Below are 115,065 nucleotides of genomic sequence, written 5' to 3'. Positions count from 1 at the left end.
GAGAGGTGGAAGTGCAGGCCCGATCCGGTGCGCTCCGCGAAGGGCTTCGGCATGAAGGTGGCGATCATGCCCTTCTCCGCGGCGAGCGCCGAGAGCAGGTAGCGAAGGGTCACCACGCGATCGGCCGTGGTCAGGGCGTCGGAGTAGGCGAAGTTCTGCTCGAACTGTCCGTTGCCGTCCTCGTGGTCGTTCGCATAGTTCCCCCAGCCGAGCCGGTTCATCGCGGTGGACACCGTGGTGAGGTGTTCGTACATGCGGGTCAGTCCGCGGACGTCATAACACGGCTGGTCGGAGTCGTCGGCGGTGTCGGCGGTCACCAGAGAGCCGTCCGCGGTGCGCTTGAGGAGGAAGTACTCCACCTCGGCACCCACCCACGGCTCGAATCCGGCGTCGGCGGTCTGGGCGATGAGCGCTTTCAGGATGTTGCGCGGGGCGAACGGCCACGGCTTGCCCTCGACGTGCGGGTCACATTGGACGACGGCGAGGCCCTCCTTGATGAACGGGATGGGTAGGAAGGAACGCACATCCGGGATCGCGATGAGGTCGGGATCCTTCGGTTCCTGACCGATGGCGCCCACCGCGTAGCCAGCGAAACCGACTCCGTCCGTGGCCAGTTCGTCGATCGCCTCGACCGGCACCAGTTTGGCGCACGGTTTGCCGCGCAGGTCGACGAACATCGCGAGGATGAACTTGGTGCCGTGCTCCGCGCAGAGCTCGGCGAGGCTGCCGGCGTCGGGGATCGTCTCGGTGGTTGTCATCGTGTGCTCCGGGGGTCGACTCTAAGGGTGCTCGGTCAAAATGTCCACTGTCGTGAATCACCGTCTACCGTTAGTAGACGTGGTGGATGTTTCGACCCTGTTTCGTCCCGGTGAGAGGTGGGTGTCGGTTCTCGCCGGTATCGCCCCTCGTCGACGCTACGACGGTTCGTGTCCGAGAAGTGCGATGCCGGGACGACCTGGGTCGTCCCGGCATCGGGAGCTGTCGAGCGACTACTTCGTCGGCGGTCGCGTTCGCCGGCCTCTCACCGTGCCGTCACCGGGTTCGTGCAACTGTCGGGCACCGCGACCAGCGAACAGGGCACCGGCTCGCGGGTGGGGCGGTAGTCCGTCGGGACACCGCCCGTCGAGGTGATCCGGCGGTAGGCCTCGACTGCGTCCGTGGGCACCCGAGGCAGCGCCGGGTCCTTCACGTTCACCGAGTACAGCCCGAACTGCGATGCGTAGCTTCCCCATTCGTAATTGTCCGTGAGCGACCAGTAGTTGTACGAGACCACCGGGATGCCGTCCTGCGCAGCGCGCTGAATCCAGTAGACGGTGTCGCGGAGATGGTCGCCACGCGTGTAACCGTCGGGCCGTGGTTGCGTCCGGTTGGTGGCCAGACCGTTCTCCACGATGCGGATCGGTAGGCCGGGGAACTGGCCGGCGATGTACCGGAGGACGTAGTAGATGCTCTCCGGCGCCTGCGATGCTTTGTAGAACGAATCCGTCGCGCCATTGGCGACGCTCGCGTCGTTGATCGACAACGAGTAGTAGTGGTCGACGCCGACGAAGTCCATGGCCCCCTTCATCCGCTTCTGGAAGACGGCTTCGGTGGCCCCTTGAACACCGGGGATCGGGAGGAAAGCGAGATTGGACGACACCTCGGCGCCCGGTTGCACGGCGTGCGCGTGGCGGTAGATCTCACGGTGCGCCCGAACGATCCCGTCGGCCATGGCCGGGACGTTGGCGAGCGAGATCCCGCCGTACATCAACTCGCGTCGGACGTACTCGGTCGGTTCGTTGAAGGTGATCCACATCGGGTCGGCCCACTTGTACCTGTCGATCGCCGCCCGCGCGAACACCACCAGATCGTCGGCCATCCCCGGCCGATTCCACCCACCGCGGTCGACCTCCCATCCCGGATGCACCCAGTGATTGAGGGTGATCATCGGTGTCATCCCCGCCGCGACGATTGCCTTCACCACCCGGTCGTAGAACGCCCACCCCGCGGGATCAAACGCGCCGGGCGTCGGCTGGACCCGCGACCACTCGACCGATGTGCGGTAGATCGACACGCCGAGGCTCTTCGCGCGCGCGATGTCCTCCTCGTACTTGTGGAAGAAGTCGACCGCGTTGCCGACCCTGTCGTGTGTTCTCCCGGTGTTGCTGTAGCGCAGCCAATTAGAGTCCCGGTTGTACCCCTCACTCTGAAAACCGGAAGTCGAGACACCGAAGTCGAAGCCGTCCCCCAACGGCGAGATCGACACCGGCGGTCGCGGATTGGCGTTGGCGACAGGGTGCAGGGTCGCGACCAGTGCTGCCAACACCACACCGATCACACTGCAGATTTTGATCCTCGACACGAAGCCGAACCCTACTGGAACACGTTCTACTTGTATATACCGACGGTACATTCTGCTCATCGCGCACCAGTATCCTCGAGCAGTGACCGCAGACCCTGGCCCCATCGGCCCCGACGCGTCGATCAGACAGACGCCGAAGGCCCGTGCAACCCGCGCCCGAGTTCTCGACAGCGCACGGCGGTTGTTCGTGGAGCGCGGATACGACGCGGTGTCGATCACTGACATCGCCGCGGTCGGCGACATGACCAAAGGCGCTGTCTACGGGCACTTCCGGTCGAAGGGCCACCTGCTCATCGAGGTCATCCGGAACGAGATGGCCATCGTCGACGAGGTCGAGGACCCGCCGCCCGACGCCCCGATGCGCGCCTCGGTGTCGGCGCTGGTCTCGCCACGCCGTACGGATCTACGCCTCCTCGAGGTCGACGCCGCGGCGGCGGCGCGGCACGATCAGACCGTCGCGGACGGTCTGCGCGAGTTGTACCGGGAACGCCGCGGTTGGATGGAGGTCGCCCTGTCCGCGGCCGCCGACCCCGAGTCGGTGGCATGGTTCATCGAGGTCCTGGCCCGCGGGATCGGCACCCTGGAAGCGACCGGCCAGCCGTTGCTCGACGTCGACACGCTCGAAAGTGTCCTGCGCGCGGTACTCAGCGGACCGCTGGGAGTGCAGCGTCCCGACGGCCCGGCCCACCACGAGCGATCACCCGAGTGACACCGGGGGTCCACCGCATGGCGCGGGTGGACCCCCGAATGTTACTCGGACGCCAGGCCTTTCGATCACGGGTTCGACTCCGCAGCGACGTTCAGACCTGTGCGGGCGGCGTTGCCGCATGCCCCGTCTGCGTCGGCAACGACGCCTCGACGCGGTCCGCGGCGCGTGCGGGTGACATGGTCGCGAGACCGCCGGCGTGACCGACCGAGGCGGCGGGGATCTCGTACGCCGTCTCGGCGTGCAGCATCGTGTCGAGGCCGACCAGCTCGGTTTCCTCGTCGACCCGGAGACCGATCAGCTTGTCGAGTCCCTTGGCGATCAGCCAGGTCATGCCGAACGAGTACGTGCAGGTGATGGCGATACCGGCGAGTTCACGCCAGACGATGTCGACCGGTCCACCGAACAGGATCCCCTGGACACCGGCGGGTGCGGCCTCGGTGGCGAACAGCACGATGCAGAGGGTTCCGACGATGCCGCCGATACCGTGCACGGCGAAGGCGTCGAGCGTCTCGTCGATCTTGAGCTTGTTCTTGAAGCTGAGCAGGAAGGCCACGACCGCAGCGGCGAAGATGCCGACGAGGAGGGCACCGAGCGGCGCCATGCTGCTGGCCGCGGGGGTGATGCCGACGAGCCCGGCGACGGTTCCGGTGATCATCCCGAGCGAGGTGACGTGCCCCTCGCGCCACTTCTCGATGATCGCGAAGCCGATCATGCCCGCCGAGCCGGCCAGCAGCGTGTTCAGGATGACCGCCTGCGCAAGGAAGTTGGCCCCGAGAGCGCAGCTGCCGTTGAATCCGAACCACCCGAAGAACAGGATGCCGCCGCCCATGATCGTCATCGGCACGTTGTGCGGACGCTCCATCCGGCGCTTGCGGGCCCCCAGCACGACGGCCAGCGCGAGTGCTGCGACACCGGCGTTCATGTGGACCGCCGTTCCGCCCGCGTAGTCGACGATCTCGAGGTCGTTCAGCAGGAAACCGCCGCTGTAGTCGTCGTCGACGTCGGCCGCGAAGACCCAGTGCGCGACCGGGAAGTAGACGACCAGAAGCCAGATCGGCGCGAAGACGAGCCACGCCGAGAACTTCATCCGGCCCGCGGCGCCGCTGGCGACGATGGCGATGGTGATGGCGGCGAACAGGATGAACCAGGCCGCGAAGTACAGCGTCTGGGTCGCCCCCGACGCATCGTCGGTCAACCAGTTCGTCAGGCCGATGTACTCAGTGGGGTTGCCGATGAGGCCCCACCCACCGACCGACGGCCCGGAGACGAGCCCGTGTCCGATGACGACGTAGAGCACCGCCGTGATCGCCAGTGTGGACATGACCATGGTCATGATGTTGAGCACGTTCTTCGATCCGACCATGCCGCCGTAGAAGAAGGCGAGGCCGGGGAACATGAGCAAGACGAAGACGAACGCCGCCAGCATCCATGCCAGGTCGGCGTTGGCCGCGAGTATCGGTTCCATGAGCGATCTTTCGGTTCAGGGACGGTGGAGATGGCTGGCTTCCAGACCAGCAGCTCACGGGCGACATCGACCGTGCGGATGTGCGACGACGCTGTCGCGGTGATCGAGAAACTCTCTGCGAGGAACGACGCCTCAGGTGCGGGCTCGGGGGACGTTGTCGCGCAACCATTGCGCGGCCCGACCGCGAAACTTGATGATGCCCTTGTAGTCCGCCATGTCGTCGGGCAGCTCCGCCAGTACCTGTGCGGTGCGCTCCCGCCACGCCTCGACCGTCGCGAGTTGCTCGAGGGGGAGCATGTAGGTCCGGATGAGGAACATCACCGCGCCCGAGTCGGGTAACCGCACGAGGTGTTGGACCTCGACACGCAGGTGCACGCGTCGGCCGAACTCGGCGTCGGAGACCGTCTGGATGTGCTCCCGGTCCGGGCCCCACTCATGGTAGATCTCGGTGGAGACGTCGAGGCGGCGGTCGATGGTGAGCGTCCAGTTGGTCCGCCGGTAGGGCTGATGGGGTTGCAGACGCTTCAGGAACTCGTGCGCTCGGGTGATCACCCCCTCCGCCCGCACCCGCGGCACGGGTCCGTGGATCTCGAGGAAGCTCATCCCGACGTCGAAGCCGAAGCTCCAGTCGGCCGCGAACGTCACCACCCCGGCGTCGACGAACAGCTGACCGTTGCGCTGGTCCAACAGTGCGATGTCCTCTTGGATCTGAGACGTGATGTAACGCAGAGGTTCTTCGGGAAGGCTGGTGGGGTCGCCGTATCGAAAGTCCTGCTCGATTCCCAGGATGCCGTTGCGCCACAGCCAGGTGTCCGTACCTGTGGAACGCAGCTGCATCTGGTCGGGGTAGGCGGCATCGAGTTCGCGCATCACGGTCACCATCGCGTCCCAGGCCGCGTGCACCATATGAGGCAGAACGGCGTGGCGGGTGGGATCCGCGGCGAGGACCGCCGCGCGTTGACTCAGCTCGGCGCGATACTCCGAGTCGATGTCGACTACCGAGGCGCCCCACTGACCGGCGGGTGTCGTCACCGCGCGCTGCGCGGGTTCCACGTTCGTGCTGTACCGATACCGGTCGTCGGAGAAGGGGAAGGGGAAGCCCGCGACAAGTTCGGTGGCGCTGCTGGATTCGGTCGTGCTGGTCACAGCGGCACCTCCAGGGTCGTACCCGCATTCGCGCGCGAGACGCACGGCATGATCACGTCGCCGGCCTGCTTCTCGTCCGAGCCGAGATAGTGGTCACGGTGCACGGGTCTACCGCCGGTCACCGGGATGCGGCACTCCCCGCACACGCCCTGCCGACACAGGCTGGGGACGGAGGCCCCCGCGTTCTCCAGAGCTTCCAGAAGACTCGTGCCCGAGGGGACGTCGACGCTGCGACCGGAACCCGTCAAGGTCACCCGGAAGGGATCGCCCGCGTCCAAGGCGTCCATCCCGAAGCGCTCCACATGAATTCGGGACGGCGGCCATCCCGCCGCCTCGGCAGACGCGACGACGACATCGATCATCGTCGACGGGCCACACACGTACAGATGCGTGCCGACGGGTTGCGAGCAGAGCGCCCGCCCCAGGCCTCCGGCGAAGGACGCCCGGTCGGTGAACAGTTCGGCACGGGCCCCGGCGAGCGCCGTGACGTCTGGCAGGTGTGCGGCGGACGATTCGCGGAAGACGTAGAGCAGTTGGGCGTCTCGCTGCCAGCGGTCGGCCGCGCGCAGGTGCGACACCATGGGGGTGATACCGATACCGCCTGCGATGAGCAGGTGCTTGCGAGCGCGGGCGACCGGTGCGAACGCACTCCGGGGTAGGCCCACCGTCACGAGGTCGCCCTCGTCGAGTTCGTCGTGCAGCCAGCGTGATCCACCGTTCCCACCTGCCACCCGCAGGACGGAGATCGAGTACCGGGCGGGGTGCGTGCCGTCGCCGGTGAGGCTGTAGGCGTTGGTGTGGGACCCGGCATGCACGACGACATGGCTGCCGGGAACGAATCCGGGGAGCGCACGACCGGCCGGGTCGGCGAAGGTGATCGAGCGGATGTCGCGGGCCGGTGCGGCTACCGACGTCACGACCAGTTCCAGCGTCGCAGCGTGATTCCGCCACCCGGGGGTGGGTCCCGACACAGCCGTGTCGGCCATCGTCATGGTCATCGGGCCTCCTCGGCGTGTGAGTGTGTGGCGGAGTGCTGGTCCGTGTCGGTGGGATGGGCTGTGCCACAGCTCGGTCGGGACGTCTCGGCATCGACCATGAAGCCCAGGAAGTGGCCTGATCGGCGAGACACGTGGTGGTAGACGAGAAGATCGCGGCGGCAGCCGGTACATGCGACGACATCGTCGACCCGCGCCGACGCACGGGTGACCGTCCGGCAGTGGGCGCAGAAGATCTCGAGCACGGGGCGATGGGGCGCCGGTGCCGTCACCGTCACGATCTCGATCTCGTCGTCCTCGAGGCCGGCGTTCAGCGCCACCGCACGTAACGCCAGTGCCGCGCCGGCGTCAGCGATGATGTGGACGCGCACTCCGACAACGGCATCTGACAGTGCCGTCGCCAGCAGCGGGGTGACCGAGGCGACGTCACCGTGAAGCCGCGTCGTGCCATGCGGTAGCCGCGCTTCGGAGCGGGCCAGTAGGTCGGCGACGTCCCCGACGCCGACCAGCACATACGAGCTGCCGGTCGGCTCGGGCGTTGTCAGGTCGGAGGTTCCGCCGGGACGCGCCCACACGGGCACGCTGGAGTAGGCGAGCTGCGACACGACGGCCTCAGAGGAGGCTCGCGTCGCGCAGACCCGTGTAGAAGGCCAGCGCGTAATCGGTAGTGCTGAAGTAGATCTTGGAACCCTTCGGGAAGTAGATCGCGTCCTTGGCCTTCGCCACCGTCTTCTGTCCGGTCTCCTTGTTCTCCAGCAGGAACTCGCCCTCGAGCACGACCTTCATCTCGTCGTACTCGTACTCGTAGTACAGGGGTTCGTCGGTGTGCCGGAGCTCGAAATAGCCGCTGCACATCGGACTGCCATCCGGGTTCTCGTACACGTCTCCGATGAAGCCTTCAGTACCCGGGTACTCGGCCTCGGGCATCCTCGGCAGATCCTGGTATCCGTCGCCGGTCACACGGAACTCCAACGCCTTGGCGCTTTCGATCGTCACGATGCTCCTTCACATGGGGTACTCGCTCTGGTGTCGATATGCGATCCATCCCCGGAGGGTGAATCACCAGAGTGGACGTTGTCCCCTGTTATGAAACAAGTGAAGTGTTTCCGCTGCGTGACGGCTTTGTAATGGCGTGCTACGACGTGCGGCCGCTGCGGTCAGGCGGTTGCGGGTGCTTCGACCTTCGACGCTCCGGTCCGCCCGCGCACCAGTACGGCCGCCGCGACGAGGACCAACGACAGGCACGCGGCGACCAGGAACGCGGTGTGGACACCGTCGGCCCCGGCCTGCAGCGGGTTGACGCCGTCATCGATCGCCGACTGCGTACCCCGGGTCATCAGCGTGATGAAGAGAGCCGTACCGGCGGCGCCGGCGACCTGCTGGATCGTGCTGACCGTCGCGCTGCCGTGTGAGTACAGCTCGGGCTTCAGCGATCCGAGGGCCGACGTCATCAGCGGCGTCAGGCCGAAAGCGATTCCTGCGCTGAGGATCACGTGTGCAGCGATCACCATGCCGATCGACGAGTCCGCGTCGAGAGTGGTGAGCAGCCAGGTGCCCGCGCTGACCGCGATCGTGCCGGGCAGGACCAGCGGCCGGGCGCCCACCTTGTCGAACAGCGCTCCGACGAACGGTGCGAGCAGACCCATGACCAAACCTCCCGGCAACAGAACGAGCCCGGTGGTCAGGACCTCCTTGCCCAGGACGTTCTGCAGGTACAGCGGGAGGATGATGAGCGCACCGAACAGCGTGAGCATGAAGCCCGCCATCAGTACGACGGCCAGACGGAACGGCCCCACCGCGAAGGTGCGGAGGTCGAGCAGGGCGTGACCTCGCTCGGCGAGACCGAGCTGGCGCCAGACGAACAGCGCCAGGGCGACGACGCCGATGACGAGCGGCACCCACGGCGGGATCGGGGCGTGCCCGTTCGCGGACTCCCCGATGCTGCTCAAGCCGTAGACCACGCCGCCGAAGCCCAAGGCGGACAGCGGAACCGAGATGATGTCGAGGTGCGACGGGCGCCGTTCGGTCACATTCCGGACGAACACGCCGCCCAAGACCAGCGCTCCGACGGCGATCGGCAGCACGATCCAGAACATCGCGCGCCAGCTCAGCGATTGCAGGATCAGACCGGAGACCGTCGGCCCGATGGCCGGCGCCACGGAGATCACGATCGACACGAGCCCCATCGTGCGGCCGCGGTTCTGCTCCGGGACGACGTTGAGGATGGTCGTCATCAGCAGCGGCACCATGAGCGCGGTACCCGACGCCTGCACGACCCGCGCGACCATCAGGAGTTCGAAGCCCGGCGCCAGCGCGGCGACGAGCGTGCCCACCGTGAACAGACCCATCGCCGAGATGTAGATCGATCGCAGCGTGAACCGCTGCATCAGGAATCCGGTGATGGGGATGAGGATCGCCATGGTCAGCAGGAAGCCACTGGTCAACCACTGCGCGGTGGCGGCGGTGATGTCGAGGTCGGTCATCAGCGTGGGCAGCGCGACGCTGAGGATCGTCTCGTTGAGGATCACCACGAAGGCGGCGACCAGCAGCACGCCGATGAGCAGCACGGCGCTGCGGTCTCCTCCGGCGTCCGTCCGCCGCTCGGTGCCCGCGAGGGCCACATTCTCGGTCACTGTTCGCTCTTCCATCGCAGGGTCGTCCGGTCGATCACACGGCGACGCTACCGGAATGTGGCAGTCACTGCCAGTTTGGCATCGAATGACGTCACCGACGCACCGGGCGATAGTCTCGACGTCATGACGGAATCCTCCGACGGAGGCGGGTTACGGGCCCGCCGACGGGACGCCACACGCCTGGACATCCACGAGGCCGCGGTGGATCTGTTCGAGCGCAACGGGTTCGACGAGACGACGGTCGACGAGATCGCGGCGGCAGCCGGAGTGTCACCGCGGACCTTTTTCCGCTACTTCCCCACCAAGGAAGACTGCGTGCTCTTCGACCGGTTCGGGTTCGATCAGGCGCTCGACGACCACCTCGCGTCGATCGATCCCGATGCCTTCACCCTCGCCGACATCGAGGGCGCCTACCGCACGCTGCTCGAAGGATTCGGCGACCGCAGTGACGACGTGTCGGCGCACTTCCTGCGTGTGCAGAAGCTGGTCCTCGCGACCCCGACCCTGAGCCGGGCGGCACTCGGACGGTACGCCGACAGGTCGCGTCGACGACCCGAGGCGCTGGGCGATCGCGGTTCGGTACGCACCCGCGGCCAGATCCGGATGATCCTCGAGATCGCCAACCTCGAAGTGCAGTGTGCGTTCGAGGAGTGGGTCGAGGTGAACGAGGCCGTCACCCCGGAGGCGGACCGGACGCTCGTCGCGGTGTACGACGACGTCTGCCGGCGGATGAGGGAGCTGTAGGACATGGCGGAAACGACGGGGACAGTGCGCGTTCGGAGGATCGGATGACGTTGCGGATCGTCGATTGCCCCTCTCCCGGCGAGATGAGGCCGAGATGGGCTGCGTACGCGGCGATCCTGGCCGCGCGTGGGTCGCGGTGGAGCGATGGATGCTGGGCGACTCCGGACGTGTGGCACTACGACGACGGCGGTGGCAACTGGGCCGACCTGGTCTTCGCCGATGCGTCGCGGGCGGTCTTGGTCGGACATGATCACGAGTACTCGGAGACGTACTACCGGGAGGGCGCGGCGTACTTCGGTGAGCCCGAGACCGACTTGCTCGCAGGAAGCCCACCCTGGTGGGGGACGACCATCGCCGGACACCTCGGTCGGCAACGCACCGATGGGATGTGGATCGGGTTCGTCTACGGATTCGACGATGGTGGCTGGCGCCGCGCCGACTACGCGGTCGACGACGGATTCGTCAGTCTGAATCTGCCCTTCCGCGACACCTCGGCCACGGTGGAGGCGGCTGCTGATCTCATCCGCCACTGGTGCGAGGAGATCCGGGAGACGCCTCCGACCGACCTCGACGACGCGGTCCGCACGATGATCGACTCCCCGGTCACCGAAGCGACCCTGCACAGGGCACTCGGACCGGTCGTCTCCCACGCCGATGTCTCCGGCGCGCTCATCGCGGCACACCGCTTCGCACGGTTCTGATTGGCCTGGGCGCTCAGTCCAGCCAGTCCAGGACCGACGCCGCGGTCCAGCTCTGCTGCATGCTGCCGAGCGGTTCGCCGGTGAAGGGCTCGTAGTACTCGGCAAACGTGCCGTCGGTCGCTTGGCGCAGCCCTTCCTCGCGGAGCCGCGCGGACCGTTCGGTCCACCCCCGGCGGGCGAACGCCCAGCTGAACAACCACGTCATCACCGGCCAGACCGGACCGCGCCAGTACTCACGCGGCCGGAAGTCCGCCGAGATCGGCGACGTCGACGGCGGTACCGCGTATCGGAGATCGGGATGGCCGCAGTACCGCGGACCTTCGAAGAGCCGCAGGAGGGCGCGTTCCCGTTCGCGGGAGAGGCCGCCGCACAGCAGCGGTGCGAACACCGCGATCGTCTCGGTGTTGATCCACGAGTTGGCGCGTAGGTCGAAATCCCTTGCCGCACCGTTGCGGTCGTTGGCCGCGGACACCACGCCCGACCGGAACCGGTCGGCCCACGCACGGAGGTCACGGACGTCGGACCGCGGTTTCGAGTAGTCCTCGCCGATGGTGGCCAGCACGTCGCACGCGACGGCGAAGATGGCGCTGACGAAGACGTCCTCGACCGCGAAGTCCATCACCTTGGGAAGCAACTCGTCGTCGTAGCCGGCGCGCTTCATCTGTTCGACGAGCCAGATGTACCTGTCGTACTCGAGGTCGGTGGGGCGCATCGACGAATCGTCGACGTGGTCGAGGTCGGCCCGTCGATACGGTGGAAGATCCAGGCCGGGAACGACATTGGCGTACGCAGAGTCCCAGCGCGGGGAGTTGTCCATGCCCGATTCCCACCCGTGGAACAAGGTGATCCGTCCGCGTCCGTTGGGATCTCGTGCGTGGGCCAGCCAGCGATGCCATCGCACCAGCGAACTCCATCGACGGTCGATGAACTCGTTGGCCACCGCGCGGGTCGTGCGGCCGTGGCGTCGCGAATGGTCGAGGATGCGCTGGACCGCGATCGCGTGGACGGGCGGTTGGGTGATGCCGGACGTGTCGGGGAAGTCGGGGGCACACTCGGCCAGCCGAGCGCACTCCCATCGCGCCGGGCCGGGGAAGTACCCGTCGCGACCGTTCGCGAAGACGATGTGCGGGATCATCCCGTTGCGCCACTGCGCCGAGAGCAGCGTGTCCATCTCGATGACAGCGCGCTCCACCGACAACGGCGCCAGGCCGACGGTGACGAACGCCGCGTCCCAGCTCCACATGTGCGGATACAGCTTGGGCGCAGCACTTGTCATCGTGCCCAGGTCGTTTCCGCGCAGCAGGTACGCGGCGCGCGCCGACAGCTGCGTTGGGGTGAATCCGTACCTGGCCACGCCGACGATTGTGCCCCGCGGCGTCCGCCTCTGCTCATCGAGCCCGATGCGGTTCGGCTTCTCCGGTTCGACAGTAGGGTCGAGGGGTGCCCACCGCTTTGATCACCGGAGCGAGCCGAGGTCTCGGTGCCGAGATCGCCCGCCAACTCGCCCCCACCCACGACCTGCTGCTGGGCGGACGCCCCTCCGCCGAACTGGACCGGCTGGCCACCGAGCTCGACGGCGCCAGCACGTTCGCCGTCGAGCTGACCGACTACGAGGAGGTCGAGGCAGCCGTCGAGGCCGTCAACACACTGGACGTCCTCGTCCACAACGCCGGGGTCGGCAGCAGCCTGGAGAAGATCGCCGACACCCCCGTCGAAGAATGGCAGTCCGTACTCGAGGTGAATCTCATCGCGGCGGCGGAGCTGACACGACTGCTGCTCCCCGCGCTGCGGTCGGCCGGCGGGCACGTCGTCTTCGTCAACTCCGGTGCGGGGCGGCGGGTCAACCCCGGCTGGACCCCGTACGCCGCGAGCAAGTTCGGTCTCCGCGCACTCGCCGACGGATTGCGCGTCGAGGAGCCGACGCTCCGGGTGACGACAATCTTCCCCGGACGCATCGACACCGACATGCAGCGCGACATCGTCGCCATCGAAGGCGACGACTACGACGCGTCGCGATTCCTCAAGCCCTCGACGGTGGCCCGCGCCGTGGTGCAGGCGGTCTCCACCCCGGCCGACGCCCATCCCGAGGAGATCGTCCTGAGGCCGACCGGGCGGGGGTGACCCTTCGAGGCTCGCTTCGCTCGCACCTCAGGGAGCAGAAGTGGCGTGTTTTCTGCGGGATGCGCGTCAGAACGGAGCCCGCTCAGAGCTGCTTGAGGTCCGACTGCTGCCAGACCGCGCGCATCGTCGAGACCTTGCCCTGGTCGTCGAACACCATGATGTCGACCGGGGTGATCTCGAACGCGAGCCCCGCGGTCTTGGTGACCAGGGTGAACTCGAAGACGGCGGTGTCGCCGGCGATCTTCTTCCACTTCAGGGTCGCGGTGCGCTCGTCCATGCCGGTGATGACCGAGTAGAACTCCACGAGCTGGTCGCGGGTGTCGCGGATGTCGGCACCGATGGGGTCCTCGACGGTTGCGTCGGCCGCGTAGAGATCGGCGATCTGCTCGGCAGTACCGGAATTCAGCAGTTCGATGTAGGCGTCCACGGCGGCATCGATCTTCTCGGCCAGCCCGGCTTGCTCAACGGTCATGAATCCTCCAAAAGTAGAACGTGTTCTAGATTCGGCACGGTAGCACGCGCGTCCGTCAACCGGTGGATGATTCCGGTGGACGGCTTCTGTTGTTTGATACGTTCGCCGCACAGATCCCCTGCGCGGAAAGGCCGGTGTCCTCAGCTGATGTCCGAGCCCGCGCACACGCCATCCCCCACCCCGCAGGCTCGCCGATGACCCCGGTCATGGCCGCGCCCCTGGATCCGGGCAACGACGCGGCCCGTCGCTGGGCGGAGGAGGAACTGTCCGGACGCGAGTACCAACCGCCGGAGCCGTCGTGGCTCGATCGTTTCGGCGAACGCGTCCTGGGGTGGATCGTCGACAACGCCCTGGGATGGTTCGGTGGCTCGGACACCATCCGGACGATCGTCGTCGTGGTCGCGATCGCCCTCGTCCTGACGTTGATCTTCGCGGTCGTCCGGCACCTGCGCCGCAACCCGCGAGTGCCCGACGTGGCTGCCACCGCCAAGTCGGCGGCGGTGTTGTCCGGTGCTCCCCGGTCCGCCGACGACCATCGTCGTGACGCCGAACGTGCGCACGCCGCAGGCGACCACGACGGGTGTGTGATCGCGGCGGTCCGAGCCCTCGCACGCCGCGCGGTCGAGCGTGCGCTGCTCGCCGACGAGCCGTCGCTCACCGCCCACGAGGTCGCCGTCGACCTGGGCCCGCGTTTCCCGGAGCACGCCGACGCGATGCGTCGGGCGACGGACCTCTTCGATGCCATCGCCTACGGCGACAGGCACGCGTCCGCAGACGCTGCCCGTGCGGTTCTCGACCTCGAGCGCGCCGTCGGTTCGACACGTCCGTCACCACCCGACACAGCCCGACCCCGCCGCCTGGCGGTGCCGCGATGACCGTGCTCGCGCCGCCGACCTCGCCGCGCCCCCGGCCACCGGGCAAGAACCGGACCCGGCGCTGGATCTGGGTCGTCATCGTGCTCGTGGTCGTCGTCGCGATGACCGTCATCGGTCTGCTGGGCATCACCGTGCTCACCGGTGTGAACGGCGCACCCGGACCCGGTGTCAGCTACGACCCCGACAATCCGCAACCCACCGGGTCACGGGCCCTCGTCCGGATCATGGACGACCACGGTGCCGATGTCCGGCAGGCGCGCGGGCTCGAGGAGTTCACCGATGCTCCCCGTCCGGACACCGACACCACCGTGGTCGTCAGCTCCACGTCGTCGTTGAATCCCGGTACCACGCAACAGTTCCGCCAGCGCGTCGACGGAGCGCACCGGGTGATCCTCATCGCCCCGGACAACGCGGTCCTGGCGGCCCTGGGCCTGTCGGTGACGTCCGTCTTCGGCGCCGGCCCCGCAACGGTCGTCGCCGGGTGCCGGACCCCCGGCATCGACCCCGCGGACGTCGTCACGTTCTCCTCCTTCGGATTCGCGGCGAACTCGCCGGCGGCCACCTCGTGCTTCACCGCGGACGCGGCGTCGAACGTCGTGGTCGTCCCGGCCGCCGCCGACCGCCCGGAGTACGTGATCATCAGCGGTGAGATGCTGACCAATGAGCAGCTGGCCGCGCACGACAACGCGGGTGTCGCCGTCCGACTGTTTGCGAGTTCCGGCGACATTCTCTGGTACATACCGCTTTTCACGGATGAGATCGCCACCGAGGAGGAGTCGGACATTCCAGCGGCCGTGGGGCCGCTCATCCTGTTGGCCGTGTTCGGTGTGTTGACCCTGATGCTGTGGCGCGGTCGACGATTCGGCGCCCTGGTCACCGAACCGTTGCCCGCCGTCGTCAAGGCCATCGAGACGACCAGGGCCCGCGGACGCATGTACCACCGGGCCGGCGCCGACTCGCGCGCCGCAGCAGCCCTGCGCATCCACACCCTGTCGTCACTGGCGTCGTACCTCGGACTCCCGTTCGATGCCGCCCGCGCGACCGACGCCATGTCGCAACCGAATTGGGAGTCGACGGACGCCCACACGGAGTTGGTCGACCCTGCGGTCCAGGCCATCGTGGTCACCGTCGTCGGTGCGACGGGACGCAGCCTCGACCAGGTCCGAGCACTCCTCGCCGGGCCCCTACCCACCGATGCAGCGGGGCTCGTGCACTTCACCGCCGAACTGACCACCCTCGAGAAGGAAGTCCGACACTCACGATGACCGTCGACCCGTCCCGCACCCCCGACTCGTCCCGCGCACCAGGCCAGTTCAGCCCACCCGGCCCCTTCGACAAGACCTACAGCTTGGGAGACACCCCCGGCGGAGCGGGTGCGCCGTCGTCGAATCGTGCACGCGACGCGCTGGGGGCCGTCCGCGCCGAGGTCGCCAAGGCGGTCGTCGGGCAGGACCCGGCCGTCGCCGGCATCCTCATCGCCCTGCTCTGCCGCGGCCACATCCTCCTCGAAGGCGTTCCGGGAGTAGCGAAGACGCTGCTGGTCCGGTCGGTTGCCGCCGCGCTCGACGTCGACACCAAACGGGTGCAGTTCACCCCGGACCTGATGCCCGGAGATGTGACCGGCTCCCTCGTCTTCGACGCCGCGAGTTCGGAGTTCACGTTCCGGGAAGGGCCGGTGTTCACAAATCTGCTGCTGGCGGACGAGATCAACCGCACTCCACCCAAGACGCAGGCGTCACTGCTGGAGGCGATGGAGGAACGCCAGGTCACCGTCGACGGGCGACCCCGTCACCTGCCGAGCCCGTTTCTGGTGGCGGCGACGCAGAACCCGGTCGAGTACGAGGGCACCTACCCCCTGCCCGAGGCACAACTCGACCGGTTCTTGCTCAAGGTCACACTGCCGCTTCCGCCCCGGGACGACGAGATCACCGTCCTGACCCGGCACGCCTCCGGTTTCGACCCCCGCGATCTCGCCGCGGCCGGGCTCCGGCCGGTGGCCTCGGCCGCCGACGTGGTGGCCGGCGCCGAGCAGGTACGACGCGTCGCCGTGGCGCCCCAGGTGACCGCCTACATCGTCGACATCGCCCGCGCCACGCGCTTCTCGCCGTCACTGGCTCTGGGCGTGAGTCCGCGCGGCGCAACCGCGCTGCTCGGCACCAGCCGCGCGTGGGCCTGGCTCAACGGCCGCGACTTCGTCACCCCCGACGATGTGCAGGCACTCGCGCAGTCGACGCTCGCGCACCGGCTGTCGCTGCGGCCGGAGGCCGAGCTGGAAGGCGTCTCGGTGGGCTCGGTCCTCGACGCCGCCATCAGATCTGTACCCGTCCCACGCTGATGTTCCTCACCGGCCGCTTCCTGATCCTGGTACTGCTCGGTGCGGTGCCCATCCTGGTGTGGCCGAACTTCGTGGTCCCACCGCTGTGGGTACTCTTCTGCGTCGCGCTCACCTGCCTCGACATCGCATTGGCCGGTTCGACGAAGTCGATCACTCTGACGCGATCGGCGCCCGGACCGCTGCGGCTCGGCGAGAGCACCACATGCTCCGTCACCGTCGTCAACCACGGGTCGAGTACGTTCCGCGGGGTCCTGCGTGACAGCTGGCAACCGTCGGCGGGTGCCACCGACAACACGACGCGCGTGACGGTGCCTACCAACGAGAACCGGACCGTCACAACTGTTCTCACTCCCACTCGACGGGGAGACCGGCTCGCGGTCCGGGTGGCGGTCCGGCGGATCGGGCCACTCGGACTCGCAGGGCGGCAACGGTCGGTTCCGCTGCCCGGACGGGTTCGGGCACTCCCACCGTTCGACTCGCGGCGCCTCCTGCCATCACGGCTCGCCCATCTCCGTCAGCTCGACGGCCGGTCGGCCGTGCGTGTGCGCGGCCAGGGCACCGAATTCGACTCTCTCCGTGACTACGTCGAGGGCGACGACGTCCGCAGCATCGACTGGCGCGCCACCGCCCGCCGCCGGTCGACGGTGGTCCGCACGTGGCAACCGGAGAAGGACCGGCACATCGTTCTCGTCCTGGACACCTCACGCACGTCGGCGGGCCGCGTCGGTGACACCCCGCGTCTCGACGCCGCCATGGACGCAGCGCTCCTGCTGGCCTCGCTCGCATCGCACGCCGGCGATCGGGTGGATCTCATCGCCGGTGACCGGCGCGTTCACCGACGAGTGGTCGGCGTCGGCCGCACCATGCTGCTCAACAGCCTCGTCACCGCGATGGCCGATCTCGAACCCGCTCTGTTGGAGGCGGATTGGCCGCTTCTCGGCGCCGAGGTCGCCAAGATCGGACGCCAGCGGGCACTGCTCGTCCTGCTCACGCCGCTGGAACCGGCGGCCGTCGAGGAGTCTCTGCTCCCGCCGCTGTCGGTGCTGGCGCAGCGGTACAAGGTGATCATCGGGTCGGTCGCCGATCCCGCCCTCGACGACATGCTCGCCCGTCGGGACGATGCGGCCGCGATCTACGACGCGGCTGCCGCCGCCCGCACCATCACCCTCCGCAACCGGACGGCAACCGCACTGAGCCGGCTCGGTGTCGACGTCGTCGATGCGGCACCCGACAAGCTTCCCGCGAAGCTGGCCGACCACTACCTGCTGTTGAAGTCGCGAGGGTTGTTGTAGTCCCCTTCTGATCGGATGCGCCCCAGCCCACCACCGTTCTGACGTCGCGATTCCGCGCCGACGTCAGTCGAGGATCGCAGTGGCCTCGACTTCGACGAGGACATCCGGTTCGAAGAGGTAGTCGACGCCGATCAACGATGCGGGTGGCATCGGAGACGGCAACCCGATATCCGTCGCGACGCCTTCGACACCGGCCATGAAGTCGGCGATCTTCTCGGGCGCCCAGTCGGTGACATAGAAGGTCAGCCGAAGGACGTCGCCGAACGACGCGCCCGCCCCGGCCAGTCCGGTCGCGGTGTTCCGCAATGCCTGCGCGACCTGGCCCGCCAGGTCACCCGGCGCCACGGGCGTTCCGTCGGCAGTACGGGCGATCTGGCCACTGACGTGGACATGCCGCGTCCCCGTGCCCACGGCAACGTGGTGGTAAGGCGTCGGTTGCGTCATGCCCTCCGGGGTCGAATATGCAACTGCCATCGTGTTCTCCTCCGAGTGAATTCGATCAGGTATATCGTTGATACCTGGTTGTCGAAGGACACTTCAAGGAGACGTGGTTTCATGACCGATACCGGTGGGCGGGCCGCCGAACTCGCGATCAGCGCACCGCATCGCGAGCTGCTGGATCAGGTGCTCGACAAGTGGTCGTTGGCGGTGTTGAACGAGCTCTGTGAACAACCGAGCCGCTTCAACGGTTTACGGCGCGCGATACCGACGGTCACGCAGAAATCGCTGACCGCGACCCTGCGGAAGCTCGAGCGGAACGGCATCGTCGAACGGGTACTGCTGAGCTCGCGTCCGGTCGCGATCGAGTACCGAATCACCCCGCTGGGCAAGACACTGCGTCCGCCGATCGATGTGATCCTCGAATGGGCGACGGCACACATGCCCCACATCGAACGTGCCCGGGAAGCCTTCGATTCCGCCGAAGACGACCAGCCCTAGACCGCCACCGCAGGGAGGTCCGCTGCGTAGCGGATGACCGAATCGACCCTGCCGAAACGGCGTTCGATGATCACGATCGCCTCGGCGAGCTGGCCGGGATCGTCGACGTCGGCGACCAAGGCCGCGGTGTGTCCGTTGTTGCCGAGCATGAACGGAAGGACCGCGGAGTACTGGCTGCTGACGACGGCCAACGGGATGTCGTGACGGAACAGGTCGTAGGCGTGGTCGATCGCAGCGGGGTTCTCGAGGACGACCAGTGGGACTGAGGTGACGTGCTTGTTCCTTCTCATGTTCCGAGAGTGAACGCCCAGCTTATGAGGCGGTTGACGGATCACTGTGAGTTCGCTGGCAGCTGCATTCCGCCGCCGTCGAGGCCCGACGAGGTCACCTGCCGAGTTGCTCGTCCAGAATGCTGGGGATGACCCCGCCGCGTCGGAGCAGGCGGCGGTCCAGGTCGGTCTCCGCGGCGACCTGTGCGTCGAAGCGGAGATCGGTCCCGTCGACCCGCCGAACCACAACCGGCACCGTCCCGCGGTCGACGGCATCGGCGGTGCCGACGATGTGCAGCCGATCTCCCGGCCGCAGGTCCTGCAGGCCGCCGTCGACGTCAGCGGGGATGAGCAACGGCAGGACGCCGACGCCGATCAGGTTGGACCGGTGGATGCGTTCGAAACTGCGCGCCAGCACGGCCCGCACTCCGAGTAGACGCACCAGCTTCGCCGCCCAGTCGCGCGAGCTGCCCATGCCGTACCGTTCACCGGCCACGATCACCACCGCGTCGCCGTCCTGCGCGTACCGGTCGGCGGCCTCCGGAAGGGACATGACCTCGCCGGTGGGTGCATGCACGGTGTGGGCAGGACCCGCATCCGGGACGAGCGCGTTGCGGACAGTCTTGTTCTGAAAACCGCCCCGCAGCATGGCTTCCCAGTTGCCGCGTCGGGACGCGTAGACGTTGAGATCGCCCGGGGCCGCGCCCCGCTCCACGAGGTATCGCCCGGTCGGACTCTCGACGTGGATCGCCCCGGCCGGCGAGATGTGGTCGGTGGTGATGTCGTCGGCAAGGACGAGCAGCGGGTGGGCGTCGTAGTCGCCCAGCATGCTGCGCGCGAAATCGTCATCGGCGAACGGGGGACGCCGCAGCGCCGTCGACGACGGGTCCCAGGGAAAGAGCGGTTCATCCGGTACATCGAGTGCGTCCCACGCGGGATTGCGCGACGCCGAGACGAAGTCGCCGACGACATCGCGCGGCCGCCGCGACGAATCCGTGAGGGCGTCGATCTCCTGAGGGCTCGGCCACAGATCGGCGAGCATCACGGCCCGTCCGTCGGCGTCGACGCCGATCGGTTCGGCGGTGGGGTCGATGGCCGCATCACCGGCGAGCGCGAAGATGATCACCATCGGCGGTGACATCAGCAGCCCCAGTTCGAGGTCCGGGTGGACGCGGCCGGGGAAGTTGCGGTTGCCGCTGAGCGCGGCAACCGGTTTGCGTGTTCCGTCAGCGGCCACCTCGGCGATCTCACGAGGTAGTCCACCCGAATTGCCGATACACGTCGCACAACCGAAGCCGACGATGTCGAATCCGACAGCGGACAGGTCGTCGACGAGACCGGCTCGCTCGAGCACGCCGGCAGCCGAGGGCGAACCCGGCGCGAGGGAGGTCTTCACATACGGCGGCACCCGCATCCCTCGCTCCCGTGCACGGCGGGCCACCAGACCCGCGGCGATGAGGAGGCGCGGGTCGGAGGTGTTGGTACAGCTCGTGATCGACGCGATGGCGACGGGGAAGGCGGGCATGTCGAAGTCGTCATCACACGGAGGAGGTGCCTCGGCACGGAAGGTCGCCGGCAGATCGGTGAGCGGCACGAGATCCTGCGGACGGCGCGGGCCGGCCACCGAGGGGACCACGGCGTCCAGGTCGATGTCGACCGTGCGGGTGAAACGCGGTACGGCGTCGGGGTCGAACCAGAGTCCGAGGCGTCGTGTGACCGACTCGACGAGGTCGCAGTGTTCGACCGAACGCCCGGTGGCGGCCAGATAATCGAGGGTCCGTGTGTCGACGGGGAAGAACCCGGTGGTGGCACCGTATTCCGGCGCCATGTTGGCGATCACCGCCCGCTCGCCCACCGTCAGCGCCGATACGCCCGGCCCGAAGAACTCGACGAATTCACCCGTGACCCCGATGTCGCGCAGACGGTGGGTGACCACCAGCGCGAGATCCGTGGCGAGCACGCCCGCGGACAACGCACCGGTCAGGCGCACACCGACCACCTCGGGGATCCGCAAGGTGGTCGGCATTCCGAACATGACCGTCTCGGCCTCCAAACCTCCGATGCCCCAACCCAGTACGCCCAGACCGTTGATCATGGGCGTATGACTGTCGGTGCCGAGCATCATGTCGGGGACCGCGTGATCGACGCCGTCGACCGTTTCCACCGTCACCACGGTGGCCAGCTGCTCGAGATTGATCGTGTGCATGATCCCGGTGCCCGGCGGGTTGATGTGGACGGTGTCCATGGTCTTCGACGCCCAGGACAGAAAGCGATACCGTTCCGCGTTGCGGCGCATGTCGTGGGCCAGGTTGACGGCGGCGGCATCGCGGCGCCCGAAGGACTCGACCGCAAGCGAATGGTCCACCGAGACCTCCACCGGCAGGCGCGGACTCAACGCCGTCGGATCCCCACCGCGGGCGGCGACCGCGTCCCGCATCGCGGCGATGTCGACGAGGGCGGGCGTGCTGGTGGTGTCGTGCATCAGCAACCGACCCGGTACATACGGGATCTCGGCGTCGCTGCTGCCGGTCGCAAGCCACCGCGCCATGTCACGCAGGGCTCGATCGCGCGTGTCGGGGTCGGCAGTGCGAGTCACGTTCTCGGCGAGCAGGCGGATCACCGTGGGCCACCGCCGGTACACATCGGCACCGACTCGCCGCTCGACGTCGACCACCGGCAGCTCGGAACCGCATTGCTCTGCTCTGCTCATTCGCCCACCATAGGTTATAACCTATAACTTGCACCACCGGTGTTAGTATCTCCGCGTCCGGGAGCGCCGGACCCCGACGCCCACGACCACCGCCCGGAGGCCCGCCATGACGACACCCGGCGGGATGTTCACCAAGAACGACTACGCATACGCCGAACTCCAGCGACGGATTCTCACCGGCGTTCTCCCGGCCGGTGCAGTGATCCCCCAGGCCAAACTCGCGGCCGAGATCGGCGTCAGCACCACGCCTCTCCGTGAGGCCATCCGCCGGCTGTCCGCCGAGGGCATGGTCGAACTCGAGGCCCACCGGGATGCTCGGGTGACCCCCGTGTCGGCCGACGAGGCACGTCACCTCTACCAGGTGCGTGAGAATCTCGATCCGCTCGCGGCGGCGCTCGCCGCGCAGACGCGGACTGCGTCCCACATCGCGGCCATCAGCGCCGCCTTCGATCGCCTGTCGCCCATCGCCAGCGCATCCGATCTCGATGCCCTTGTCCGACACCGGGAATTCCACCGCACGGTGTACCGCGCGTCGGGCAATCCCGTCCTGATCGACATCCTCGAACGGCTCTGGGACAAAGCGGACCGCTATCGGGTAATCGGCCTCTCCCACCGCGGCGACTCCCCCGACGACCGGTCGCGGGTCACCGCCGAGCACCGGGCGATCATGGAGGCTGTCGCCGACGGCGACGCCGACCGAGCGAACGCGGTCATGCGCGAGCACATCGGGAACAGCCTGGGGCGTCGCGCGATCGATGCGCTCGGCGAGGATTCCGCAACCGCCTGACAGCCCACATCAGCATTTTGTGCGATGTGGCCCGCGTCACGGTCATAGGTTATAATCTATAACACGCACTCGGCTCACCGCGCGAAAAGCGCAAAACGATACTTATGCGCCTAAGCGTGACCGTGATGCCGGTTACACGAACACTCCTGATGTGACCACCGACGTGGTTGTCCTCACATCCGATCCAGAAGCGAGAAGACGATGTTGGTAGCACTCGGCCTCGGCGAGCGACCCCGAATGGAAACGAGGAACGCATGACCTCACCACCTCCCCGTGCCGACGAACCGGCCGAGACACCGCCGGCACCGTCCACTCCGAGGCGTCTACCCACCGTCGTCAAGGCACTCGGTGCCCTGGTCGCCGCCGCGATCGTCGCCGTCGGGGTCATCGACGCGGCCGGGAGTGAGGGTGGGGCCGACGCACGTTCTCAGCTGACCCTGATCGCACCCGCCGCCGCCGGCGGAGGGTGGGACGGCGCGGCGCGCGAGATGCAGCAGGCGATGCGAGCCCAGAACATCGTCAACAACTCGCAGGTCGTCAACATCCCCGGCGCCGGCGGCACCATCGGGCTCAGCCAGTTCGCCGGGATGACCGGGGACGCCACCACGATCATGGTCATGGGCATCACGATGCTGGGGGCGATCAACATCAACGGGTCCGATGTGGATCTCGGGGACGTCACCCCGATCGCGCGCCTCGCCGATGACTACGACGTGGTCGTCGTACCGGCGGATTCGCCGATCACCAGCGTCGACGAGCTGATGGCCGCGTGGAAGAAGGACCCGAAGGGATTCACGTTCGGTGGCGGATCGCTGGGCAGCGTCGATCAGATGATCATCAGCCAGATGGCCCGCGAGAACGGTATGGACCCCGCTGCGGTCAATTACATCGCGTACTCCGGTGGCGGCGAGCTGGCGACGTCGCTCATGTCCGGGACGATCAAGGCCTCGGTCAGCGGTTACGAGGACTTCGTCGACCAGATCACCGCCGGAAACCTCCGCGCGCTGGCGATCTCGGCTCCCGCCCCGGTCCCGGCCATCGACCTGCCGACCCTGTCCGAACTGGGCTACGACGTCGCCCTCACCAACTGGCGCGGAGTGGTTGCGCCGCCGGGCATCACCGATGACCAGCGCACCGAACTCGAGGCGATCGTCACCGAGGTCGTCGAGTCGCCCGAGTGGCGAGATGCGCTGCAGCGCAACAACTGGTCCGACACGTTCACCCCGGGGAGCGGATTCACCGAGGTCATCGACCAGCAATCGGAGTTCGTCCGCGGCATCTGGGCCGATCTCGGGTACTGACCGACGACTCCGGACCTCCACCGCACAACCCCTGCCTCACCCGACATCACGGAGACACCATGACCATTCTTGTCGCCTTCGCCCACACGCCCGAAGGCCGCGCGGCGCTCGATCACGGCCGGCGCGTTGCGCGCAGCGAGAACTCGCAACTGATCATCTTCGACATGGACACCCCCGCCGTCGACGACGACGGCGGCATCCCCGAGCCGGACTTCGCTCGTGACGGAAACATCCTCGACGACATCGCGATTCGCTGGGTCGGCCATCGCCGGGAGGACTCCGATCCGGCCGCCGAACTCATCGACGTCTCCGAAGAATTGTCCGCCGATCTCATCGTCGTCGGCCTGCGCCGACGGTCGCGGGTCGGGAAGCTCCTGCTCGGCTCGAACGCGCAGCGCATCCTCATCGACGCCGAGGTCCCGGTACTCGCAGTGAAGGCAGCCCATCATGACGACTGACAACGCGGCGGCCCAGCCCGCCGACACGTCGTTCGACGACGGACCGGTGCGCGCCCGCCGACCCCTCACCGGACGGAGCGGTCTGGTCGTCGCGGGCCTGATGCTCGCGCTCGCCATCTACCTGACCGTCGGAATCATCGGCATGGAGATCCCGGGAAGCGCGGCCACTCCCGGACCGGCGTTCTTCCCGATCATCCTGACGATCTGCGCCTACCTCGTCGCCGGTCTCCTGACCGTGCAGACGCTCCGGAACCCCGACGAGCCCGATCCCGACATCGTGCCACCCGCGGCCGGACAGTGGCGCACGCAGAGCGATTGGCGTGCAATGGGTCTCGTCCTGGCCGGACTCATCGCCTTCACCGTGCTGCTGATCCCTCTGGGTTGGATCCTGTCCGCCGCACTGCTGTTCTGGATGGTCGCCCACGCCATGGGTTCCACCCGCCCGATTCTCGACATCGGGGTGTCCCTCGTCGTCTCCTGTGCCGTGCAGGCGTTCTTCTCCGCGGGCCTCGGTCTGAATCTGCCCGCCGGCATCCTGGGAGGGCTGTTCTGATGGACAACGTCTCGCTTCTGCTGGAGGGCTTCTCCCAGGCGCTCACGCCGATGAACCTGCTCTGGGTCTTCATCGGCGCGCTGCTCGGTACCGCGGTGGGGGTGCTCCCGGGTCTCGGTTCGGCGATGGCCGTCGCGCTGCTGCTCCCGGTGACCTTCACCCTCGACCCCACCGCCGCGTTCATCATGTTCGCCGGTGTGTACTTCGGCGGTCTGTTCGGTGACTCGACCATGGGCATCCTGATGAACACCCCCGGCGGGTCCACCGCCATCGCGACATCGTTCGAAGGACACCGGATGGCCAAGCGCGGGAGGGCCGCACAGGCGCTCGCCACCGCCGCCATCGGCGCTTTCATCGGCGGGATGATCGCAACGACGATCGTCGTGTTCTTTGCCCCCAAGCTGGCCGACCTCGCCATCCAGTTCGGTCCCGCAGAGTACTTCGCACTGGCCGTCTTCGCGTTCATCGCGATCGCCTCGGTGGTCTCCGACTCCGTCATCAAGGGCCTGACCGGGTTGCTCATCGGTCTGATCCTCGCGGTCGTCGGGATCGACGGGATCTCCGGCACCCAGCGTTTCACCATGGGCGCTCCCGAGTTGTTCGACGGCATCAGCATCATCGTGATCACCGTCGGCACCCTGGCCCTGGGCGAGGTCATCTATGTCGCCTCTCGCATCCATCGCACGCGTGCCCCGGACGCGGACACCGTCATCGGCCGGCCCTTCCTCAAGCGCGCCGAGTTCCGCGAGGCGCTCCCGGCGTGGTTGCGCGGCACCGGTTTCGGTGTTCCGTTCGGCGTCATCCCGGTCGGTGGCGCGGAGGTTCCCACGTTCCTCGCCTACGGAACCGAGCGGCGTCTCGACCGCAAGCGACCCGACCCCCAGTTCGGACAGGGCGCCATCCGCGGCGTCGCCGGACCGGAGGCGGCGGGCAACGCGACGTCGGGCACCGCGATGGGAGCCCTGCTCGCCATGGGCCTGCCCACGTCCGCCACCGCGGCCATCATGCTGGCAGCGTTCCAGCAGTACGGCCTGCAGCCCGGACCACTGCTCTTCGAACGCAACGCGGACCTCGTGTGGACCCTCATCGCCAGCCTGTTCATCGGCCTGGTCATGCTGCTGATCCTCAACATGCCGTTCGCCGCCATCTGGGCAAAGCTGCTGCTGATCCCCAGGCACTACCTCTACGCGGGCATCGCGGTGTTCTGCGTCCTGGGCGTCTACGCAACCTCGGCCGCGATCACCGACCTCATCCTGGTCATCGCGATCGCCTTCGTCGGATATCTGCTGCGCCGTTACGGTTTCCCGCTCGCGCCGGTCATGATCGGCGTCGTGCTCGGCCCCCTCGCCGAGACCAGCCTGCGCAACGCGATGATGTCGAGCGGCGGCGATCCGAGCGTGTTGGTGGGCAGCGCGATCACCTGGGCCCTCTACGGCGTCCTCGCTGTTGTCGTCCTGTTCACCGCGTTCCGCCGCCTGCGGATGCGGACGCGTCAGGACACGTGATGCGTACAACCACCGACCGCGCACTCATCCGTTCCCGGTTCCTCGCCGTCGACGTCGCCAATGTCGCCGATGTCCTCGACGACCTCGGCCACCGTGATCAGGCGCTCGGGACCGACTTCACCTGCGTGGCGGGGCGCGAACGCCTGGCCGGGTGGGCGTTCACCATCTCGGGCGCGATGAGCGACGAGCCGGGTCGGGACCCGCTGAAAGCGCAGGCGTGCAACGAGATCGGCCCGGACGAGGTCTCGGTGTGGGAGGGGAACGGACGTGGTGTCTGCTACTTCGGTGAACTCGTCGCGATCGGGATGATGCAGCGGGGTTCCCCCGGCGCAGTGCTCGACGGCGGTGTCCGCGACCGGAAATGGCTGCACGAGATCGGCTTCACGACATTTTCGCGCTACCCGACGTCGGTCCAGACCAGCGGCCGCTGGCGCGTCAGCGCGTGGCAGCAGTCCGTCACCCTGCCGGGCGCGTCCGGGCAACCGGTCGTCATCGAACCCGGGGACTTCATCCTCGGCGACGACGACGGTGTCATCGTCATCCCCGCCGCGCTCGTCGACGTCGTGCTCGAGGCCGCCGAGACCATGACGGACAAGGAAATCGACGTCCGTGCGGCGATCCGCAACGGTATGACCCTCGCCGACGCGATGACGGAGTTCGGCCGCATCTGAACTCCCGCCCTCTGCGGAGCGCAGCTTCAGCTCCGCTCCCTGAGGAGGCCGGAGCCTACGGAGGCCGTCTCGAAGGGTCGTGGCGAGATGCGTCGCCAACCCTTCGTGGCTCGTCGCTATCGCTCCTCGCACCTCAGGGAGCAGGAGCTATGCGGCGCATTCGGATCAGGGAGCAGGAGTTATGCGGCCCTTTCGGATCAGGGACCAGGAGTTACACGGCCCTTTCGGATCAGGGAGCCGGGGGTGACGTGCGCTCCCGGACCTCCCGCTCCAGGTAATCCAGGTTCTGCCGCATCTGGGCGATGAGGCGATCGGCCCCGGAGACCGCGGTGTCCGCTTCCGGATCGACCACCGTATTGACCGCCATGTCGGCGAGTTGCCGCGCGACCTTGCGATCGGACTCGGCATCGCCCGGATGATGCCACCAGGCAAGCCAATTCAGCATTCCGATGATTCCGAGCGCGGAGACCCGCGGATCGGCGGGACGGAACCTTCCCTGGGCGATCCCCTCCTCGACGACCGCGACCAGCTCTTTGAGGACCCGCCGGCGGCTCTGGCGGTAGGTCTCGGCCAGAGCCGGCGGCAGCTCGGCCTCCGACCGGATGAGGAGACGGAACCGGTCCAGGGTCTGGGTCTGGTGGAGTGCGATGGACATCGCCATCTCGTGGACCTTCCCGACGGGGTCGAGATCCGTGCGCTGATTGATCTCGTGCAGCAGGATCGCCGGTTCCTCGGCGATCTCGCTGACCAGCCGGGCGAACAGTTCGTCCTTGTTGGCCACATAGTGATAGAGCGCCGGGCGGGTGAGACCGGTGGCGTCGGCGATGTCCTGCAGCGTGGTGCTGGCCAGCCCGCGCTCGGCGAACAACCGGGTCGCCTGCTCCATGATCTCGCGTTCGACCAGCTCACGACGAGAATTGCTGCGTCCACTCCGCCCACCTGGCGTGGACGATTCCTGGGGGGTCGAGCTGGTCATAGGCGAAGAATAGTGCGTTCGGCCTCGGTGTTCCGTTCCACCTCGCGCAGTTCATCCACCGCAGCGCCATCCCCCACAGCTTCATCCGCCACGGCCGCGTCGGTCACGAACACCAGATCGGCGCGGAGGCTCACCAGACCGGCGACGAGATCGTCGTACGAGCTGCCCGGAGCCTCGACGACGACGAGAGCGCCGGTCTCCCGACGCAGGCGCTCCCCGACGTCGAGTCTGGTCAGCACCGCGTCGCGATCGCCACGCCCGGTCAACCACACGACGGTCGCGTGCGCCGCCTCGGCGACCAGACGTCCTGCCCCTGGGCCCCACGCGGAGTCGACATCCACGTCGAGCCGCAGGGTTCCGGGCTCGGAACGCAGCTGCACGGGGGCTCCACGGCTCGGGAAGGACCACGGTCCGCGTACCAGCGGTTGTGCGACGATCCACTGCGCGGTCGCGGCGTCGGGGACGGACGCGGGATCGACGTCGGCGTAGGCGGCCAGACCTCGCCGGGCCACCTCGGGTGCCGAGGCCGCGAAGCGGTCGATCCCCACCTTCCCCGCGCGGGTCATGTAGGCGATCATCAGCTGGTCCACCGGCATGTCCGCACGACGCGGGAACGATTCCCACCACTGCTCGCTCCGGGTCGCTATCGACTGCAGGTATTCGACATTCGGCCGCCGCGCCGATTCGTAGGCCGACAGGGCCTCGTCGAGCGTCGTCGCATGCCGCACCGCGCGGTCGAGCTCGATCGCGTCCTCCATCGCGAGTTTGGTTCCCGACCCGATCGAGTAGTGCGCGGTGTGCGCCGCATCCCCGAGCAGCACGACGTTTCCGGTGTGCCACCGGTTGCACGTCACGGTGCGAAAGCGCAGCCACCGGGTTCGGTTGCCGATGAGACGATGACCGTCGAGCGCGTCCGCGAACGCTTCCTGGAGATAGGCCAGTGCGGTCTCGTCGCTGTCGGCGACGCCCGTAGCCTCGGTCGAGACGTCGAAACCCGCTCGACGCCAGGTGGTCTCGTCCGTCTCGATCAGGAACGTGCTGCGGTCCGACGCATACGGGTAGGCGTGGGCGACGAAGGTGCCGTGTTCGGTGGTCACCGGCGTGAAGATGGCACTCGGCAACGCGAAGTCCGTTCCGCACCAGAGGTACAGGCCTTCGCCGGTACTGATGGCCGGACCCAGGTCGTCGGCGAGATCGGTGCGGGTGGCGCTGTTGACGCCGTCGGCGGCGACGATGAGATCGGCGTCGAGGTCGGCGACCGACCTGCGCGCGCCGAACTCCAACCGCACACCCGCGGCCGTGGCATGGTCCTGCAGCACCTCCAGCAGCGTCGTCCGTGCGATCGCAAGCAGCTCGCCGTGCGACAGGCGCGCCACATGGTCGCCTACCCGCATCGACATCTCGTGCGGATGTGACACGGCGACGATCGCGTCGAGCGAGTCGGGATCGGCCTGGCGGAGGTTGCGTTGGGTCCGAGACGCCAGGCCGACGCCGAATCCGAAAGTGGTGTCGGGCGAGCCCTGTTCGTACACGGTCACCTCGGCATCGGGGTGGCTTCGCTTGAGCAGGCGCGCTGCGTACAGCCCACCCGGACCGCCACCGAGCACGGCGATTCGACTGAGTTTCATCGTTTCTTCCTCACTGATCAGTTCGCTCGAGCTTCGCCACGACGTCGGCGCGGAGGCGCTTCTTGTCGATCTTCCCGACGTTCGTCTGAGGTAGTTCCGGTACGTGCTCGAGCCGCTCGGGCCACTTGAACTTGGCCACGCCCAGCTCTTCGAGGTGTGCGCGAACACTCGCCATCGACACCGGCTCGCCGTCCGCGGTGACCAGGTATGCGCACGTCCGCTCACCCAGCCTCGGGTCGGGCATGGCGACGACGGCGGCGTTGCGCACCCGCGGATGGGTCACGAGCAGCTGTTCGATCTCCTCGGCGTTGATCTTCTCGCCACCGCGATTGATGAGGTCCTTGATTCGCCCCTCGACGGAGACATGGCGCTCGCCGTCGACGAGCACGACCTTCGCGAGATCCCCGGTCCGGTAGAAGCCGTCGGTCGTGAACGCGGCCCGGTTGTGTTCGCGTGCGTCGAAGTAACCGGGGATCGTGTACGGACCCCGGCAGGACAGCTCGCCGACCTCACCGTCGGCCACCTCGACCTCCGAGCCGGGTTCGAGAATCCGGATCTCGTCTCGCGAGGCGATCGGGGTGCCGACCGTGGTCAGCCGCGACTCCTCCGGAGCGTTCCGGGGAGAGACCGTGAACATGCCTTCGGACATCCCGAAAAGCTGTCCGACCCAGCGTGTTCGGCCACCGGCCCGGTCGAAGAGCTCGCGACCGGGCTTGGCGCCGGACAGGATGACGTTGCGCAGGAACGCGCTCGGCTCGTCGAACTCGGGGCCGGCGACGGCCTGATAGTGCCCGTGTCCGATCAGGACATCCGTCGCCCGTTCCCGTGCCATGAGCGGGAACGCCTTCGACACGTCCGCGGTCGCGAGGACGAGACAAGCTCCCACCGAGTGCGCGGCATGAAGTCCACAGCTGATGCCCGCGTTGTGGATGATCGGGATCAGGTGCGCGACGCGCGTCTCCTCGGTCCACCCCAGACGCCGTGCGTACAGCAGGGCGTTGTCCCAGTACTCGACGTGCAGACGTGGGATCACCTTCGGCACACCGGTGGTGCCGCCCGACAACTGGAACGCGCAGACGTCGAGCGGGTCGATGCCGGACTGGACCGACTCGACCCGCGCTCGCGCCTCCGCCGGCGGGGTGTCGGCCCCGAGGGTCTCCACCGGGTGCGTTCCATCCTCACCGCCGACTGCGCCGACCGTGAGGATGGAGCGCAGCGTCGGGTGGCCCTGGGCCTGCTGCCGCGCGAACTCGACGAGGTCGAAACCGAGTCCGGCCTCGACGACGTGTCCGACCGCGCCGACCGCACGGGAGATGTGGCCGATCTCGTGCGCACGGTGCGCCGCCAGCGTCGCCACCGGCACCAGCCCCGCTTTGACACATCCGTACCAGACGAGGACCGTCTCGATCCTGTTCCCGGTCTGGAAGAGCACCGGGTCGCCGGGTACCAGGCCGAGATCGAGCAGTCCCGCCGCGATCCGATCGGTGCGGGTTCCCAACTCGGCGTATGTCATCGAGGCCACATCGGTCACCACGGCGGGACGATCGGGGAAGCGGTCGACGGTGTCCTGTAGACGTCGAGCCAGCGGACGGTCGGTCCACTCACCCGCCTGCCGGTAGACCGCGGCGCGGTCCGCCGGGTACCCGACCAGTCGGTCGCCCCAGCGTGACCGACCAGGTCCCGGAGTCCGGGCCGACGATCGCTCGGGGGTGGAGGTCACCGTCATCGACCCGCCACCGCTGGGAGCAGTTGCGCGAGCTCGGCGATGTGGTCGGGATGGTCGACCGGCACGATGCCTGAGTAGACGGCCGTGAAGCACCCCGGGCAGCACTGCTGCCGGAACACCACGTCGGTGTCGACGTATTCGCGGGGATCGGAGGTGACCTGCGGACCGGCGTCGCTCGACGGGCCGTCGTAGCGTGCCAGGTCGAGCCGGCCGGACTTGCTGTCGCCCAACAGCCTTCCGCAGTGTGCGCAGCCCACGACGCGGGCATCGCCGATCGTGGCCTCGACCAGGTTGTCGTCCAGACGTCGGGCGCGATCCAGGTCCAGGGTCGCCTCTTGTCCGGACGGGAGCTCCGAGCGGTTTCGGCGAATCTCGCGCAATTGTGCCCGCTTCTCCTCGGTCCGCGAGTCGTCGACCCGGCCGTCGGCGAGTACGACGCCGTACGTCTCCTCGGCACCGGCGAGGGTCACTTTGCCGTTGCGCACGTCCGTCGCCACGGCTTCCGGCTCGCGGTGCAACGGGTCGCCATAACCGCCCCCGCCCTGCCAGTGCATGTACAGCACCTCACCGGGGGCGAGGTAACTCTCGTCGTAGCACGCGCCGATCTCCTTGTTCCCGGCCAGTTCGTCCATCGAACCGGGAATCCGCCCCTGTGCCAACAACTCCTGCACACCCGAATCACGCGCGAGAATCTCCAGGCCGGTGTTGCCGGGCAGGCCGCCCGCCAACCCGGAGTTCTGGGCCACCGCCTTGCCCGCCGAGGCGAACACGAGTCCCATCGGCAAACTGGTGCCGTACGGCGTCACGGCCAACGACGCCGACACACCGCCGCGATGCCGCCCCGGGCCGCCGGAGTCGGGCTCCTCCCGGCGCCACAGGGTGAGCAGCGGGTAGAGGAACTCCGTCATCTCGGTGTCGGGGATGCGCCCCATCGGGATGCAGAACAGGCCACCGGTGTCCATACCGTCGGCGACCGGCCTCGCTCCGTACCCGCCGGCCATCGGCTCCATCATGATGTTGAGGAACGGCACCGGTTGCTCACCGCGCTCGTCGAGGCCCGCGACCACCGCGGTGTCCCACGTACCGCAACACGACGCCTGCACGTTCTTGCCGAACTCGAGGTGGCGGTCCAACATCTGGGCCAGACACTCCGCGATCAGGTTGCCGGTGAGCCAGGCCGGGCCGATCGGTCCGCGGCTCACCGCGGCCGGGAAGGTCGCGTTGTTGATCGTCCCCTCCTCGGCCACCAGATCGAAGCATCGCATCAGACCGCCTGCCGACCAGGGGATGTCACCGGCGAGGATGGGGAGCAGCGCCAGCATCACCCCGCCGCGCATGCCCGCGTACGTGCAGTTGATGACGCCCGTCTGCGGGTCGGTACCGGTGAAGTCGAACTCGAGGTGGTCATCTGTCTTTGTCATGGCGACGGTGATCTTGTGGACACCGCGGTCGCCGGTCTGGGACTGGTCCTGGTACCCGGTGGCATGCCAGGTGCCGTCCGGCAGGTCGGACAGCTTCGTTCGCAGCCGCCCCTCGGCGTCGGACATCATCCGCTTCATGACGGCCTTGACCGTGTCTGCCCCGTACTGCTCGATGACCGCGAGCAACCGGTCACTTCCGACACTGTTCGCACCGATCTTGGCGCGCAGGTCGAGCCCGACGAGCATCGGGACCCGACTCCGCCGGACCCACACGTCGGCGACGTCGCGCTGCAGCTCGTAATCGCGAACAACCTTGATGGGCGGCGTCGGAAGCGACTCGGAGAACACGTCTTTGGCTGCCGGGTCGAATGAGCCCAGTCCGGATCCGCCGAGGTCGGGCTCGTGGCAGATCGCACTCGTCCAGGCGAACAGCTTGCCGTCGTGGAAGACGGGCTGGTAGACGATCACATCGCTCTGATGCAGTCCGCCACCGACCCACGGGTCGTTGCACAGGAACATGTCACCCTCGGCGATGCCCGGATTGAGCGAACGGTGCTGCAGGGTCCAGTAGATCGCGAGGTCCACGGCGCCGACCAGCATGGTGTTGTACAGCCCGACCTGGACCTCTTGGCCCAGTTCGTCGCTGACGGCGAAGTCGAAGTCGTTGGCATCGGTCACGATCGGCGATCCCGACATCCGTTTGAGGGCTTCACCCATCTCGTCGGTGACCGACCACAACCGGTGCCGGATCACCTCGTACGTGAGCGGGTCGAGTGCATCGATCTGTTCCTGCGAGACGGTGTGCACCGGCAACGACGGCGGCAGGGATCGGGCCAGCGCGTCGAGATCGGTGGGTCGGCTCGAGAAGACCTCCGAGCCGGGAATGGGTGCGGTCATGAGAGCGACTCCTGTGGTTGCTGCTGGTGGTCGGTCATGCGGGATCGACGGTGATGTTCAGGTTGCCCAGACGGTCGGTCTCACCGGTGGTGTCATGCGGAACCACCACCGTCGTGGTGGGCACCTCGATGACGGCGGGTCCACGGATGATGTGGCCCGCTCGCAGTCCGGCATAGTCGTAGATGTCGGTGTCGACGAAGCCGCGCCGGCCGTCGAGACAGACCTTGCGCACACCCACGTGGGCCGACGACGGGTCGGTGGTGTCGGAGGTTGCCAGTTCGGGCAGCTCCGGCGAGAACGGGAGGACACCCGTGCCGCGTACGCGGTAGGTGATGGCCTGGATGCCCGCCTCGCGGAATCCGCTGTCCTTTCCGTAGAGGTCCGCGTACTTCTTCTCGAATGCCTCTGCGGCGGCGACGATCTCCGTCGACGTCAGCGAACCGTCGGGTAGCGGGGTCGCGACCTCGGCCAGCTGCATGCTGTATCGCATGTCGATCTCCCGCTCGATCTCGATGGCGGCGAACTGCAGGCCCTGACGGTCGAGCTGACCGCGTACCTGTTCCTCGAGGACCTTGAAGTTCTCCTCCACCCGGGCAGGGTCGACCGGCATCGCTGCCGGGTCCGAGAGTTCCTTGGCGAGAACGATGTTCGACGACGCCAGGCCGTAGGCGGAGAAGGCGGACGCCACCTGACCGAGCGGTACGACGACCCGGGACACCCCGATCTCCTGCGCGTACAGGCCGCAGTGCGCCGGGCCCGAACCGCCGAACGCGTAGACGATGAAGTTGCGGGGATCGTGACCGGCCTCGACGACCGTCTTGCGCAACAGATCTCCGGTCTGGGCGTTCTGCACCGCATAGATGGCGGCGGCGGCCTCTTCCACCGACAGGCCGAGGGGTTCGGCGATGCGGGTGCGGATCGCCTCGCGGGCGAGCTGCAGATCGAGCGCCTTGCGACCACCCAGCAAGCCGCGCTCGGGCAGGATGCCGAGGACGAGGTTGGCGTCGGTGTTGGTCGGTTCGGTCCCGCCTTGCCCATAGCAGGCCGGACCCGGCACGGCCTGCGCGCTGTGGGGTCCGATCTGGAGGTTGCCGCCGGCATCGATCCAGGCGATCGCGCCGCCGCCGGCGCCGATCGCATGGACCTCGAGCGTCGGGACGTTGATCGGGTGATGGTTGATGATCGTCGTCGACGACCGGACCGGCTCGCCGTCGACGACGAGCCCGACGAGGAAGGTCGTGCCGCCCGCGTCGGTGGCGATGATGTTGTCGTGGCCGAGCTGCCGACCGAGTGACACCGACCCGACCACCCCGCCGGTCAGCACCGAGCCGACGGTCGAGATGGCGTTGCCCGGCGCTTCGGACGCGGCGACGGCGCCGCCGTTGCTCTGCATCACGAGGAGGGGACCGGCGAGCTGATGGTCGCGCAACCTGCCCTCGAGTTCGCCGAGGTAGTCCCGGAGGCCCGGACCGATCTGGGTGCTCATCACCGTGGTCGCGTTGCGCGCGAACTCCCGGATCCGTGGACTCACCTCGCTCGACAGCGAGACGAACACGGTGGGGTCGATCTCGGCGACGATCTCGCGAATCCGCCGTTCGTGGGCGGGGTTACGGAACGACCACAGCAGCGAGACGGCGATTGCGGTGATCCCGTCGTCGAGCAGCTGACGGACCGCAGCGCGCACCTCGTCCTCGTCCAGCGCGACCACGACGCGACCGTCACGGTCCATGCGCTCGGTGACCTCGAGCGCATGACGTTTGTGGATCAACCCGTGAGACTTGCTCTGCGCGAGCACGTTCTGCAGCTGCTCGGGTGAACGTCCGAGGTAGCGTCCCTCCACGTTCATGATGAAGATCGAGTCGCGATGCCCTTTGGTCGTGATGAATCCGACGTCCGGCACCCGGCCCATGACGAGCGCGTTCAGCGACGACGTGGTGCCGTGCGCGATGTGGTGGGTGTCGGCGAGCATGTCGTCGAGCGGGCGGCCGAGTTGCTCGGCGAGGACGGTCAGGACGTCCATCACCCCCGCGGAGTAGTCGGGCGGCGTCGAAGGCGCCTTGCCGGCCACCACCAGTCCGTTGCCGTCGTCGAGGACGGCGTCGGTGAACGTTCCGCCGACGTCCACACCGATCACGTATGTCATGGCCAGATACTCCTTCGTGGTTCGGGCCGCGGGGCCCGTCAGGCTTGTTTACGTTGGCGTTGAGTATTCGACGTGTTCGACCAGGTGTCAAGCATCGGATATGAGCTGCGTCACCCATGATTGTCCCCTGTCTCGGCATCACTGCAGCTCACGGCGCCGACCGGCGCCGCTTGACGAATCTTCATATGCGTCGAATAATCGTCGTCAGCGTCAACGTGACGCCGTCGGCCGCGATCTGCGCCGCAATCGAAAGGACCGCCCATGGGTGTTCACCGCATCGGGCTCGTGGTGCCGAGCTCCAACGTCACCGTCGAGACCGAGATGCCGGCCCTCCTCAACCGGCACCCGGTGTCGGAGTTCTCGTTCCACTCGACCCGGATGAGAATGCACACCGTGTCGCCGGAACAGCTCGCCGCGATGAACGCCCAACGCGAGCGGTGCGTGCTGGAGATCGCCGACGCCTCGCCCGACGCGATCCTCTACGCGTGCCTCATCGCACTGATGGTCGGCGGGCCGGGTGAACACCAGCGCGTGGAGGGCGCCGTGGCCGAACAACTCGCCGCCGGCGGCTCCGAGGCGATCATCCGGTCCAGCGCCGGTGCTCTCGTCGAAGCCCTCCGGGCCCTGGACGCCCGCCGCATCGCCCTCGTCACCCCGTACCTACGGCCTCTCGCCGAGAAGGTCGTCGAGTACCTCGACGCCGAGGGATTCGAGGTGATGGACTGGCGGGCGCTCGAAGTCGCCGACAACGCCGAGGTCGGGTGCATCCCCGGCGAACGGGTCATGACCGCGGCCCGGTCCCTCGAACTGGACGGCGTCGACGCGCTGGTGCTGTCCTGCTGCGTCCAGATGCCGTCGCTGGGCCTGATCGACGACGCCGAGCGCGAGTTCGGCCTGCCCGTTTTGTCGGCGGCGACCGCCGGCGCCTACAGCATCCTGCGCGGGCTCGGGCTCTCGGCATCCATCGAGGGTGCCGGCAGCCTTCTGCGTGCCGACATCGCCACCGTCCCCGCCTGATCCCCGTCCCCTATTTCTCCATCCCCTATTTCTCCGCCCCCGATTCTTCTGGAGCCCTTCATGAGCCCACTCCCCCACAAGGTCCGCGGCGTCGACCACGTCGCCTACCCCACCTTCGACCCGGCGGCCACCGTCCGCTTCTACCGCGACGTCCTCGGCTTCCCCGTGGTGCACTCGATCTGCGCCGCAGGCTGGGGACCCGACAAGCACCCCGACTTCATCCACTTCTTCTTCGACATCGGCAACGACGACCGGCTCGCCTTCTTCTACTATTTCGGACTCGAGCCGTTCGACGGTGGGCCCCAGGGTGATTCGTACTCGCGGTTCGCCGAGGATGTCCCGATCTGGTTCATCCGCTCGCGTCACCTCGCCATCCATGTCGACGACGAGACGGACCTGTTGGAGTACCGTCGACGACTCGACGCGAGTGAGTGGCCGGTCGAGATGCAGATCCAGCACGAGACCATCGAGTCCATCTACACCCATGACCCGAACGGCTACATGATCGAGATCACCCGCGCCATGCGACCGGTGACGCCGCAGGAAGACCTCGACGCCAACCTCACCATCGAGGCCCTCATCGACGTGGTGTCCCAGCCGAATCCGACCATGGACGCCCTGCTCGTACGCAAGGCGGAACGGATCCTCGAGCGAGCAGCGGACTGGCAGGACCAACAGACGACCGGCAGCGTCCTCGCCGGCGGGGAGGTGTCGACGCGATGACAACGTTCTTCGTGCTCGACGTCCCCGAGAACAAGGCGGTCGCCGCGGTCGCCGGCGAGGCACCGGGTGTCACCGTGGATCACATCGGGCCCTACTTCCGCATCACCTCCGACGACGCCATCGTCGTCGACCGGCGTGCAACCGGATGTCGGCATGCCGTCTGGTACAGCAGCGTCGCGGGTCTGCTCGATTCGCGGATCACGCAGTGGGACAAAGACGCACTGAAGGTCCAGGCACGGTGAGTGCCACCACGACCGCCGGCGCGAGCAGGCTGGGAGCCGGACGCTACATCGAGGCGGCCGAGCAACCGTCGGACACCTCGACGTCGGTCCACGAACTGGCGACCGCCGACGGCGCCAAGGTCACCGGAGTACTACGAACCGTCCCGGGGGCGTCCGTCGTCGTCGCACTCATGCACCCGCGTCAGGATCTCACCCACCATGTCCTGGTTCCGGAGCTGCTCTCCCGCGGCTTCGCCGTGTGGACGCAGGGCACCCGATCGGTCAACAACGATCTGACCCTCATCCACGAACAGGCGATCCTCGACGCCGCCGCCGGCCAGGTGTTCCTGCGTGAGCGCGACTTCGGAGCGGTGCTCACACTGGGCCATTCGGGTGGCGGCGCGTTGTTCGCCTTCTATCACGAACAGGCCGGCCTGGCCCCCGGCGACCGATTGTCGACGACCCCGGCCGGACGGCCGGTCGACCTGGCCGGCGCCGACATGCCGTTGCCCGACGGTGCGATCTTCCTGGCCCCGCACCCCGGTCAGGGCGAACTGCTGCTGCGCCTCATCGACCCGTCCGTGGTCGACGAGGCCGATCCGCTCGGCGTCGACCCGTCACTCAACCCCTTCGATCCGGCGAACGGATATGCCGAACCCCCGGAGAGCTCTTCTTATACAGCGGATTTCGTCGAGAGGTACCGGGCCGCGCAACGTGCCCGCGTCGAACGTCTCGACGCCGTCGCGCGCGAGTTCGTCGCCGAGACCGGCCGCGCCCGTGAGCGTTTCGCCGCCAGCGCGGATCCGGTCGACCGCCGGGCCGCGCTCGCACCTCGCGTCATGACGATCTACCGCACCGATGCCGACCTTCGATTCCTGGATCAGTCGCTGAGTCCCAACGACCGGCCGTACGGGTCGCTGTTCGGTCGACGACCCGACCTCACGGACTACGGCCTGGTCGGGTTCGGCCGACTGGCGACCCCCGACGCGTGGCTGTCGACGTGGTCGGGTCTGTCCAGCAACGCCGGATTCGTCCGCTGCGCGCCCGGTATCCGGGTACCCACGCTGTTCGTCGAGCTGACCGGCGACCAGGCGTGCTTCCCGGAGGATGCGGTGGCGATGGTGAACGCCCTCGGCGCGGACGATGTCACGCACGTCCGCGTCGAGGGAACCCATTTCGGCGGTCCGATCCGCCGCGGGGCGCCGACCGGCGCGAGCCTCGCCGCCGCGGAGATCGGAGGGTGGCTGGTGCAGCGGTTCTCAGCGAGGGGGTAGGCCTGCCCTCACTTCTTCGCGAGCGCCGCCCGATATCCGAGGAAGCCCACGTAACCGGCCAGCCCGACCAGGCCCAGGCGGCGGGTGCGCTTCGACACCAGCGCCGCACCGATTGCGGTCTCGCAGGCGCCGTTGCGGTAGGTCCAGGTGGTGGTGTCGTCGGGGAACACGGGTTGGGTGATCGGTGCGAACGCCTGGGGGGCGACGAAATGCGCGAGCCCCATGGCCGCGAGTCCGCCGCCCACCAACGAGATCTTGTCCAGCGATTGCTTGCCTGCGGCCATCAGAGTGTTCCCTCCGTCGTCGAGTCTTTCCCGTGATCGTATGCACCCGGGTGGGCCCGGTTGCGGCGACCCACTATTCGGCCGTCAACGACCGCCCGCCTGGAGTGCTCGGCGCAGACCCCAGACATAGTCATCCGGCCGCTCCCACGCCGCGAAATGTCCACCGCGAGCGAACTCGCGCCAGTCGGCGACAGCGAAGTGGCGGTTCGCGAACTGCCGCGGCGCGTTGACCAGATCGTGGGCGAACAGCGTGAACACCGTCGGTGCCTCGACCCTCGGCCAGTCCTTGGCGGCCTGTGTCGCGTATGGGCCGAACGATGTCCCGATCGTGCCGGTGAGCCAGTACGCCGTCACCCAGGTGAGGACCTCGTCGTAGGAGAACACGCGGAAGAGGTCGCCGTCGCAATCGGTCCAGCGCACCAGCTTCTCGACGATCCACGCCGCCAGTCCCGCGGGCGAGTCGCCGAGTCCCACCGCCAGGGTGTCCGGCCTCGTCGACTGCTGATGCATGTATCCGCCCTCGGCGGCCTGCCATCGGCGCCCGCGCTCGACGTACGCCACCTCCTCGTCGTCGAGATCGGGCGGGAGGCCGGCCAGAAAGTGGTACTGCGAGACGTCCGTCAGGTGCAGGGAGGCCACGCGGTCCGGGTGACGCGCGGCCAGCGCCTCGGCCACATCGCACCCGACGTCGCCGGCCGAGACGGTGTAGCGATCCACACCGAACTCGGTCATCGCGGCGGCGACGGCGTCGGCCATCTCGACCGAGGACAGCCCCCGTGGGACGGGAGCGGAGAACGGGAACCCGGGAAGCGCCGGCGCCACAACGGACACGTCTCGCAGGCGGGGGAAGATGCGCTCGAAACGCAGCACGGAATCCGGCCACCCGTGGAGCAGCACCACCACCGGGGCACGGCTGCCGGCGGCTTCGGACAAGTCTGCCTCGGATAGAACGGCCCGCACGGGCACGTCGGTGCGCTCGGTCTGCACCCAATCGAGGCCGGCGATCCGATCTTCTTGTGCGCGCCAGTCGAACTCGGTTGCCCAGTACCGGATCAGGGCGGTCACCAGATCCGGGTCGAAGCCCGCCGTGCCGTCGACGTCGGCGCGCGGGACCGGTCGGTGGCGGTGCAACCGATCCCGGAGGTCGTCGAGTGCGGCGGTCGTGGCGCGAACGAACACTTCTCCGATCACCCCACCGTCGGCGCCGTGAGTCCGCGATCGGCCTCGGCGAGATCTCCGGTGTCCCCGTACTCGTGAGCGCGGCGGCCCGCGACGAAGACATAGGCCATGAACAACGACCACGCCGTGACACCGATCCCGATCCGCGCCCAGGTGGGCAGCGGAGAGGGTGTCACGAAGGCCTCGATCACGCCGCAGAGCAACAGCACCACGACGAGGCCGAGGGCCACACCGATCGCGGCACGACCCTCCTCACCGAGAGCCGTTGCCCGCGTCCGGTTCCCGGGCGACACCCAGGCCCAGAAGATGCGCAGACCCACGCCTGCCGCGACGAACAGACAGGTCAGCTCGAGCATTCCGTGCGGCAGGATCAGCCCGAAGAACAGATCGCCCCGGCCGTGGCGGATCATGATCGACGCGACCACCACCAGGTTCAGGATGTTGCTGTAGAGCATCCAGATCACCGGAAAGCCGAACACACCCACCGCGATACAGAGCGCCGCGAGCCAGAAGTTGTTGGTCCAGACCCGTGCCGCGAACGACGTGGCCTCGAATTCGCTGTAGTAGTTCTCGAAGTCGTTGGTCACGAGGCGCTCGATCTCACCCGCCGACGCGAACGAACTCTCGATGCGCGGGTGCTCGAGGACCCACCACGTCATCACGACGGCCGCACCCAGACAGACCCCCATGACGGTGAGCCACCACCAGCGCATGCGATACAGAGCAGCCGGAAACGAGCGGGTGAAGAACTCGACGACCATGGCCGGGGTGCCCACCCGGGTGCCGGTCGCCCGACCGCGGGCTCGCGCCAGCAACGACGACAGATACGCCACGAGCGCCGCGTCGGGAGCCGTGGACCTGATGACCGAGAGGTGGGTCGCCACCCGCTGGTAGGCATCGATCATCTCGTCGGCCTCGGCACCGGTGAGCCGGCGACGGCGCGACAACGCGTCGAGCCGCTCCCACGTCGCGCGGTGCGCAGACACATAGGCGTCGAGATCCACCCGGCCAGCGTAACGGGCATTCTCGGAACATCGACGCGTGTCATTCAGCGGACATCGCGCCTGTGCGGTCCGCAGGCATCCGGCCCTCACCGCGTCGTAGGGTGAGGCGTGATGTCGAGTCCTGTTCCGCCGCGGCCACCCGCGATGGCCGGTGCTCCCGCGGGCGGCGGACCCGGGCAGGTGGCCTGGGGCACCGGCGCCACCACGACGGTCGGTGTCGGGCGAGACGATCTCGTGTCCGGTGAGGCGGTCGCCCTCGCCCTGCCGCCGGCGAACCTCGGCTACCGGATCCTCTCCGGCATCATCGACGTCGTGCTGGGCTTCGGCCTCTGGCTGTTCCTGTGGTGGCTGTCGTTCAAGGTCGCGATCGACGCGAACGAAGCGTGGCGCGGAACGATCCAGACCCTGATCCCCATCCTCGCCGTCATCACACTCCCCACCGCGATGGAGACGCTGACGCCCGGAAAGACGATGGGGCATCTGATCATGGGTCTGCGCACCGTCCGCGATGACGCCGGTCCCATCGGATTCCGGCACTCCCTGGCCCGCGCACTCGTCGGCTTCGTCGAACTCTATGCCTGTCTCGGCCTGCCTGCGCTGATCTCCGCCGCCATCTCGCGAAAGAACAAGCGGCTCGGCGACCTGCTCGCCGGAACCTATGTGATCCGCGACCGGCACCGCATCGTCGAACAGCGGCCTATCGAGATGCCCCCGCAGCTCGAGACGTGGGCGGTGTCCGCCGACATGGCTGCACTCCCCGACCGGCTCGCCGTCCTCGTCCGCCAGTTCCTCGGCGGCAGGCACGACATGACACCCGAGCCTCGGGCATACGCGGCCCGCAGGCTGGTCTTCGATGTCGCGCCGTTCGTCGCGCCCGCTCCCCCGACGGGGGCACCGTTCGAGGACGTGCTGTCGGCGATCATGGCCGAGCGTCGGCGACGCGACACCGAACGCCTCGTGCGCGAGGCGGCGCTCCGGGACCGTCTGTTGCGTTGACTCGGCGGCATCCCATCGCACTCCGAAGCGCGCCGCCCCGCCACCGATTACGCTGCGACAGGTGACGGTGCCACCACATCTCGTGAACCGATCCGGTGGTCGGCGGCTGGTCGCCGCGGTCCTCGGAGCCACGGTGGTCTGCGCGACCGCCCTCACGGGTGCGGCGCCCTCCTGGGCAGGGCCGACACCGGATTCGTCGACGACCCGACTCGTGGTGCCGCAGATTCTCGACACCGAACCCGTGACCGACCGCACCGTCGCCCTCCCCCAGGCCGAGTCGACGCTCCGCGTCCGGTACACCTCGACCTCCGTCCGGGGCGAGCCGACGACCATGACCGGGACCTTGCTGACGCCTCCGACGCCGCCACCCGCCGACGGCTGGCCGCTCGCCGTCTGGAACCACATGACGGTCGGCGGCGCCGATGCGTGTGCCCCGTCGGTCGCGCACGCCGGCCATTCCGAGCTGCCCCGCATGACTTCCGGCGACGGCATCGTCGCCCGGCTTCTCGACGCCGGCTTTGCCGTCGCCCGACCGGATTTCGAGGGTATCGGCGGGCCGGGACCGCATCCTTACCTGATCGGCGATTCGCTCGCGCGGTCCACGATCGACATGGCTGTCGCCGCGGCTGCGCACGACCCGCGCATCGGACGCGACGTGGTCGTGGCGGGGCACTCCGAGGGCGCTGTCGCGGCACTGTCCGCCGCGGCCCGCCCGTCGTCGGAATGGGGCAACCTGAGGCTGCGGGCGGTGTCGGCACTGGCGCCGCCGACGCAGGTGGCCGCCCTCCTCGACGGCGCGTCGAACATCCCGGTGGCCGGGCCGGCGATCAACGAACTCATGGGGCTGGCCGCACTGATCGGGAGTGGCGCGGCCGCAGCGGATCCCGACTTCGACGCGTTGATGGAGAACGGCGGACTCAGTGCGCGGGCACGCGCGCTGCGTCCGCAGGTGGAGACCCGGTGCTACGCCGACCTGACGGCACCGGACTCGTTCGGTGGTCTCGCACCCGCGCAACTCCTCGGCCCGCGGGGCGAGGAGATGAAGCGAGAACTGCTCGCGGTGCTCCACGCGAACGACGTTGCCCGACTTGTGTTTCCGCGAGACCTCCCGGTGCGCATCGACTCGGGGACCGTCGACACCGTGTCCCCACAGCCGCTGGTGTCCGGTCTGGTCGACACCTATCGGCGTGCGGGAGTGTCGGTCACGTACTCCGACCGCTTCACCGGACATCCGGGAGTGGCAACGGACCCGCGCAACGCCACGACCATCGCCGAGTGGCTCATCGCCCAGCTGTGAGGACTTCGGGGTGTGAGGACTTCGGGGAGGGAGGTACCCGGGGTGTGAGGTACCGGGTGTGAGGTCTCCGGCACCGCGACCTGTCAGGCGGCCGGACCCAGCCAGGTCTGTGCGGCGACAACCTGGGCGCGCACCCCGATCGCCAGCGTCGGGTCGATCACCGGCGCGTAGTGGGGACTGTGATTCGACGGCACCTTCAGCAGGGCGGGGTCCGTCATGTCCCCGGTGGTGAACAGGGTCGGGTCCGCGCCCCCCAGCAACCAGTACGACAGCGGCGCTGCACAACTCGTCGCGAGAATGCCGACGTCCTCGCTGCCCGCGCCCGCGCCCGGATCGAGGATGTTGTGCGGCCCCAGCCAGTCCGCGAACGCACCGAGGGTCTTGGCGAGCGCTGTGGAGTCGTTGGTGACCACCGGAAAGCGTTCGATCTCGGTGATCGTCGGCTCACCCGGTGCCCCCGACGCGGCGGCCTCGCCACGTACGATGCGCTCGACACTGTCGAGGATCCGGTGCCGAACAGCCTCGTCATAGCTGCGGATGTTGAGTTGCAGCTCGGCCTCACCGGGGATGACGTTCGCGGCATCCCCCGCGTGGATCGACCCCACGGTCAGCACCGCCGTGGCCGTGCTCGGGATCTCGCGCGAGATCACGGTCTGCAATCGCAGTACCGTCGAGGCCGCCAGTACGATCGGATCGACGGAGGCCTCCGGCATCGAACCGTGGGCGCCTCGCCCCACCAGACGTATCCGCAACGAATCCGACCCTGCATACGACGCGCCGGGGTGGCCGGCGATCTTGCCCGCCGGGAGCGGTGACACATGCTGTCCGAGAACGACGTCCGGTGTCGGAAAGCGTTCCCACAGGCCGTCGTCGACCATCGCCTGCGCTCCGGCTCCCAGCTCTTCGGCGGGTTGGAACACGACGATGAGGGTGCCGGACCACGCCGAGGTGTCCGCGGCCAGTACAGCCGCTGCACCCAGAAGGCACGTGGTGTGCAGATCGTGCCCGCACGCATGGGCGACCGGAACCGACTTGCCGTCGTCGTCGGTGGCCGTGACCGTGCTGGCGTAGTCGAGTCCGGTGTCCTCCCGGACGGGTAACGCATCCATGTCGGCCCGGGACAGGACAGTCGGCCCTTCCCCGTTTCGGAGGACACCGACGACGCCGGTCTTCCCCACCCCGGTGGTGACGTCGAAGCCCGCGGATCGGAGACGGTCCACCACGATCGACGCCGTTCTGTCTTCGTGGAAGCCGAGCTCTGGGTTGCGGTGCAGGTCCTTGTACAGGTCGATCAGTGACGGGTCGACAGCGATGTCGTCGGGTGCGGTCATGCCACACCACCTCCGATGGATGGAGTGTTCGGTCAGGGCGCGTGCCTCGGCCCTCTTCCTCCCCCATCGTCACACTCGACGGTTCGAGATGTGCCGTGTTACCGCATTAGGTTTCGCGAATCGCGGACTGCTACTTCAAATCTGCAGAGCTCTTGCCCAGCACCCGTCGAGCGATGATCAGCTGCTGGATCTGTTGCGTTCCTTCGAAGATGTCGAGGATCTTGGAGTCCCGCGCCCACTTCTCCAACAGCGAGGTCTCCGAAAAGCCCGCTGTCGCACCGATTTCTACCGCCTTGTTGGTGATCTCGGTGACGGTCCGGCCGGCCTTGGCCTTGGACATCGAGGCCTCGGCGGAGTTCGGTTGCTTGTTGTCGGCCATCCACGCCGCGCGCACCGTGTGCAACCACGATGCCTCCCAATCCGATTCGAGCCTGATGTACTCGGCGACGGTGGCGTGCTGACCCGCGGCCGGGCTGTCGTAGTCGATCTCGTGACCCGCGTCCTCCAGCATCCGGCGCAGTTCCTCGAGCGCGGCTCGGCCCAGACCGATGGCCATCGCCGCGACCACCGGCCGGGTGTTGTCGAAGGTCTGCATGACCCCGCCGAACGCCTTCTTGGTGTCGATCTCGGGGGAGCCGAGCAGGTTCTCGGCGGGCACGCGCGCATTCTCGAACCGAACGACTGCGGTGTCGGAGGCCTTGATACCGAGCTTGTGCTCGAGACGCGCGACCGTGACCCCGTCGGTCGTCATCGGCACGACGAAACTCTTGATCGCCGCACGTCCGACGGTCTTGTCGATGGTGGCCCAGACGACCACGTGGTCGGCCCGCGAACCGGCGGTCACGAAGATCTTCTCGCCGTTCAGGATGTAGTCGTCGCCGTCGAGGGTGGCCGTCGTGGTCACCGCCGCCGAGTCGGAGCCGAAGCTGGGCTCGGTGATGGCCATCGCCGCCCAGACGTCACCGAACCGTTCGAGTTGCTCGGGAGTGGCCACCGCGGCGATCGCCGCGTTGCCGAGACCCTGGCCGGGGATCGACAGGAGCAGGCCGACGTCGCCCCAGCTCATCTCGAGAGCGGAGAGGAGCCCGCGCATGTTGGCGCCGTTCACCGACGGCGCGTCGTTCTCCGATGCGGTCTCGGAGTCGGCGGACTTCTCCGAGCCTCGGCCCTTCTTGGCGAGTTTGGCCAGCTCATCGAGCTCAACCGGGTACTCGTGCTCGGCCTTGTCGTACTTGCGCGAGATGGGCCGGAAGAGATGCTCGGCAGCCATGTGGGTGCGCTCGACCGTCGAATCGAACTTCTTCGGGAGCTCCAGGTTGATCGCCATGTCGTTACCTTACTGCCCGGTAAGTTCGTTGCCAAGTCCCTCGCCGGTTCCGACGACGAATAGCCTGGACCGGTGGCCTACGACGAGGAACTCGCCTACCGCATCCGCGCACTGATGGCGACGGAATGCGGTGTCGACGAGAAGTCGATGTTCGGTGGGCTGGCGTTCCTGATCCACGGCAACATGGCCGTCGCCGCCAGCGGCAAGGGCGGCATCCTGGTGCGCGTCCCGCCGGAGGAGACCGACAGCCTGCTGGAGTACGCGCACACCTCGCCCATGGTCATGTCCGGCCGGGAGACGCGCGGTTGGTTGCGCGTCGCCGACGAAGGGGTCACCACGGACCGGCAACTCTCCCGCTGGGTCGCGATCGGCGCCGACTCCGCACGAAAGCTGCCGCCGAAGTAGTCCCTACGGAACGATGTTCACCATCCGGCCGGGCACCACGATGACCTTGCGCGGCTCGGCACCGTCGAGGATCGCGGCGATCTTCTCGTCGGCGAGCGCGGTGGCACGGAGTGTGTCCTCGTCGGCGTCGGCGGCCACCGTGATCCGGCTGCGGACCTTGCCCTTGACCTGAACGGGGATCTCGACGGTGTCCTCGACGAGCCACTTCGGATCGGGGGTGGGGAAGGGACCGTGCACGACCAGACCACCTCGACCCAGGCGATGCCACAGCTCCTCGGCGATGTGCGGCGCCAGCGGCGCCAGCATGATCACCAGTGATTCGACGGCTTCGCGTGGGGCGCCGGTCTTCTCGAAGTTCTTGGTCAGGTGGTTGGTCAGCACCGTCAGCTTGGCGACCGCCGTGTTGTTCCGCAGCGCGTCGTAGTCGTCGCGGACACCGGCGATCGTCTTGTGCAGCAAGCGTTTCGTGTCGTCGTCGAGTTCGGTGTCGGCGACGCGCACCGCGCCGGACTCCTCGTCGACGACGAGTCGCCAGATGCGTTGCAGGAAGCGCTGTGAGCCGACGACGTCCTTGGTCGCCCACGGGCGCGACTGGTCCAGCGGCCCCATGAACATCTCGTAGACACGCAGGGTGTCGGCGCCGTAGTCCCGGCAGATGTCGTCGGGCGCCACCGAGTTCTTCAGCGACTTGCCCATCTTGCCGTACTCCTGGCGCACCGGCTGACCGTTGTAGAAGAACTGTCCGTTCTCCTCGGTGACCTCTTCGGCCGGCACGTAGATGCCACGGGAATCGGTGTAGGCGTACGCCTGGATCATGCCCTGGTTGAACAGCTTTCGGTAGGGCTCCCGGCTGGTGACGTAACCCAGGTCGAACAGCACCTTGTGCCAGAACCGCGAGTACAGCAGATGCAGCACCGCATGTTCGACGCCGCCGATGTACAGGTCCAGCCCACCCGGGTCGTTCTCGCCGTGCAGCGCCGGACGAGGGCCCATCCAGTACGCCTCGTTCTCCTTGGCGCACAACGTGTCCGAGTTGGTGGGATCGATGTAACGGAGCTGATACCACGAGCTGCCCGCCCACTGGGGCATGACGTTGGCGTCACGCGTGTAGGTCTGGACACCGTCGCCGAGATCCAGTTCGACGGTCATCCAGTCGGTGGCCTTGGCCAGCGGGGGAGAGGGCTCACTGTCGGCGTCATCCGGATCGAAGGACACCGGTGCGTAGTCGTCGACCTCCGGGAGTTCTACCGGCAGCATCGATTCCGGCAGCGCATGCGGCTGACCATCGGCGTCGTACACGATGGGGAACGGCTCACCCCAGTAACGTTGCCGGGCGAACAGCCAGTCGCGCAGCTTGTACTGGATCTTCCCGGTACCCGCACCGTCGGATTCCAGGCGCTCGACGATGGCCGCCTTCGCGGTCTCGACGTCCATGCCGTCGAGGAAGCCGGAGTTGACCAACCGGCCGTCGCCCGCATAGGCCTCCGTCTGCACGTCGGTGTCGGACCCGATCACCTCGCGGATCGGCAGACCGAAGACGGTCGCGAACTCGTGATCTCGGGCGTCGTGGGCCGGGACCGCCATGATCGCGCCGGTGCCGTAACCCATCAGGACGTAATCGGCGATGAACACCGGAACTTGTTCGCCGTTCACCGGATTGACCGCGAAGCTGCCGGTGAAGACGCCGGTCTTCTCCTTGTTCTCCTGGCGTTCGAGATCGGACTTCGCGGCGATCGAGGCTCGATACTCCGCCACCGCTGCCGCGGGATCCGCACCGCCGCGCGTCCAGCGCTCGTCGGTTCCGTCCGGCCATGCGGCGGTCGTCAATTCGCCGACGAGGGGATGCTCGGGGGCCAGCACCATGTAGGTGGCGCCGAACAGGGTGTCGGGACGGGTGGTGAAGACCTCGATCTCACCGACACCCGGCACGTCGAAGCGCACCTGGGCACCGCGCGAACGCCCGATCCAGTTGCGCTGCATGGTCTTGACCTTGTCCGGCCAGTCCAGCAGGTCGAGGTCGTCGAGCAACCGGTCGGAGTACGCGGTGATTCGCATCATCCACTGACGCAGGTGCTTTCGGAAGACCGGGAAGTTGCCGCGATCACTGCGACCGTCGGCGGTTACCTCCTCGTTGGCCAGCACGGTGCCCAGGCCCGGGCACCAGTTGACCAGCGAGTCGCTCAGGTAGACCAGGCGGTGGTCGTCGATGACCTCGGTCCGCTCGGCGGGGGAGAGGTCGGCCCACGCGCGGCCCTCGAACGTGCCCGTCAACGGCCGTGCGCCCGAGGTGAATTCGTCGACCAACTCGGAGATGCGTCGCGCCTTGCCCTGATCGGCGTCGTACCAGGCGTTGTAGATCTGCAGGAAGATCCACTGGGTCCATCGGTAGAACTCGACATCGGTGGTCGCCACGCGGCGTCGTTCGTCGTGGCCGAGACCCAGGCGGCGGATCTGGCCGAGGTAGCGCTCGATGTTCTGCTCGGTGGTGGTGCGGGGATGCGTGCCGGTCTGCACCGCGTACTGCTCGGCGGGCAGGCCGAAGGAGTCGAAGCCCATTGTGTGCAGCACGTTCTTGCCGGTCATGCGCTGGTAGCGCGCGAAGACGTCGCTGGCGATGAAGCCGAGCGGGTGCCCGACGTGCAGTCCGGCTCCCGACGGGTAGGGGAACATGTCCTGCACGAAGAGCTTGTCCGCGGCGTCGGCACCGCCGCCGCCGAAGGCAGACAGGTCACCGGCGAGCGGTCCGACCGGATTGGGCGCCTCGTAGGCGTGCTCGTCGGACCAGGTCTGCTGCCAGCGCTGCTCGATGTCACCGGCGACCGCTGCGGTGTATCGATGCGCGGTGGTGTCGGCGGTGCCGGTTCCGGTCGTCCCGGCCGAGCCGCTGCCCTTGGTCTCAGCTGAAGTCACGCGACCAGGGTAAATCCTGCGCCGGACCGGCTGTGAATCCGGTCGCTCGGCGCCACGTCCGGAGCCGTCGCCGACGCTCCGATTCGGTCCGTACGACGCACGGTCGTATGCTGTGGGTCGTGAACGCCCTGCCCGTCGCCGTCGCCGTCTTGCTCTTCGTGCTGGCCGGACTCTGGGTCGTGGTAGGAATCCGGGGCCTTCGCGGCACACTGCCGCGCAACCGCTGGGCGGGTGTCCGCTCCGGCGAGACGATGCGCTCCGACGAGGCGTTCCGGGTCGCCAACCGGGTCGCGGCACCGGGCACGCTCGGTGCGAGCGCCATCCTCGTGCTCGGCGGCATCGCCACCCTCGCGGTATCGACCGGGTGGGCACTGGCATTCGGTTTGGTCGCGCTCGTCGTGGCGCTCGTGGTGATCGGGCTGGTCAGCGGTATCGCCGTACGTGCCGCCGCCACCGTCCCGGCCGACGACGAAGGCTGCTCCTGCTGCTCGGGCGGTGATGCCCACGACCACGGGCCCGCCGACCAGGGGACGTCGGATCCCGCCGCCGACTGCGGTACCAGCAGCTGCGGTGCGTGCTCGCTGCGCGGAGTCTGCGCAGGCGACACCGCGCAGGCCTGAGCTCTTCGGTCTCACCCCACGCGTCTCACCCCCACCACCTTTCGAGGGCACACCCATGCGCACTCTCAAGAATCTCCTGGACCGTTCGCCGGTCGACGGCTTCATCCTCGCGATCATCGTCGCCGTCGTCGTGGCCGCGTTCCTCCCCGTTCGCGGTACCGCCGCGGAGGCACTCGACTGGGTCGTGGTCGCCGCGATCGCCGCCCTGTTCTTCCTGTACGGCACGCGACTGCATCCCCGCGAGGCACTCGAGGGACTGAAGCACTGGCGGCTGCACCTGACGATCCTCGCGTTCACCTTCGTGGCGTTCCCACTCATCGGCCTGGCGCTCAAGCCGGTCGTCGAGCCGCTCATCGGTGAGGACCTCTACGCCGGGCTCCTCTTCCTCTGCCTCGTCCCTTCGACGGTGCAGTCGTCCATCGCGTTCACCTCGATGGCCCGGGGCAACATCGCCGGCGCCATCGTCAGCGCGTCGACGTCGAACATCCTCGGCGTCTTTCTGACCCCGCTGCTCGTGGTGGCGCTGATGAGCACCAGCGGCGACATCAGCATCGACGCCGCGTCGGTGCTCAAGATCATCGCCCAGATCCTGGTGCCGTTCCTCATCGGTCAGCTCGCCCGCAGATGGGTCGGCCCGTTCTTCACCCGGCACGCCAAGATCACCAAGCTCGCCGACCGCGGCGCCATCGTCCTCGTCGTCTACGTGGCGTTCAGCGAGGGCGTCGCCCAGGGCATCTGGTCGACGGTTGGCGTGTGGCAGGTCATCGCCGTGACCGTGATCTCGCTGCTGTTCGTCATCGTCATGCTGGCGATCACCCGGTGGGTGCCGCGCCGGCTCGGTTTCGATCGTGCTGACACCATCGCGATCCAGTTCTGCGGCACCAAGAAGAGCCTGGCCACCGGTCTGCCGATGGCGACCGTCCTGTTCGCGGGGAGCAGCGTCGGACTCATCGTCCTACCGCTGATGATCTTCCACCAGATCCAGCTCATGATCTGCTCGTGGCTGGCCACCCGCTACGGGCGCGAGGCCGACGCCGTCGAGGCGGCGGGCTCGGCCGGCTGAACTCCCTGCTACCGGGTCGCACCGACCGGCGTCGACAGCGGGAGGTTCACGAAGCTCGGCCGGTTCGGATCGAGCTGGATGTGCTGGGGCCGCAGACCCGACTCGTTGAGCAGCGGACGCAGCGGGAGACCACGCGGGAAGTTCATCGAGAAGACGTCGATCCGCAGGCGATGACCGGGTTTGATGATCGCCTCGGTGGGCAGCAGGCCGATGTCGACGCTGACCGGGCGGCCCGGCGCGACCCGCTGGCGTGAGGCCAGGGTCAGGTCGTAGAAGGGGTCGATGACGTCGCCGTTGGGGGCGAACTGCGATGCCGCCGGGTCGTATCCGCGCAGGGACGCCATGACCTGACCGGACGTGAGCACCTTCGACGTGCCGTCGGGCGCGACGTCGTTGAGGGTGGCGGTCCAGTATCCGTCGGTGGCGTCGAGCACCGTGTTCAAACGGACGTTGGCGTATCCCGACACACTGCGCGTCGTCGTCAGCGGGGGAGTGGTGAACGTCAGTGCCGCCCGTTCGGAGATGCGCGCGTCGTCGGCGCAGAACGGGAAGATCGCGAGCGCACCCGCCAGTTGCTGGGCCGCGTCGCGCGAGCACATGGTCGCCAGACCGGGAGCGATGGTCATGCGCGCACGGGACCCGGGCGCCGCCGTGGTCAGACTTCCGTCCCGCACCGCGTGCGCGGCGGTCCCGCTGCGCCGGTCACTCAGGTACAGGCGCTGACGCTCCATACCCGCCCGCGGGAACTGCTTAGCGGTGATCCACGCATCGCCGACCTGCTTGAGGTTGACCGGACCGTAGGAGTCGATGCCGTTGTCGATTCCCTTGAGCCACTTGTCGAACCAGGCCTTCTGCAGGACGTCCAACCGGGGTGGGGTTCCGCGCCGCCCCTCCTGACCACCACCGATCGTCAGGTGGTAACCGTCGCCCATGATCAGCTGTTTCCGGCCCGGCGGCAGCGGGATCTTGTTGTACATGCGCACTTCACTGTTGGTGAACAGGTCGAACCAACCGCCGTAGATCATCGTCGGTGTGCTGATCCGATCGGCATGGTCGAGCCACGACGACCTGGGCTCGGAACCGTTCTCCAACAACGCCTTCAGGTTCGGCGGCACCGACGGGATGTCCGGTGTGAGCAGAGCGGCGAAGAGCTGCGGATAGAACGTGAAGGGATCGGAGATGCGGTCGGCCAGCCACTTCCAGTCGAAGGTGCCGTTCAGCATCGACGCGACATTCGGGATCATCTTCGTCGTGTTGACGAGCGTCAGCCACAGCGGCAGGAAGCCGACGCCGAGCGCGCCGCCGGGCGCCACGATGTCGCGGATGAGATCTCCGCCGGGTTCGACCGGGAAGATCGCCTTCAGGGCCTCGGGGTTCTTGTTCGCGGCCTGGATCTGGTTGATCGCCGAGTACGAGACACCCGACATGCCGACCTTGCCGTTGGACCACCGCTGCTTCGACGCCCAGTCGATGACCTCGATGGTGTCGCGCTGCTCACGCGACTGGAAGACGTCCCAGACGCCCTGCGAGAAGCCGGTTCCGCGCACGTCCACGACGACCTGCGTGTAACCGCTGCGAACGAGGTCGAAGTCCACGAGGAAGGTCTTGGCCCCGCCGTCGCGGATCGTCTCCGCGATGTCGGTGATCCCGTCGATGGGAGTGCCCGACAGGTTGATCGACCGGGCCAACTGCAGGAGATACGGCTCGAGAACCGGGTTCTGCAGAACAGCCGAACCGACCGTGGTGATCAGCTTGGTGTACGGGGTCATGTTCACGATCACCGGCGTCTTCGTCGACGTGGGGCGCTCGCGGGCGTCGGCCGGGCGGTACACATTGGCGCGCAGGACCGTCCCGTCGCTCATCCGGATCGGCACGTCCCACGTGACATTCACTCCCGCGTACGGTTGCGGGCCGTCGTGGCTCGCCTGCCACCGCGCTGCGTCGGCACCTCCGCTCGGGCCGGCCGGCGCGGCACCCGCGACAGCGATCGGCGCGACCAGGGCGATGATCCCCAGCACCACACCGACGAGAACCCGAATGCTCTTCGACCCGCTCATGCACACCCCCGCGTGTGAGTCCGCCGGTCTCACGATGCGCAGCCGACGGTTTTCCGATCAAGCGTCCACAACCTAACACCCGGCCGGTGACGTGGGTCACCGGGCCTCTCAGTGAACGCTCAGCATCACTCGGGGTCCGACCGTGTGATGCGGCCGATCAGTTGACGCTGAGGTCGATGGGATGTGTGGCCAGCAGCGGCTTGGGCCACGGTTGCCGACGCAGCACGTCGAACCACACGTCGGACGAGGGCGGGGCGAGCAGATCGCGGGGGAGAGCCGAGGCGACCATCCAGCTGAACTGGTCGAGTTCGTCGTCGAGCTGTCCCGCCCCCCAGCCGCTGTACCCGGCGAAGATCCGCACACCGTCCAAAGCCTCGACGAGAGATTCGGGATCGGCGTCGAGGTCGACGAGCACGACCCGGCCGTCGACCGGTCGTAAGGCCGGCACGTCGTCGATCGCGACGCCGGGCTTCACGACGCCGAGGCACAGCGCCGCCTCCTGATTGACCGGCCCGCCGATGTACAGCGCGCGCGGCGAGGCCGCGAGGTCGGTCCACTGCGGAAGCAGATTGTGCACGGCGGTCTGGCTCATGCGGTTGAGGATCACGCCCAGACTGCCGGCGTCGTTGTGCTCGATGATGTAGATGATCGTCCGGGCGAACGTCGGCTCGGTGAGATCGACGGAGGCGATCAGCACCGAGCCGGGACGCACCCGCGGTGACGGATCCGCATCCCAGGGGACGCCGGGCATACGGCCTCCACCACCGCCTTCCGCCGCGTGGTCTCCGGGGCGGAATTCCGGTGTGGGATCGTCTGCGTCATCACCTCCGGCCACCCGACCATCATCGCACGTTCGCGCAGTGGGGGGCCGACGCTCGGCCTCTGCACCCCGCGCCGGCTCTGTACCCTGAATCAGTGAACAGCACCCGGTCCGCCCGCGAGCCGCGCGGGTGGTCGGTGTTCATCCATTCGCTGCGTTCTTCACCAGGTCTGGGACGACTCCTCTCGGTCCGCCTGTCCAGTCAGATCACCGACGGCATCTTCCAGGCCGCACTCGTCGGCAGCATCCTGTTCAATCCCGAACGGCACGCGGACCCCCTCGCGGTGGCGGGCGGCCTCGCGGTACTGCTGTTGCCGTACTCACTCATCGGCCCGTTCGCCGGAGCACTCCTCGATCACTGGGATCGACGGAATGTGCTGCTGTACGCCAACCTGCTGCGCGGCGTGATCATCGGGCTCGTGGCGCTGGCCGTCGCATCGGGTGCGCCGGACGGGGTCGTTCTGGTCTCGGCGCTCGCCGCCACCGGCGCGAGCCGATTCGTGGCGGCGGGGCTGTCGGCGGGACTCCCCCATGTGGCGCGGCGCGACGTCATCGTGGCGACGAACGCTCTCTTCACCACACTCGGCGGCGCGATGTTGAGTGTGGGGCTCGGCATCACGCTGGGGCTGCGTGCCGTGTTCGGGGACGACAACGTGGGCAGTGCGCTCACCATGCTCGCCGGGATCGTGCTCGCCGTGGTGTCGGGGGGTCTGGCCCACGGATTCCGTCCGCTGCAGCTCGGACCGGACGAGCCCGACGACCCGGGACGATCGGCCATGCATGCGGTCTCGGTGGGGCTCTGGCACGGCATCCGCGCGGTGGTCCACCACCGGACTGTCGCCGCCGCGCTGTCCGCGATCGGTGCACACCGGTTGGTGTTCGGCATGAACACGCTGATGATCCTGGTGCTGACCCGGCAGATGGGCCCGGGTGACGGTCTCGACCGGGTCAGCGTCGTCATCGGGTTCACCGGGGTGGGCGCCTTTCTCGCCGCTGTCGTCACGCCGATCGCGGTCGCACGGGTCGGCCGGTACGCGACCCTGCTGGGCGCGCTCGCGGCCGGCGCGGTTGCCGAGCTCACCGTGCTCACGTTCGAGTTCGCGGTGATCTGCGGGTCGGCCTTCGTCCTCGGGCTGATCGGGCAGATCGCCAAGCTCTGCGGGGATCTCGCCATGCAGGTCGACGTCGGCGACGCGGTCCGCGGTCAGGTCTTCTCCGTCCAGGACGCCGTCTTCAACATCGCCTACGTGGGTGCGGTGACCGTGGCCGCGCTCGCGATCCCCGACGACGGACGGGCGGCGGGCCTCGTCGTGCTGGGTGTGGTGTTGTACCTCGTCGGAATCCTGGTGGTGCGGATGCTGCATCCGCGAGGCGACACCTCGTCCGGAGACGCGAAGACTCGTCACGCCATCACCGATCCCGCCGCGTGAATCGGGGATCCCGGCGGTCGTAGGCAGTGTCGGCCACACCGTCCCCGTTCAGATCGGTCAGCATCACATCGTGGACGCCGTCACCGTCGGAGTCGACATAGAGGCTCGAGCCGACGATCCTTCCCGCCTTCTCCGTGCCCACCAGTTCCGCATCGACGTCACCGTCGTCGTCGAGATCCAGCCCCAGCGCGCGGGATCCCGGCCGTTCCGCGGGGGGGTCGGACACCGGCGGAGATGCTCCGGGGCCGATGTCGTCGCGCCCCACCGGACGATCCCACAGACCAGCGCCGGAGTCGCGGTAGAACGCATCGGGTCCGGACACGTCGTCGACGTCCAGCGCCGCCACGTCGGCCACTCCGTCGGCGTCGGTGTCCCACATGGCATCGTCTCGGCGCCCGTCGCCGTCGAAGTCGAGCAGGACCGCATCGGCTGTGTTGGGCGTGCTGCCGAGGGTGAGGTCCACCGGCGAGGACCAGCGGGTCAGCGAACCGTCGCCGGACCCGAAGAAGTACTCGATCACCGGCTCCATGGGGTCTTGGACGCAGCGCGCGGCCGATCGGTTCCCGGTCCGCGTCGGGCGGGATCCGCACCCACCCGGCGGATGACCGTGCCGGTGGCCACCCGGTAGGTTGTGGCGCATGTACGTCAGCGATCTCGGCGAGCAGTGGCACGCGGCACGACTCGAGCCCGCCCTGGCACACCTCGACTCCGCGTCGGCGGGCCGCTCGTCCTACGCGCTCATCGGCGCGATGACCGCGCACCTGTGGCGTGAGACCGAGCGCGGATCGTATGTCGCCGCCGACGATCGCGCCGACGAGATCGCGCGTGACACAAGGAACCTCGCGGCACTCATCGGCCACACCGGTGACGAGATCGTCTTCCGCGAGAGTGCCCGCGCCGCGTTGCGCGCCCTGCTCACCAACTGGAGTCTGCCCGTCACGTCGACGGTGTGGGTCGCCAAGAACGAGTTCGGGCCCAACCTCGAGGAATTCGAACGTCGCGGCTACGCCGTCCGCACCATGCCCGGCGGCGACGTCTACGGCCACGTGGACACCGACGCACTCGAGAACATGCTGCAGTTCGAGCAGCCCGACTTCATCCACGTCTGCCACATCGGCTCGATGTCCGGTGTGGTGCAGCCGGTCACGCGCATCGTCGAACTCGCCCACCGCGCCGGCGTGCCGGTCGTCGTCGACATGGCGCAGTCGGTCGGGCACGTCCCCACCGTCACCGGAGCCGATGTCGTCTACGGCACCAGCCGCAAGTGGCTCACCGGGCCGCGCGGCGTCGGGTTCGTCGCCGTGCGCCGGGACTCGTTGCGTCCGGTGCAGATCGACGGCTCGGAGGCCTTCATCGCGGGACGTCTCGGGCTCGGCGTCGCCGTCCGCGAACTGCTCGACATCGGTCAGCAGCGGGTGTTCCGCGAACTCGCGAGGATCGGCAAGGCCACCCGCGAGCGGCTCCACGGCATCGCGAGCTGGGAAGTCCTCGAACCGATCGACGAGCCGTCCGCCCTCGTGACGCTCGCTCCGCCGCCGGGGTGGCAGTTCGGCGATGTCGCCGCGGCACGCGACAAACTGCTGTCCCTCGGCGTCCTCGTCACCGCGGCCGACACCTGGCGGGCCCCGCTCGCGACCGAACACCCGGTGCTCCGTCTCAGCCCGCACCTCGACGTGCGGCGCGACGAACTCGACCGCGTCGCCGACGCCCTGCGCACGATGGGCTACTGACGGGCCGGGGCTCGATCGACGCTCAGCCCGTCACCTCGCCGATGATCTTCTCGACATCCGGCCGGGCGGCGTCGGCGTCGGCCGGCACCAACCCGATACGGGTGCGTCGGTGCAGGATGTCATCGGCGTCCAGCGCGCCCTCATGGGTGAGCGCGAAGGCGATCTCGGCGCGGGTGACGTCGATGTCGGGGGTGATCCGTTCCAGCGGACGGTCCAGGGTCGCGGCCGCCTCCACGACGGCCGGCGCCTCACCACCGAAACGCTGTACGAGCGATGTGGGCAGTGCGCGCTCACCGGGGTTCCGCACTGCCCCCACCAGGGGAGTGGTGGTCGTGACGCACTCGCCTGCCGCGAGATCGGTTGTCGCGAGCGCTGCGTCGACGGCATCCTGCGCCATCCGCCGGTAGGTCGTGAGCTTCCCGCCGAGAACACTGACGAGGCCATCGCCGCGCGTCCGCACATGGTGTTGGCGTGAGACATCGGCGAGCGCCTCGGACGCGCCCCGATCCGACGAGGCGCGGGTGTCGACCAGAGGCCGCAGACCGGAGAACGTCCCGAGGATGTCGGCCCGCTCGATCGGCCGGGACAACGCCGGGTTGAGTGCGTCGAGGAGGAAATCGATCTCCGACGAGTCGGGCATCGGCACATCCGGGATGGGTCCGGGCGCCGCGACGTCGGTGAGGCCGATGTAGACACGGCCCAGCTGTGCGGGCACGACGAAGATGAACCTCGAGACCGAACTGCCCAGGGGCACGGTGAGTGCCGCGGAGGGATGCCCCAACGATGCCGCGTCCACGACGAGATGCGTTCCGCGGCTGGGGCTCACAGCGATGGACTGGTCGACGTCACCGGACCAGACGCCGGTGGCGTTGACGACCATGCGGGCGCCGACGTCGAAGCTCTCCCCGGTCAGCAGATCCGTCAGGGTGGCCCCGCGGCCGTCCACCCGGTCGGCCCGTGTGCGCGTCGCGATCGAGGCCCCGTATCCGGCCGCCGTCCGCGCGAGGGCGACGACGAGCCGGGCATCGTCGATAAGCTGGCCGTCAGCGGTGGAGATCCCGCCGCGCAGACCGACCGGCGACAGGGTGGGGCAGCGTCCGAGCGTTTCCACCGGGGAGAGCTGTGCGGGCGGCGGTAGAACCGAGTCAGGGGTGCCGGCGTGGCGACGCAGCAGGTCACCGGTACGGAGACCGAACCGGATGATGGAGGCCTGCCGGCCGCCACGGTCGGGGATGATCTGCCGGAGGGGGGCGATCAGATGCGGGGCTATCGCGGTCATCAGGTGATGCCGTTCGATCGCGCTCTCGCGTGCGACGCGGATGTCGCCCTTCGCGAGATAGCGCAGCCCGCCGTGGACGAGCTTGCTGCTCCACCGCGACGTGCCCGCCGCGAGATCGTCCTTCTCGACCAGCGCAACGCTCAGCCCGCGGGTGGCCGCGTCGAGCGCGACGCCCACCCCGGTGATCCCGCCGCCGATCACCAGGAGATCCACCCGGTCACCCGAGGCGAGTCGATCGAGGGCGCGCGCCCGGGTCGTCGCGGAGAGTGTCGCCATCAGCAGAACCCCGCCGTGTCGTCGACGGTCGCGCGCTCACTCATCGACCGGGCGGAGATAACCGGAGACCACACCGTGGAGTTCGGTGCTCCATCCCTCCGCGAGGATGTCGGACACGAGCGCGCCCGACTGGAGGAACGACTGCGCGATCAACAGGACCATGGCCGCCATCCGCTTGGCATCGCCGGATCGAACCTGTCCCTGTTCCTGACCCTTCGACAGCATGTCGGCCAGGATCGCCAGCGCGCTCTGCTGACTCGTGCCGAGACGCTCGAAGACGTACGGCGACATGAAGTCTCGCTGCTCGCGCCACAACGACGCGATCAATTCGTTGTCCCGCAGCGCCCCGACCACCGACACCACCTGATCGACCAGGGAGTCGAGGTCGGCGGGATCGCCGGTGTCGACGATCGTCTTCTCGACGATGCCGAGCACCTCGCGGGTGAGCAGGCCGCGGATGATCTCGCTGATGTCGGGCCACCGGCGATACACCGTCGGTCGGCTGACGCCTGCCTGCCGTGCGACCTCGGACACGGTCACCTTGCGCCCGCCGCTGCGCAGCAGGCAGATCCGGGCCGCGTTCAGGACGAGATCGCCGATCTCCTCGTTACGGATTGCCATGATGTGTAACACTGTAACGGATCACTCAATCGGCGGGGGGCCGAGCACATGACAATCGAACACGCCACTCTCGTGGCAAGTCCATACGCGCGCCACGGGACCGGACTGCGCGTCGCGCATCAGGCAGCGGAACTCCTGCGTGCACACGACGTCGAGGTCGAGGTGATCGTCGGGGAGGACATCGCCGACGCCGCCGACCTCGCGGGCAAAGCAGCACGCGGCGACACCGACGTCCTCGTCGTCGTGGGGGGCGACGGCACGGTACGTCTCGCGGTGGAGGCCAGCATCGGCTCGGGCAAGCCGCTGGCCGTGATCCCGGCCGGCAGCGGGAACGACTTCGCCCGCAACCTGGGCATACCGCACGACCTGGCCGAGGCCGTCGAGGTCATCCTCGCCGGTCACCGGCGCGCCATCGATCTCGGTCGGGTCAGCTTCCCCGACGGTCAGACCGCGTTGTTCAGCACGGTCGCGGCCACGGGCTTCGACGCGGCGGTCACCGCCCGCGCCATCGACATGCGATGGCCACGCGGCCAGGCGCGCTATACGCTCGCCGCCCTGTGGGAGCTCGTTCGGCTGCGGTCGCGGCACTACCAGGTGCGCGTCGACGATCAGGCCGTCGAATCCGATCTCATCTTCGCCGCGATCGGCAACACCACGTCCTACGGCGGCGGTATGAAGATCACGCCGCAGGCGTCGGTCACCGATGGCGAGATCGACGTCACCCTGGCGCTCAACCCGGCGCGCATGGCCCGCTGGACCATCGCGCGCGTGTTCCCGAAAGTGTTCTCGGGCAAGCACATCGACAGTCCCAACGTGCGGACCATGCGTGGCTCCGAGGTCGAGCTGTACTGCGATCCGCCCGCACTGGTCTCGGTCGACGGCGATCTCGTCGGGGAGTTGCCCGCGGTCTTCGAGGCCGTGCCCCACGCGATCGAGGTGTTCGCACCGGCATCGAGCCGATGAGGACCCGGCACGCCGCGGAAAGCATCACTCGCTGCTGCGCGCGGCCCACCATTCCCGCAATGCCTCCTCGGCTTCGTCGCGGCTGAGCGGACCGCGATCGAGACGCAGTTCCTTGAGGTGACGCCACGCCTGCCCGACGATCGGGCCGGGCGGCACCCCGAGTAGCTCCATGATGGCGTTGCCGTCGAGGTCCGGCCGTACCTTCTGCAGGTTCTCGGCAGCCTGGAGATCGGCGATGCGCTGCTCGAGGTCGTCGTAGTTCTGCTGGAGTCGGCGGGCACGACGCTTGTTGCGGGTGGTGCAGTCCGCCCGGACCAGCTTGTTGAGTTTGTCCAGCAGGGGACCGGCGTCGGTGACGTAGCGCCGCACAGCGGAGTCGGTCCATGCCCCGTCGCCGTAGCCGTGGAACCGCAGGTGCAGGAAGACCAGCTGGGCGACGTCGGCCACGACCGCCTTCGGATACTTCAGTGCGCGCATCCGTTTGCGCACCATCTTCGCGCCGACCACCTCGTGGTGGTGGAAGCTCACCCCGCCGCCCGGCTCGTGGCGGCGCGTCGCGGGCTTGCCGATGTCGTGGAGCAGTGCCGCCCAGCGCAGGACCAGGTCCGGGTCGCCGTCCTCGAGGTCGATTGCCTGCCTCAGCACGGTCAGCGAGTGCTGATAGACGTCCTTGTGCTGGTGATGCTCGTCGATGGTCAGCTTCATACCCGGCACCTCGGGCAGCACCCGGTCGGCCAGACCCGTCTCGACCATCGCATCGATGGCCTCGATGGGGAACTCGCCGCAGATCAGCTTGTCCAGCTCGGCGCGCACACGCTCGGCGGTGATGCGATCGATCTCACCGTTCATCTCGGTGATCGCCTGCCACACACGCGGCGCGAGCCCGAAACCGAGCTGGGAGACGAAACGAACGGCCCGCAACATACGCAGCGGGTCGTCGCCGAAGGACTGCTCGGGCGTCGCGGGAGTGTCGAGGACGCCGGCGAGCAGGGCGGTCATGCCGTCGAGCGGGTCACAGAAGTCCTGGGTCCCCGAAGCCCCGATGCGCACGGCCATCGCGTTGACGGTGAAGTCACGACGGACCAGGTCGTCGTCGAGCGTCGTACCGAAGGTGACCTCGGGGTTGCGGCTGACCTGGTCGTAGGAGTCGGCGCGGAAGGTCGTGATCTCGATGAGATGGTCACCCTTGCGGACCCCGACCGTGCCGAACTCGATGCCGACGTCCCAGAACGCATCCGCCCAGCCTCTGAGCAGGCGCGACACCTGCTCAGGGCGGGCGTCGGTGGTGAAGTCGAGATCGTTGCCCAGCCGCCCCAGCACTGCGTCGCGGACCGAGCCGCCGACCAGGTACAGCTCGTGCCCCGCGGTCGCGAACAGGTCGCCGAGCGGGACCAGGACGTCGTCGAGATCGCGCAGCGCTATCGCAGCAGCCGCGAGCAGACGCGTGCGCCGCTCCGGATCCGACACGGCGGGTCGGCCGCCCGCCGACACCGTGTCCGAAGGTGCTGCCCCCGATGGCGCGGCTCCCGACGAAGAGTTCTTCACGGCTTGTCACCCTACCGTCGTGACACGCGGCGACGTCACGACGAGAGCGCCACGGCGGCGCCCACACGGTTCGTCGTCGACCCCTTACACCAGTCCGGCACGTCTCGCGTGCGGATATCCACAACCTCCGTGCCTACGAGGCGTCCGGCCAAACAGCAGGTGACCAGCCGCTAGCATCGTGGAGTGTCCACCGATTCCTCGACCAACCCTTCAGACGTCAGTGGCGTCTCGTCGGGTGCGCACGGCGAGGACGCAGGCCAGGGGGATCAGGGCCCGGCCGGTCAGGGACGCCGTTCCCGTCGCGGCCGTCGACGCCGCGGCCGCCGCAAGGGCGAGGCCCGGGGCGCGACCACCGCGCACGGGTCCGCGCCGCAGAACAAGCAGCCCGGTCTCAAGCAACCGGGCCACAAACAGGCGGGCCACAAACAAGGAGGGCACCGGCCGGGCGGCCACAAGCAGACCGCCCACAATCCGGCGTCCGAGCCCGCTCCCTCCACGCATCACCCCACGCCCAACGACCTCGCGCGTGCCCGCGCCGCCGACCCCGCCTGCCCCGACCCCGTCGAGGCCGAATCGGTGGACAAGCTTCCCGTCGATCCCGACCGTGCACGGCCGCGCGTCACGCCACCGAAGCCGTCGGACATGGTCTCGGTGACGGCGAAACTCACCAAGACGGGTCTCACCCAGGCAGGTGGCAAGACCGCCAAGAACCGTCGACGCGGCGCCCGCAACGACCGGAACACCGACCGGCCGGCAGACCGGACCCACCCGGAGAAGACACACGCCGACCGCTCTCATTCCGAACGGGGCGGCGAGAAGCTGCGCACGGTGCGGGAGACGTCGGCGGGCGGGCTCGTCATCTCCGACCTCGAGCTGCCGATCGACGAACTCTCCGCGGCGCTCATCGGTCGGGTCGACCGACGCGGTCGAACGATGTGGTCGTTGCCCAAGGGTCACATCGAGACCGGTGAGACCGCCGAGCAGACCGCGATCCGGGAGGTCGAGGAGGAGACCGGCATCCAGGGCACCGTGGTGGCCCCCCTCGGCAAGATCGACTACTGGTTTGTCAGCGAGGGTCGCCGCATCCACAAGACGGTGCACCACTACCTCCTGCGGTGCACCGGTGGGGAGCTCTCCGACGCCGACTACGAGGTCTCCGAGGTGGCCTGGGTGCCGTTACACGAGCTGCCGCGTCGTCTCACGTACTCTGACGAGCGACGTCTCGCCCGGATGGCCCGCGGCGTGATCGCCGATCTCGCCGCCGACCCGACACGGTTGGCGCAGTCCGAGGCCGAGAGCATCCGGACCGAACCCAACGCCTATGAGAAAGCCGCCGCCGCACGCAACCAGCGCCGCAACGAGCCACCGCCCCCGGTGCGTCCTCGTCGGCGCCGACGCCGTCCCCGACGGCCTGCGGCCGGCGATGGCTGAGCCGCACCCTTCGTCTCCCGAAATCGGTCGGTCCCGTCCACTGCGATCCAGAGTGTCGCGTTCCGGCGTGCGCGCCGCCTCTGCGCTGGCCGTCGTCCTCGCGATCGTCGGGCTCATGGTCCTGCCGGGCGTCACGCCACGGGCATCGGCAGAACCCGGAACCGGCAGCAGTACAACCACCTCGGATGCCGGTGACACCGAGCAGCCGGACGCGGGACGGTTCGCCCGCATCGTCATCGACTCCATGAGTCCGACCATCGTGACCACGACGAGCCGTCCGGTGGTCACCGTGAGCGGGCGCGTCGAGAATGTTGGCGACCGGTCGATCACCGACCTCACCATCCGACTCGAACGGGGCGATCCGGTCACCACCGCGGCAGGGCTGCGCACCGGGCTCGCCGACGACGATCCGGCGGTCGCGGTCGCCGGGCCGTTCGAAGCACTCACCGACTCGCTCGCCCCCGGGGAGAGTGTCGGGTTCCGGATGTCGATGCCCCTCTCGGCGACGACGGGTCCGGCCGGTCAGGGCCTCGGGATCTCCCGCACGGGCGTGTACCCCGTGCAGGTCAACGTCAACGGCACCCCCGAGTACGGCAACACCGCCCAGGTCGCGGGGTCGCGGATGCTGCTGCCGGTGCTCTCGCTGCCTCCCGACGACACGCGTGCCGCCGGTTACGTCGATCCCAGTTCCGAGTACTCGTCGACCGAACCGGTCCCGGGTCTCGGCCCGGACGGCTCGGTGTCGGCGAACCTGTCGAGTCCGGCGCGTATGACCATGCTCTGGCCGCTGGCGGCGCCTCCACAGCTCGCACCCGGCGTGCTGGGCGGCAACACCGAACCGGTACGTCTCATCAACGAGGACATGGCACGCTCACTCGGCGACGGCGGACGGCTCAACGAACTGCTCAAAGCACTCCAGCGGGTCGTCGGCGAACCACCCCGCGAGCAGTCGGGATCGGCCGTCTCGGAGGCGTCCGCGCCCACGACGTCCGAGGGTCCCGAGCCGACGGTGCTGCCCGGTTCCGAGAAGCTCGCCGAGAGCATGTGCCTGGCCGTCGACCCCGACCTCGTCATCACCGTGCGCGCGATGTCGTTCGGGTACGAGGTCTCCGACAACCCGGCCGATCCCACCGCCGCGACCCGACCCGGCAACGGTGCCGACGCCGCCGCTCGATGGCTCGACGCGCTGCGCTGGACCGCGGGCCGGATGTGCGTCGTGGCCCTGCCGTTCGCGCAGGCCGACCTGAGCTCGCTCACCCGGATAGGCAACGCGGGGCTGACCGATGCCGCGCTGCGATCACCCGCCGACATCGTCGACACCGTCCTCGGGGTGCGCAGTGTGCGCGGCCTGTCGATCCCCGCGCTGGGGGCCATCGACGACGATGGTGCCGAGGCACTGGCGCAGGCCCAGGTCTCCGCGACGGCGGTCGCGTCGAATTCGGTGGTTCCCACCGGCCGACGCAACGACACCGGCCGGTACCGGGTCGGTGGGCTCGCGGCGCAGACCTACGACGCCCCGATCACCGCGTCGTTCGCCGGCATCGGCACGGCACCGAGCACCCCGGCGCTCACCCCACCCGGCCAGCGCGTCGACCTCACCGACGAGTCGCCGGGCAGCCGACGACAGACCGTCATCGGGGCACTGGCCTACCCGGCGATCGCCGCGCCCGATCCCGCCCCCGCGAACTCCGGTACCGGGGGTCCGTCCACCGGCACCCGTGACCCGGTGGTCGGCAGGTCGGCGTTCCTGGTGCCGCCGACATACTGGTCCCCGACGGTCACGGATTCGGAGGCGATCTTCGCCACGGCCCGGCTCCTGCTCGAATCAGGGGCGGCCACCCCGACCCCGTTGCCGACGCTCGTCGCCGATCTCGCCGAGACGCCGGACCCCGCCCGCCTGACGGATCCGGCCGGGGTCGGCCCGATCGATCGGATCGGCTCGGTGCTGACGACGGACGCGACCGCGGCCATCCGTCGCAATGTCGAGGACAGCTGGCAGTTCGAGGGTTCGCTGGTGCGCTCGGCGGACGTGGCCGCGACTCCCGAGCGCTACATGTCCCCGCTGCGGGAGGATCAGCTGCGGGCGATCCGGTCGCCGGACGCGCGCGGTACAGCGGTGTACACCCATCTGCGGCGTATGCAGTCCGAGCGGATCGGCGCCGTCTCGTCGACCCTGCACCGGATGGGCCAGTCGGTGAGCATCCTCGATCCCGGGGGCCGCTACACCCTGGCCTCCGAACGCAGTCCGCTGCTTCTCGTGGTGAGCAACGACCTCGCGCTTCCCATCCGGGCCCGTCTCACCACCTCGGAGCCGAAGGACATCGAGATCGGCGATCTCGGGGTGATCGAGATCCCCGCGCGCGGGACACGTCAGATCCAGCTCCCGACGCGTGGCGAGACCTCCGAGGCCATCAGCGTCGAGATCCAGTTGTCGACGGTGACGGGCGTGTCGCTGGGAGAGCCCATCAGTCTCTCGGTGCATACCAACGCCTACGGCAAGCCGCTCTTCTACATCACGATCATCGCCGGAGCAGCGCTGGTCCTGCTGACCGCGCGTCGCCTCTGGCATCGCTTCCGCGGGCAACCCGACCCCGCGGACGCCGACCGTCCCGAGCCCGACGAACTGGAACGGATGCTCGCCGGAAGCGGGTATCAGGAGCGACGTCGTACCCTGCAGAGCGAGGGTCGGATGCATGACGAGGATGCGGGCGACGACCCCTCATGACCGACTTTCGACGACCTGAGGACGGCGGCAGAAGCGACGTGACCCGGAACGATGAGCCGCGTGCACCGCGGTCGGGGCAACCCGGCGCGGGGCCGTCCCAGCGTCCCGGGCGTGCGGTCCCGGAGAAGATTCCACCCGGCCGCGTCCCACCCGCCAGGATTCCACCGACCAGGGGTTCCGCCGATCGGGTGACCCCGGCCCCGCCGCCACCGCGACGGCCGCTGCCGCCCCAGTCCGAGGCGGCGACCCGGCACGTCCCCGTGGCGAAACCGCACACACGACGCCCCGCGGGCGGTCCGGCGCCGACGGCCGCGCCGGCCGGGCGGGTGGCCACCGCCCCCGACCCCCGTCGTCAGCCGAGCGTGCTGGAGGAGAACGCCGAGTCCCTCGGTATCGCCGACGAGGCCGCGTCGTCGACAGGCCTCGCGCGGGACTCCGATTCCAGCATCCTCCGGACCAGCGGCTCGATTGCGATCGCCACCCTCTTCAGCCGGATCACCGGGTTCCTGCGGACCGTGCTCATCCTCGCGATGCTGGGTCCGGCGATCGCCTCGGCGTTCCAGGCCGCCGACGTGCTGCCCAACATGATCGCCGAGGTCGTCCTCGGCGCGGTGCTGACCGCGATCGTGATCCCGCTGCTCGCTCGCGCCGAAGCCGAGGATCCCGACGGCGGCCAGGGTTTCATCAACCGCATCTTCACCATCACGGTCGTCGTGCTCGGCTCCGCGACCGTGATCGCGGTCATCGCCGCCCCACTGCTGACCTACCTGAACCTCGGCGACGGGCAGGTCAACCGCGAACTCTCCACCGCGCTCGCCTACCTGCTGCTTCCGGAGATCCTCTTCTACGGGCTCTCCGCGCTGTTCATCGCGATCCTCAACCTCCGCGGCCACTTCAAACCCGGTGCCTGGGCGCCGGTGCTCAACAACGTCGTGCAGATCACGACGCTGGTGCTCTACGCGGTGGTGCCCGGCGAGATCACGCTGAACCCGGTCCGGATGAGCGATCCACAGCTGCTCGTCCTCGGTATCGGCTGCACGCTGGGTGTGGTGCTGCAGGCGTCGATCCTGGTGCCGTTCCTGCGCAAGGCCGGTGTCCGCCTCCGCCTGGAGTGGGGGATCGACGCTCGTCTGCGCCAGTTCGGCAACATGGCGGTGGCCATCGTGGCCTACGTCGCCCTGCTGCAGGTCGGCCTGATCGTCACCTATCGCATCGCGTCCTCGGCCGACGCTTCGGGCGTCAGCATCTACTTCACGCATTGGCAGTTGCTGCAGCTGCCCTACGGCGTGCTGGGCGTCACGATCCTGACGGCGATCATGCCCCGGCTGTCGCGCAACGCCACCGCCGACGACACCAAGGCCGTGGTCGACGACCTGTCGCTGGCGACCCGCCTCACGATGGTCGCGCTCGTCCCGGTCGTGTCGTTCATGACGTTCTTCGGACCGGCGATCGCCATCGCCGTGTTCAACTTCGGCAAATTCGACGCCGCCTCGGCGTCGCAGCTCGGGTCGGTCCTCGCCTGGGGCGCGTTCACCCTGATCCCGTACTCGATGACGCTCGTCCAGCTGCGCGTGTTCTACGCCCGCGAGGACGCCTGGACCCCGACCTTCATCGCCCTCGGCATCACCGTGGTCAAGGTCGCGTCGTCGTACCTGGGACCGGTGCTGTTCGACGATCCGGAGCTGATCGTGCGATGGCTCGCGCTGTCCAACGGCCTCGGTTACCTGGTCGGTGCGATCGTCGGCCACTTCCTGTTGCGGAGTCGCCTCCGCGGGGCACGACTCACCGACGTCACCCGGACATCGCTGGTGACCCTGGCGGTCTCCCTCGGCGTCTCGGCGACCGTGTGGGCGGTCGCGAAGATGACCGGGCTCGACCACATGATCGGCTGGTTCGGCAAGGTCGGTTCGGTTCTGTACGTGGTCCTCACCGCGGGTGTGGTGCTGGCGGTGACCTATGCGGGTCTCGCCGCGGCCCGCGTCCCGGACGTCGTCGCGATCGGCATGGCGGTACGTCGCGTGCTGGGCCGGTTCATCCCCTCCCTCGCTCCTCCCGCGGAGCCCGAACGTGCACAGTCACCGGCGATCACAGTTCAGTTTCCGCGGGTCACCGCCGACGAATCGCTCCCGTACTCTGGTCAGGTACAGGTGCTGCGCCGCTTCGACAGAGGTACGGCGACGTGGCAGTCGTACTCCGTACACACCGGTGGCGCGATCGGCGCACATCGGGATGTGCGTCCCATCCCCGAGTTCGCGCCGGTTCCGCGCGACATCAGATACCGCAGGAGAGGAGTGCGTCGCGTGAGTGACAGTGAGGTCGACACCACTGCTCCCACCGGGCCGCCCGTCGAACCCGGCGCCGGCGACGCCCAGACTCCTCCCGCCACCCCGAGTACGGCATCCGGTGCGGCTGACGCCCCGGACTCCACGCGCCGTCGCGGTCCCCGCCTCGTACCGGGTGCCGCCGTGGCCGGCGGACGGTACCGCCTGCTCGAGCAGCACGGCGGCAGCCGGGGCCTCCAGTTCTGGCGGGCACAGGACATCAACCTCGACCGCGAGGTGGCACTGACCTTCGTCGACGCCGAGCAGCTCGCGCCGCCGCCCGAACGCGGGCAGGCCGCCAAGATCTCCGATCAGGGGCCGCAGGCGGTGCTCTCGCGCACGCTCCGGCTCGGCCAGATCAACTCCGACGGTGTCGCGCGCGTCCTCGACGTCGTCCGCGGCTCCTCGGGTGGCATCGTCGTGGCCGAGTGGGTCCCGGGGTCGTCGATGGCCGACGTCGCGCGCTCCGAGCCGTCACCCATCGGCGCCGCACGCGCGGTTCGCTCGCTCGCCGCGGCAGCCGAGATCGCCCACCGGTCCGGCGGCGCACTGTCGATCGACCATCCCGACCGCATCCGGATCAGCCACGACGGCAATGCCGTCCTCGCCTTCCCCGGCACACTCGCCGGAGACGACAAGGCCTCCGACGTCCGCGGACTCGGTGCGGTGCTCTATGCCCTGCTGCTCAACCGTTGGGCGCTCGACCCCGAGACCGGCTCGCGGTTGGTGACCACGGCAGACGTCACCGAACCCGTCGGCGGGATACCGGTCGCGGCCCCGGGCGACGACTCGCAGCCGATCGAGCCCCGTGCCGCCAAGCCGGACATCCCGTTCGAGATCTCGGCGGTCGCCGCACGGGCCCTCGACGGATCACGCGGCATTCGCACCGCCGCGACGGTGCAACACGTCCTGGACCAGGCGACGGTCGTCGACCTCAACACCGACATGTTGCCGGCGATCACCGACGCCGACGCCCCGCCACCGGTGACGGTCGCGCCGCGGATCGGCAGCGGCGACGGCAAACCCCCGCGCCGCAACGTGGCGCTGCTGATCGGAGCAGGCCTCCTGGCGCTGTTCGTGATCATCGCCCTGATCCTGGGCGCCACCAACGTCTTCGGCGGAAGCGACGGCTCGAGCGACATCGACTCGATCATCACCACCACCGAGCCCGCGCCCACACCCGGTGCGAATGCCCCGGCCCCGCCGGCCGGGCAGCCGGCACCGGCGGCCATTCCGTTGCAGTCGGTGTCGGTCGTCGACTTCTCCTCGCAACCGCCGGACAACTCGGCCAACGTCCGCAACGTCATCACCGGGGCAGCCCCGCCATGGGAGACCGACAACTACCGGGGTCGACCCGACTTCGGTGGTCTCAAACCGGGTCTCGGCCTCATGTTCGACCTCGGCTCCGAACGGGCCGTCAAGTCCGTGACGATCGAGACGCCGACACCCGGGATGGACGTCGAGATCCGCTCCGCCCCGTCGGCCAGGCCCGCCTTCGCACGGACCACGCCGGTTGCCGCGAGCCGTGTCGGTCAGAACTCGACCACCATCCCGATCGCGGAGCCGCTCGAGAGCCGCTACGTGATGGTCTGGATCACCAGCCTGCCGAGCGCATCCGGCGGTTATCAGGCAGAGATCTCACGCATCACGATGGCCGGCTGACACTCTCGGTCGCGTTCCGCCCGGCACTCCCGGTCGGTTCGTTGGGCGCCCATCCCGGCGGGCCGAAGATGTAACCCAGCCGGGCGCGCCATGTCGACGCGGATCGGACGTCCCGTGCGATCGCCGCGTATTCGTGCGTCTGGAGGCGCCAGATGTTGTGCGTACCCACAGGTTTCGTGAGGCCGTAGCGCGGCCGCCGGATCTCCGGCGCGAACGAGCCGAACATCCGGTCCCAGATGATGAACACCCCGCCGTAGTTGCGGTCGAGATATTCCGGATCGCACCCGTGGTGCACCCGGTGGTGCGACGGCGTGTTGAAGACGAACTCGAACGGCGCCCACATGGTGCCGATCCGCTCGGTGTGGATCCAGAACTGGTAGATGAGGTTCAGGGAGTAGGCGAAGAACACCAGTGCAGGCGGAATCCCGAGTAGCGGCAACGGAATCCAGATGAGGACCGCGGCACTGATGTTCCACTTCTGTCGGAGCGCGGTGGCGAAGTTGAAATACTCGCTCGAGTGGTGCGCCTGATGCGTCGCCCAGATCAGCCGCACCCGGTGGGACACCCGATGACTCCAGTAGAAGAGGAAGTCGACGCCCAGGAAGGCGATCACCCACGTGTACCACTCGCCGATCGGCAACTGCCACGGCGCCACGTAGGCGAACAACACGGTGTAGAGCAGCAATCCGAGGAACTTCCAGAATGCGCTGGTCGCGATGGAGACCAGCCCCATGGTCACACTCGATCGAGCGTCGCGGGAGTCGTAGGCTCCCGGCCGAGCCCGGCGGTCCGTCCCCTCCGCGGACCCCGGCAACCCGTCCTCGTGATCGTGCTCGAGCTTGGCTGCGGCCCACCACTCGATGGCCAGCAGGGTGACGAAGAACGGAATGGCGAGCACGGTCGGCTCACGCATCGGCTCCGGCAAGAACTCCAGCACGGCGTCCCCCCTTTCTCGGACGGCATCTGACACGGCTGCGTGTCACTTAGTTCTGACAAGGTATCGTGTCAGAAGTTGCGATGTAAACCCCCGACTGGCGAAGGAGGCGCGCGGTGGCCGTTCCGTCGACCCCGCCCGCCACTGGCACAGGCGCTGGCACCGGCCGGCGTTATGGGGGAGCCGACCCGGCCGAACGCCGCGAGCGGCGTCGAGCAGCGCTGATCGACGCCGGCCTCGACGTGTTCGGCAAGGAGGGATACGCGAAAGCGTCGGTCAAGAGTGTCTGCGAGCAGGCCGGCCTCACCCAGCGCTACTTCTACGAGTCGTTCACCGACCGGGCCGACCTGCTCGTGGCCGTCTACAACGACAGCGTCGCGTTCGTGCGTGCGGCGACGGTGGCGGCAGCGGCCGGAACGGCAGGACCTGAGGTACCGGCAACGGATGCGGCTCAGGATCGTGAACGCGTCGAAGGCATTGCGCCCGAGCAAGTTCCGGATGCCGCGCGCGCCGCGCTGGGCGCCTTCATGTCCTGCCTCGGAGACGATCCGCGCCGTGCCCGCGTGATGCTCGTCGAGGTCGTCGGGGTGTCCCCGGAGATCGAGCGCGTCCGCATGCGCGCCATCCACGAGTGGGCAGACCTGATCCTGGCTCTCGCACGCGGATCCCGCCCCCCGTCGGACCGCGAACGCCTGGCCTCGGTGGGGCTCGTCGGCGCGGTGACCCAACTCCTTGTCGACTGGTACGTCGCGCTCGACGAGGGTGCCCCGGACGAAAGCGCGCACGAGCAGAACGCCGGCGAGGGGAGTGCGCACACACGGCCCGCCGCCCTCGACGCCATCCTCGACGTCTGCGTCGAGCTGTTCGTGGCCGCATACGGCCGACTCCTGGCCTGATCCTCCTCCGGCCTGATCCTCGCAGCCACTGCGGCATACGGCGTGCCCTCGAAAACGCCACGAGCGCGGCAGCGCCGGGTGTAGATTTCGAGTCATTCTGCTTCGAGCTGTCGGACCCGTGGTCCGGGAGGTGTCCGATGAGCACTGCATCCGACCGTGCGCGACAATTGGAACTCGTTGCGCGACTTCAGTCGTCATTCCCGGAACTACCCGACGCCCCGACGCCGGATCTGCTCGACCACTCGCGTTACGCCGCCTACATGAAGCCGGTCCATGACGTCGGTGGCGAACCCGATGCGCCGATCTTCTACGAGGGCAAGGCCTACGAACAATGGGAGCACATGACCTACGTCATGTGCGAGGTCCTGGCGTGGCGGGGGATCTGGCTGTCCGAGGAACGGCGGCGCATCGGCAATGTCGACGTGGGACGAACGGTTTACCTCGGGTTTCCCTACTACGGCCGATGGTTGCTCGCGGTCGCCAGGATCCTGGTGGAGAAACACCACATCGCGCTCGGTGAGCTCAGCGAGCGCATGCTCGAGGTCCAGGAGCGCTACGCCGGCGGATTGAACGGCCGGTTGCCGGAGGCGACACCGCGCAGCGTCGGCGACGGAGCCGATGTGCCTCGCAACAGCCACCACCGACACGCCGTCGGGATCGGCGATCCACAGGTGTACGCCGGACGGGCGGGGGAGGCCGCCTTCGCGGTCGGCGATCGTGTCGAGGTCCGCGAGCTGCCAGTCCTGTTGTACACGCGGACACCGGAATACGTCCGCGGTGCGGTCGGTGAGGTGGCCGCCGTCGCGTATGAGAGTCCCGCCCCCGAGGACGAGACCTGGGGGTTGTCGGACGCCCCGGCCGAATGGTTCTACGTGGTCCGCTTCGCCATGGGCGACCTCTGGCACGGGTACACCGGCCCCGCCGACGACACCCTGCAGACCGAGATCCCCGAACGTTGGCTGGCACGCGCCGGCGGGAAGGACGACACCCGATGAGTGACAGTCACGGTCACGATCACAGCCATGAGCATGACAGCCACGACCACGACCACGCGCGGACGGTCAAGCCCATGGTCGATGAGATCACCGACTTCGAGGTGCTCGAGATCGCGCTGCGCGAGCTGTGCATCGAGAAGGGTCTCTTCACCGCCGAGGAGCATCGGCGTTTCACCGAGTTCGCCGAACAGATCGGGCCGACGCCTGCGGCCACGCTCGTCGCCCGCGCGTGGCTCGATCCCGATTTCGAACAACTGGCCCTGACCGATCCGATGGCCGCGAGCAAGGAAGTCGGCGTGGATTGGCTGGAGCCGACCGGTTTCGGAACACCCAGCGACTTCACGGCTTTCGAGATCCTCGCCGACACCCCGACGCTGCACCATGTCATCGTGTGCGCGCTGTGTTCCTGTTATCCGCGGCCGATCCTGGGCAACTCCCCCGAGTGGTACCGAACGCCGAACTACCGCCGCCGCATGGTCCGCTGGCCTCGGCAGGTGTTGTCGGAGTTCGGACTCCAGCTGCCCGAGGGTGTCTCGGTGCGGGTGCAGGACTCGAACCAGAAACACCGGTTCATGGTGATGCCGCAGCGGCCGGTCGGCACCGACGGCTGGACCGAGGATCAGTTGGCGGAGATCATCACGCGCGACTGTCTGATCGGCGTCGCCCTGCCGAGACCAGGTGTCACCACCAATGCGGTGTCCACCATTCGTCCCGCCGTCCATCCGGCGGGGGAGTGAACGCAGGAGTGCGGGGATGACCATCGGGGACGGATCGGGCGCCTACGAACCCCTCGCCACGATCGTCGAGCGCGATCAGGTGTGGACCCGCATGGCGTCGAAATATGGTGTGGAGAACCCTGTTCCGCCATGGAAGACCAGCCTCGACGGCCTCTGCGACGCACTCGACCGAGCCGCCGACGCCTCGACGAGGGTCGAGGGGGCGGATCCGCCGGGGGGCGTCGAACGGCGGGACGAGGAGGACCGGTTGTCGTCGACCACCTACGCCACGCTGCCCTATCCGGAGAGCCAGCTCGTGGCGCTCGCGCACACGCTCCTCGACCGCGGTGTCATCGACGAACATGAGCTGCGGTCACGGATGACGGCGATCCGCGCGCGCCTCGAAGCCTGAGGACGGATTCGCGGATCACCCGCATCTGTACACAGGCGTCGCTCCTTCGGATGACGTCGGGTGTGCTCCACTACTCTCAGCCCATGGCCGGGGGGACTGACGCAACCGAGACGCGTACCGACGAGGAACTCCTGCACGCCCACCTCGCGGGCGACGCCGAAGCCTTTCCGGATCTGATCAGACGGCATCTCGATTACCTGTACTCGGTCGCCTGCCGGACGAGCCAGAATGCCGAGGACGCCGCCGACGCCCTCCAGGACGCGCTGATCGCCGCGCACCGTACGGCGCGTGACTTCCGATCAGACGCCAAGGTCACCAGTTGGCTGCATCGCATCGTGGTCAACGCATGCCTCGATCGCATCCGGCGCAACAAGGTTCGCAGTACGCTCCCGCTGCCTGACTGGGACGTGCTCGCGATCGCGGACACCAACGACGACATCGCCGGCGTCGACCTGTCCGTGTCGATCGGGCGGGCATTGCACGTCCTGCCCGAGGGTCAGCGAGCCGCAATCGTGGCGGTGGACCTCGAGGGGTACTCCGTCGCCGAGGCGGCGACCATACTCGGCGTCGCCGAGGGCACCATCAAGAGTCGGTGTGCGCGCGGCCGGCTCCGACTCGCCCAGGTACTCGGACACCTACGTGAGTAGTGTGCGGAAAGCACAGCGCGACAACCAGCTTGACGGGCTCTCGATTTTCGTGGAACCGAATCCGCCCGGGACGCGTCCAAGTATCCGACGACAACACCCGGACCCGATCCCCAGAACCCCGACACATCACTGCGCACCGACGATCCCACTCACCGACCCACTCACCGACCCACCCAGTGACACCACTCAGCGACACCGCTCAGCGACCTCGACGCCGACGCCCGACACCGACGCCCGACACCCCGGAATGGGAGACTGACACCATGACCCCTCGGGGACCCGACGACGACACCCGGTACGGCGACCTACCCGATCCGCCGTACTCCGCGGAGACACTCGCGGATTATCACGCCGGAGCCCTCTCGGACCCAGTTGCCGCCCACGTCCGCGCGCAGATCGCGAATGATCGGGTAGCACAGTCGATCCTGGCCGGGTTGGACCGGACGGTCGCCGATCTTCGGGCTTCCGGACCCGAGATGACCGCGGTCCCTGACCCTGTGCGCGCCGATGTGGAGGCCACCCTGGCCGCACTCGCCGGGTCGGGGCAGGGCCCGACCGTCCTCGATGCCCGGCGGCGAGTCCGCGAATCGCCCTCCCCACAAGATCGCCGGATGTCGGCCGGTCGATGGCTCGCCGCTGCGGCGGCCGTTCTCGTCGTCGTCGCCGGATCCGTAGGGATCTTCCGGATGGTGTCCAGCCCCGACGCGTCGCCTCCGCAGGCTCGCCCCGCGACCGCCCAACCGACGCCGGATCCCGTGGGCGCGGCAACGGCGCTGTCGGTTCTGGGTCGCACCGACGGGGCACCTTTCGGATCCGTCGCCGCGCTTCGGCGCTGCACAGCCGCCCACCTCATCCCCGTCCGGGTCGTGATCGTCGGTTCCGGACCGATCACCGTGCGCGGAACCCCGGCCGCCGCGATCCTGATGTCGACCGGTGTCGCCGGTCGGTTCGACGCACTGATCGTCGGCGTGGACTGTGACACGGGCAACCCGGCGTTCATCTCTCGGTCCGTCATCGGTGGCTGACCGGCTGACCGGCGGGCGGGCGGCCGACGGCCTCGCTGCCCAGGGGATACGGTCGACCGCACGGCGCGGGTGTGCGGGAACATCTCCGCTTACCCTTGTGTTGAAGCAGCCGTGACCCCGCGTCCACCGCGCGGGTCTCGCTAAACCCACAGCACGGAGGATGGATGAGCCAGCCAGAGACCCAGCAGATCCACGAATTGATCATCATCGGATCTGGCCCTGCCGGGTACACCGCAGCGATTTACGCAGCGCGCGCCGAGCTATCTCCGATCGTCTTCGAGGGCACCCAGTTCGGTGGTGCACTGATGACGACCACCGAGGTCGAGAACTTCCCCGGCTTCCAGACCGGTATCCAGGGCCCCGCCCTGATGGACGAGATGCGCGAACAGGCGATCCGATTCGGCGCCGACCTGCGCATGGAGGACGTCGACACGGTTCGCCTGACCGGCCCGGTCAAGGAGGTCGAGGTCGGTGGTGAGGTGTTCCGCGCCCGCGCCGTGATCCTCGCGATGGGAGCCGCGGCCCGCTACCTCGGCATCGAGGGCGAACAGCAACTGCTCGGTCGCGGGGTGTCTGCCTGTGCGACCTGTGACGGATTCTTCTTCAAGGACCAGGACATCGCCGTCATCGGCGGTGGCGATTCCGCGATGGAGGAGGCGACGTTCCTCACCAAGTTCGCGCGCAGTGTGTCGCTCGTCCATCGGCGCGACGAGTTCCGTGCGTCGAAGATCATGCTCGAGCGTGCCCGCGCCAACGACAAGATCCGTTTCGTCACCAACGCGGCCGTCACGTCGGTCATCGGAGACGGCTCGGTGTCGGGTCTGACCGTCGAGGACACGCGAACCGGTGAGGTCAGCACGCTGGACGTGACCGGCATGTTCGTCGCAATCGGCCACGATCCCCGCAGCGAGCTCGTCCGCGGACAGGTGGACCTCGACAGCGAGGGCTACGTACTCACGCAGGGGCGCACGACGCACACCTCGCTGCCCGGCGTGTTCGCCGCGGGCGACCTGGTGGACCACACCTACCGTCAGGCGATCACCGCCGCCGGCAGCGGTTGCTCTGCCGCCATCGATGCCGAGCGCTGGCTCGCCGAACAGGGTGAGGCCGCCGACCTGACCGTCGACGAGACCGAAGCGTCGACGGTGTCCGAGATCGACGCGGTCCAGGCGCCTGCCTGAGCCTCTCCCCACACTTACCACCCGGGCGCCCGTCGTCCGGTACGACCAAGGAGGTCACAACCATGGGTGAACATACAGTCGCCGTCACCGACACGACGTTCAAGGACACCGTTCTGGGTGCCGACAAGCCGGTTCTCGTGGACTTCTGGGCTACCTGGTGCGGCCCGTGCCGCATGGTGGCACCGGTTCTGGAGGAGATCGCACGCGACCACGGTGACAAACTCACCGTTGCCAAGGTCGACGTCGATGAGAGCCCCGCCACCGCGCGGGACTTCCAGATCATGTCCATCCCGACCATGATCCTGTTCGACAAGGGTCAGCCGGTGAAGACCATCGTCGGCGCGAAGGGCAAGGCCGCACTTCTGCGCGAGCTCGATTCGGTGGTCGGTCAGTCAGCCTGATCACCTGCAGTTTCTCCGCACTCCATCGCAACAGTCCGACGGGTGAACGATGCTGTCGTCCACCCGCGGACTGTTTGCGTTGGTAGTGTCGGCCGTGGTCTCGACCGGAGACCACGACGCAGGGGGCCATGCCGCTCATACCGTGGGCAGTTTGGTGTCGTGAAGTTCAGCTGAGAGAATGCAGGCTGACGTTCGACCGATGTACCCGCACGGTGTGCGTCGGTTACCGCGCGCAGACCCGCTCCTGCCGCGATCCGTACGAGGGGTGACGAGATGCCATTGTTCCGACTTGGTGATCACGGCTCGGCGGTGGCCGAGATCCGCGCCATCCTGGTCGGACGTGGACTGCTGCCCGATACCGGGTCCACCGCCATCGATCACAGCGCCACCAACGGGTGGACTCCGCCCGAGGCGGTCTTCGACGAGGCCTGCGATCGGGCTGTTCGCGCGTTCCAGCAGGAACGCGGCCTGATCGTCGACGGCATCGTCGGACCTGCGACCTATCGTGTGCTGCGCGAAGCGTCGTACCGTCTCGGAGCCCGCGTGCTGTCGTACCAGCTGTCGGCGCCCATGGTCGGCGACGACGTCGCCACCCTGCAGAGTCGTCTGCAGAATCTCGGGTACTTCACCTCGCTCGTCGACGGGATCTTCGGTCTCACGACCCACAACGCCGTGTGTCTTTACCAGAGTGAATACGGGCTGGCGTCCGACGGGATCTGTGGGCCGGCGACGCTGCGCTCGCTCGAGCGCCTCGGAACCCGTGTCACGGGCGGATCGCCGTACGCCATCCGGGAAGAGGAGCACGTCCGACGCTCCGGGCCACACCTGTCCGGCAAGCGGATTCTCATCGATCCCGGTTCCGGGGGACTGCACGGACTGTCGACCGGCGACCTGGCCGACCGCGAGTCCGAACTCCTCTGGGACCTCGGCGCCCGTCTCGAAGGTCGTATGGCCGCCACCGGGATGCAGACCTTCTTGTCGCACGACGGACGGGGCCGTCCCGGCGACGACGAGCGCGCCCGCGTCGCCAACCTGATGGACGCCGACCTGATGATCTCGTTGCGATGCGGGCACTATCGCAACGAGCAGGCGAACGGCGTCGCGTCGTTCTACTTCGGCAACAACAACTCGTTCTCCTCCATCGGCCGAAACCTCGCCGGGTTCGTCCAGCGGGAGATCGCCGCACGCACACCGTTGGCCGACTGCCGGTCGCACCCGCGCACCTGGGACCTGCTCCGACTCACCAAGATGCCAGTGGCCCTCATCGACGTCGGTTACATCACCAATCCGAATGACGCTGCAGTGCTGTCGGATTCGGACTGGCGCAATGTCATCGCCGACGCCATCGTGGTGGCGGTCAAGCGCCTCTACCTGTTGGATCAGGACGATCGTCCTACGGGCACTTACACTTTCGCAGATCTACTGGCCGCCGAGAACGCCCCGCGCTGACCCGCTGGGGTCGCATCCCCACGGGCACAGCCGTGCGTTGCCGGCCGGCGAGATCCATCTCGGCCATCACCACCAGCTTCTCCAAGGCACTCTCCACCTCGAACTTCCAACCGAGGCCCTCGTCGAGCTCCAACCGAAAGCGCGGGAAGCGCTGATGTGAGGACACCACATCGAAACCGGAGTCCTTCAGGAACGACGCATCGTTCATACACGAGGTGCACAGGTCGGATTGCGGATCGTCGAGTATCTCCCTGGCGACCTCGACGATGGCCTCGTCCGACCAGAACTCCAGATCGTCGCTGAGCGACCCGCCCGGAGCACCTGCACCGGACGGGACCGCGCCCATCCCGTTGCGCACCAAACCGAATGACTCGACCGCGCGTACTCCTCGTCGAATCAGATCGCCGAGCACCGCGTCGAGTAGCAGACTCGCGACTTCGTCGTAACCGGGCTCGGTCCGGATGCTCGTCAGCAACACCGCGTCGTGACTGACCGGAGAGGTGGGGAAGTGTTGTGACCGAGGCACGCGCTTGGGTGGAGCGTAGAAGGCAGTACCGATGACATTCTGCGTCGACGACTCGACGGCGACCTGTCCGCACGCGCCCCAGTCGAGAAGCAGACCCGAGATCCAGGCCTCCTTGTCGAACTCACTCTCATACGGCTCGTAGTCGGAGACGGTCGGCAACTGCGAGCCGGGGCCGCGACCGGAATCTGTCGGCGGTTCCACTTCCCAGAAGACACATCGTCGGGTGTGTTGGGGCAGCGACGCGAATGAGCCGAGTTCCAGACGAGAGACCGACACGCTCATGACGCCGAACCCCGCGCCCGCATCGATCGATCCGCGAATGCCATTGGGCAGCAATGCATCCCGATGTTCGCCGGTAAGTCTTCTACCTCAACTGTCACAGTGACATTACTTCCGCATCCGCCAGCACCCGAATTCTCGCCGTGTGATTCACTTCTTCGGGTCGATGAACGCGACGATGCGTTCCAAGTCGTCCACCGACCCGAACTCCACGACGATCTTCCCTTTTCGCTTCCCAAGACTGACTGTAACCCTGGTGTCCAGACTGTCGGAGAGTCGCTCGGCGAGATCCTGCAGTCCGGGCATCTGCATTGGTCGCCGCTTCGGTGCCGCGGGGGACCGCGAATCCGGACCGTCCCCGCGGTTGGCAAGCGTCACGGCTTCCTCGGTCGCCCGCACCGACAACCCCTCGGCGACGATCCGTGCAGCAAGCGCCTCTTGCGCATCGCTTCCGGTCTCCAGGGAGAGCAGAGCGCGTGCGTGGCCCGCCGACAGGACACCGGCCGCAACACGACGCTGCACCGGGATGGGCAGTTTGAGCAGTCGGATCATGTTGCTGATGAGCGGGCGGGAGCGGCCGAGACGCGTCGCCAGCTCTTCGTGGGTGACGCCGAACTCCTCCAGCAGCTGTTGGTAGGCGGCCGCCTCCTCGAGCGGATTCAGCTGGGCGCGGTGAATGTTCTCCAGGAGTGCGTCCCGCAGCATGTCGCCGTCGGGGGTCTCACGCACAATCGCCGGGATCGCTTCCAGGCCGGCCTCCTGGCTGGCCCGCCACCGACGCTCGCCCATGACGATCTGGTAGCTCACACCGTCGGCGGTCGTCTCCTTGAGCCGCCGCACGACGATGGGTTGCATCAGTCCGAACTCACGGATCGAATGCACGAGCTCGGCCATGGCTTCTTCATCGAAGACCGTGCGCGGCTGGTTCGGGTTCGGCTGGATCTGCTTCGGCGGAAGCTCGCGATACACCGCGCCCGCCTCTTCAGGACTGAGGGGTTGCGTTCCGTTTCGCGCCGTCGTGCTGGCCGAGCTCGGTGCCGGCGCCGACTGATCGGCGCCGGGGGAGACCGGAACCTTGCCGATGACGACGTCTGCGGCGGCGTTGCCGAGCCGCGGAGCGTCGGATTGATCGTCGGCAGGACCCGTGGGAATCAGAGCAGCCAGTCCGCGGCCGAGGCCACCTCGGCGTTGTGCGGTATCCCGTTGACTCATCGCTGTACCTCCCCGCGCTCGTTCGTTACTGATCCTGAGTGGCAGCTCATGCCGTCGCGCTTTCGGGGGCGCGGAGCGCGAGCTCACGAGCCGCGTCGAGGTAGCTCATCGCGCCCCGAGATCCTGGGTCATATTCGATGATCGTCATGCCGTACCCGGGCGCCTCGGACACCTTGACGCTGCGCGGGATGATCGTACTCAGGACCTTGTCCCCGAAGTGGCGACGTACCTCTTCGGCGACCTGATCGGCGAGCTTGGTTCGTCCGTCGTACATCGTGAGGACGATCGTCGACACGTGGAGGTCGCGGTTCAGGTGCGCCTGCACCAACTCGATGTTGCGCAGCAACTGTCCCACGCCCTCCAGTGCGTAGTACTCGCACTGGATGGGGATCAGGACCTCACGAGCGGCGACCATCGCGTTGACCGTCAGGAGGCCGAGAGACGGGGGACAGTCGATGAAGACGTAGTCGATTCCGTACTCGCGCAACACCTCGTCCGACAGTGCGTTGCGCAGTCGGTTCTCGCGCGCCACCAGGGAGACGAGTTCGATCTCGGCGCCGGCCAGATCTAGAGTTGCCGGTACACAGAAGAGGCCCTGCTGGCTCGGCGATTCCTGGATGGCTTCCCGGAGCGTGACCTCACCGAGAAGAAGTTCGTAGACCGACGCGATGTCTTGCGCACGGTGGTCGATTCCCAGGGCTGTGCTTGCGTTTCCCTGGGGATCAAGATCCACCACCAAGACACGAAGTCCGCGCACCGCGAGGCCGGCAGCCATGTTGACGGCCGTCGTCGTCTTGCCGACCCCACCCTTCTGGTTCGCGACCGTCATGATCCGGGTGTGTGGGGGACGTGGTAGCTGTCCCGCTCCGCCAGGGGTGAGCACCTGGCTCGCACGCTCTGCAGCCATGGCGATCGGTGTGTCGGCGAACGGTTGGCCCGTGGGGGTGGGTGCACCCCCGAGGGAGGTTTCACGTGAAACATTCGGGTCTTGATCGACCACGCCTGGACTCCTTTTACCGACCTGGTAGGCCTTCGCGTCAGCACTGGCGCCGGCATCAGCCGCCGCCGACAGTGGGACCGAACCGCCGACGCCGGCACCCTCAGAGGCACCGGCAGAACGCTTCCTATTCTGCGCCCTTCGTGGACTCCACACCAATCCGATCGCCCCCTCAGCGTCGTCCCGAGCGGCCACCGCGGGCGCGCTCCAATTTCGTCCCGATGATCACGGTGGTCGGCGTATCCAGGTACCGGTCGCCGCACACCGCCACCGCCAGATCGCTCATTCCGGTCCGGCCTACGACGGCACGATCCCGCTCGATTTCTTCGGCGGCAGACGACCCTTTGATCGCGATCATCCGTCCTCCTCCCCGGACAAGGGGAGCAGACCACTTCGCCAGTCGTTCGAGCGGCGCCACAGCTCGCGACGTCACCACGTCAGCCAGGCCGACCGACGACCGTACCGACTTCTCTTCGGCACGACCGCGTACGACAGAGACGTTGTCCAGCCCCAGACGTTCCGTGGCGCGCTCAAGGAAGGAGCTCCGTCGGAGCAGTGGTTCGATCAAGGTGACCGCCAGATCTGGGCGAGCGATCGCCAGCGGTATACCCGGTAAGCCTGCGCCACTACCGACATCGAAAACCGTCGAGTCAGGATCGATCAGTTCGCCGAGAACACCGCAGTTGAGAATATGGCGGTCCCACAGTCGGGGCACCTCGCGTGGGCCCATCAGCCCGTGTTCGATGCCGTCCGTCGCGAGGATCGCCCAGTAGGCGCTCGCGAGATCGACTCGCACGCCGAACACCTCCGCTGCCGCCGGTGGCGGCGGCGCCGCGGCGTCAGGGTCCTGAGGATCGCTCCGGGGTGTATCAGGCGGCACTGGTACTCCTATTCGCGTAGACAACCCACCCAGTGTTTCACGTGAAACCTCGGCGCTCGAACGGTTGGTCCACATGGTCCGCGTCAGCGATGTTTCACGTGAAACACACCGGTGTCATTAGCCTCGCCGACGCGTGATCACCGGGCCGCTAGACGCGCGGTTTCGGTGGAAGCGGCGTAGCGAGGAGCCGCTCGGGTGCCCAGCGACTTTTGGTCACGTGACGTATCGGTCCTCGTCCAGGGAGTCCCGCACCGACGAGGTTGCCGAAGTATTGCACGGTCCCGCCACGGGCAGTGCCGACCGGCAACCGCCACCAACGGGTCCCACCACGCCTACCACCGTGACCCGCATACCCCCGCGCCGCCCTCCGCCGCACCGCGATGGAACCGCTGAAAGGTCACCCTCGACGAATCAGCGAGCCGGCCCTACTCGTGGTGCGCCACTGTTTCACGTGAAACAACACCGATGTGATTCCATCGAGCTTGTGCGTTGTTCGACATCCCAACCCCAACACGCGCACCGCCGGAGTACCTCCGCCAACGACTCAGGCCCCGACCATTGGTCGGGGCCTGAGTTTCTACGGGCAGGGGAGAGGTGCTCGCTTATGCGGGCAGAACCACCACGCGACGCTTGGGCTCGGTGCCCTCGCTTTCGCTCACGACGCCGTCGACAACCGCGACCGCGTCGTGGACGATCTTGCGCTCGAACGGCGTCATCGGATCCAGGGCCTCACGCTCACCGGAAGAAAGCACGCGCTCGGCGACCTCACGTCCCAGGCGGGCCAGGCGATCACGCCGATCGGCTCGCCACCGGGCCACGTCGAGCATCAACCGACTGCGCTCACCCGTAGCCTGCTGGACGGCGAGGCGGGTCAGCTCCTGCAGTGCATCGAGAACTTCGCCCTTACGACCGACGAGCTTGGTCAGGTCATCGCCACCGTCGATGCTGACGACCGCACGGTCGCCGTCGACATCGAGGTCGATGTCACCGTCGAAGTCGAGAACGTCGAGCAACTGCTCCAGGTAGTCGCCGGCGATCTCGCCTTCTTCGACCAGACGATCTTCGTCGTCCTCGTCGTCGTCAGCGTCGTCGTCCGCCTCATCGTCGATGTCCTCGGCGGCGGTCGGCGAGTCGTCCGCATCGGCGTCGGAACCGGCGACCGGGCTCTCGACGGCAGCCGTGTCTTCCACGGCGGTCGAACCGTTCTCCGTCTGATCCTCGCGATGTTCCTCGGTCTGCGCTCCGGCGTGGGTGTCGGATTCCGAACCGGTTTGAGTTGCAGTCTCTGCTGTCATCTCATTCACCTAACTTCTGTGCTTCATCGAACAAGTCTCGGGCGGTCACCGTTTGCCGCCTCGTTTGTTGCCGCCCTTTGTCGTCGATCGACTCCCGCGGTTGTGGTTCTGCTTCTTGCCGGGTGCTGCGCCGGCGCCGGAACGAGTGGGCTTCTGTCCTGGTTTCGGCTTCGCGCCGGGACCGCTGTCCCCGGCGGCAGGGGCCGATCCGTTGCCCGACGCTTCCTTGTCCGAGATCTCCGTACCCGTGACTGCGGAGTCCTGCGTGCCGCCCGTCGTCGAATCGGCAGGGGAGTCGTCACCCTTGGACAGGGACACGGTCGTGGCATCGGACGTGCCCGTCCCACCCGCATTGCGCTTCTTGCGATCCGGCCGGACACCGGGCTTCGGCGCGTTCGCCTTCAACTTCTCCTGCTTGGCGAGCTTGGCCTCTTCCTCTTCCTTGGCGATGTGACCGAAGACGATGTGCTGCTGGCCGTAGGTCCAGATGTTGTTGCTCATCCAGTAGAGGAGGATGGCGACCGGGAAGAACGGTCCGGTGATGAGGATGCCGATCGGGAAGATGTAGAGCGCCAGATTGTTCATCATCCGGGTCTGCGGATTCTCCAGCGCCGCCTCGGGCTGGCGGGCCACCGATGCGCGCGAGTTCATGTGCGTGGCGATCGAGGCGATGATCATCATCGGCACGACGACGTACGCGATCTGCGGGCGGGTGAAGTCGATGGGGGAACCCGGCTCGACGAAGGCCTGGAACTCGGTGGCCGGCTCGACCAGGTAGGACGACAACGGCACACCGAACAGACGGGCGTCGAGGAAGTTCTGTACCTGATCGGCGCTGAACACGTAGTTGCCGGTGGCGCGTGTCTCCGCGGCACTCATACTCAGCTGGCCCATGCCCGTGCCCATGCGGTTGAACGAACGCAGCACGTGGAACAGACCGATGAACACCGGGATCTGCAGCAGCATCGGCAGGCAGCCGAGCATCGGGTTGAACCCGTGCTCCTTCTGCAGCTTCTGCATCTCCTCGGTCATCTTGACCCGATCCTTGGCGTACTTCTTCCGGATCGCCTGGAGCTGCGGATTGATCTCCTGCATCTTCTTCGTGGTGCGGATCTGCTTCACGAAGGGCTTATAGAGGATCGCGCGCAGGGTGAACACGAGGAACACCACCGACAGAGCCCACGCGATACCGTTGCCACCCGGGGTGTCGGGCGTGACATGGCTGAAGAGCCAATGCCAGACCCACATGATCCCGGAGACCGGGTAGTAGATGAAGTCGAGCACGGGTCAGTTACCCCTCACTTGTTGTACTCACAGAGCACGTGTCTCGCCGGACCCGTGCTGATGTTTCCGAGGTCGATGGTTGCCGGTCATCCCGCTCCAGAGATCGCGGCACAGCTCGCCGAAGCCACGATCGGGGACCGGGTCGTAGCCGGGCTTGTGCCAGGGTCCGCACTTGAGCAAGCGGATGATCGACAAGACCGAGCCGTAGAGAAATCCGTGTCGGTCGAGCGCTTCGACCGCGTAGCCCGAACACGTGGGTTCGAACCGGCAGGTCGGCAACCGCATGGGCGACACCCACGTGCGGTACAGCTCGATGAGGAAGATGAGTGTGCGGCGGGGGAGCAGGCGCGCCCCGCGGATGAAGCGGGCAGCCGGTGTCGACGGGGGAGCGGTGTCGACGGAGGTCTCCGTCGACGTGTCGTCGAGCTCGGCGGGTGTCATCGGTGCGCGCCCACTCCACCGGACAACTGCACGCCGTCTGCGAGCCCGGCGATGCGCCGGCTCGTGAACGCCGCACGCAACTGGTCGGCGAGTTCGAGGCTGCTCCGGTCCGAGGCGCTGCCGCGGGCACGGATGACGACGTAACTCTCCGGAACGGGACAGAGATGCCGGGTGGCGGCGAAGGCGGCACGCAGCCTCCGGGCCACCGCATGTCGGGTGACGGCATTGCCCACGGACTTGCTGACGACGAGTCCCAGCCAGGGACCGCCGGTCATCGCGACGTCGCGTCGTACGCCTCGAGGGTCGGGCCATTCATGCCCGACCACGGCGACGTGCAGGGAGAAGTCACGACTCTTCACCCTCGCACCGGACTTGAGGGTGCGAGAGAAGTCGGATCCACGTGAGATCCGATGAGTGGGCGCAGTCATCGATCAGCCGACCGGATCCGCGAAGATCCGGTGAGGAGCCGACGATCAGGCGGTGAGCTTCGCGCGGCCCTTGGTACGACGGCTGCTGACGATCGCACGGCCGGCGCGGGTCCGCATGCGCAGACGGAAACCGTGCACGCGTGCGCGACGACGGTTGTTCGGCTGGAAAGTACGCTTGCCCTTGGCCACGGGAACTCCTTGTGCTCGCTGTGCGCACGCCGGTTACCCGTGCGTGACCCACATCTTGTCGTTGGTCTTTGATCCAGGACGGTGCCGAACTGTTGTCGGTGATGAGTCGGCGAACACGAAGAATCGCCGCGCAAATCCGCAACCTGGATGACCAGTCGAGACTACTGACACCGCGCGTTCAAATCAAACGAGCCGATCGTCGCCTCAGAACCGGCTCCGACCAGCTGTGTTCCGGACCACTCATGGGGCTTTAACAGTTGTTCCGAGTCAAACGTCCCGATCGCTTTGTGACCCACCCGGACCTCTGTTACGTTCTCTCAAAGCGTCGGCCACCACTCCGTGCGAGGCACCACCTCGGGGACCTGGCTCAGACCAAAGTCCCAAGTTCGTCGTCACCTTTGTACACAGGTGTGGATAAGCCTGTGGAGAGATGGGCTCGGCAGCGCAGATGCCATCGCTCTCGTCAACGCTGGTAGTTTTCCGCATCAGGAGGCCAGCCCTGTGACTTCAGACCGCGACACATTCGGCGAGGTGTGGCAGCAAGTCGTCGCCGAACTCAACGACGACGAAGCCGCACGCGACCACGAACCCCTGACACGCCAGCAGAAGGCGTGGCTGTCACTGGTTCGACCCCTCACCCTGACCGAGGGCTTCGCCCTGCTGACCGTGCCGACGGCACTGGTACAGGAGCAGATCGAGCGCAACCTTCGGGAGACCATCCGTTCGGTCCTCAGCCGCCATCTCGACGAACCGGTCGACCTGGGGGTCCGGATCGCGACGCCGCGGAACGACGAGCCGGTCCCCGAAGCACCTGCGGTCCCCGACGCCCGACCCGTGGCCAGCGCAGCTCCCGCCGTCGACTACTCCGCTGCTCCCGTGGGTGCCGGGCTCGCGACGGCACCGGCCGCCGACTCCCAGCGTCCCTCGGGGGACTGGGCGTCGTATTTCGCCGAGCGGCCGACGTCGACACCTCCGGCGCCCGGCGCAAACCTCAACCCCAAGTACACCTTTGACACCTTCGTCATCGGTGCGTCGAACCGCTTCGCGCATGCATCGGCGGTCGCGGTCTCCGAGGCGCCGGCCCGGGCCTACAACCCGTTGTTCATCTGGGGCGAGTCCGGCCTCGGCAAGACGCATCTGCTGCACGCGGCCGGTCACTACGCCCAGCGCCTGTTCCCGGGTATGCGGGTCAAATACGTGTCCACCGAAGAGTTCACCAACGACTTCATCAACTCGCTGCGTGACGACCGGCGGGTCGCGTTCAAGCGGCGCTATCGCGATGTCGATGTCCTGCTCGTGGACGACATCCAGTTCCTCGTCGGCAAAGAAGGTATCCAGGAGGAGTTCTTCCACACCTTCAACACGCTGCACAATGCGAGCAAGCAGATCGTCATCTCGTCGGACCGTCCTCCGAAACAGCTTGCGACACTTGAAGACCGGCTTCGTACCCGGTTCGAGTGGGGTCTCATCACCGACGTCCAGCCGCCCGATCTGGAGACGCGCATCGCGATCCTCCGCAAGAAGGCGCAGATGGACAACATCGCGGTGCCCGACGACGTGCTGGAGCTCATCGCGTCGAAGATCGAGCGCAACATCCGCGAGCTCGAAGGCGCGCTGATCCGGGTCACCGCGTTCGCCTCGCTGAACGACGCCGCACTCGACAAGTCACTCGCCGACGTCGTTCTCCAGGCCCTGCTGCCCAACTCGGGCACGCTCGAGGTCAGCGCCGCCAGCATCCTCGCCATCACCGCCGAGTACTTCGACATCTCGATCGAGGAACTGCGGGGCCCGGGCAAGACCCGGTCGATCGCGCAGGCCCGCCAGATCTCGATGTACCTGTGCCGGGAGCTGACCGACCTGTCGTTGCCGAAGATCGGGGAGACCTTCGACCGCGACCACACGACGGTGATGTACGCCGAACGCAAGATCCGCAAGGAGATGGCCGAACGGCGTCGTGTGTACGACCACGTCCAGGAACTCACCGCCCGAATCAAGCAACGGGCCGTCGGCTAGTTCCCGCTTCCTCGTTCTCTTCTGAGGCCTTCGCGCCCGGATCCCGCACCCCCGACGCCCACGCGGCCCGGGGGTGCGTTCGTCTGCGGCCACGACCATGCGACGTCCTCGAGGCGGTACGAGAGACAGCAGCGATACGACAGACGCCGGGCGTACTACAGACAGGGCAACGGATGCCAAGTCTGTCTCTCGGGTCGAGGGTCAGCGGGCCCACTACGGCTGTCCGCCTGCCGAATCGACGAGCCCGGATCCGGCTATTTCCCGGCATCACACCCTGTGGACCACCCTCGGGATAACCGGGGCGGGGATGTGCACCGACAGTGGACGGATCGCGAACAACAAGAAAACTCCACACCGGCGGTCGGATCCGCTCGACGTTGCTCCACCGGTCATGCACACGTCCGCACCCGTCCGGACAGGCCCGATGCCGTACTTGTCCACAGATTCCACAGGACCTATTACTGAGATGGATCCTTCTCTAAAGAGAATCTTTTGTAAGAAGGACTGTGCACAGAGGGCACTCGGTGCCGGCCGCTCGGCCCTGCGTCGACGACGGCTCGACTTGGCCCCAACCATCCCGGCATCGGTGGCGGCGTTCTACAGTGGGATTCCCGGATGTGAGATCCACCGATGACCGACCGGCCGACGAAGGCGTCGACTCAGTGGTCCGTGCATCGGTGGTCCAGGCGGGAACCAGACGAGAGAAGGGCAACCTCCCAGCATGAAGTTTCGTGTCGCGCGTGACGAGTTCGCTGATTCCGTCGCCTGGGTCGCCCGCAGCCTGCCGTCTCGTCCGCCCGTCCCGGTCCTCGGCTGTGTGGTGCTCAACGTCGGCGAGACCGGACTGACCGTCTCGGGCTTCGACTACGAGGTCTCCGCCCAGGAGAACCTCGGTGCCGAGGTCGCCGAGCCCGGACAGGTGCTCGTCTCCGGCCGGCTTCTCGCCGACATCACCAAGGCCCTGCCCAACAAGCCGGTCGACGTGACCCTCGACGGGTCGCGGGTGGCCATCACCTGCGGTAGCGCGAAGTTCTCCCTGCCGACCATGCCGGTCGAGGACTACCCGCAGCTGCCCGACGTACCGCAGATCACCGGCACGATCCCGTCGCAGCTGTTCGCCGAGGCGATCTCCCAGGTCGCGGTGGCCGCGGGCAAAGACGACACTCTCCCGATGCTGACCGGCGTCCGCGTCGAGATCGAGGGCAACTCCGTCGTGCTCGCCGCGACCGACCGCTTCCGCCTCGCCGTTCGTGAATTGCAGTGGGAGCCTTCCGATCCCGATACCAAGGGCGCAGTTCTCGTCCCGGCGAAGACACTCTCGGAGAGCGCGAAGACCGCGGGCTCGGAAGGTACCGGCGTCGTGTCGCTGGCTTTCGGCGGCGGTGCGGCCATCGGCTCCGACGGCATCCTCGGCATCCTCGGTGAGACCAAGAAGACCACCACGCGTCTTCTCGACGCGGAGTTCCCGAAGTTCCGTCAGCTGCTCCCGGCCAGTCACACCGCGGTCGCGACCATCGACAGCGCGCCGCTGATCGAGGCGATCCGCCGTGTCGCCCTGGTCGCCGAGCGCGGCGCGCAGGTCCGGATGGAGTTCACCGAGGGATCCGTGCTGCTCACCGCCGGCGGCGACGAGGCGGGTAAGGCCGAGGAGGAACTGCCCGTGTCGTTCCAGGGTGAGCCCCTGACGATCGCCTTCAATCCCGGCTATCTGCAGGACGGGCTGTCCGCGATCAACGCCGACGCCGTGGACTTCGGGTTCACCACGCCCAGCCGTCCCGCCGTGCTGCGTCCCGCGAGCGGCGAGGATGCCGTCGCCGACGAGTCCGGAGCTTTCGTCGCACCCGAGAGCGCGTTCAGCTATCTGCTGATGCCCGTTCGCCTCCCGGGCTGACGGACCGCGCCGGCATCCGTGCCCTCGTCGTCCTGGTCGTCATCGAGAGCGGCTCATGTTCGTTCGTGAACTCCACCTGAGGGATTTCCGGTCCTGGCAGGCCGCTGATCTCGAGCTCGAGACCGGGGCGACGGTCTTCACCGGGCGCAACGGTTTCGGCAAGACTAACCTGCTCGAGGCCCTGTTCTATCTCGCGACCCTGCGTTCGCACCGCGTGAGTTCCGATGCCCCGCTCGTACATGCGGGATCGACCTCGGCGCTGGTCACCGCGACGGTCGAGAACGACGGCCGCGAGTTGACCGCCGAGCTGCGCATCAACGCCGACGGTGCCAACAAGGCGTCGATCAATCGCAGCCCGGCGCGTCGTCCCCGTGATCTGCTGGGGATCCTTCGGGCGGTCCTCTTCGCACCGGAGGATCTCTCCCTCGTGCGCGGGGATCCCGGCGACCGCAGACGTTTCATCGACGAGCTCGTCGCTCAGCGCGGCCCGCGGTGGGTGGCGGCCCGTGCCGACTACGACCGCGTCCTACGGCAGCGTTCGGCACTGCTCAAGACCGCTGCTTCAGCCATGAGACGCGGTGGGGAACAAGCGGATTCGATCATCAGCACGCTCGACGTCTGGGACGGGCAGCTCGCCGAACTCGGCGGTCAGGTGACCGCTGCGCGGCTCGCAGTGCTCGGTGAGCTCGAACCACATTTCACCGGTTCATATGCCTCGATCGCGCCGCACTCCCGTCCGGCGACGCTGCGGTACCGCGCGTCCGGTGGCCTCGAGTTCGAGGAGACCACACCCGAGGCGATCGGCGACGCGCTGGCCACTCGGCTGGTGGAGTTGCGCGACAAGGAGATCGAGCGCGGTATGTGCCTGGTGGGCCCGCATCGCGACGACATCGACATCGTCCTCGGCAGCGATGTTGCGAAAGGCTTTGCTTCACATGGTGAATCGTGGTCGCTCGCGCTGGCGCTCCGCCTGGGTTCCGTCGAGCTGACCCGGGCGGAAGGTGTGGAGCCGGTCATCATGCTCGACGACGTCTTCGCCGAACTCGACGCCAAACGCCGCGCGAAGCTCGTCGAGTTCACCGCAGGCGCCGAGCAACTCCTCATCACCGCCGCCGTCGCCGAGGACATCCCGGGTGAGATCGGCGGCCGTCGGATCGGTGTCGACGTCATCGACGACGAGACCGGTCGCCGATCCGAGGTCGTCGTCCAGTCCGCAGTGGCGACGGTGGAGTCGGAGCCGGTGCAGTCGGAGCGGGTGCAGTCGGACACGGGGGTCTCGGATGAGTGAGGACGCGAACCCCGACCGCGGCGCGCCCGCAGGCGGCTCGGGCTCGGACCCGGTAGAGCCCGCGCCGCGCCCGACGCCGCCGGGCGAACTCGGCGGATATGAACGCGCCCGCAAGGCCCTCGAGGAGGCCAGGGCGCAGGCCCGCGCGGCAGGAAAATCGGTGGGCCGGGGTCGCGCGTCGCCGGTGCGCCGGGTGCCGCGCGGCTCGCAGGGGCGTCGACGCTGGTCCGGATCCGGCCCCGATGCCCGGGATCCGCAGCCCTTCGGCCGGCTCGTCGGGGGTCTCGCCAAAGACCGCGGATGGCAGGAGAAGATCGGCGAGGGCACGCTCTTCGGTATGTGGGAGCAGATCGTGGGCTCCGACATCGCCGCGCACGCCCAGCCGGTTGCCCTGCGCGACAACGTTCTTCACGTGCAAGCCGAATCGACGGCGTGGGCGACGCAACTGCGATACGTGCAGTCGCAGATCCTGGCCAAGATCGCGGCGGCCATCGGGCACGGTCAGGTGACGTCCCTGCGGATCCTCGGGCCGAAGGGTCCGTCGTGGCGGAAGGGCGAACGCCACGTCCGCGGCCGCGGACCACGCGACACCTACGGCTGAACGCGGGCGTCGACACACCGATCGGCACTCTACTGGTTGCTGGGCCGCTGGGCTCGGAATCTTCCCCAGGCCACAACCGACCCGGGATGAACCCGAAAAAGTCGTTCTGAGGGCCTGTTGGCGGCCCCGGATGCACGTTCCTGGGCGAGTCAGGCAGTACACTGGGAGGAGTTGTCCCGAGAGGGGTGTGAACGGCAGATCGACCGTTGGCTCCAGGCTACCCGGATAGATCCCGGGTAGTCCTGTGTGCGTGCGGCTGCGCGCCCCTCCTCGAGAAGGATCGACGACGGATCCGGAGACCACCTGATCCGTCGATGAGCAGAACAGGAGCGGACGCACCTCGTGGCCGACACCAACGACACCGGACCGAAGAAGAGCAAGAAGAAGCCGTCGGAGTACGGCGCCGACTCGATCAACATCCTCGAAGGTCTGGAAGCCGTCCGTAAGCGGCCCGGCATGTACATCGGTTCCACCGGTGAACGAGGACTGCACCACCTGATCTGGGAGGTCGTCGACAACTCGGTCGACGAGGCGATGGCCGGTTTCGCGTCGCGGGTCGACGTCACCCTGCTCGCCGACGGCGGTGTCCAGGTCGTCGACGACGGCCGCGGTATCCCCACCGGCATGCACCGCACCGGGGTTCCCACCGTCGAGGTCGTCATGACCCAGCTGCACGCGGGCGGAAAGTTCGACTCCGACGCCTACGCGGTGTCCGGCGGTCTGCACGGCGTCGGCATCTCGGTGGTCAACGCGCTGTCCACCACCGTCGAGCTCGAGATCGAGAACGACGGCTTCCATTGGGAGCAGACCTACTCGTACGCCAAACCGGGTCCGCTGGAGAAGGGCTCGGCCACCCGCAAGACCGGCACCACGGTGCGGTTCTGGCCGGACCCGGAGATCTTCACCGAGACCACCCGGTTCAACGCCGAGACCGTGGCTCGTCGCCTGCAGGAGATGGCCTTCCTCAACAAGGGCCTGACCATCACGCTGACCGATCAGCGCCCGCAGGCCGTCGAAGCGCCTGGCGACGCCGACGGCGACGAGGAGAGCAACCTCACCGAGGCCGCCGAGGAGATCAAGTCCGAGGAGGAGAAGGCTGCGGCCGCGGCGAAGCCGAAGACGCGCACCTATCACTACCCGGATGGACTCGTCGACTACATCAAGCACCTCAACCGCACCAAGCAGTCGATCCACACGACGGTCATCGGTTTCCAGGGCAAGGGCGAGGGCCACGAGGTCGAGGTCGCGATGCAGTGGAACGCCGGCTACTCCGAGTCGGTTCACACCTTCGCCAACACGATCAACACGCATGAGGGCGGAACCCACGAAGAGGGTTTCCGCGCCGCGCTGACGCTCACCGTGAACAAGTACGCGGTGGACAAGAAGCTCATCAAGGAGAAGAAGGAAGACCGCCTCTCGGGAGACGACATCCGTGAGGGTCTCGCCGCGGTGATCTCGGTGAAGGTCAGCGACCCGCAGTTCGAGGGACAGACCAAGACCAAACTCGGCAACACCGAGGTCAAGGGCTTCGTCCAGCGCGTCTGCAGCGAGCACCTCGGTCACTGGCTGGAGGCCAATCCGGCCGAGGCCAAGACCATCATCAAGAAGATCGTCGAATCCCAGCGGGCTCGGATGGCCGCGCGCAACGCCCGTGATCTGGTGCGTCGCAAGACCGCCACCGACATCGGTGGTCTCCCCGGCAAGCTCGCCGACTGCCGCAGCAACGACCCGGGCAAGTGCGAGGTCTACATCGTGGAGGGCGACTCCGCAGGCGGCAGCGCCAAGTCGGGGCGCGACTCGATGTACCAGGCGATCCTTCCGCTGCGCGGCAAGATCATCAACGTCGAGAAGGCACGCATCGACCGTGTTCTCAAGAACACCGAGGTCCAGTCGATCATCACCGCCTTCGGCACGGGCATCCACGACGAGTTCGACATCAGCAAGCTGCGCTATCACAAGATCGTGCTGATGGCCGACGCCGACGTCGACGGCCAGCACATCTCGACCCTGCTGCTCACGCTGCTCTTCCGCTTCATGCGGCCGCTCATCGAGCACGGCCACGTGTATCTCGCCATGCCGCCGCTGTACAAGCTCAAGTGGCAGAAGTCGGCGCCGGAGTTCGCCTACTCCGACCGCGAGCGTGACGGACTGCTCGAGGCCGGCCGCGCCGCGGGCAAGAAGATCAACACCGAGGACGGCATCCAGCGCTACAAGGGTCTCGGCGAGATGAACGCCAAGGAACTGTGGGAGACCACGATGGATCCGGCCGTGCGTGTACTTCGCCAGGTGACGCTCGACGACGCAGCGGCCGCCGACGAACTGTTCTCCATCCTCATGGGTGAGGACGTCGCCGCCCGCCGGAGCTTCATCGCCCGCAACGCGAAAGACGTTCGCTTCCTCGATGTCTGATCACGGATCGTCTCGATTCGTAGTGATCGCAGAAAGAACACACAATGACTGACACCACACTGCCGCCCGCCGGAGGCGAAGGCGATCGCATCGAACCTGTCGATCTCGGGCAGGAGATGCAGAAGAGCTACATCGACTACGCCATGAGCGTGATCGTGGGGCGAGCGCTCCCCGAGGTGCGCGACGGCCTCAAGCCGGTGCACCGCCGCCTGCTGTACGCATCCTTCGACGCGGGTTTCCGGCCGGACCGCAGCTATGTGAAGTCGGCGAAACCCGTTGCGGAGACGATGGGTAACTACCACCCGCACGGCGACACCGCGATCTACGACGCCCTCGTCCGACTCGCCCAGCCGTGGTCGATGCGCTACCCCCTCATCGACGGGCAGGGCAACTTCGGCTCGCGCGGCAACGACGGTGCGGCCGCGATGCGGTACACCGAGGCGCGCCTCACGCCGCTCGCCATGGAGATGTTGCGTGACATCACCGAGGAGACAGTCGATTTCGTCCCCAACTACGACGGCAAGACCAACGAGCCGACGGTGTTGCCGTCGCGCATCCCGAACCTGCTGATCAACGGTTCCGGCGGTATCGCGGTCGGCATGGCGACCAACATGCCTCCGCACAACCTCAATGAGGTCGCCGATGCGGTGTTCTGGGCACTGGAGAACCACGACGCCGACGACGAGACCACCCTCGCCGCCTGCATGGAGTGCATCAAGGGCCCCGATTTCCCCACGGCCGGACTGATCGTCGGCAGCCAGGGCATCAAGGACGCCTACACGACCGGGCGCGGCAGCATCCGGATGCGCAGCGTCGTCGACATCGAGGAGAACAAGGGATCCACCACGCTGGTGGTCACCGAGTTGCCGTACCAGGTCAACCCGGACAACCTGATCCAGTCGATCGCCGAGCAGGTCAACGAGGGAAAGCTCAAGGGCATCAGTCGGATCGAGGATCAGTCCTCGGACCGCGTCGGTATGCGCATCGTGGTGACCCTGCGTCGTGACGCGGTCGCCAAGGTGGTCCTGAACAACCTCTACAAGCACAGCCAGCTGCAGACCAGCTTCGGCGCCAACATGCTGTCCATCGTCGACGGCGTGCCGCGCACACTGCGTCTCGACCAGATGATCCGCTACTACGTGGCGCACCAGATCGACGTCATCGTGCGTCGCACGCGGTACCGGTTGCGCAAGGCCGAGGAACGCGCCCACATCCTGCGCGGTCTCGTGAAAGCCCTTGACGCGCTTGACGAGGTGATCGCCCTGATCCGTCGGTCGGCGAACACCGAGACCGCACGCACCGGCCTGATCGACCTCCTCGACATCGACGAGATCCAGGCCGACGCGATCCTCGCGATGCAGCTCCGCCGACTGTCCGCACTGGAGCGGCAGAAGATCGTCGACGAACTCGCCGAGATCGAACTCGAGATCGCCGACTACAAGGACATCCTCGACCGGCCCGAGCGTCAGCGGGCCATCGTGCGCGACGAACTCAAGGAGGTCGTCGACAAGTACGGCGACGAGCGTCGGACCAAGATCATCGCGGCCGACGGCGACGTCAGCGACGAAGACCTCATCGCTCGCGAGGACGTGGTCGTCACGATCACCGAGACCGGTTACGCCAAGCGCACCAAGACCGACCTCTACCGCAGCCAGCGACGCGGCGGCAAGGGCGTCCAGGGTGCCGGCCTCAAGCAGGACGACATCGTCAAGCACTTCTTCGTGTGCTCGACCCACGACTGGATCCTGTTCTTCACCACCAAGGGTCGCGTCTACCGGGCCAAGGCGTACGAACTGCCCGAGGCCAACCGCACCGCCCGCGGACAGCACGTCGCCAACCTCCTCGCCTTCCAGCCGGAGGAACGGATCGCACAGGTCATCCAGCTCAAGACCTACGAGGACGCCCCGTATCTCGTGCTGGCCACCCGCAACGGCCTGGTGAAGAAGTCGCGCCTGGTGGACTTCGACTCCAACCGCTCCGGAGGCATCGCCGCGATCAACCTCCGTGGCGAGGACGAGCTCGTCGGCGCCCAATTGTGCAGTGCCGACGACGATCTGCTGCTCGTGTCCCAGAAGGGACAGTCGATCCGCTTCCACGCCGACGACGAGGCGCTGCGTCCGATGGGCCGGCAGACCTCCGGCGTGCAGGGCATGCGCTTCAACACCGACGACACCCTGTTGTCGCTCAACGTCGTCCGCGACGGCACCTATCTCCTGGTGGCGACCTCCGGCGGTTACGCCAAGCGGACGGGCATGGACGACTACCCGGTCCAGGGGCGCGGCGGCAAGGGTGTGCTGACCATCGCCCACGATCGCCGGCGCGGTGAACTGATCGGTGCGCTCATCGTCGACGACGACTCCGAGCTGTACGCGATCACGTCCGGCGGTGGAGTCATCCGCACCACCGCGAAGTCGGTGCGCAAGGCCGGCCGGCAGACCAAGGGCGTGCGTCTGATGAACATCGACGAGGGCACGACGGTCATCGCCATCGCCCGCAACGCCGACGAGCCGGACGAGACCGAGGTCTCGTCGTAGGCGATAGGGTGAGCATCACTGTTTCTCGACCAGTCGGTGACGGTGACCGTCCACCCGGACGACCCGTCGAGCCGACGCCGATCGAGGCAAAAGTCAGTGACGCCTGAGTGAGGGAATGCCTGTGAGCACACCGAACGAGCCGCAACAGGACCAGAACGGGCGCCCGGCCGGAGGACCGGCGGGCCCCGGAACTGGGACCCCGAGCGGGGGACTGGTGCCGCCCTGGCAGCGTGGGCCGGCCGACAACGGGTCGGCCGCGCCGACCGAGTCGTTCGCACGCGACGACCAAGGCCGGTCCGGGCCGCAGGAGAACGGTGGCGGCCCGGGTCCGCAGGACAATCGTGGCGGCCCGCCGCAGGAGAATCGTGGCGGCCCGCCGCCGCGCGGGGTCGTCACCAACAGCGGAACCGCCGCCGCCAGCATGAGCGGTCAGCAGGCACCGGTGACCAAGCTGGACAACCCGCGCCGACCCGGCGGGGCGACGGCCACCGAGGAGCCGGGCTTCGTGGAATCGCCGACGAGCACGATCGACCGCGGGCACCTGCCCGACAGTGATCTGCCCGACCTCGACCAGATCCACCACACCGCCGATCTCAAGCGTTCGCCCGAGACACCGCAGACGCCCGCAGCAGCCCCTGCGAAGGCGTCGCCGCGGTCGGCCCCGCGTCAGGTACTCGCCGCGGGAACAGCACTGCGGGCGTCGGTCCAGGTCCGTCGGATCGATCCGTGGGCGACGTTCAAGATCGCGGCCGTGCTGTCGGTGGTCGGATTCTTCATCTGGATGATCTCCGTCGCCGTGCTGTACCTGATCCTCGACGGCATGGGTGTGTGGGACCAGGTCAACAACAGCTTCGGAACGCTCGTCGCCGACGAATCGAGCGCGAGTGGTGACGTCATCGGCGCCGGTACCGTCTTCGGCGCAGCGGCGCTCCTGGGGGCCATCAACGCCATCCTGCTGACAGCCCTCGCGACCATCGGCAGCTACATCTACAACATCTGCGCCGACCTCGTCGGCGGGGCCGAGGTGACTCTCGCGGACCTCGACTGAACCACGCCCCTGACCAGCCGTTTTGTTGGTTGGGGCTTCAGTCGGGTAATCTCACTCCTCGGTTCAAGGGCCTATAGCTCAGGCGGTTAGAGCGCTTCGCTGATAACGAAGAGGTCGGAGGTTCAAGTCCTCCTAGGCCCACTGCGACAGATGTTTTCGGACATCGGAATTCGCATCCCGCCGAACCGATCCGGTACGGCACGGGGCCTTAGCTCAGTTGGTAGAGCGCTGCCTTTGCAAGGCAGATGTCAGGAGTTCGAATCTCCTAGGCTCCACCACTTTCACCGAAGGCGACGACGCGGCTCGACTAGCTGCTCGTCGCCTTCGGCGTCTCTACGATCGTCGACAGTCATTCCAGCCGCACAGCCGGCCGGTCACCATGTGGACCGAAGAGATGCAGGATCTCGACGGGGCTGTCGTCGGCCGGGCCGAACCAGTGCGGAGTGATGGGATCGAACTGGGCCGTCTCGCCGGGTTCCAGGACGTGCTCGGCGTCGGCGAGAAGTAGGCGCAGTCGCCCGGCGAGCACATAGAGCCAGGCGTGCCCCTCATGGGTGACGAGGTGCGGCTCGCGTGGGCCGAGGACGTGCTTGAACGCCCGTACCCGCCCCGGGTAGCCGGTGAGTGGCACGATGACACCCCCGGACGCCACCGACCTCGGTTCGAGATGCACTCGAGGATCACCCGTGGGCGGTGCGTCGACGAGTTGATCGAGCGAGACCCGATACACCTTCGCGAGGGGGAGCAGGACGTCGAGCGTCGGCTGCCGATTCCCGGTCTCCACCCGGGAGAGTGTGCTGATGGACAGTCCCGACTCCTCGGCGACAGCGGTCAGCGTGAGCGCCCGCGCGAGGCGGAGCATGCGAAGACGTGGACCGATCGCGCTGATCAGCTCGGTCAGGTCCGCGGTCATGGCGTCATCTTTGCAGATCCTGCAAAAGCACTCGCCGTTCGTGATCGTGGTCCCAGAGCATGGTCTCCATGGGTAGAGGGAACGACGCGCACGACGTCGGAATGGACATATCGACCGAGAAGCGGCGAATCCTGCTCCTCGGTGGGCGCGGTGCGGTGGGCACCGTCGTCGCCCGGGAGCTGGTGGACGCCGGCCATGTCGTGACCGCGACGAGTCGCACGGCGACCGGTGACGCCCGGATCGATCTCCGTGGCGACCTGACGGAACTTCACCGCCTCGCAGCGCGACACGACGTCGTCATCAACGCTTCCGGGATCGAACGTCCGGAGCTCGCCACCGCCACCGGACCCACGCCACTGGTCGACATCTCGGCATCGGGGGCCTACCTCGACGCCTTGCGTACGGCGACGATCGGACCAGTCGTTCTGGGGGCAGGCCTCGCGCCCGGGCTCAGCACGATCCTGGCCGCTGCGCTCGACTCGCACACCGGCGATGACATCGATGTGCTCGTGATGCTCGGGGCGGGCGAGAAGCACGGCCCGGCGGCGGTCGCCTGGACGGTCGGTCTGGTCGGCACCGATGTCCACCACCCGCCCGAAGGGCGGCCGGTGCGCAACCTCGGTGAGACCCGGCGCGCCAAAGGATCTGACGGACGCACCAGGCGCTATCTACGCGCGGACTTCCCCGATCATGTCCTGCTCGACGACAAGCCCGGGGCGATTCGCTCGTATCTCACCCTCACCTCCGCACCGATGACCGCGGCGTTGGGTCTGATCGGTCGGGTGCCGGTGTTGCGAAGCACCCTGACGTGGGTGCCTCCTCTTGGGTCCGACGCCTGGCACGTCATCGCCGAGAACCGCCGGTCCGGTGAACGTCGACACGCATGCGGTACAGGACAGTCCGAGGCGACAGGTCGGTTGACGGCGCTGGCCGCCATCCGCGCTGCGACAGAGCTGCGCGATTCGTCGTGGCGGACTGCGGTGACGATGGCCGATCTCGTCTCGCTCGACGACGCGCTCGCGGTCCTCTGACCACGGACATGATTAGACCGCGACGTACTCCACGAACGAGACCCCGGAGTCGAACTCCCGGGTGCTCACACGATCGAACCGTCGAGGCGCGTAGGTCCCGGGGGCGATGAGCGGGATACCGGCACCGAACAGCACGGGTTGACGCTTGAGCACGAACCGGTCGATCTCACCGATCAGCTGGCCGGCGAGACGTCCCCCGCCGCACAACCAGATGTCTTTGCCCTCCGCACCTTTCAACTCGGTGACGACGTCGATGGGGTCGCGCTCGGTGAACGTCACCCCGTCGGCCGGATCGTGGGGGCGGTGGGTGAACACGTACTGGTCCAGATGCTGGTACGGACTCACGATGTCGGGCAGACCGGCCGCATAGGTGTCGGCACCCATCAGGACCGTGTCGAATCGGTCGCCGCGTGGGACGACTCCCAGCGCGGCGGCGAAATGCGTCGGGAGCGTGTCGGAGTAGTCCTTGTTGATCGCCTCCATGTGGTCGCCCTCGAACAGGAAGGCGTCGTACTGGCCCGCAGGTCCCGCTATGTAGCCGTCGAGGCTGACGGCCACGTAGTACACGAGTTCACGCATATGACGATCTCCAATCACTTCAGATGTAGTGATTGAGAAACTACATCACATGTAGTGGTTGCGCTATCGTTCATCCGTGGCCCGGAACGAGGAGCGCCGACGCGCGATTGCCGATGCAGGTCTTGCGGTCCTCGCCGCCTCCGGTGCACGCGGACTCACCCACCGCGCCGTCGACCGAACTGCCGAAGTCCCGGCGGGTACGACGACGAACTACTTCCGTAGCCGGTCCGCGTTGTGGAAAGGGCTGGTCGAGCGCATCTACGAGCGTCTGGCGCCCAGTGAGTCCTTCATCGCGGAACGGGCCGGTCGCGAACCCACGCGGGAACTGTTCGCCGAGTACCTCCGCAACATCGTGCAGCGGCTCATGGACAACCGGGAGGTCACCATCGCGCTGATCGAACTCCGGCTCGAAGGGATGCGGCGCCCCGAGGTCGGGGAGATCATCGTCGAATGGCGTCGTACCGGGTTCGCCGGGGACGTGGCCTTCAACGAGCAGGCCGGCCTGCCGGGAACCGCGCGGGAGATAGCCCTTTTCCACTTCGCGGTCGACGGCCTCCTGCTGGACCAGCTGACCGGGCCCCTGCTGCCGGACGAACCCGTCGACGACATCGTGCGAACCCTCGCCGACCGGCTGCTACCGGACTGACGCAGCCGACTGGCCCGCTACCGTGGATCCGTGGACGGCGACCTACTGGACGGACGCTACGAGCTCCGGGGGATCCTCGGCCGTGGAGGCATGGCGGTCGTCCACGACGGTTGGGACCGCACGCTGCACCGACCCGTGGCGATCAAGCTGTTGCGCCTGGGAAGCGAGTCCGCGCCGACCGATCAGGACCGCTTCGCCGGGGAGGCGCGAGCCGCTGCCGCGCTCAACCACCCCAACATCGTGGCCGTGTACGACTACGGCGACCACGGAGGCACCCCGTACATCGTCATGGAGCGCCTCAGCGGCGCCACGGCTCAAGATCTGATGGCCGCGGGACCCCTGCCGCCTCGGCAGGTGAGGTCTCTCGTCGACGACGTTCTCGCTGCGCTTGCCGCGGCGCACGCCGCCGGAGTCCTCCACCGCGACGTCAAGCCGGCGAACCTGCTGGTTGCCGACGACCGGGTCAAGGTCGCCGATCTCGGCATCGCCAAGACCGCAGGCATGGCACACACCGCGACGGGTGACGTCGTCGGCACCATCGGTTACCTGAGTCCTCACCGCGTACTCGGCCGGGCTGCCACGCCGGCCGACGATCTCTACGCTGTCGCGGTGGTCGCCTACGAGGCACTGACCGGGCACCGGGCCTACGGTCAGGACAATCCCGCTGCCGTCGCCTACGCGATCCTGCACGCGCCACCTCCGCCGCTGGTACAGATCCGACCCGACCTTCCGTCCGAACTGCGCGAGACGATCGACCGGGCGATGAGACCGGGGCAGGACGATCCGCCCTTTCCGACCGCGGCGTCCATGATGGCGGCGCTGCGGACTCCTGACCCCGCAGCCGCCATTCCTCCTGTAGTGCCGTCGAACTCGACCGACTCGCGTCCCACCGCGGCGATGACCGCCCCGTTGGCGACGCAAGCGAACCTCGCGCCACCCGCGGGCTTGCAACCGATGGGGAATCCATCACGGCCGTCGCGTCGCACCTCGCTGGCGCTGCTCGGCGGTGTGGTCGCGCTCCTGGCGGTCGTGCTCGTCGCCATCGCGCTGGTGACGAACTCCACGGGCGACGACGGACCGGCTCCGGCGACCGACGCACCGGCGTCGACCCCGGCAGCCGAATCCACGCTGGCCACCACCGTGCCACCTCCGGTGACAGGGGTCGACACCCCGGCTCAGATCCCGCAGCCCACCGTCGAACAACCCGCACCCGCTCCCGCAGGCGGCGGCGATGACCGCGGCAACCCCGGACGGGGCGGGGGAAACGGCAACGGGGGAAACGGCAACGGTGGAAACGGGAACAGCGGAAACGGCAACGGAAAACCGAAGCCGGACAAGAACTGACGAGCTCGGCGACACGCCCACACAATCCGCTCACGCTCATCGAAAAAGGGTGAGCGCGAACGGAAGTGGTGAGCGGTGGACGGTCAGGACTTGTCGCGCTCCAGATGCGCATACCGTCGGCGGAACTTCTCGACCCGGCCGGCGACGTCGGGGATCGTGTTGACGCCGGTGTAGAACGGGTGCGAATCACTGGTCACATCGACGGTGATGAGCGGGTAGACGTTGCCGTCGGACCACGTCACGGTGGCCGACGACGTGGCGGTCGAGCGCGTCAGGAACTCCTTGCCGGTGGAACCGTCGCGGATGACGACGGGGTGGTAGTCGGGATGAATGCCCTTTTTCATGGATCGGCCTTCCGGTTGATGGTGAGCGGTGTGTCGTCAGTTGTCGCGGGGGTCGGGGGAGTCGATGCCGCGCACCGCGTCCACCGTCGGCTCGGTGAGCTCGAGGTCGTCGCACGGGTCCGCGTGGGACTCCCCGAACGGGTCGTCGAAGGTGGACCAGAACTGTTGTCCAGCAGCGAATTCGACCTCGTTCAGGCAGGCCGACCGGAGCGCTTCCTCGATCTCGGCGGGATCGCCGGAGTGAACGAGCGCGACGATCGAGGTGTGCCGGTCGCCGAAGGTCTCGTCCCACCGCAGCGCGCCCATGGCCCGCCGCTCGGCCGGCACCCGCGCCAACTCGTCCTCGGCCATCGCCGCGAGCCAGGGACCGCCGTGCGCCACGCGCAGGCCGCCTCCCGCGGACTCCAACCACAGCGCCTCGTCCGGTTGCGTGGCCACCCAGAGCCGCCCGCGTGAACAGACGACACCGTCGAGCAGCGCGTCGATCGCGTCGTGGAAGCGACCGGGGTGAAACGGACGGTCGCTGGCGAACTCGACCCACGAGACCCCGCAGTCGGAGTCGAGCGGTGGCTCACCCGGCAACAGCGGATCGTGTGGGTCGTCGACGCGACCGCGCCGTCCGTTCGGGCGCACCGCTGCCAGGAGTTGCTCGGCGAGTACAGATGTCACCGGGCGCCGGGGGAGCTCGAACATCATCGGGACATTCGGCGCCAACCGTTTGAGGACCGCCACGAGGCGCGCCGACTGCCACGCATCGCGGAACGTGGGATCACACGCCGCGACGATCAGGGCGTCGGCGAAGGCCACCTGACCGACGGCGACCTGCGCCAGGGTGCGGTCGTCGTCCAGCGCGATGTGGCCACCCTCCGCGAGCGACAGGTCACCGGTCGCGGAGGTCAACCAATCATCCTCTGCCACACAGGCGATGGTGGCGTCGACGCGTACCTCGGTCGATGCCGGGCCGTCGTCGAAGCCGGGCATGTCCGAGACGATGACGTTGTCGATCGACCAGGCGACCTGCTCGGGTTCCAGGATCGGGTCGAGGGTCAGGACGATCCGGTGCACCGAGGGCCGGCGATGGAGGCGGCGGAGCAGGGGGAGCAGATCCTCACGCAGCGTGCAGGAGATGCATCCGTGGGCGAGTTCGACGATGCAGACGTCGTGGTGGCTCCGACCATCGGTGCCGCGCCAGCTCAGCGTGCGGACGACGCGGCCATCCTCGACCTGCGTGAGGTCGTGATGCACCTGCACGCTGCCTCCGCGGATGCCGCCGGCCTCGAGTGCGTCGCCCACGCGGTGGACCGATGACGCGTCGAGTCCGGTGACCAGATGACTGGCGTCCGACCGTCGATGGTGTTGTCCGGACGGTACGCGGGTCCCTCGTCGATCACGACCACCCTCCGTTCTATTGGGAATGATTTCCATTTGAGCTCCGTCAACGGTACCGTGGCCGTTCAGTTAATGCCAATCATTGTCGATAAGGAGGGCAGCATGTCCAGGAGGTGCCAGGTCACCGGCCGGCAACCGGGGTTCGGAAAACAGGTGTCGCATTCGCACAAGCGGACGTCGCGCCGGTGGGACCCGAACATCCAGCGGCGCCGCTACTACGTGCCGAGTGAGGGTCGCTATGTGACGTTGCGAGTCAGCGCCAAGGGGATCTCCACCATCGACAAGCACGGGATCGAATCGGTCCTCCGCACGATCCGTGCTCGCGGAGAGAAGGTCTGATGGCGCGCAACGAGATCCGGCCGATCATCAAGCTGCGCTCGACCGCGGGCACCGGATACACCTACGTCACCCGCAAGAACCGGCGGAACGACCCAGACCGCATGGTGCTCCGCAAATACGACCCCATCGCCCGCGCCCACGTAGATTTCAAGGAGGACCGCTGATGGCCAAGAAGTCGAAGATCGCCCGCAACGAGCAACGACGTGAGGTGGTCGCGCGCTACGCCGACATCCGCGCCGAACTCAAGCGCGCCATCGCGTCACCGGAGTCGACCCCAGAGCAGCGAGCGGAAGCACAGCTGCGCTTACAGCGGTTGCCGCGCAACGCGAGTCCGACCCGACTGCGCAACCGAGATGCCGTCGACGGACGTCCTCGGGGGTACATCGGGAAGGCCGGGCTGTCGCGCGTACGGTTCCGCGAGATGGCTCACCGCGGTGAGCTGCCGGGCATCCAGAAGTCCAGCTGGTGAGCTCGAACAACCGGAGCAGGGAGTAGACATGGCCAACCGGAAGATCCGCCGACGCGACGAAGAGCCGTCGAAGCGCAAACGTAATCTGCTTGCCGCACAGGGTATTCGCGTCGACGGACGCAACCCCGTCGACTACAAGGACGTGGCACTGCTGCGGCAGTTCCTGTCGGACAAGGGCCGTATCCGGAGCCGGCGGCTCACGGGCTTGTCACCGCAGGAGCAGCGACAGGTCGCGACCGCCATCCGCAACGCACGGGAGATGGCGTTGCTGCCCTACGACTCCCGACACTGACGTCACCGACCCCGGACAGCACAACGCCCGCTCCGCGAGGAGCGGGCGTTGCTGTCCGACGACAGGTTACTTGGAACCCTGGGGTACGTTTTCCAGCCGGTCGAGGAGGGTGCGCGCCAGCGACTCCGACGACGCGGGGTTCTGCCCGGTCAACAGGTTGCCGTCGGCTTCGACATGCACCGACCACGGTTCGCCGAGCGTGACCTTGAAGCCCGCCTGGGTGAGTCGGTCCTGGAGCAGCCACGGCGCCTTGTCGGCCAGACCGGCCTGTTCTTCCTCCGCATTGCTGAAGCCGGTGACGGTTCGGCCCGCGAACTTGTTGACGCCGTCGTCGTCGGTCGCGGCCAGCAGGATCGCGGGTCCGTGACACACCACCCCGAGGGGCAGCTTGGCATCGTCGGCCGCGATCAACAGAGCACCGGCATCGGCGTCGACGGCCAGGTCCTCCATCGGACCGTGGCCGCCCGGGACGAACACCGCGTCGTAGTCGGCGATGCGGACGTCCGACAGCGCGATCGGCTTCGCCAGCTCGGGTGCGGTCTCGACGACGTGACGGATCTCGGCTGCCCGCTCGGGCGTGCCGATGCTGTCCACGCTCAGGCTGCCCTCGTCGACGGGCGGACGGACACCGCCCGGCGTCGCGACCGTCACCTGATACCCGGCCGCACGGAACACCTCGAGAGGTGCGACGGCCTCCTCGGCCCAGAACCCGGTCTTGTGGCCCGACCCGTCGTTGAGCGTCCAGGTGTCGGCGCCGGTCATGATGAAGAGAATGTTTCGAGTCATGCTGCTGTTCTCCTTCTTTCGGCGGCGGTGATCCGATCGGACCGACCGCCTCGAGATGGTCTGTTCAGCCGAGATGCGCTGTTCGGCCGAGATGCGCTGTCCAGCACTGCCGTCCGGTCACGCGAGTCCGGTGAGTTCCGCCGAGCGCTTCCACAACCCGTCGATCAGCCCCTGGTTCTTGGCCTGGGGATTCTCGAGGCCGTTGGCCTTGTGCCGACTGAAATACACGCCGTTGAGTGAGGGATCCGCCCCACGTTCGGCGAGGGCGATGAGGGGAGCGGCGCCCTGGTCGGGAGTGATGGTGACCAATTTGGTCAGCGGTGAGCGGTAGGCGAGTCCGACGAATCGTGAGTCACGGCCGAAACTCGTTGCAGCAGGACCCGGATGCACTGCGGCGGAATAGATCTTGTCGCCGATCCACCGTTTTGCGATGCCGCGCGTGAACATGATGTTCATCAGCTTGCCCGAGCCGTACGGCCGCATGAACAGCGCTTTGCGCTTCTTGTAGTCGAGGTCGTCGAGGTCGACGTCGCCGGCGAGGTTGCCGACGCTGGACGTGTTCAACACCAGCGACCCGTCGGCCGCGACGAGACGGTCGCGGACGAGGTGGGTGAGCAGGAACGGGGCCAGATGATTGATCTGGAAGTTCGGCTCGTGACCGTCATGGGTCCGTTGCTTGTGGTCGAAGGTGCCGCCCGCGTTGTTCATCAGCACGTCGATGCGGCCGACCGCGGAGTTGATGGCGTCGGCGAGATCGCGCACCTCGGAGAGCCGGGAGAAGTCGGCCGTGAACTGCTGGGCGCCGGTGTCGGCCGCCACGGGTGCGAGCTTCTTCGCGGACCGGCCGACGACGACGAGCTCGGTGTCGGGGCCTGCGAGTTCGCGTGCGGCGATGGCGCCGATACCGTCACTGGCACCGGTGATGACGATCGTCCGCTTCTGTCCTGCCGGTTGATCACTGGCCATCGGTGGTGCCCTCCGATCCGCCGACCGCGTGACCCTCGTCGGTGTGGTCCGCCGGTGGTTGTGCGCCGTCGTAGGAGGCCTTGTCTTCCCGGATGCGTTCGGTCTCGCCGATCTCGGTGTCCCCCGCGGTGGGCAGAGCCGAGGACGGTCCGCGCTCCTCGTCGGGGTCGCTCCGCATGTCCGGGTCGGTTCTCACCTCGTCGTCGGTCGTGGTCCACGTGGGTTCGTTACTGGGATCTTCGTTGTCCGGCATGTCTCCACCATGCCCGAAACAGGCGCATCTGACACCCGGCCGATCAGACCGGGTCGCTGGATCCCGAGGACTCTTCCAACCGTGTGCGGGCGATCTCCGCAGCCGACGTCCCCAGGGTCATCCACAGCGAGGCCAGGTCGTCGGCGAGTTGCTCCCGGGTCACCCGCAGAGCTCCCTCCGCCCAGGACAGGATCGCCTGCGCGGTGCCGCCGATGACGAATGCCGGCGCGGTCTGCGCGAGCGAGTCGGCCTCGAGGCGGACGTCGTGGATGGTGCGCGCGTGGTCGATCAGCACCTCGGTCAGGCCTTCGATGGCGTCGGTGCGCCGTGCGTCGACCGCCGCGGTACCGGCCGCGCCGCCGAGCAGGACGCGGGCCTTGCGACGGTCGGTACCGAGCACACCGATGATGGCGTCGACGGCGAGTCGTGCCTGTTCGGGCTGAGGCCGTTGCAGCGCAGCCACATACGCGACGACGGCCGCCTCCGTGACCTCTGCGGAGATGTCGTCGATCACCGCCCTCGCCAACGCGTCCAGATCGTCGAAACTCTCGTAGAAGTAGCGCTTGTTGAGCTGCGCCTCGACGCACAGGCTCGCCACGGTCGCCGACCGCCACCGGCTCTCGGACATCGCGGTGATGGCGACGTCGACGAGGGCGGCCCGCCGTCGCGCGGTCCGTTCGGGCGCGGACCGACCCCCATAGCTGCGGTCCGGGCTCGTGGTCTTCACCCGTTCATCTTGGCATCGACCCTTCTCGCCGCGTCGTTGACAGGGCATCGGCGAATCTGGCACAGTGCCGTACCAGTACGAAGTGGTACCAGAAAGTACCTGATTCGGTACGACGAGCCGGCAGTGTCGGCCGACCGTTGCACCGGCGCGGGACCGAACACACCTCGGAGGGCAACCCATGAGTGCGGAATTGAGAGACACGGCCGCCGTCGGCTACGACCCGAGTGAGACGGCCCTCGGCGTACTGGCCGAGTTGCGGGCCCTCGCCGAACACAGCCCGGGACGCGCGCGCATCGACACCTGGGACTTCGTCCGGGAGCTCGGCGACCGGCAGGATCGCGACTCGTTGTCGTTGCTGTTCGGCGCCGGTACCGAACCGGAGAATCTCGACGGCAAGCTCGAGGGCCTGATCGTGGGCAAGCTCTTCGGCATCCCGGAGGCCCGGCTGGCGAACCCGCTCATGAAGATCGACCCCACCTGGCGTGGCAAGAGCTTCGACCTCGCGGCCGGGACCGGGCTCAACCGCCTGTCGCCCATCGCGGCGGTTGTCATGCCGATCATCACCTTCGGTTACACGGGGCTTCGGCTCGTCGGTCGTGAGATGGAGGGTTTCCACTTCGATCACGGGCCGAGTCAGGGGTTGATCGAACCCCGTGTGCAGGTGCGGGCCCTCGACTACGGCGTCGCGGAGTACAAGAACCCCGGCGTCCGGACCTTTCCCATCCGCAAGACCCGGGACGAGATCGTCGAACTGGTCCCGGGTGTGTATCTCGGCCGCGCTCTGTTGCTCACCGCAGCCGGCGGTCCCCGCCTCATCGCCTATTTCGCGCTGCGCCATCCCGTGGGAAGCCCGCTGTGATCGCGCTGGCCGGCGCCCAGGTGTGCATCACCGGGGGCGCACGGGGAATCGGAGCGGCCACCGCGGCCGCGGCGGCCGAGCGCGGTGCAACGGTCTGGATCGGCGATCGCGACCTCGCCGCGGCAACCGAGACCGCGAAGTCTCTGGGACGCAGAGTGAATGCGTTGCACCTCGACGTCACGGACGAGACCTCGTTCAAGGACTTCGTCGGTACGGTCTCCGAGCGCGGGCCCATCGACATGTTCGTCAACAACGCCGGCATCCAGCACATGGGGCGTTTCGTCGATCAGGATCTGGAGGCCCTGCAGCGCGAGCTGGCCATCAACCTCGGTGCGGTCCTGACCGGGACCCACCTGGTGCTACCGGAAATGGTCCGGCGTGGACGCGGACACGTGGTCAACGTGTCGTCGATGGCGGGCAAGATCACGACGCCGGGGATCGCCACGTACAGCGCGTCGAAGTTCGGCGTCGTTGCGCTCGACCGGGCGATACGCGCGGAGCTGGCCGGCACCGGGGTGACCCTCACGACAGTGATGCCCGCGGCGACGAACACCGAGCTGACCGCCGGCGTCCGCCTGCGCCTCCAGCCGACGCTGCAACCGGAGCAGGTCGCGGCCGCCATCGTCGCCAGCGCGACACACACCCGCGGGGAGGTCACGGTGCCTCGGTACCTCGCCCCGATGGGGATCTTCGAGGAAGTGATTCCCTCGTCGATCATGTGGCGCCTCAAGCGTTTCGTCGGAGGCGCCGAGTACGGCGCGTTCGATCCGGCCCAGCGGCGCGCCTACCTCGAACGCAGTCGGACGTCGTGAACACGAGAGGAGAGCGGTCGTGACGAACCTGAATCTGGCCGACACGCTGGCCACGATCAAAGCCCGTCAGTGGATGCTGAGCGACATCGACTGGGATGCGCCAGGCGCGGATCTCATCCGCGACGACCAGCGGGACAACCTCAAGGCGTTCATGTCGGATCTCATGTGGATCGAGCATGTCGGCGCCCGCGCCTTCGCGGGGCTGGCGTTGCATGCACCGACCGAGGAACTCAAGGAGATCTACCGGTACTTCCACGCCGAAGAACAGAAGCACGCCAATGCCGAACTCGCACTGATGAAGCGGTGGAACCTCCTCGAGGAGGGGGAGATCCCGCTGCCCGGTGTGATGATCTCGCATTCGCTGGACACGATGGACAAGATGGCCGACACCGCGCCGTTCGAGTACCAGGCCACCATCATCCCGATGCTGGAGGTCGCACTCGACGGTGCGTTGTTGAAGTTCTTGACCGACGAGGTCGAGGACCCACTGCTGAAGGTCGTCCTCAACAAGATCAACGCCGACGAATCACGCCATCTCGCAGTGGGTTTCCACGTGATGGGAATGCTCTCGGGTGCACGGGCCCGGCGCACGGCGCTCGTGTTGTTCAAGCTCGCCTACAGCATGCGGGTCGTGTCCCTGCGCAGCGTCATCGCCACGCTCCCCATCATCGGGAGCATGCGTGAGGAGCTGTATGCGATGGGGCTCGACGGTGATCGACTGTCGGTTGCGATGGACCGCTATCGCAAGGCGGGCGAGCGCGATCCCCGGTTGGAGTCCAACCGGTACTACAAGATCGTCCGCGGATATTCGCGGCTGGTGATGGAGCGCCACCCGGTGTGGTCACGGGTCGAGTCGGCGATGATCGGTTACGCCCATCGGATCCCGCGTCGCAAGTGGCCGGCCCGGCCGACGTGGTCTCACGAGCTGACGTATCGGACCACCGACTGATGCCGGCGGCGGACGCGGTGCGCGACGACGACGCGGCCGGGCGCGTGTACACGGTGCTGGTGATCGGCGCCGGGTTCTCGGGCATCGGGGCCGCGATCAGGCTCCGCGAACGGGGGATCGACGACTTCGTCGTGCTCGAGCGCGGTGACGAGGTCGGCGGCACGTGGCGCGACAACGTGTATCCGGGTGTGGCGTGCGATGTTCCGTCGTTGCTCTACTCGTACTCGTTCGAACCGCGGACCTGGAGCAAGCTGTACGCCGACGGCGCCGAGATCCAGGACTACATCCTGGACGTCGTCGAGAAGCGAGACGTCCGCCGCTTCGTGAGGTTCGGTCACGATGTCTCGGCGCTGCGCTTCGGCGACGACGACGGCATCTGGCGGGTCACGACGAATCAGGGTGTGTTCCGGGCGCGGAACGTCATCGCTTCCTACGGACCGCTGGCCAACCCGGCGTTGCCTCCGATAGACGGGTTGGAGGACTTCGGGGGCGAGGTCGTCCATGCGGCACGATGGAATCCCGACCAGGACCTGACGGGCAAGACCGTTGCCGTGATCGGAACGGGATCGACAGCCGTGCAACTGATTCCGCACCTGGTGCGACAGGCGGCGAAAGTCGTTGTCTACCAGCGCACGGCCGGTTGGGTGCTGCCCCGCTACAACGTGGACACCCCACCGGCGATCGCGCGCGTGTTCGCCGCACTGCCCATTCTCCGACGACTCACCCGATCGGCGCTGTTCCGGATCACCGAGCTCAGCGCGCTCGGACTCGTGTGGAACACGGTGCTGACCTCCGTGCTCTCCCTGGCAGGCAAGATCTTCTTGCGGTCACAGGTGACGGACCCGTGGCTCCGACGCCTTCTCACCCCTGACTTCCGACCCGGGTGCAAGCGCATGCTCGTCTCCGACGACTATCTGCGCGCGCTCCAGGCCGACAACTGTCAGCTGGTGACCTGGCCGATCGCGAGAATCGGGGAGTCGGGGGTCATGACGTGCGAGGGTGTCGAGCACCGGGCGGATGTCATCATCTGCGCCACCGGTTACGAGGTCACCAAGACCTCCCCGCCGATCGAGATCACGGGTAGGGGAGGACGGTCGTTGAACGAGGAGTGGGCGCGCGGCGCGTTCGCCTACAAGAGCGTCAATGTGTCCGGATATCCCAACCTGTTCTTCACCTTCGGCCCCAACGCCGGTCCGGGTCACACTTCGGCGTTGGTCTACATGGAAGCGCAGATCGACTACGCGGTCGAGCTGATCTCGGTGATGACGAATCGGCGCCTCACCTGGCTGGATGTCGATCCACGAGCGCAGGCGGAGTTCAACTCCGAGTTGCAGGAACGGCTCGCCGGGACCACGTGGAACAGCGGTGGATGCCGCAGCTGGTATCTCACCGAAGACGGGTTCAACGCGACGATGTACCCCGGCTTCGCCACGACGTTCCGGAAGATGCTGGCCGACATCGATCTCCACGACTACGTGGCCTCGGGGGACCTCGAGCTCGCCATCACCGGCCGGGTCGGCGGGGACACCATGGACGGGCGCACCACAGACGGGGTCGATCCGAGGTGACCCTGCCCCCCGCCTCCGCCCCGGCGCGGCGCGAGCAGATGCTGACGCGGCTCACCGTCCGGCCGCTCATGCGACGACTTCCCCTGTCGCGCACAGGTGTCGCCGCTTTGCGTGCGATCGTCGCCGCGCCCAGCACCCTCGACCGGGTGGTTCCGGGTACCCGGATCGAATCGGTGCACAACGGCCCCGTTCGAGGCGAATGGGTTGCGGCACCGGGCGTTCGTCGAGACGGTCCGGTCATCCTCTACGTGCACGGCAGTGCCTTCGTGCTGCTCTCCGCACGGAGCCACCGCGCGCTGGTGTCGCGGTTGTCGGACCGCACCGGGCTGCCGGTGTTCTCGGTCGACTACCGTCTCGCGCCGGAACACCCGTTCCCGGCTGCCACCGAGGACGTCCGCGCCGCATACGATTTCGTGCTCGGACGCGGCAGCGTCGACAAGCCGGACGAGGTGATCGTCGCCGGTGATTCGGCCGGAGCGCATCTGTGCGTCGACCTGGCGCTGCAACTCGTCCGTTCCGGGTCGCGCACACCCGCGGGCCTCGTCCTCTTCTCCCCGCTGATCGATCTCACGCTGGGGCTGGCCACCGAGCAGGAGACGCTGACCCCGGATCCACTGACCACCGCGGCGGACTGTCGGCGCCTGATCGGCTTGTACGTCGGCGACACCGATCCCGCCGACCCACGGATCGCGTTCACGTTCGACGACGTCGACGGATTCCCGCCCACGTTCATCCAGACCGGGGCCAACGAGATGCTGCAGGCCGATGCGAGGCACCTGCATCGCTCGATCTCGGCGACCGGGACAGCCGGCATCTTGCAGGTGTGGCCCGGTCAGGCGCACGTGTTCCAGGCGTCGACGCGTATCCCCGAGGCGGCAGCCGCATTGCGAGCGGCCGCGACATTCATCGTCGAGGCGCTCGCGAGCACCTCGGCCGCGCAGCGAGGATGACAGGCACATGTTTCTCGATCGGTCCATCTCCAGGTCGTCCCGCGCGGTCGTCACCGGCGCGGGAAGCGGCATCGGACGGGCGTTCGCGCTCGAACTGGCTCAGCGCGGCGGGGCGGTGCTCTGTGCCGACCTCTCGCTCGACCGCGCGCGTGAGACGGTCGCGAGGGTCGAGGAGTCCGGGGGCTTCGCGCGGGCCGTCGAGTGCGATGTCGCGCGGTACGACGACGTCGAGGCATTGGCGAGCGCGGCGCAGCAGTACTTCGGCCAGAACCCCGACCTCCTCGTCAACAATGCCGGGGTCGGTGCGGGTGGTCGGAGGGTCGGCGACATCGGCCTCGACGACTGGAACTGGGTGGTGGGCATCAATTTGTTCGGCGTGATCCACGGGTGCGAGGTGTTCGCGCCGCTCCTGCGGACCCAGTCCCGGGCGGGCATCATCAACGTCGCGTCGGCGGCGGCGTTCAACTCGGCCCCGGTGATGGGGCCGTACTGCGTCAGCAAAGCCGGGGTCATGTCCCTCTCGGAGACCCTCGCCGCCGAGATGGCCGGTACCGGAATCGCGGTGACAGTGGTCTGTCCCACGTTCGTGGCGACCAACGTGGCCCGCGACGGACGGATAGCCCCCGGCCCGGCGGAGTTCGCCGCCAAGCGGGTCGAGACGGGCATGACGCCGGAGGTCGTCGTGCGGAAGGCCCTCGCCGCCAACGATCGGGGCCGCCTCTACGTGATGCCGCAGATCGACGCCAAGATCGCTTGGCGCGCCAAGCGACTGGCGCCGGCCGCGGTCACCCGCGTGATGGCGCTCGGCACCCGGGTGATGGGTGCCGACTGAATCGGGGCCGACCCGACGAACCCGTCAGGCGACGAACAGAATCCAGCCGTAGACGATCAACCCGAAGACGAAGACCCCCAGATACGCCCAGCCCACCCAGATGGCGGCGGTAGCGAAGGGGAGACCCGCTTCGCGACGTTGCCGGATCTGGGTGCGGGCGCGGTAGCCGAGCACGAGCCCGACGATGAAGGTGATCCCGAAGATCGACAGCGCCAACGCCCACAACGCGGTCCGATTGATACGCGGACCGGCACCGGACTGTGGAGCCACGTTGTCCTCCGGATTCGTGCTGGTGGATGGAACTGCGGAATACGCCTGCGTGGACGGGGTGAAACTCGTCGGAGTGTCGGTGCCCGTCGGCCGCTCCTCGACGCGGGTGGGCTCGTTGTCGGGACGGTCGGTGGGCACCCCACCGCCGGCCACTGTCAGCGTGGTGCGGGCGTCCGGCCCGGGGCCGTCCTGACCCGGTCGGGCTCCATCTGCCGGCGGACTCGGTCGGTTTCCTTGCGCGCCAACACCTTTGACGAGCGGAGGACCTGCCGGACCCGGCCGCTGCCCGGGCGGCGGACGACGACCGGGAGGTCCGGCGGGAACCGGCGGTCGCGGGCCCGGTGCGCCCGGGCCGCCCTGGGGCCGGTCTGCGACGGGACCAGCACCCCCCGGCCTGGGACCGGGAGGACCGGCGGCCGGTGCGGGACCGCCGGTGCGAGAGGGAACGGGAG

Annotated in this window: 107 protein-coding genes, 2 tRNA genes and 1 pseudogene (1 of these 110 only partly in view); 61 read left to right on the top strand and 49 right to left on the bottom strand. The window is 67.7% G+C overall.

All coding sequences use genetic code 11. The annotated features are described in order from the left end of the window. A protein-coding gene (gene glnT / locus MAY35_RS14485) for a type III glutamate--ammonia ligase (protein WP_238422000.1) crosses the window boundary here: on the bottom strand, positions 1–758 show its 5' portion. 604 nt of this gene lie to the left of the window's left edge; the window shows 758 of its 1,362 coding nt (coding positions 1–758); the start codon lies at positions 756–758; its stop codon lies off the left edge, out of view. Positions 759–1,021: 263 nt separating this feature from the next. Continuing rightward, complete coding sequence (locus MAY35_RS14480) at positions 1,022–2,314, bottom strand: family 1 glycosylhydrolase (protein WP_374237959.1); 1,293 nt, start codon at positions 2,312–2,314, stop codon at positions 1,022–1,024. A 109-nt stretch (positions 2,315–2,423) separates the two neighbouring features. Here MAY35_RS14480 and MAY35_RS14475 point away from each other — a divergent pair, with 109 nt between their 5' ends. Further along, complete coding sequence (locus MAY35_RS14475; RefSeq protein WP_238421999.1) at positions 2,424–3,050, top strand: TetR/AcrR family transcriptional regulator; 627 nt, start codon at positions 2,424–2,426, stop codon at positions 3,048–3,050. A 91-nt stretch (positions 3,051–3,141) separates the two neighbouring features. Here the strand turns inward: MAY35_RS14475 and MAY35_RS14470 are convergent, their stop codons facing one another. The 6 genes and pseudogenes from MAY35_RS14470 to MAY35_RS14445 all read right to left on the bottom strand — a co-directional run bounded on the left by MAY35_RS14470 (position 3,142) and on the right by MAY35_RS14445 (position 9,289). Continuing rightward, entirely contained in the window at positions 3,142–4,515 is a 1,374-nt protein-coding gene (locus tag MAY35_RS14470) for an ammonium transporter (protein WP_238421998.1), read from the bottom strand. Positions 4,516–4,662: 147 nt separating this feature from the next. Further along, positions 4,663–5,661, bottom strand: a pseudogene (locus tag MAY35_RS14465) (DUF3445 domain-containing protein); the annotation flags it as partial. Next, complete coding sequence (locus MAY35_RS14460; protein WP_238421997.1) at positions 5,658–6,659, bottom strand: PDR/VanB family oxidoreductase; 1,002 nt, start codon at positions 6,657–6,659, stop codon at positions 5,658–5,660. The gene MAY35_RS14460 and the pseudogene MAY35_RS14465, both read right to left, overlap by 4 nt. Then, complete coding sequence (locus MAY35_RS14455; protein WP_238421996.1) at positions 6,656–7,261, bottom strand: dimethylamine monooxygenase subunit DmmA family protein; 606 nt, start codon at positions 7,259–7,261, stop codon at positions 6,656–6,658. The genes MAY35_RS14460 and MAY35_RS14455 overlap by 4 nt, the downstream gene beginning before the upstream one ends. Before the next feature lie 7 nt (positions 7,262–7,268). Next, complete coding sequence (locus tag MAY35_RS14450) at positions 7,269–7,652, bottom strand: ethanolamine utilization protein (RefSeq protein ID WP_238421995.1); 384 nt, start codon at positions 7,650–7,652, stop codon at positions 7,269–7,271. Positions 7,653–7,813: 161 nt separating this feature from the next. Next, positions 7,814–9,289 carry an MDR family MFS transporter gene (locus MAY35_RS14445; protein WP_238421994.1) on the bottom strand — a complete coding sequence of 492 codons (1,476 nt, stop codon included), beginning with the start codon at positions 9,287–9,289 and terminating at the stop codon, positions 7,814–7,816. 123 nt (positions 9,290–9,412) lie between these two features. On the opposite strand from MAY35_RS14445, the gene MAY35_RS14440 reads away from it, so the two are divergent. Beyond that, complete coding sequence (locus MAY35_RS14440; RefSeq protein WP_238421993.1) at positions 9,413–10,033, top strand: TetR family transcriptional regulator; 621 nt, start codon at positions 9,413–9,415, stop codon at positions 10,031–10,033. A gap of 44 nt (positions 10,034–10,077) precedes the next feature. Next, positions 10,078–10,734: a hypothetical protein gene (locus MAY35_RS14435; RefSeq protein WP_238421992.1), complete on the top strand. Its 657-nt coding sequence runs from the start codon at positions 10,078–10,080 to the stop codon at positions 10,732–10,734. Positions 10,735–10,747: 13 nt separating this feature from the next. Here MAY35_RS14435 and MAY35_RS14430 read toward each other — a convergent pair whose 3' ends face one another. Further along, a complete protein-coding gene (locus tag MAY35_RS14430; protein ID WP_238421991.1) occupies positions 10,748–12,088 on the bottom strand; it encodes an amylo-alpha-1,6-glucosidase in 1,341 nt (446 codons plus the stop codon). Positions 12,089–12,174: 86 nt separating this feature from the next. On the opposite strand from MAY35_RS14430, the gene MAY35_RS14425 reads away from it, so the two are divergent. Continuing rightward, positions 12,175–12,855, top strand: a complete 681-nt coding sequence (locus tag MAY35_RS14425; RefSeq protein WP_238421990.1) for an SDR family oxidoreductase — start codon at positions 12,175–12,177, stop codon at positions 12,853–12,855. 82 nt (positions 12,856–12,937) lie between these two features. Here MAY35_RS14425 and MAY35_RS14420 read toward each other — a convergent pair whose 3' ends face one another. Continuing rightward, on the bottom strand, positions 12,938–13,327 hold the full coding sequence (locus tag MAY35_RS14420; protein ID WP_238421989.1) for a nuclear transport factor 2 family protein: 390 nt from the start codon (positions 13,325–13,327) through the stop codon (positions 12,938–12,940). A gap of 134 nt (positions 13,328–13,461) precedes the next feature. Here MAY35_RS14420 and MAY35_RS14415 point away from each other — a divergent pair, with 134 nt between their 5' ends. From MAY35_RS14415 to MAY35_RS14400, 4 genes are read left to right on the top strand one after another with little or no spacing between them, the layout of a single operon-like run. Continuing rightward, positions 13,462–14,202, top strand: coding sequence for a DUF4129 domain-containing protein (locus MAY35_RS14415; protein WP_238421988.1), 741 nt, complete (start codon positions 13,462–13,464; stop codon positions 14,200–14,202). After that, a complete protein-coding gene (locus MAY35_RS14410; RefSeq protein ID WP_238421987.1) occupies positions 14,199–15,467 on the top strand; it encodes a DUF4350 domain-containing protein in 1,269 nt (422 codons plus the stop codon). Before MAY35_RS14415 ends, MAY35_RS14410 begins: the two co-directional genes overlap by 4 nt. Then, the gene (locus MAY35_RS14405; RefSeq protein WP_238421986.1) at positions 15,464–16,537 is read left to right on the top strand and encodes a MoxR family ATPase; all 1,074 of its coding nucleotides are present in this window, start codon (positions 15,464–15,466) and stop codon (positions 16,535–16,537) included. Before MAY35_RS14410 ends, MAY35_RS14405 begins: the two co-directional genes overlap by 4 nt. Then, complete coding sequence (locus MAY35_RS14400) at positions 16,537–17,829, top strand: DUF58 domain-containing protein (protein ID WP_238421985.1); 1,293 nt, start codon at positions 16,537–16,539, stop codon at positions 17,827–17,829. Before MAY35_RS14405 ends, MAY35_RS14400 begins: the two co-directional genes overlap by 1 nt. A gap of 63 nt (positions 17,830–17,892) precedes the next feature. Here the strand turns inward: MAY35_RS14400 and MAY35_RS14395 are convergent, their stop codons facing one another. Then, positions 17,893–18,303 (bottom strand): RidA family protein, encoded by a 411-nt coding sequence (locus tag MAY35_RS14395; RefSeq protein WP_238421984.1) that lies wholly within the window; start codon positions 18,301–18,303, stop codon positions 17,893–17,895. A gap of 81 nt (positions 18,304–18,384) precedes the next feature. On the opposite strand from MAY35_RS14395, the gene MAY35_RS14390 reads away from it, so the two are divergent. Continuing rightward, a complete protein-coding gene (locus MAY35_RS14390; protein WP_238421983.1) occupies positions 18,385–18,768 on the top strand; it encodes a helix-turn-helix domain-containing protein in 384 nt (127 codons plus the stop codon). Here the strand turns inward: MAY35_RS14390 and MAY35_RS14385 are convergent. Both MAY35_RS14385 and acnA read right to left on the bottom strand, forming a co-directional pair. Then, positions 18,765–19,058, bottom strand: coding sequence for a hypothetical protein (locus MAY35_RS14385; protein WP_238421982.1), 294 nt, complete (start codon positions 19,056–19,058; stop codon positions 18,765–18,767). The genes MAY35_RS14390 and MAY35_RS14385 overlap by 4 nt on opposite strands. Positions 19,059–19,152: 94 nt before the next feature. Next, complete coding sequence (acnA, locus tag MAY35_RS14380; RefSeq protein ID WP_238421981.1) at positions 19,153–21,747, bottom strand: aconitate hydratase AcnA; 2,595 nt, start codon at positions 21,745–21,747, stop codon at positions 19,153–19,155. A 106-nt stretch (positions 21,748–21,853) separates the two neighbouring features. Between acnA and MAY35_RS14375 the strand changes: the two genes are divergently transcribed. From MAY35_RS14375 to MAY35_RS14350, 6 genes are all read left to right on the top strand, one after another. Next, entirely contained in the window at positions 21,854–22,534 is a 681-nt protein-coding gene (locus tag MAY35_RS14375) for a GntR family transcriptional regulator (protein WP_238421980.1), read from the top strand. Positions 22,535–22,788: 254 nt separating this feature from the next. Then, a complete protein-coding gene (locus tag MAY35_RS14370) occupies positions 22,789–23,835 on the top strand; it encodes a tripartite tricarboxylate transporter substrate binding protein (protein WP_238421979.1) in 1,047 nt (348 codons plus the stop codon). Positions 23,836–23,894: 59 nt separating this feature from the next. Continuing rightward, the gene (locus tag MAY35_RS14365; RefSeq protein WP_238421978.1) at positions 23,895–24,293 is read left to right on the top strand and encodes a universal stress protein; all 399 of its coding nucleotides are present in this window, start codon (positions 23,895–23,897) and stop codon (positions 24,291–24,293) included. Further along, complete coding sequence (locus tag MAY35_RS14360) at positions 24,283–24,846, top strand: tripartite tricarboxylate transporter TctB family protein (RefSeq protein ID WP_238421977.1); 564 nt, start codon at positions 24,283–24,285, stop codon at positions 24,844–24,846. Before MAY35_RS14365 ends, MAY35_RS14360 begins: the two co-directional genes overlap by 11 nt. After that, a complete protein-coding gene (locus MAY35_RS14355; RefSeq protein WP_238421976.1) occupies positions 24,846–26,351 on the top strand; it encodes a tripartite tricarboxylate transporter permease in 1,506 nt (501 codons plus the stop codon). The genes MAY35_RS14360 and MAY35_RS14355 overlap by 1 nt, the downstream gene beginning before the upstream one ends. Continuing rightward, entirely contained in the window at positions 26,351–27,022 is a 672-nt protein-coding gene (locus tag MAY35_RS14350; RefSeq protein WP_238421975.1) for an RraA family protein, read from the top strand. Before MAY35_RS14355 ends, MAY35_RS14350 begins: the two co-directional genes overlap by 1 nt. A 229-nt stretch (positions 27,023–27,251) precedes the next feature. Here MAY35_RS14350 and MAY35_RS14345 read toward each other — a convergent pair whose 3' ends face one another. Genes MAY35_RS14345 through MAY35_RS14325 form a run of 5 tightly spaced genes read right to left on the bottom strand, consistent with a single transcriptional unit; the run spans position 27,252 to position 35,813 of the window. Beyond that, complete coding sequence (locus tag MAY35_RS14345; RefSeq protein ID WP_238421974.1) at positions 27,252–27,998, bottom strand: TetR/AcrR family transcriptional regulator; 747 nt, start codon at positions 27,996–27,998, stop codon at positions 27,252–27,254. Next, a complete protein-coding gene (locus tag MAY35_RS14340) occupies positions 27,995–29,626 on the bottom strand; it encodes an FAD-dependent monooxygenase (RefSeq protein ID WP_238421973.1) in 1,632 nt (543 codons plus the stop codon). The genes MAY35_RS14345 and MAY35_RS14340 overlap by 4 nt, the downstream gene beginning before the upstream one ends. A gap of 10 nt (positions 29,627–29,636) precedes the next feature. After that, a complete protein-coding gene (locus MAY35_RS14335; RefSeq protein WP_238421972.1) occupies positions 29,637–31,352 on the bottom strand; it encodes a (2,3-dihydroxybenzoyl)adenylate synthase in 1,716 nt (571 codons plus the stop codon). Then, on the bottom strand, positions 31,349–33,670 hold the full coding sequence (locus MAY35_RS14330; RefSeq protein WP_238421971.1) for a hydantoinase B/oxoprolinase family protein: 2,322 nt from the start codon (positions 33,668–33,670) through the stop codon (positions 31,349–31,351). The genes MAY35_RS14335 and MAY35_RS14330 overlap by 4 nt, the downstream gene beginning before the upstream one ends. Before the next feature lie 34 nt (positions 33,671–33,704). Beyond that, positions 33,705–35,813: a hydantoinase/oxoprolinase family protein gene (locus MAY35_RS14325; protein WP_238421970.1), complete on the bottom strand. Its 2,109-nt coding sequence runs from the start codon at positions 35,811–35,813 to the stop codon at positions 33,705–33,707. A gap of 261 nt (positions 35,814–36,074) precedes the next feature. On the opposite strand from MAY35_RS14325, the gene MAY35_RS14320 reads away from it, so the two are divergent. From MAY35_RS14320 to MAY35_RS14305, 4 genes are read left to right on the top strand one after another with little or no spacing between them, the layout of a single operon-like run. Next, positions 36,075–36,830, top strand: a complete 756-nt coding sequence (locus MAY35_RS14320) for a maleate cis-trans isomerase (RefSeq protein ID WP_238421969.1) — start codon at positions 36,075–36,077, stop codon at positions 36,828–36,830. 60 nt (positions 36,831–36,890) lie between these two features. Next, positions 36,891–37,553 (top strand): VOC family protein, encoded by a 663-nt coding sequence (locus tag MAY35_RS14315; protein WP_238421968.1) that lies wholly within the window; start codon positions 36,891–36,893, stop codon positions 37,551–37,553. Next, positions 37,550–37,795, top strand: a complete 246-nt coding sequence (locus MAY35_RS14310; RefSeq protein ID WP_238421967.1) for a hypothetical protein — start codon at positions 37,550–37,552, stop codon at positions 37,793–37,795. Before MAY35_RS14315 ends, MAY35_RS14310 begins: the two co-directional genes overlap by 4 nt. Then, positions 37,792–39,048 (top strand): alpha/beta hydrolase, encoded by a 1,257-nt coding sequence (locus tag MAY35_RS14305; protein WP_238421966.1) that lies wholly within the window; start codon positions 37,792–37,794, stop codon positions 39,046–39,048. Before MAY35_RS14310 ends, MAY35_RS14305 begins: the two co-directional genes overlap by 4 nt. 8 nt (positions 39,049–39,056) lie before the next feature. On the opposite strand, the gene MAY35_RS14300 is transcribed toward MAY35_RS14305, so the two are convergent. The 3 genes from MAY35_RS14300 to MAY35_RS14290 form a co-directional block, all read right to left on the bottom strand. Further along, positions 39,057–39,332 (bottom strand): hypothetical protein, encoded by a 276-nt coding sequence (locus MAY35_RS14300; RefSeq protein ID WP_238421965.1) that lies wholly within the window; start codon positions 39,330–39,332, stop codon positions 39,057–39,059. Between the two features lie 84 nt (positions 39,333–39,416). Beyond that, positions 39,417–40,523 (bottom strand): epoxide hydrolase family protein, encoded by a 1,107-nt coding sequence (locus MAY35_RS14295; protein WP_238421964.1) that lies wholly within the window; start codon positions 40,521–40,523, stop codon positions 39,417–39,419. Then, positions 40,520–41,515: a stage II sporulation protein M gene (locus tag MAY35_RS14290; protein ID WP_238421963.1), complete on the bottom strand. Its 996-nt coding sequence runs from the start codon at positions 41,513–41,515 to the stop codon at positions 40,520–40,522. Before MAY35_RS14290 ends, MAY35_RS14295 begins: the two co-directional genes overlap by 4 nt. A gap of 111 nt (positions 41,516–41,626) precedes the next feature. Between MAY35_RS14290 and MAY35_RS14285 the strand changes: the two genes are divergently transcribed. Further along, positions 41,627–42,511, top strand: coding sequence for an RDD family protein (locus MAY35_RS14285; RefSeq protein WP_374237956.1), 885 nt, complete (start codon positions 41,627–41,629; stop codon positions 42,509–42,511). Between the two features lie 133 nt (positions 42,512–42,644). Further along, on the top strand, positions 42,645–43,808 hold the full coding sequence (locus MAY35_RS14280) for a lipase family protein (RefSeq protein ID WP_374237958.1): 1,164 nt from the start codon (positions 42,645–42,647) through the stop codon (positions 43,806–43,808). 83 nt (positions 43,809–43,891) lie between these two features. On the opposite strand, the gene MAY35_RS14275 is transcribed toward MAY35_RS14280, so the two are convergent. Next, positions 43,892–45,139: an amidohydrolase gene (locus tag MAY35_RS14275; protein ID WP_238421961.1), complete on the bottom strand. Its 1,248-nt coding sequence runs from the start codon at positions 45,137–45,139 to the stop codon at positions 43,892–43,894. A 130-nt stretch (positions 45,140–45,269) separates the two neighbouring features. Continuing rightward, positions 45,270–46,466, bottom strand: a complete 1,197-nt coding sequence (locus tag MAY35_RS14270; RefSeq protein WP_238421960.1) for an acyl-CoA dehydrogenase family protein — start codon at positions 46,464–46,466, stop codon at positions 45,270–45,272. A 72-nt stretch (positions 46,467–46,538) separates the two neighbouring features. On the opposite strand from MAY35_RS14270, the gene MAY35_RS14265 reads away from it, so the two are divergent. Then, complete coding sequence (locus tag MAY35_RS14265) at positions 46,539–46,871, top strand: TfoX/Sxy family protein (protein WP_238421959.1); 333 nt, start codon at positions 46,539–46,541, stop codon at positions 46,869–46,871. 3 nt (positions 46,872–46,874) lie between these two features. Here the strand turns inward: MAY35_RS14265 and leuS are convergent, their stop codons facing one another. Then, the gene (gene leuS / locus MAY35_RS14260; RefSeq protein WP_238421958.1) at positions 46,875–49,781 is read right to left on the bottom strand and encodes a leucine--tRNA ligase; all 2,907 of its coding nucleotides are present in this window, start codon (positions 49,779–49,781) and stop codon (positions 46,875–46,877) included. Positions 49,782–49,888: 107 nt separating this feature from the next. Between leuS and MAY35_RS14255 the strand changes: the two genes are divergently transcribed. Next, positions 49,889–50,401 carry an SdpI family protein gene (locus MAY35_RS14255; RefSeq protein WP_238421957.1) on the top strand — a complete coding sequence of 171 codons (513 nt, stop codon included), beginning with the start codon at positions 49,889–49,891 and terminating at the stop codon, positions 50,399–50,401. Between the two features lie 55 nt (positions 50,402–50,456). Further along, complete coding sequence (locus MAY35_RS14250) at positions 50,457–51,464, top strand: bile acid:sodium symporter family protein (protein WP_238421956.1); 1,008 nt, start codon at positions 50,457–50,459, stop codon at positions 51,462–51,464. 8 nt (positions 51,465–51,472) lie between these two features. Here MAY35_RS14250 and MAY35_RS14245 read toward each other — a convergent pair whose 3' ends face one another. After that, the gene (locus MAY35_RS14245) at positions 51,473–53,521 is read right to left on the bottom strand and encodes a CocE/NonD family hydrolase (RefSeq protein WP_238421955.1); all 2,049 of its coding nucleotides are present in this window, start codon (positions 53,519–53,521) and stop codon (positions 51,473–51,475) included. A 157-nt stretch (positions 53,522–53,678) separates the two neighbouring features. Then, complete coding sequence (locus MAY35_RS14240; protein ID WP_238421954.1) at positions 53,679–54,272, bottom strand: YqgE/AlgH family protein; 594 nt, start codon at positions 54,270–54,272, stop codon at positions 53,679–53,681. A gap of 164 nt (positions 54,273–54,436) precedes the next feature. On the opposite strand from MAY35_RS14240, the gene MAY35_RS14235 reads away from it, so the two are divergent. Continuing rightward, positions 54,437–55,771 carry an MFS transporter gene (locus MAY35_RS14235; RefSeq protein ID WP_238421953.1) on the top strand — a complete coding sequence of 445 codons (1,335 nt, stop codon included), beginning with the start codon at positions 54,437–54,439 and terminating at the stop codon, positions 55,769–55,771. Here the strand turns inward: MAY35_RS14235 and MAY35_RS14230 are convergent. Beyond that, a complete protein-coding gene (locus tag MAY35_RS14230; protein WP_238421952.1) occupies positions 55,752–56,300 on the bottom strand; it encodes a hypothetical protein in 549 nt (182 codons plus the stop codon). The two genes, MAY35_RS14235 and MAY35_RS14230, sit on opposite strands and share 20 nt — an antisense overlap. 109 nt (positions 56,301–56,409) lie before the next feature. Here MAY35_RS14230 and MAY35_RS14225 point away from each other — a divergent pair, with 109 nt between their 5' ends. Next, positions 56,410–57,501 carry an aminotransferase class V-fold PLP-dependent enzyme gene (locus tag MAY35_RS14225; protein ID WP_238421951.1) on the top strand — a complete coding sequence of 364 codons (1,092 nt, stop codon included), beginning with the start codon at positions 56,410–56,412 and terminating at the stop codon, positions 57,499–57,501. A 22-nt stretch (positions 57,502–57,523) separates the two neighbouring features. Here the strand turns inward: MAY35_RS14225 and MAY35_RS14220 are convergent, their stop codons facing one another. Beyond that, on the bottom strand, positions 57,524–59,056 hold the full coding sequence (locus MAY35_RS14220; RefSeq protein WP_238421950.1) for a glycerol-3-phosphate dehydrogenase/oxidase: 1,533 nt from the start codon (positions 59,054–59,056) through the stop codon (positions 57,524–57,526). Positions 59,057–59,092: 36 nt separating this feature from the next. After that, on the bottom strand, positions 59,093–59,677 hold the full coding sequence (locus tag MAY35_RS14215; RefSeq protein WP_238421949.1) for a TetR/AcrR family transcriptional regulator: 585 nt from the start codon (positions 59,675–59,677) through the stop codon (positions 59,093–59,095). Between the two features lie 48 nt (positions 59,678–59,725). Here MAY35_RS14215 and MAY35_RS14210 point away from each other — a divergent pair, with 48 nt between their 5' ends. Continuing rightward, positions 59,726–60,640: a diacylglycerol kinase family protein gene (locus tag MAY35_RS14210; protein ID WP_238421948.1), complete on the top strand. Its 915-nt coding sequence runs from the start codon at positions 59,726–59,728 to the stop codon at positions 60,638–60,640. Positions 60,641–60,664: 24 nt separating this feature from the next. Here the strand turns inward: MAY35_RS14210 and MAY35_RS14205 are convergent, their stop codons facing one another. Further along, on the bottom strand, positions 60,665–62,107 hold the full coding sequence (locus tag MAY35_RS14205) for a CCA tRNA nucleotidyltransferase (protein WP_238422031.1): 1,443 nt from the start codon (positions 62,105–62,107) through the stop codon (positions 60,665–60,667). Between the two features lie 261 nt (positions 62,108–62,368). Here MAY35_RS14205 and MAY35_RS14200 point away from each other — a divergent pair, with 261 nt between their 5' ends. From MAY35_RS14200 to MAY35_RS14190, 3 genes are all read left to right on the top strand, one after another. Continuing rightward, positions 62,369–63,616 carry an NUDIX hydrolase gene (locus MAY35_RS14200; RefSeq protein WP_238421947.1) on the top strand — a complete coding sequence of 416 codons (1,248 nt, stop codon included), beginning with the start codon at positions 62,369–62,371 and terminating at the stop codon, positions 63,614–63,616. A 115-nt stretch (positions 63,617–63,731) separates the two neighbouring features. Then, entirely contained in the window at positions 63,732–66,341 is a 2,610-nt protein-coding gene (locus MAY35_RS14195; RefSeq protein ID WP_245404082.1) for a DUF6049 family protein, read from the top strand. Then, positions 66,338–70,324, top strand: a complete 3,987-nt coding sequence (locus MAY35_RS14190) for a murein biosynthesis integral membrane protein MurJ (protein WP_238421945.1) — start codon at positions 66,338–66,340, stop codon at positions 70,322–70,324. The genes MAY35_RS14195 and MAY35_RS14190 overlap by 4 nt, the downstream gene beginning before the upstream one ends. Here MAY35_RS14190 and MAY35_RS14185 read toward each other — a convergent pair. Continuing rightward, a complete protein-coding gene (locus MAY35_RS14185; protein WP_238421944.1) occupies positions 70,308–71,261 on the bottom strand; it encodes a sterol desaturase family protein in 954 nt (317 codons plus the stop codon). The genes MAY35_RS14190 and MAY35_RS14185 overlap by 17 nt on opposite strands. A 113-nt stretch (positions 71,262–71,374) precedes the next feature. Here MAY35_RS14185 and MAY35_RS14180 point away from each other — a divergent pair, with 113 nt between their 5' ends. From MAY35_RS14180 to MAY35_RS14140, 9 genes are all read left to right on the top strand, one after another. Further along, a complete protein-coding gene (locus MAY35_RS14180) occupies positions 71,375–72,154 on the top strand; it encodes a TetR/AcrR family transcriptional regulator (RefSeq protein WP_238421943.1) in 780 nt (259 codons plus the stop codon). A gap of 137 nt (positions 72,155–72,291) precedes the next feature. Further along, on the top strand, positions 72,292–73,149 hold the full coding sequence (locus MAY35_RS14175; protein ID WP_238421942.1) for an SH3-like domain-containing protein: 858 nt from the start codon (positions 72,292–72,294) through the stop codon (positions 73,147–73,149). Beyond that, positions 73,146–73,886: a thiocyanate hydrolase subunit gamma gene (gene scnC, locus MAY35_RS14170; protein ID WP_238421941.1), complete on the top strand. Its 741-nt coding sequence runs from the start codon at positions 73,146–73,148 to the stop codon at positions 73,884–73,886. Before MAY35_RS14175 ends, scnC begins: the two co-directional genes overlap by 4 nt. A gap of 16 nt (positions 73,887–73,902) precedes the next feature. Beyond that, a complete protein-coding gene (locus tag MAY35_RS14165) occupies positions 73,903–74,277 on the top strand; it encodes a thiocyanate hydrolase (protein ID WP_238421940.1) in 375 nt (124 codons plus the stop codon). A gap of 83 nt (positions 74,278–74,360) precedes the next feature. Further along, positions 74,361–74,924 (top strand): RNA polymerase sigma factor SigM, encoded by a 564-nt coding sequence (sigM, locus tag MAY35_RS14160; protein ID WP_238421939.1) that lies wholly within the window; start codon positions 74,361–74,363, stop codon positions 74,922–74,924. A gap of 263 nt (positions 74,925–75,187) precedes the next feature. Next, positions 75,188–75,949 carry a hypothetical protein gene (locus MAY35_RS14155; RefSeq protein ID WP_238421938.1) on the top strand — a complete coding sequence of 254 codons (762 nt, stop codon included), beginning with the start codon at positions 75,188–75,190 and terminating at the stop codon, positions 75,947–75,949. 164 nt (positions 75,950–76,113) lie between these two features. Continuing rightward, positions 76,114–77,130 (top strand): thioredoxin-disulfide reductase, encoded by a 1,017-nt coding sequence (trxB, locus tag MAY35_RS14150; protein ID WP_238421937.1) that lies wholly within the window; start codon positions 76,114–76,116, stop codon positions 77,128–77,130. Positions 77,131–77,192: 62 nt separating this feature from the next. Then, complete coding sequence (gene trxA / locus MAY35_RS14145) at positions 77,193–77,531, top strand: thioredoxin (RefSeq protein ID WP_238421936.1); 339 nt, start codon at positions 77,193–77,195, stop codon at positions 77,529–77,531. 273 nt (positions 77,532–77,804) lie between these two features. Further along, on the top strand, positions 77,805–78,980 hold the full coding sequence (locus tag MAY35_RS14140; protein WP_238421935.1) for an N-acetylmuramoyl-L-alanine amidase: 1,176 nt from the start codon (positions 77,805–77,807) through the stop codon (positions 78,978–78,980). Here MAY35_RS14140 and MAY35_RS14135 read toward each other — a convergent pair. From MAY35_RS14135 to rpmH, 9 genes are all read right to left on the bottom strand, one after another. Beyond that, positions 78,925–79,788, bottom strand: coding sequence for a hypothetical protein (locus tag MAY35_RS14135; RefSeq protein ID WP_238421934.1), 864 nt, complete (start codon positions 79,786–79,788; stop codon positions 78,925–78,927). The two genes, MAY35_RS14140 and MAY35_RS14135, sit on opposite strands and share 56 nt — an antisense overlap. A 147-nt stretch (positions 79,789–79,935) precedes the next feature. Further along, complete coding sequence (locus MAY35_RS14130; protein WP_238421933.1) at positions 79,936–80,997, bottom strand: ParB/RepB/Spo0J family partition protein; 1,062 nt, start codon at positions 80,995–80,997, stop codon at positions 79,936–79,938. Between the two features lie 46 nt (positions 80,998–81,043). Next, positions 81,044–81,997, bottom strand: a complete 954-nt coding sequence (locus MAY35_RS14125; RefSeq protein WP_308192459.1) for a ParA family protein — start codon at positions 81,995–81,997, stop codon at positions 81,044–81,046. A 169-nt stretch (positions 81,998–82,166) separates the two neighbouring features. Next, positions 82,167–82,949 carry a 16S rRNA (guanine(527)-N(7))-methyltransferase RsmG gene (gene rsmG / locus MAY35_RS14120; protein ID WP_238421931.1) on the bottom strand — a complete coding sequence of 261 codons (783 nt, stop codon included), beginning with the start codon at positions 82,947–82,949 and terminating at the stop codon, positions 82,167–82,169. Between the two features lie 527 nt (positions 82,950–83,476). Next, positions 83,477–84,169, bottom strand: coding sequence for a R3H domain-containing nucleic acid-binding protein (locus MAY35_RS14115; protein WP_238421930.1), 693 nt, complete (start codon positions 84,167–84,169; stop codon positions 83,477–83,479). A gap of 45 nt (positions 84,170–84,214) precedes the next feature. Then, entirely contained in the window at positions 84,215–85,453 is a 1,239-nt protein-coding gene (gene yidC / locus MAY35_RS14110; RefSeq protein WP_238421929.1) for a membrane protein insertase YidC, read from the bottom strand. 27 nt (positions 85,454–85,480) lie between these two features. Continuing rightward, complete coding sequence (gene yidD, locus MAY35_RS14105; RefSeq protein WP_238421928.1) at positions 85,481–85,894, bottom strand: membrane protein insertion efficiency factor YidD; 414 nt, start codon at positions 85,892–85,894, stop codon at positions 85,481–85,483. Further along, on the bottom strand, positions 85,891–86,322 hold the full coding sequence (rnpA, locus tag MAY35_RS14100; protein ID WP_238421927.1) for a ribonuclease P protein component: 432 nt from the start codon (positions 86,320–86,322) through the stop codon (positions 85,891–85,893). The genes yidD and rnpA overlap by 4 nt, the downstream gene beginning before the upstream one ends. A gap of 45 nt (positions 86,323–86,367) precedes the next feature. Beyond that, positions 86,368–86,511: a 50S ribosomal protein L34 gene (rpmH, locus tag MAY35_RS14095; RefSeq protein WP_081585940.1), complete on the bottom strand. Its 144-nt coding sequence runs from the start codon at positions 86,509–86,511 to the stop codon at positions 86,368–86,370. 501 nt (positions 86,512–87,012) lie between these two features. Between rpmH and dnaA the strand changes: the two genes are divergently transcribed. The 9 genes from dnaA (at position 87,013) to MAY35_RS14050 (ending at position 98,573) form a co-directional block, all read left to right on the top strand. Beyond that, complete coding sequence (dnaA, locus tag MAY35_RS14090; RefSeq protein ID WP_238421926.1) at positions 87,013–88,524, top strand: chromosomal replication initiator protein DnaA; 1,512 nt, start codon at positions 87,013–87,015, stop codon at positions 88,522–88,524. Between the two features lie 721 nt (positions 88,525–89,245). Beyond that, complete coding sequence (gene dnaN / locus MAY35_RS14085; protein ID WP_238421925.1) at positions 89,246–90,415, top strand: DNA polymerase III subunit beta; 1,170 nt, start codon at positions 89,246–89,248, stop codon at positions 90,413–90,415. A gap of 55 nt (positions 90,416–90,470) precedes the next feature. Beyond that, positions 90,471–91,703, top strand: coding sequence for a DNA replication/repair protein RecF (gene recF, locus MAY35_RS14080; RefSeq protein WP_238421924.1), 1,233 nt, complete (start codon positions 90,471–90,473; stop codon positions 91,701–91,703). Next, complete coding sequence (locus tag MAY35_RS14075; RefSeq protein ID WP_238421923.1) at positions 91,696–92,304, top strand: DUF721 family protein; 609 nt, start codon at positions 91,696–91,698, stop codon at positions 92,302–92,304. The genes recF and MAY35_RS14075 overlap by 8 nt, the downstream gene beginning before the upstream one ends. A 342-nt stretch (positions 92,305–92,646) precedes the next feature. Further along, positions 92,647–94,713, top strand: a complete 2,067-nt coding sequence (gene gyrB, locus MAY35_RS14070) for a DNA topoisomerase (ATP-hydrolyzing) subunit B (RefSeq protein ID WP_238421922.1) — start codon at positions 92,647–92,649, stop codon at positions 94,711–94,713. A gap of 44 nt (positions 94,714–94,757) precedes the next feature. Then, positions 94,758–97,247, top strand: a complete 2,490-nt coding sequence (gene gyrA / locus MAY35_RS14065) for a DNA gyrase subunit A (protein WP_238421921.1) — start codon at positions 94,758–94,760, stop codon at positions 97,245–97,247. A 121-nt stretch (positions 97,248–97,368) separates the two neighbouring features. After that, positions 97,369–98,295 (top strand): DUF3566 domain-containing protein, encoded by a 927-nt coding sequence (locus MAY35_RS14060; protein ID WP_238421920.1) that lies wholly within the window; start codon positions 97,369–97,371, stop codon positions 98,293–98,295. A gap of 67 nt (positions 98,296–98,362) precedes the next feature. After that, a tRNA-Ile gene (locus MAY35_RS14055) sits at positions 98,363–98,436 on the top strand. 61 nt (positions 98,437–98,497) lie between these two features. Beyond that, positions 98,498–98,573: transfer RNA gene (locus MAY35_RS14050), tRNA-Ala, on the top strand. A 71-nt stretch (positions 98,574–98,644) separates the two neighbouring features. Here the strand turns inward: MAY35_RS14050 and MAY35_RS14045 are convergent. Next, positions 98,645–99,208, bottom strand: a complete 564-nt coding sequence (locus MAY35_RS14045; RefSeq protein ID WP_238421919.1) for a helix-turn-helix transcriptional regulator — start codon at positions 99,206–99,208, stop codon at positions 98,645–98,647. 68 nt (positions 99,209–99,276) lie between these two features. Between MAY35_RS14045 and MAY35_RS14040 the strand changes: the two genes are divergently transcribed. After that, entirely contained in the window at positions 99,277–100,239 is a 963-nt protein-coding gene (locus MAY35_RS14040) for an NAD-dependent epimerase/dehydratase family protein (RefSeq protein WP_238421918.1), read from the top strand. Positions 100,240–100,251: 12 nt separating this feature from the next. On the opposite strand, the gene MAY35_RS14035 is transcribed toward MAY35_RS14040, so the two are convergent. Next, positions 100,252–100,818, bottom strand: a complete 567-nt coding sequence (locus MAY35_RS14035) for a dihydrofolate reductase family protein (protein ID WP_238421917.1) — start codon at positions 100,816–100,818, stop codon at positions 100,252–100,254. Between the two features lie 76 nt (positions 100,819–100,894). On the opposite strand from MAY35_RS14035, the gene MAY35_RS14030 reads away from it, so the two are divergent. After that, the gene (locus MAY35_RS14030) at positions 100,895–101,464 is read left to right on the top strand and encodes a TetR/AcrR family transcriptional regulator (protein WP_238421916.1); all 570 of its coding nucleotides are present in this window, start codon (positions 100,895–100,897) and stop codon (positions 101,462–101,464) included. Between the two features lie 30 nt (positions 101,465–101,494). Next, complete coding sequence (locus tag MAY35_RS14025) at positions 101,495–102,808, top strand: serine/threonine-protein kinase (protein WP_238421915.1); 1,314 nt, start codon at positions 101,495–101,497, stop codon at positions 102,806–102,808. Between the two features lie 83 nt (positions 102,809–102,891). Here the strand turns inward: MAY35_RS14025 and MAY35_RS14020 are convergent, their stop codons facing one another. Both MAY35_RS14020 and mrf read right to left on the bottom strand, forming a co-directional pair. Then, positions 102,892–103,152: a type B 50S ribosomal protein L31 gene (locus MAY35_RS14020; protein ID WP_238421914.1), complete on the bottom strand. Its 261-nt coding sequence runs from the start codon at positions 103,150–103,152 to the stop codon at positions 102,892–102,894. Between the two features lie 36 nt (positions 103,153–103,188). After that, the gene (mrf, locus tag MAY35_RS14015; protein ID WP_238421913.1) at positions 103,189–104,445 is read right to left on the bottom strand and encodes a ribosome hibernation factor-recruiting GTPase MRF; all 1,257 of its coding nucleotides are present in this window, start codon (positions 104,443–104,445) and stop codon (positions 103,189–103,191) included. Between the two features lie 198 nt (positions 104,446–104,643). On the opposite strand from mrf, the gene rpmB reads away from it, so the two are divergent. From rpmB to rpsR, 4 genes are read left to right on the top strand one after another with little or no spacing between them, the layout of a single operon-like run. Continuing rightward, on the top strand, positions 104,644–104,880 hold the full coding sequence (gene rpmB, locus MAY35_RS14010; RefSeq protein WP_238421912.1) for a 50S ribosomal protein L28: 237 nt from the start codon (positions 104,644–104,646) through the stop codon (positions 104,878–104,880). After that, positions 104,880–105,044 (top strand): 50S ribosomal protein L33, encoded by a 165-nt coding sequence (rpmG, locus tag MAY35_RS14005; protein WP_074852298.1) that lies wholly within the window; start codon positions 104,880–104,882, stop codon positions 105,042–105,044. Before rpmB ends, rpmG begins: the two co-directional genes overlap by 1 nt. After that, a complete protein-coding gene (gene rpsN / locus MAY35_RS14000; protein ID WP_238421911.1) occupies positions 105,044–105,349 on the top strand; it encodes a 30S ribosomal protein S14 in 306 nt (101 codons plus the stop codon). Before rpmG ends, rpsN begins: the two co-directional genes overlap by 1 nt. Before the next feature lie 28 nt (positions 105,350–105,377). Beyond that, positions 105,378–105,641: a 30S ribosomal protein S18 gene (gene rpsR / locus MAY35_RS13995; protein WP_238421910.1), complete on the top strand. Its 264-nt coding sequence runs from the start codon at positions 105,378–105,380 to the stop codon at positions 105,639–105,641. 66 nt (positions 105,642–105,707) lie between these two features. Here rpsR and MAY35_RS13990 read toward each other — a convergent pair whose 3' ends face one another. The 4 genes from MAY35_RS13990 to MAY35_RS13975 form a co-directional block, all read right to left on the bottom strand. Next, entirely contained in the window at positions 105,708–106,427 is a 720-nt protein-coding gene (locus MAY35_RS13990) for a type 1 glutamine amidotransferase domain-containing protein (RefSeq protein WP_238421909.1), read from the bottom strand. A 117-nt stretch (positions 106,428–106,544) separates the two neighbouring features. Next, on the bottom strand, positions 106,545–107,393 hold the full coding sequence (locus tag MAY35_RS13985) for an SDR family NAD(P)-dependent oxidoreductase (RefSeq protein ID WP_238421908.1): 849 nt from the start codon (positions 107,391–107,393) through the stop codon (positions 106,545–106,547). Continuing rightward, complete coding sequence (locus MAY35_RS13980; protein ID WP_238421907.1) at positions 107,383–107,646, bottom strand: hypothetical protein; 264 nt, start codon at positions 107,644–107,646, stop codon at positions 107,383–107,385. Before MAY35_RS13980 ends, MAY35_RS13985 begins: the two co-directional genes overlap by 11 nt. A gap of 43 nt (positions 107,647–107,689) precedes the next feature. After that, a complete protein-coding gene (locus MAY35_RS13975; RefSeq protein ID WP_238421906.1) occupies positions 107,690–108,373 on the bottom strand; it encodes a TetR/AcrR family transcriptional regulator in 684 nt (227 codons plus the stop codon). Positions 108,374–108,551: 178 nt separating this feature from the next. On the opposite strand from MAY35_RS13975, the gene MAY35_RS13970 reads away from it, so the two are divergent. From MAY35_RS13970 to MAY35_RS13945, 6 genes are read left to right on the top strand one after another with little or no spacing between them, the layout of a single operon-like run. Then, complete coding sequence (locus MAY35_RS13970) at positions 108,552–109,232, top strand: hypothetical protein (RefSeq protein WP_238421905.1); 681 nt, start codon at positions 108,552–108,554, stop codon at positions 109,230–109,232. Beyond that, positions 109,229–110,044 (top strand): SDR family NAD(P)-dependent oxidoreductase, encoded by an 816-nt coding sequence (locus MAY35_RS13965; RefSeq protein WP_238421904.1) that lies wholly within the window; start codon positions 109,229–109,231, stop codon positions 110,042–110,044. The genes MAY35_RS13970 and MAY35_RS13965 overlap by 4 nt, the downstream gene beginning before the upstream one ends. A 19-nt stretch (positions 110,045–110,063) precedes the next feature. Continuing rightward, positions 110,064–110,993 (top strand): ferritin-like domain-containing protein, encoded by a 930-nt coding sequence (locus tag MAY35_RS13960; protein ID WP_238421903.1) that lies wholly within the window; start codon positions 110,064–110,066, stop codon positions 110,991–110,993. Continuing rightward, positions 110,993–112,561 carry an NAD(P)/FAD-dependent oxidoreductase gene (locus MAY35_RS13955; protein WP_238421902.1) on the top strand — a complete coding sequence of 523 codons (1,569 nt, stop codon included), beginning with the start codon at positions 110,993–110,995 and terminating at the stop codon, positions 112,559–112,561. Before MAY35_RS13960 ends, MAY35_RS13955 begins: the two co-directional genes overlap by 1 nt. Then, complete coding sequence (locus tag MAY35_RS13950; protein WP_238421901.1) at positions 112,558–113,511, top strand: alpha/beta hydrolase; 954 nt, start codon at positions 112,558–112,560, stop codon at positions 113,509–113,511. Before MAY35_RS13955 ends, MAY35_RS13950 begins: the two co-directional genes overlap by 4 nt. Positions 113,512–113,518: 7 nt before the next feature. Beyond that, entirely contained in the window at positions 113,519–114,343 is an 825-nt protein-coding gene (locus MAY35_RS13945; RefSeq protein ID WP_238421900.1) for an SDR family NAD(P)-dependent oxidoreductase, read from the top strand. 24 nt (positions 114,344–114,367) lie between these two features. Here the strand turns inward: MAY35_RS13945 and MAY35_RS23380 are convergent, their stop codons facing one another. After that, positions 114,368–114,751 (bottom strand): DUF4190 domain-containing protein, encoded by a 384-nt coding sequence (locus MAY35_RS23380; protein WP_238421899.1) that lies wholly within the window; start codon positions 114,749–114,751, stop codon positions 114,368–114,370. Positions 114,752–115,065 lie beyond the last annotated feature (314 nt).

The sequence above is a fragment of the Gordonia sp. 'Campus' genome (assembly GCF_022206305.1).
In the GTDB taxonomy this organism is placed as follows: Bacteria; Actinomycetota; Actinomycetes; order Mycobacteriales; family Mycobacteriaceae; genus Gordonia.
This window is presented reverse-complemented; position numbering and strand designations above follow the sequence as displayed.

Excerpts from the sequence above, each read along its gene's own strand:
- MAY35_RS14210 (WP_238421948.1), top strand. The coding sequence starts at position 59,726 with ATGACAATCGAACACGCCACTCTCGTGGCAAGTCCATACGCGCGCCAC.
- scnC (WP_238421941.1), top strand. The coding sequence starts at position 73,146 with ATGAGTGACAGTCACGGTCACGATCACAGCCATGAGCATGACAGCCAC.
- MAY35_RS14040 (WP_238421918.1), top strand. The coding sequence starts at position 99,277 with ATGGGTAGAGGGAACGACGCGCACGACGTCGGAATGGACATATCGACC.
- recF (WP_238421924.1), top strand. The coding sequence starts at position 90,471 with ATGTTCGTTCGTGAACTCCACCTGAGGGATTTCCGGTCCTGGCAGGCC.
- rpmG (WP_074852298.1), top strand. The coding sequence starts at position 104,880 with ATGGCGCGCAACGAGATCCGGCCGATCATCAAGCTGCGCTCGACCGCG.
- MAY35_RS14130 (WP_238421933.1), bottom strand. The coding sequence starts at position 80,997 with ATGAGTCAACGGGATACCGCACAACGCCGAGGTGGCCTCGGCCGCGGA.
- MAY35_RS14405 (WP_238421986.1), top strand. The coding sequence starts at position 15,464 with ATGACCGTCGACCCGTCCCGCACCCCCGACTCGTCCCGCGCACCAGGC.
- MAY35_RS14165 (WP_238421940.1), top strand. The coding sequence starts at position 73,903 with ATGACCATCGGGGACGGATCGGGCGCCTACGAACCCCTCGCCACGATC.
- MAY35_RS14315 (WP_238421968.1), top strand. The coding sequence starts at position 36,891 with ATGAGCCCACTCCCCCACAAGGTCCGCGGCGTCGACCACGTCGCCTAC.
- MAY35_RS14355 (WP_238421976.1), top strand. The coding sequence starts at position 24,846 with ATGGACAACGTCTCGCTTCTGCTGGAGGGCTTCTCCCAGGCGCTCACG.
- MAY35_RS14195 (WP_245404082.1), top strand. The coding sequence starts at position 63,732 with ATGGTCCTGCCGGGCGTCACGCCACGGGCATCGGCAGAACCCGGAACC.
- rsmG (WP_238421931.1), bottom strand. The coding sequence starts at position 82,949 with ATGTGGACCAACCGTTCGAGCGCCGAGGTTTCACGTGAAACACTGGGT.
- MAY35_RS14240 (WP_238421954.1), bottom strand. The coding sequence starts at position 54,272 with ATGCCCGGCGTCCCCTGGGATGCGGATCCGTCACCGCGGGTGCGTCCC.
- MAY35_RS14275 (WP_238421961.1), bottom strand. The coding sequence starts at position 45,139 with ATGACCGCACCCGACGACATCGCTGTCGACCCGTCACTGATCGACCTG.
- MAY35_RS14385 (WP_238421982.1), bottom strand. The coding sequence starts at position 19,058 with ATGAGAAGGAACAAGCACGTCACCTCAGTCCCACTGGTCGTCCTCGAG.
- MAY35_RS14140 (WP_238421935.1), top strand. The coding sequence starts at position 77,805 with ATGCCATTGTTCCGACTTGGTGATCACGGCTCGGCGGTGGCCGAGATC.
- MAY35_RS14400 (WP_238421985.1), top strand. The coding sequence starts at position 16,537 with ATGTTCCTCACCGGCCGCTTCCTGATCCTGGTACTGCTCGGTGCGGTG.
- MAY35_RS14340 (WP_238421973.1), bottom strand. The coding sequence starts at position 29,626 with ATGAAACTCAGTCGAATCGCCGTGCTCGGTGGCGGTCCGGGTGGGCTG.
- MAY35_RS14435 (WP_238421992.1), top strand. The coding sequence starts at position 10,078 with ATGACGTTGCGGATCGTCGATTGCCCCTCTCCCGGCGAGATGAGGCCG.
- MAY35_RS14255 (WP_238421957.1), top strand. The coding sequence starts at position 49,889 with ATGCTGTGGGTCGTGAACGCCCTGCCCGTCGCCGTCGCCGTCTTGCTC.
- MAY35_RS13990 (WP_238421909.1), bottom strand. The coding sequence starts at position 106,427 with ATGACTCGAAACATTCTCTTCATCATGACCGGCGCCGACACCTGGACG.
- MAY35_RS13955 (WP_238421902.1), top strand. The coding sequence starts at position 110,993 with ATGCCGGCGGCGGACGCGGTGCGCGACGACGACGCGGCCGGGCGCGTG.
- MAY35_RS14300 (WP_238421965.1), bottom strand. The coding sequence starts at position 39,332 with ATGGCCGCAGGCAAGCAATCGCTGGACAAGATCTCGTTGGTGGGCGGC.
- yidD (WP_238421928.1), bottom strand. The coding sequence starts at position 85,894 with ATGACACCCGCCGAGCTCGACGACACGTCGACGGAGACCTCCGTCGAC.
- rnpA (WP_238421927.1), bottom strand. The coding sequence starts at position 86,322 with ATGACTGCGCCCACTCATCGGATCTCACGTGGATCCGACTTCTCTCGC.
- MAY35_RS14335 (WP_238421972.1), bottom strand. The coding sequence starts at position 31,352 with ATGACGGTGACCTCCACCCCCGAGCGATCGTCGGCCCGGACTCCGGGA.
- rpmB (WP_238421912.1), top strand. The coding sequence starts at position 104,644 with ATGTCCAGGAGGTGCCAGGTCACCGGCCGGCAACCGGGGTTCGGAAAA.
- rpsR (WP_238421910.1), top strand. The coding sequence starts at position 105,378 with ATGGCCAACCGGAAGATCCGCCGACGCGACGAAGAGCCGTCGAAGCGC.
- MAY35_RS14330 (WP_238421971.1), bottom strand. The coding sequence starts at position 33,670 with ATGACCGCACCCATTCCCGGCTCGGAGGTCTTCTCGAGCCGACCCACC.
- trxB (WP_238421937.1), top strand. The coding sequence starts at position 76,114 with ATGAGCCAGCCAGAGACCCAGCAGATCCACGAATTGATCATCATCGGA.
- MAY35_RS14285 (WP_374237956.1), top strand. The coding sequence starts at position 41,627 with ATGTCGAGTCCTGTTCCGCCGCGGCCACCCGCGATGGCCGGTGCTCCC.
- MAY35_RS14350 (WP_238421975.1), top strand. The coding sequence starts at position 26,351 with ATGCGTACAACCACCGACCGCGCACTCATCCGTTCCCGGTTCCTCGCC.
- MAY35_RS14190 (WP_238421945.1), top strand. The coding sequence starts at position 66,338 with ATGACCGACTTTCGACGACCTGAGGACGGCGGCAGAAGCGACGTGACC.
- MAY35_RS14320 (WP_238421969.1), top strand. The coding sequence starts at position 36,075 with ATGGGTGTTCACCGCATCGGGCTCGTGGTGCCGAGCTCCAACGTCACC.
- MAY35_RS14460 (WP_238421997.1), bottom strand. The coding sequence starts at position 6,659 with ATGACCATGACGATGGCCGACACGGCTGTGTCGGGACCCACCCCCGGG.
- MAY35_RS14035 (WP_238421917.1), bottom strand. The coding sequence starts at position 100,818 with ATGCGTGAACTCGTGTACTACGTGGCCGTCAGCCTCGACGGCTACATA.
- MAY35_RS14310 (WP_238421967.1), top strand. The coding sequence starts at position 37,550 with ATGACAACGTTCTTCGTGCTCGACGTCCCCGAGAACAAGGCGGTCGCC.
- MAY35_RS14175 (WP_238421942.1), top strand. The coding sequence starts at position 72,292 with ATGAGCACTGCATCCGACCGTGCGCGACAATTGGAACTCGTTGCGCGA.
- MAY35_RS14135 (WP_238421934.1), bottom strand. The coding sequence starts at position 79,788 with ATGAGCGTGTCGGTCTCTCGTCTGGAACTCGGCTCATTCGCGTCGCTG.
- MAY35_RS14230 (WP_238421952.1), bottom strand. The coding sequence starts at position 56,300 with ATGGAGCCGGTGATCGAGTACTTCTTCGGGTCCGGCGACGGTTCGCTG.
- MAY35_RS14215 (WP_238421949.1), bottom strand. The coding sequence starts at position 59,677 with ATGGCAATCCGTAACGAGGAGATCGGCGATCTCGTCCTGAACGCGGCC.
- MAY35_RS13985 (WP_238421908.1), bottom strand. The coding sequence starts at position 107,393 with ATGGCCAGTGATCAACCGGCAGGACAGAAGCGGACGATCGTCATCACC.
- MAY35_RS14370 (WP_238421979.1), top strand. The coding sequence starts at position 22,789 with ATGACCTCACCACCTCCCCGTGCCGACGAACCGGCCGAGACACCGCCG.
- MAY35_RS14410 (WP_238421987.1), top strand. The coding sequence starts at position 14,199 with ATGACCGTGCTCGCGCCGCCGACCTCGCCGCGCCCCCGGCCACCGGGC.
- MAY35_RS14245 (WP_238421955.1), bottom strand. The coding sequence starts at position 53,521 with ATGAGCGGGTCGAAGAGCATTCGGGTTCTCGTCGGTGTGGTGCTGGGG.
- MAY35_RS14375 (WP_238421980.1), top strand. The coding sequence starts at position 21,854 with ATGACGACACCCGGCGGGATGTTCACCAAGAACGACTACGCATACGCC.
- trxA (WP_238421936.1), top strand. The coding sequence starts at position 77,193 with ATGGGTGAACATACAGTCGCCGTCACCGACACGACGTTCAAGGACACC.
- MAY35_RS14440 (WP_238421993.1), top strand. The coding sequence starts at position 9,413 with ATGACGGAATCCTCCGACGGAGGCGGGTTACGGGCCCGCCGACGGGAC.
- MAY35_RS14115 (WP_238421930.1), bottom strand. The coding sequence starts at position 84,169 with ATGACAGCAGAGACTGCAACTCAAACCGGTTCGGAATCCGACACCCAC.
- MAY35_RS14225 (WP_238421951.1), top strand. The coding sequence starts at position 56,410 with ATGTACGTCAGCGATCTCGGCGAGCAGTGGCACGCGGCACGACTCGAG.
- MAY35_RS14220 (WP_238421950.1), bottom strand. The coding sequence starts at position 59,056 with ATGGCGACACTCTCCGCGACGACCCGGGCGCGCGCCCTCGATCGACTC.
- MAY35_RS14250 (WP_238421956.1), top strand. The coding sequence starts at position 50,457 with ATGCGCACTCTCAAGAATCTCCTGGACCGTTCGCCGGTCGACGGCTTC.
- MAY35_RS13970 (WP_238421905.1), top strand. The coding sequence starts at position 108,552 with ATGAGTGCGGAATTGAGAGACACGGCCGCCGTCGGCTACGACCCGAGT.
- MAY35_RS14270 (WP_238421960.1), bottom strand. The coding sequence starts at position 46,466 with ATGGCGATCAACCTGGAGCTCCCGAAGAAGTTCGATTCGACGGTCGAG.
- MAY35_RS14360 (WP_238421977.1), top strand. The coding sequence starts at position 24,283 with ATGACGACTGACAACGCGGCGGCCCAGCCCGCCGACACGTCGTTCGAC.
- MAY35_RS14395 (WP_238421984.1), bottom strand. The coding sequence starts at position 18,303 with ATGGCAGTTGCATATTCGACCCCGGAGGGCATGACGCAACCGACGCCT.
- MAY35_RS14045 (WP_238421919.1), bottom strand. The coding sequence starts at position 99,208 with ATGACCGCGGACCTGACCGAGCTGATCAGCGCGATCGGTCCACGTCTT.
- sigM (WP_238421939.1), top strand. The coding sequence starts at position 74,361 with ATGGCCGGGGGGACTGACGCAACCGAGACGCGTACCGACGAGGAACTC.
- MAY35_RS14155 (WP_238421938.1), top strand. The coding sequence starts at position 75,188 with ATGACCCCTCGGGGACCCGACGACGACACCCGGTACGGCGACCTACCC.
- acnA (WP_238421981.1), bottom strand. The coding sequence starts at position 21,747 with ATGAGCAGAGCAGAGCAATGCGGTTCCGAGCTGCCGGTGGTCGACGTC.
- MAY35_RS13945 (WP_238421900.1), top strand. The coding sequence starts at position 113,519 with ATGTTTCTCGATCGGTCCATCTCCAGGTCGTCCCGCGCGGTCGTCACC.
- MAY35_RS14420 (WP_238421989.1), bottom strand. The coding sequence starts at position 13,327 with ATGACCGTTGAGCAAGCCGGGCTGGCCGAGAAGATCGATGCCGCCGTG.
- MAY35_RS14390 (WP_238421983.1), top strand. The coding sequence starts at position 18,385 with ATGACCGATACCGGTGGGCGGGCCGCCGAACTCGCGATCAGCGCACCG.
- dnaN (WP_238421925.1), top strand. The coding sequence starts at position 89,246 with ATGAAGTTTCGTGTCGCGCGTGACGAGTTCGCTGATTCCGTCGCCTGG.
- MAY35_RS14470 (WP_238421998.1), bottom strand. The coding sequence starts at position 4,515 with ATGGAACCGATACTCGCGGCCAACGCCGACCTGGCATGGATGCTGGCG.
- rpsN (WP_238421911.1), top strand. The coding sequence starts at position 105,044 with ATGGCCAAGAAGTCGAAGATCGCCCGCAACGAGCAACGACGTGAGGTG.
- MAY35_RS14325 (WP_238421970.1), bottom strand. The coding sequence starts at position 35,813 with ATGACATACGTGATCGGTGTGGACGTCGGCGGAACGTTCACCGACGCC.
- MAY35_RS13980 (WP_238421907.1), bottom strand. The coding sequence starts at position 107,646 with ATGCCGGACAACGAAGATCCCAGTAACGAACCCACGTGGACCACGACC.
- MAY35_RS14345 (WP_238421974.1), bottom strand. The coding sequence starts at position 27,998 with ATGACCAGCTCGACCCCCCAGGAATCGTCCACGCCAGGTGGGCGGAGT.
- MAY35_RS14020 (WP_238421914.1), bottom strand. The coding sequence starts at position 103,152 with ATGAAAAAGGGCATTCATCCCGACTACCACCCCGTCGTCATCCGCGAC.
- MAY35_RS14075 (WP_238421923.1), top strand. The coding sequence starts at position 91,696 with ATGAGTGAGGACGCGAACCCCGACCGCGGCGCGCCCGCAGGCGGCTCG.
- gyrA (WP_238421921.1), top strand. The coding sequence starts at position 94,758 with ATGACTGACACCACACTGCCGCCCGCCGGAGGCGAAGGCGATCGCATC.
- MAY35_RS14365 (WP_238421978.1), top strand. The coding sequence starts at position 23,895 with ATGACCATTCTTGTCGCCTTCGCCCACACGCCCGAAGGCCGCGCGGCG.